Below are 84,931 nucleotides of genomic sequence, written 5' to 3' on the forward strand. Positions count from 1 at the left end.
CGTGACGCTGCCCAAACTGGCGCAAGCCCTAGTAGCCGCAGGGGTACAGAAGATACATACACATTATGGAAACCGGTACCGCGTGGCGGAATCGTAACTTTGGCTTATACCCCCATATCCTCCCGAAGGATTTGGGAGAAATTCCGCGCCCCGACATCGGCACTCAAATGATTCCCGTCATAAAAATCATCATCTGAAAAACGCGTGTCACCTAAATAATCCAACCAACGGACATTAGGATATTCAGAAGACAGTTCGGACAATCCGTTACGGAGTCGGCTCAACGCACAGGAATCCAACCTCGCATAATAATCTTCATGCACAGGCGGCACCACTATCCACAACTTTATTCCCTTTTCCCTGCACATCTCTGCCAAACGGCATATCCGTTCCATATTGCGGCCATAGCGCACCCCGTCCTTGTCCGACTGTACCAAGCCATTGTGCCCGGCAACCACAGAAGCAATCTTCTCCCGCCAATCAGCAGCCCGTTCCGACAAATCGAAGCTGTGGTCAAGCCCCAATGAGTCGCACAGCATAGTCTGCCCGTGCAACAGATAGAACTTCGACCATTTTCTCAATGAACGGGCACCGAGGGACAACAATTCACTATGCGGCAAAAAATCATCTTCCAAATGGATATCCAAATAGATGCCATGCTCCACAATACTCCATTCATCCGTCTCCACGTCATCGTCACTCCACAACGTATGGTAACACACTCCCAATATCACGTTTTCAAGCTCCGGCATATATTCCTGATATTGCCCGAACATTTGGAGGTTAAAACGCAACCATTGACCCGAAACAGCCAGATTATAAGTCCCGGACGGGAAACAAGAAGGAGCAATCCCGCACTCTGCCACGGAACTGCCCAAGACCAAGGTCTTGATATGCCTCCCTTGTTCTTCCATCAAACTCCGTTTGAAAGCATAAGTATTCGGTACACGGCGCAGCATGCACTCCATGCCTATGGCCAAAGCCAATAAGAAAGAAGAAAAGAACAATACATTCACAATGAACCGTTTCATGACTTCTTATTATTTAAAATTGGAAATAAATGAACTCTTCCTGTTGCCCGGACAACAAGAACGTCGCAATGAAAACCACGTAATAAAGCAACCAACGTACAGCCCTGTACTTAAACCAACCACCGGCACCGATTTGCAACCCGTGCTGCTTACCCCTCTGCAACCACTCGACACATAAGAGGATGCCTATATAAATCAACGGATCATTCCCATGGGCCGGAAGCCTGAACGTGAAATGTGTAAACATCCTGGCAATATATTCCCATGCCTGCCCTATCGTCTCGGCCCTGAATATCACCCAACCGAGAACGACAAGCAAGAATGTCATCAGCATCTGTAAGGCCTCTTTTACCGTAGGCAATATGCGCCCCTCGGCCACACCGTCCACATGTTTACGGTTCTTCCCGAAATAAAGCAAGGGGAAGAATAGCATGGCATGGTACGCCCCCCAACACACGTATGTCCAGTTAGCCCCGTGCCAGAATCCACTGACCAGAAAAATCACAGCCGTATTGCGCATGACTTTCCACCTCGCACAACGACTTCCTCCCAAAGGTATGTAAATATAATCACGAAACCATGTGGTCAAGGAGATATGCCAACGCCTCCAAAATTCGGCAATGTCGCGTGAGAAATAAGGATAGCTGAAATTACGCATCAAATCCACCCCGAAAAGGCGTGCCGTACCGATAGCTATATCGGAATATCCCGAAAAGTCGCCATAAATCTGAAACGTGAAAAACAATGCACCCAAGAACAGTTGCATGCCGTCGGCGGTCTGGTAATTGGCAAAAATCTCATTCACGGCATCGGCACAATTATCTGCCACGACCATCTTCTTGAACAGCCCCCAAAGAATCTGCCGCATCCCGTCTACTGCCGCCGCATAAGAGAATACCCTGGGCTTTAAAAACTGCGGAAGGAGGTGGGTCGCCCTTTCTATCGGACCGGCCACCAACTGCGGAAAAAAACTGATAAATGCAAAAAAGGCCACCACATCGTGGGTAGGAAACATTTTACGGCGATACACGTCAATCGTATAACTCAAAGCCTGGAACGTATAGAAACTGATGCCCACCGGCAAAAGGATGTCCCGGGTCACCCAGTCTACTTCCCAACCCAACATTCGGAAAAAAGCTGCAAAGTTCTCTCCAAAAAAGTTATAATATTTAAAATATCCCAGAATAAGAAGGTTCAATAGGATATTTCCTCCACATATCCATTTCCGCCTCAACGGATACGTATCATACTTTGCCAATAAAATGCCGCTGAAATAACTACAGAATGTAGTCAACGCCATTAGGAACAGAAACCGCCAGTCCCACCATCCATAGAAAACATAACTGGCCGCAACTATAAAAATATTCTTACACTTACCCCCCCCCCTAAAATAAGCCAATACACTGTAAATACAAGAGGGAGGAAGAACAAAAACTCAATCGAATTAAATAACATACCAAACTCCCATATCTATCTTATCATCACTATTTTTTATTCCAACACCACGCGCTCGGCTTCCACATGTTGACGAAGGAAAATGGAAGCTGATTCCGTAAATTTGTCAGGGCTTTCCGTGGTCAGGAAACGGCACGTGCCGCTTTGCGTACACAACGTTTCTATTTCCGTATGGCGTTGCAGGTAATCCTTCAGGCTATAAGCCACGTACTCTCCCTGGGGGACGATACGCACATTACGAGGAGTGTATTTCAGAATCTTGTTCAGCAACAAGGGATAATGCGTACACCCCAAAATAATGGTATCTATCGCAGGGTCTTTCCGGAGCAGGTTGCCGATGCGCTTTTCCACAAAATAATCGGCTCCGGGTGAATCGTATTCGTAATTTTCCACTAATGGCACCCACATGGGACAAGCTTCCCCGCTCACGGCAATGTCGGGATAAAGTTTCCGGATTTCCAACGGGTAGGAACCGGAACTGATGGTACCTGATGTGGCTAAAATTCCTACGTGACGGCTATGGGTTATCTGCCCGATACATTCTGCCGTAGGACGGATGACACCCAACACACGACGCGTCTCCCCCTCCATTTTGGGGAGGTCGTTCTGCTGAATGGTTTTCAAAGCTTTGGCCGAAGCCGTGTTGCAAGCCAATATCACCAGATGGCAACCTAAGTCGAAGAGTTTCTGCACGGCTTCACGCGTAAACTCATATACGACCTCGAACGAACGGGTCCCGTAGGGTGTGCGGGCATTATCCCCCAAATAAAGATAATCATACTGCGGCATCAACTGGCGGATCTCATGCAGGATGGTCAATCCGCCGTAACCGGAGTCGAACACTCCGATAGGCCCCGGCTTTTCAGTTAAAGCAACTTTCATGGTTCGACACTAATGGGCAACTGAAGCTTTTCTTTCACATAGTTCGTCACATCGTCGGCCATTGCGGGATTGATAAAAGGACAGGTATTACCGTCCGTATTGATAATATAGGCATACCCTCTTTCCACACCTACGGCACGAATGGCTTCGTTCAACAAGTAAAGCATGTCGGCCTGCAAATCCTTTTCCGCCTGCACGAGCAACTTCTGTGACTCTTCCTTGAAACGGATACTCTTGGTCAACAGGTCTTGCAGTTCATGCTGACGTTTCAACAAGATGTTCTCCGGAAATTCTTTCTGTCCTTGAAGGAATTCCGCAAACTTCCGTTGGAATTCTTCCTCACTCCGTTGGGCTTCCTTATCATATTTAGACTTCAAGCCTGCCAACTTTTGCCGGGAAACCTCATATTCGGGCATAGCCTGAAATATGGCATTGTAACTCAGATAACCGAATTTGCCCTGCGTAGCCTGCGCCTTGACCGCGAAAGGCAATAACAAAAAAGAGAGACACAAGACTAACTTATTCATTTTTCGCATCATGAACCGTATATTATTATACCGTAACAAAGGTATTCATTTTTATGTTCATACCGATAAAAAACAGCCTTTTTTTCTCGGAAAAACACATTTGCAAATAAAAGACTTCCCCGGCAGCAAATGCCACCGGGGAAGCCTGTATGCGAAAAGCACGAAAAATATCCCGCTTATTTCAAGCCCAACTTTTGCTTGATGTCAGCCGTCACATCCGTACTCAACGTCGTGCTGATATAAGGGATACCCGCCGAAACGTCCATGATATAAACATAGCCGCCCTCTGTCCCAATCTGCTTGATAACTCCCAACATCTTGTCGGAAATAGCCTGCATCTTCTGCTGCGAAGTCTCTTGCAAAGACTTTTGGTTGTCCTGATAGCTTTGTTGAATGCGGTTGTACAAATCCTGCAACTCAGCCTCACGACGCTGACGCACATTGTCCAACAGGTTTGCCTTCTCCTTGTCGTACTCCTCAGACTTTTTCTTCAGTTCGTCCTGCATACGTTTCAGGTCGTTCTCATACTGAGCCTGGAGCTGTTGGATTTCGGTCTGCGCCGTAGTATATTCCGGCATGAGTTGGATAATGGCACTTGAATCGAAATGGCCAAACTTCTGTGCAAAGATGCTCATCGGTACGAGCAACAATGCCATTAAAATCACTTTTTTCATCTTAATGTCTATTTTTTATATTATTATTTTTCATATAGCATGCAAATGTACGAATGTTAGTTGGAATATCCTAATTTCGCCAGTACTTCATTGCTTATATCTATCTTCGGAGAGGCAAAAATGATACCCGTATCGGACGCACGGTCCAAAATCAACGAATACCCCTTACTGTCCGAAAGGTCCTTTACGGCATTGTATATCTCATCCTGGATGGGAGCCATCAGGCTTTCACGTTTCTTGAACAACTCACCTTCCGGACCGAAATATTTCTTCTTCAACTCGGCTGCCTCCTTTTCCTTGGCTACGATTTCCTCTTCTTTCTTGGTTTTCTGTTCCGTACTCAGGAAGACGGCCTCACTTTGGTAATTCTTATATAAAACCTGTGCCTCTTCCGTCAATGCGTCCACCTCGGCCTGCCATTTTTTGGAGACTTGGTTCAACTGCTCGCTGGCACGCTCGTATGCCGGGATATTCTTCAGGATATACTCCATGTCGACCAACGCGAACTTCTGTGCCATTGATTGTGCGCCCACTATCATGAGCAAACACAACAAAGTGAATAACTTTTTCATCTTTCTTCTGTTTTTAAATTAGAATTCTTGTCCCAAAATGAAATGGAACTGGCTTCCGCCATATTGTTTGGAACCGAAGACATCATCGAAACCGTATGCCCAGTCGATTCCCAACAGACCTACCATCGGCAAGAATATACGCACACCGACTCCGGCTGAACGTTTCATGTCGAACGGATTGAAATCTTTCACGCTCGACCACGCATTACCGCCTTCGATGAAGGTCAGCGCATAGATGTTCGTTGAACCTTGCAGCATGAGCGGATAGCGCAACTCCAACGTGAAACGGTCGTAGGCATAACCCGTATATCCGCTTGGAGTCAAAGAACCGTTGTCGTAACCGCGCAAACCGATAGTTTCGGTAGCATACGTCGTAGAGTAACCGGACATTCCGTCTCCCCCGACATAATAGGTTTCAAACGGCGACTTCTTATACTTGTTATAAGCTCCCAACAACCCGAATTCCACACGGGTCATCAACACCGGGCATTTCACCGCACTGCTCAAAGCCGTGTAGGTGCGGAGTTTGAATTTCCATTTGTGATACTCGATCCATTTGTACTTCTCCTGCATCTCACGGTCGTAACTTGCGCTTTGGTAGTTGTTCGCGAGATTCTTGTAATCCTTGTTGTCAAACAAAGAATACGGGGGCGTCAATCCTACGGATAATGTAAACTCAGAACCTCGACGCGGATAAATCGGATTGTCCGTAGAATTACGGGACAATGCCAGATTCAACGCAATGTTATTGCAAGAACCATTTGCGATGAGGAAATAATTCCAATCTTTCAAAATATACCGTTGGTAAGAGAGATCGGCCGACAGTTGGAAATAATCGTCCGGCCAACGTAAACGCTTACCCCATCCCAACGACAAGCCGAACAGTTTCACGTACGAATCGGGGTCGAGGAAATTCTCATAATAGTTATACCCATTCGTACCATAACCATACAGGTAATTATAGTAACTGTTATAGTAAGAGGAGTTGTAATAGTTGTCGCTCACGTCTGTCTGTTTAGAGAAGAAAGCCGAGAACGACAAGGCATTAGGACGCTTGCCTCCGAACCACGGATTCATATAGTTGACACTGTACGACTGGTAATACTGCCCGTTCGTCTGTCCGCTGATACTAAACGTCTCGCCGTTCCCCTGTGGCAGTACCCCCCGGCGGAGCCCACCTTTTGAAAACAAATTGGCCAAACAGAAATTCGAGAACTTCAAGCCGATTTTTCCAATCACACCCGTCTGCCCGTAACCTAAAGAGAACTCTATCTGGTCGTTCGACTTCGACACCAATCCCCAATCGATGTCCACCGTACCGTCCGACTGCGAAGGAACGACCTTCGGGTCAATCTGTTCCGGGTCGAAATGCCCCATCGAAGCGATTTCACGATAGGAACGTTCCAAAGCCTCCTTGCTGAACAAGTCACCGGGTTTGGTACGCAACTCACGGCGAACCACGCTCTCGTACACACGGTCGTTACCACTGATGGCGATGTGGCGTATCGTGGCCTGCGGCCCCTCGAAGATACGGAGTTCCAAATCTATCGAGTCGCCGTCGATATTCACTTCCACCGGATCCAACCGGTAGAACACATATCCGTTATTGTAATAAAGATTACCCACGGCATCCTCGTCGGTCGACGTGCGCTCCTCCAGTTTCGTCTGGTTGTATACGTCTCCTTTCTTCATCCGCAACAAATTGTTCAATGTTGTCGTGGGATAAATCGTATTGCCGACCCATTCAATATTGCGCAGATAGTACCTTTGGCCTTCTTCCACCTTCACATACACGTCCACCGTCTTCTCATTATGAGGCACCACGCTGTCTTCCAAAATCACGGCATCCCGATATCCCAGTTCGTTATACTTCTTAATCAGGTTTTCCTTGTCTTCCTTGTACTTTTCCTCAATAAATTTCTTCGTACGGAACCAACTGCCGGGACGTCCTTTCTCGTTGGTCTTCTTGAAAACGCCCGGAACGAACATCGTTCCTTTTATCTTCTTCGTGCTCAAAGCATGGTTCCCCTCGATCGTAATGGAGTGTATCTTCACCTTCTCTTTCTTGTCGATGCGGATGTCCACGATGGTCTTGTCCGGTGCGGCCACATCATCCCGCTGCAAAATCTCGATTTCGGCATTCTTGTATCCCTTTTCATCGAAATACTTTTTAATCAAGAACTTCGCACGGTCTATCATGTTCGGAGTGAGCTGGTTGTCTTTCAACAGACCGATACGGTTTTCCAAATCTTCACGCTCTCCCTTTTTCACACCGCTGTAATTGATCTGCGACACACGCGGACGCTGTGTCAGCTTGATGCAAAGGAAAATCTTGTCTTCCACCACGCTATCCGCTTCTATCGAAACATTCGAGAACAAACCGTTACGCCAGAAACGCTTGACAGCATCAGTTATTTCTTCCCCCGGAATATCGACTTTCTGGCCGACCGTAAGCCCAGACAACCCGATAAGCATATAATCGTCATAGTTCTTTGCTCCCTCCACGGAAATTCCTCCGATAGTGTAGGAACGGGGCACACGGGAATATTCTACGGTTGGCTTGATTTGTTTTTCTCCCGTTTGAGCTTGCACGGATGAAATACCCGTACCCAATATTAATAATGTAAGGCAGATGCTCTTTACTGTTTTCATACGTCGGTGTTGCTTATTTTGTAGCCACTTGTTCACTGGTCTTGCCAAATCGGCGTTCCCGCGACTGGTAATCCGCAATCGCCTTGCGGAACTCTTTCTCATCAAAATCCGGCCAATAGGTATCACAGAAATAAAATTCCGTATAGGCACATTGCCATAACAGGTAATTGCTGATACGGTATTCACCGCCTGTACGAATCAGCAAATCCGGATCCGGCATAAAACGGGTAACCAAATGGGCTTCGATGGTCTCTTCCGTAATCCGGGACGGCGACAAAACACCTGTTTGCACCTCTTCAGCTATTTGCCGCATGGCCTGCGCCAATTCCCAACGGGAAGAATAGCTCAATGCGATGACCATCGTCATCTTCCCGTTAGCGGCCGTATGCTGCATACATTCTTCCAAACGCACACGCACGGCTTCCGGAATACGGGACATATCGCCGATTACACGGAAACGGACATTGTTTTTCATGAAAATCTCATCTTCAAGATGGTCGAGAATCAATCCCATGAGTGCCGCTATCTCGGGCACCGGACGATTCCAGTTTTCTGTGGAAAACGTATATAAAGTCAAGTACTTGACACCTAACCTGACAGCTTCCTCCGTAATCTTCTTCACGGTTTCCACCCCCTCCTGGTGCCCGGCCGTGCGCGGCAACCCTTTGGCTTTCGCCCAACGCCCGTTACCATCCATAATAATGGCCACGTGGCGAGGAACACGCGCAGCGTCTATTTCGTTGTTAAAAGACATATTTTATATTATTACAATTTACACACTTAGGGAACAGATCGTAAGTGACCGACAACATCGTAAACGAATAGCAGTCCTTGTTCTTAAAACCGCCACTCTTCACACCGTACGGATCGTGAAGTATCACCCCATCCATATTGGATACATCCAAACGGTCTGTTGTCGTAAAACGCATGCTCCATTCGAACCCGATATTCAACCGGGGCCTTACCTTAAACTTGACTCCGACTCCCACCGGGATATTAAATCCCGCATCGGCCTGTACCGGCTTGGGGGCCAATGTCAGTCCGGCTCCGATTAACATATAAGGAGTGATACGGCTGTATCCTTCGTAGCCGCGCCCGATACCGTATCCCCAGAAGTTAAATTCGAACTGGGCACCGAAATCTATCACATTGCGCTTGAAATGCGCCACGCCGGGCCTCCCCCCGTCAGCATCGCCGCTTCCAGCATTCTCGGGAAAGAAGTCTTTCCCCGTCTCACCCGATATATGCCCCAAAGCCAGGTTCCCTTTTATCGCCATACGAGGATTGAAGATGTAGCGCGCCACAACGCTTCCCATGGCTCCCAAATGAGCAAACGGCTTGCTGTTGGCATCGCCCAAATAAAAGCATCCGCCTACGCCGCCGCCCAACTCCATCCGGTAAATGTCGTCCTGCGCCTTGCCCCCCCAAGGAAGCCCCAACCACAAGCAAAACAATGTTACCAGAACCTTCTTCATCCCCGTTGTATCTATATTTAAGCCTGCCCGCTTGAATCAACGGTCTTCAAACCCCAACTGGTTCAACCGTCCGCGCCAAACCTCGCTGCCTGCAACAAGCCACACATGGTATTCGGCATCCACTGCGGCGGACATCAACACATCTTTTCCTTCCAAACCACCGGGCAGGACGTATACCCCGTCGGTTTTCCAAGTCACACCATTATCCCGGCTCACATACATATTGTCGAAAGCCTTATGGGCCGTCCCGTCCAGTGACTTACCGCCCAAAGCCAACAACACATCATCGTAACGCATGAGATTCAGGGATTGCAAACGGGGACAAGTATAACGGTTGTCCGGCGCGGCATTGAAATAAGCCCAAACAGCCGTTTCCTGCCCTGCGGCCAGACTATGGCTCCACACCGTGGCCGCCTCGTCTGATGGATAATCGTCCATGCTGCGGTTGCCAATCCACAACGTCCGCTCCAAGCCATTCTCTTGCGTATAAGAGACGGCTGCAAAATCCTGTACCGGCAAGAAAGCCGGCGTTTCGTCCAAAGCTTCTTCAAGCCATAACGCGCCATCCGCCGAACGCCAAACACGTCCGTCCGAAAGCGCATAAAGATGCGTCCTGTCGGCCACCAACAAACGTACGCTGCGGTCTGCCGCACATACGCTCCAATTCAGTCCGTCTTCCGAGCGCATCAACGTACCGTCCACCCCGCTCACATACAATTCATTGCCAAATACCACCAAAGTCGACACATCGGCCGCCGCACATCCCGACAAGGTCCGTTCGGTCCAACTTTTTCCGTCTGCCAAAGCTGTCGTAAACGCACGCACACCGCCATTCTCCCGGCTGAACAGCCATACGTATCCTTTCCACACCACCGTCTTTACCGCTTCCGCAGTCGACCATGCTGCCGGTTCCGCCACTTTTTCCCAGGAAAACACTTCTCCGTCTTGTTGGTGTACATTCACCTGCAAAGTATAATCGCGGCTTGCCGAATAGTCGGGCGAATATACCCGGAAAGTCAAAGGCGACGTAAAATCAATCGAGTCCGAAGTAGAATAAGCCTTCCACGCGTCCTCTCCCTCGGATACCTTCTTGTACACTACGGTTCCGGAAGATTCCACAGTGGCCAATACAGCTTTCACATCACTGTTTACAGGAAGAGAGTCTTTGTTGGCTATCGTCCCGTCTAACTGATTGACCGTCATAGGAAAGTAAGAAGCACTATAAGAAATGGTATAAGTAGTATCCCGACCGGCAGAGTTCACCGTCGTAATCTGCCTCTTCACATTCCCCAACGTAAAACTGCTAATATAACAATCAGAACTCAACACAACCTCGTCGTCGTCCTTACACGAGCATATCAATAACACGGAAAGCACGGCTAAAGACAATGACAATATGGATTTTTTCATAAATCTATCAATACAATATTATTTATCAAGGTACAAAAGTACGCACATTTTTTACTTTTACGAAACATAGAGCGTTGAATTATGCAAAATTTCGATAAATCGAAGTATTTTTGCGTTCATCCACACGATTATACGGCCGAACTGCCTCGCGACGAGAGTATATGAACCAACAAATGTCTTTCCACCTCTGTAGTCCGTATCCGTCCGTGAGGCCATGACGGAGACGGAACGCCCTCTTTTAACCATACCGGGGACTGCTCCACCCTGATTTCATCCCAAAGTCCGGCTGAAATGAAACTTTCCAGCAACCGACGTCCTCCTTCCACCAAAAGGGACTGGACTGACAAATGGTATAAATCATCCAAAACCTGCGGCAAAATATCCCGACTGAAATCCAAACGCACGCAAGTAACTCCCGCCTGTTCCCCGTACAGAGGATGAACCGACAAAGCATCCAGATACACGCGTGTTTCCGCTCCATCGTTAAAAAGAGCCAGATGCTTTGGAAGACTGCCATTCCGGTCTACCACCAAGCGTAAAGGAGATTTACCCGGCCAAAGCCTCAAATTCAGCAAAGGATTGTCGGCCAGAGCGGTCTGCCGCCCGACCAAAATAGCCTGATGACCCGCCCGGCAACGATGTACCAACATCCGGGTGTACGGCGTGGAGAATGCGTAAGGTTTTTCCTTTTCATAGTCCGTGCGCAGGCCATCCATAAAGCCATCGGCCGATTCAGCCCACTTCAACGTAATATAAGGACGACGGTGCGTATGGAAAGTCATGAACCTGCGGTTCAACGCCAGGCATTCGGCCTCCAACACACCGACCGTGACTTCAATGCCGGCCTCCTGTAATTTCCGTATGCCCCGGCCCGCCACTTTGGCAAACGGGTCCATGCACCCGACCACTACACGGGGAATCCCTTTTTCCACAATCAAATCGGCACAAGGAGGCGTCTTTCCATAATGCGAACATGGCTCCAGACTTACGTATATCGTACTCTCTTTCAACAGTTCCGGATTACCCACAGAACGGATCGCGTTCACCTCGGCATGCGGTCCGCCGCAACGCACATGATACCCCTCGCCGATAATCTTCCCGTCGTGTACAATGACAGCCCCCACCATAGGATTCGGTGCTGCGCCATAAAACCCGTTGCGTGCCAGTTGTATGCAACGGGACATGTATTTTTCGTCTGTTGTCATATCCAATCCGATAAAAATGCCTATTTTTGTCCGACAAACCCATCACAGAGATGAATGCTTCTTTCAAATATATCTTCGACAAGCTTTCCACAGCCTATCCCGAAAGGGAAGCACGCGCCATCGCACGTCTGGTATTGGAAACCCGTTTCGGCCTCACGCAAGTCGACATCTGCATGGGACGGGAGCGGACTTTCTCTTTAGAAGAACGCCGGGACCTTGAAAATATTGTGAAACGCCTGTCGCAAAAAGAACCTGTACAATATGTTTTAGGGCAGGCGGATTTCTGTGGCCGCACTTTCTCCGTGGCTCCGGGTGTCCTTGTGCCGCGTCCCGAGACGGAAGAATTGGCGGAGTGGATCATACGAGACGAAAAAGCATCTGAATTTTCATCGCCCCACATATTGGACATCGGGACGGGTAGCGGCTGCATAGCCATCACGCTGTCCCAAGAACTGCCGCAGGCACAAGTGTCAGCCATCGACATCAGCCCGCAAGCCCTTGCCATCGCCCGAGAGAATGCAGAGTGTTTAGGGGTCGCCGTGAATTTCCGGTGTCAGGACATTCTGGACTCTCCGTCCAAAGAGCAGGATTCCCCGCTTTGGGACATCATCGTCAGCAATCCCCCCTACATCTGCGAGCATGAACGGGAGGACATGGAAGAGAATGTGCTGCGCTACGAACCTTCGCAAGCACTCTTTGTCCCAGACCATGACCCGTTGCTCTTCTATCGGGCAATAGGGGAATATGCCGTAAAGATGTTGAAAGAAGGCGGACGGCTTTACATGGAAATCAACAGGGCATACGGACGGGAAACCGCCCGGCTCTTCCAACACCTCGGCTTACGGGACATCATCGTGAGAAAAGACTTATATGGCAATGAACGGATGGTAAGATGCAGAAAATGAAAGAACTGACCACACAAGAAGCCTTCAACAAGGCGGCAGCCTGCTGTTCCGGCGCGGAATACTGCCTTTCCGACATCCAAAAGAAGCTGGACAAATGGGGAGTCGGGGCTGCGCAGCAGAAGGAAGTGCTCGCACGCCTCCAAACGGAAAAATTCATCGACGAAGCCCGGTTCAGCCGGTGCTTCGTGCGCGACAAATTCAGGTATAACCAATGGGGGCGCATCAAAATCATGCAAGCCCTCCGGTTGAAGAACATCCCTGACGGTTGTTGCCGGGAGGCACTGGAAGAAATCGAAGAGGAGGAATACCAGTGTGTCCTCCGTAAGCTTCTGCAAAGCAAAGCCCGGAGCGTGAAGGCTGCTTCCGACTATGAGCGCAACGGGAAGCTCATCCGCTTCGGCCTCAGCCGCGGATTTGAAATGAATACCATTACGCGTTGCCTGCATGTGGAAAAAGAAGATTTTACATAGCCTCTCGCCGTACCTCCAAGCCCTTTTGGACTTTTTCTTCCCCCGGTATTGCCTTTGTTGCCGCAGGCGCATGTCGCCGGGCGAAGAGGTAATTTGTGTACGATGCCAGGCCGACCTTCCACGTGTCCGGACCGTCTCGTTTGAAGAAAACGACATCGCCCGCATATTCTGGGGACTGGTTCCCATCGAAAAGGGAATTTCTTTTTTCCATTACGCCCCACACTCTCCTTACAGCCGCATTTTGTTCGAACTGAAATACCATAACCATCCCGAAGTAGGGAAAACCATGGGGCGTATGATGGCCGAGGAACTGAAAGCCACAAGCTTTTTCGACGGGATAGACCTCATCGTGCCCATTCCCTTGTCCCGGAAAAAGGAACGGCAACGGGGCTACAACCAAAGCGATTGGATAGCATGGGGCATATCCGAAGCCACCGGCATCCCCACCGATACGACAAGCGTGGTGCGCACCAAATCCAATCCGAGCCAAACCACCTTGGACCACCGGCAACGGCGCGAGAACGTCCGGGACATCTTTGCTGTCCGGCACCCCGAGAGTTTGGAAGGCCGCCATATCTTATTGGTGGACGACGTCATCACCACCGGAGCCACCATGCTGTCCTGTGCCGAGACCATTGCCCGTGCCTGCCGCGTCCGCTTCAGTGTGCTCAGCCTCGCATGGGCCGGGCATTCGTAAAAAGCAGGAATCCGCTCATGTTCTTAAAGAAAAACACCCAACCGTTTTCCTTATTCAGAGATAAATTGTAAATTTGCCACATCCTCACCTTGAAGCAGTCTGACAAGCAGAAGCGGAGGGGTGGGACGACATATAGGAAAAGGCGTTTATCAGACGCTTTGTTCTTTTGACTCTTCAAAGTCTCGCAAACTTGAATCCCTGTCAAATGACAAAGCAACGATAGATGCCCATTGGGATATGTATTCATACAGCCCTTGTTGTGTCCGTTCGTCAGCACGGATGCAAACAGAGGGGGTGTACGCATATTCTGCGTGGGCTTCTGCGTTGCTCGTCCTTGACGGGGAGGCAATGCGAGACGCCTTGAAGAGTGGGACGAGCGACAGGTACAGCGACCCACGCTTTTTTGTATATGGCCGATGATTCCTTGATTAAACGCCGCTCCGGGGTTGCATAAGGCACAAAAAGTATAAATATGGAAAAACATTATCATGATGCCTTCTCCGGCGCACCCCCTCTCACATCCAATGGCACTCTCCTTCTGCTATCCCGTGCCTTATTCCTTGTGCTCTGCAGCCTATGGGGAGCAATGGCAGCCCAAGCACAAGATGACAGCTACCGTTGGACGGAGCAGAACGGCGTATACACCCTGACCGGCACAGCCCAAAAAGGCGAAATAGCCACCATTAAAGTCGGTTCGTTCTATGCCTCGGATGACCACGCAGATGCCACCGTGTATTTCCATGCCAGTGGCATCGATAGCCAAAAGGACAATATTTCACTGTTCTATCCGATTAAACAAGATGGCACAGGAAGCGACACCCAACACAGAGAACTAATCCAAGAAGGTTGGAATGATGTGTATCTGACAGCCCAACATGTGGAAGGTACCACCGCCAATGTACAAATCAGCCACATTGTCCTGCCGACAAACACGACCCACCCCGTCGAAGCCATGAGCAACATCTATGACATCAACGGAGACGGCAAGATGGAATTTTTAGGAACGGATTTCCGTTTCCATTCTTACCAATATCCGGGACTAATGCCTATGGAACAATACTCCATACCCGAAAAAGGGGAACATGCCCGACTGTGCAACCTGAACAACGATGCATTCCCGGACATCCGCTATTTGGAGGGCGGAACCATCGCCCTCTCCGGACAAGACGCTTCATGGCAAATTCCAGAAAATGTCAGCGAGGCCCCCTATCCCTGCGACTACAACAACGACGGGCGCATCGACCTGATGCACGACAACCGTAAAATATACCGCCAAGCTGCCGACGGCAGTTTCAACTCCATCGAAATCATACCAATCTCATCAGAAGAAGACACATTGGTATATAACCGTTGGGAATCACAACCCTCCTCCTCAGGCATAGGACTGGGCAACTTGGGCGGCGATGTGGGCGTAGCCATCGGTGGCTCCCCGTCAGCCCACGTCGCCACCTTCTCCAGTAACCGGGAATTCTATAGCATGGACTTCAACAAAGACGGACACGCAGACTTGATTGACGAATCCACCGGCACTTTATTGCTCAACCGGGGCAACAACCGTTTCCTTGTAGCCCCACAAAGCGGCAGGCTATATCCACGCGACTTGAACGGCGACTTCATCATGGACTACATCTGTTATGATGAGGAAACCCAGACGGTGGAAAGCATGGTGTTCCAAAAAGACGGGAGCATCAAAAGGCAAACGTTGATGAGCAACCTGGCCATGGACAAACGCATTTACTTCTGCGACTTCAACGCCGACGGCTATGTGGACGTACTTTTGCCTTTCAGCCATTCGTCAGCCACGGGGGAATACTGCTATCTGGTAATGGCCATCAACGACGGAAAAGGAAATTTCGCCATCAACGAAGACAACACCTTCCACCGCCAACTGTTTTTCATCGGATGCGCCGATGTAGACAACGACGGATGTTACGACATACTGGCTTTGGAAAAGAACGCAGACCGCAAAGTCTGGAATGGATGGGAATGCGACCTTTATTGGCTGAAAGGAAGCAAGGACATGCTTTTCAAGGAAATGCCGGACGCATTGATACCCACCCAAATCGTGCAATATGAATCTTCGGGAGGATTGGAGGGCGACGCCGAAGCTTACGTCGGCGATTTCGACAATGACGGTTTCTGCGACATCCTGGTCCATAGCATGTACTTTGAACGCCTTTCGGACAAGCTGCCTACAGCCTCAAACAGCTTCCTTTATTCTTTCAAACAGGAAGCCACAGCCGCCAACCAAGCCCCGGAGAAACCGGACATGCCGACCCTCGTGTCCGATGCCGCATCCGGGATGCTGCAAATCAACTGGCAACCGGGAAAGGACGACCTGACTCCAACCACCGACCTGACCTACGCCCTGCGCATCGGTACCGCCCCAGGCAAAGGGGACATCCTTTACGCCTGCGCCGACGAACAGGGACACCGCCTGAACCTCATGCCGGGCAATATGGAGTACAACTTGGACAAGACGCTCAACGTGTCCGGTTGGCGAAAAGGGGATTATTACATCGCCGTGCAGACCATCGATGCCATGGGGAAAGGCAGCGCGTGGTCGGATGCCGCCATCTACCGGCACGAAGTGGCGCATGCCCCGTTCTACATCGCGGACAAGGACATCACGACTGCCGACACGGCCATCATAGGTTATGACGGCCCAGCCGACCCCTCGCTCAGCTACGACTGGGATTTGGACGGCGGCACCATCATCTCTTCCGAGGCTTCAGGAAGCATCCTAAAAGTCGTGTTCGACCAACCAGGACAGAAACACATCACGCTGAGTGTGATCGACGCGGAAGGCAACACCAGTACTCCCCGGACAGACGACCTTCATGTCAGTGCCGTCCGGTTTGACAAAAGGACGTTAGGCAACCCCATCTATAGCATACAACAGATTGCCGACATCGACATAGACGGGCAACCCGAACTGCTCGCTTCAGACGGCGTGTACCAAACCACGGAAGGGCAAGACTTTGAAAAAGCACCGGGCATTTACAACACGAACCTGAATGTCAGCCTGAACTTTGCATGGGATTACAACCGGGACGGGCTAATGGACTTCATTGGCGGTATGAATGCTGAGAATGGGACATTCAAAGACAACCTGATGCTCAACCAAGGCAACAGGCGTTTCACCGTAACTAATGCCATAGGCGATGCATTCGTACCTAAAATAGGCATTAGTGATTTTTGGGAATACCCCATCTATGATTTCAACAACGACGGCTTGCCCGACTACCATTGGCGCAACTCGTCCGGATATTCCGGCCAAAACGATACCATCTATGAGAATACAGGAGACTGGCGCACGTTCGTGGCTCATCCCATCGACTGCATCGCCTATTCAGGTACCAGTAATGAATTCCAGTACGACTTCGTGTATGCCGACATCAACGGGGACAACCTGATGGACATGGCCGGTTGGGGCAAACAGTGGGACGAATACGGCCATTATTCCCATGACAGACTGGTGCTGTTCATCAACCAAGGCGGCTTCAAGTTCCAAAGGATAGATACCGACATCATCGACGATGACCATTGGCAATGGAGCTATCCGGCGTTTGCCGACTTGAACAACGATGGCATCAAAGACATCATCATAGAAGAGGAAGCCAATGTCGAAAACCGCATCTATCATATTTACCTCAGCCGAGGCGGACAAATTAACTATGACTCTCCCATAAAAGTGGAAGGTCCCGTGGGAACAACCCAAGACCTCATCTTCTACGACCTGGACAACAACGGATACCTTGATTTGGTCGGTACGCATTTGAACAGTTGGCTGTACAATTACGGAGGAGGAAAGTTTGAGTTGCAAACCACCGATGACGACAACGGTTCCTATATGCTATTTGGAAAAGATGCCAACGGAAAGCCCTTGTTCCTGAACAACGCCGGAGACGACATGAACACGGCCAACAGCCGCATTTCCAATACGCCACCGCACACTCCGCAAGGCTTGCGCGCCACGCAAGACGAAGACGGGTATCTCACCATATCATGGAACGCTGCCGAAGATGCCGAAACCCCGGCCTGCCAGATGCGTTATAACCTGAGCGTGAAAAAACAAGGGGCTTCCGGAGAAGGGGCATTCATCATCTCCCCGTTGAACGGGCTAAGCAATGAGGCCGCCCCTCTGCCCTCCCCATTGCAAGAACTGACGGGGACACAGATACGCATACCTGTATCTGCACTGCCGGTAGGCAAATATGAGATTCAGATGCAAAGCATAGACAGATGGTTCGCCACTTCGGATTTCACCACCCCCTTGGCGGTGGAAATCCTCCCTAAACCGTTATTGTCCTTGCCGCCACGCATCTGTCGTGACAAATCGGCCACCATACGGTATGTCGGCACAGGAGGAAAGAACATAAAGGTGGATTTCGGAGCCGATGCCACCGTATTGGACAGTAGCGACGGCCACACGTACGAAGTGGTGTGGAGCACAGCCGGACAAAAGACCCTTACCGTAACCGTGGACGGCATCAGCAGCAAAGTGTCCACCTATGTCAATCCCCCGTTGGACGCCACATTCACCCTGCCCGGAATCACGTTGGCCCACACGAAAACCAACTTTGAAATATCGGACGACATCTTCATGGCCAACCGGAGCGTAAGTTTCACCGTCAAGTCACAAGACGACAATGACTTTTATACTCCCGAGCACTATGGTATCAGTTTTGAACGGAAAGAAAACACGAAAGAGGTACGGGCCACATTCACGCATACCGGACATTATACCGTGCGCATGAACGTGGAAGACGATGGCTGCGGAAACATCTACCAAGAACGCGACATCGACGTGCTCGAAGGTATGGAAGCCCCGCAGATCGCCTTGGTCACGGTAGACCCCACGACCGGGAAAAACCGGATTAACTGGAAATTCAAAAACCTTCCGGATTACATTTCCACGGTCTGCATCTACAAAGAGGGCAGCCACTACAACCAATTCGACCTGATTGGCGAAGCACAACCGTCAGACGAGGGGTTCACCGACATGGCCTCCAACCCGGCCGTCACCACTTCACGCTACCGTATCTGCCTGAACACCAGTTTCGGTATACCGACGGAAAGCGGTACGCCCCACCAAAGCGTCCACCTGACCATCAACAAAGGCATGAACGGCAGTTGGAACCTGATGTGGAATGCTTACTCCGGACGCGACATAGACCATTACCGCATCCTGAGAGGCACCTCGCCTGAAACCTTAACCGAAATAGCTACCGTTCCGGGCAGCACCCAGTCATACACCGACCTCACAGCTCCCGAAGGCGTGGTTTATTATGCCATAGCTTATAGTGCTTATTACGAAGATGAATGGCAACCGATGAAGCGCAATCTCGCCATGGCTTCTGCCCAATCGAACACAGCCAGTGCAGCGCAAGCCCAAAACTTGCGGTTGGCCGAAGAACTGGCCGTCACGCATTTGGAGAAAGAGGCCGTATTGAACGAGCAACAAGCCAGCCTGCACCTGTATGCCCACATCTATCCTGCGAACGCCTCGTGCAAGAATGTGAACTGGACGATTATACAGGGGGAAGAACTGGCCTATGTCACCCCACAAGGACTATTGGTCGCCCATGGAACTCAGGCCGGGCAGATTATCGTACGCGCCACGACCATCGACGGCTCACAACTGCATCAGGACTTGACGGTAGAAAAAGCATCCTTCCCCGTCCCGGTAGAAAGCATCCGCATCTACCCCGAAGAGGAACTCTATATCGACAATAGCACCGGAGTGCAACGCATAGAACTGGCAGCACAGGTTTACCCGGAAGAAGCCACGAACCCGCAAGTCGCCTGGAACATTATCGAAGGCAGTGAATTCGCTTATATCGAAGAGGATGCTTCCGGACACACGTACCTCCATGCCACCCAAAACGGCAAGGGCACGATTGAGGTAAAATCACTGGCCTATCCCGAGATACGGGATACCCGTGCATTCCACGCCGTGGGATTCCCCGGAAGCGACATCCGCTCTTCCCGCGAAAACACCATCCACGTCTATCCGACCATCGTGACCGAAAACCTTCATGTCTGCCACATGCCGGACAACAGTGAAAAACAGATTCACGTCATCGGATTGGACGGACGGTGCAAGCATACGGAACAAACATGGGAAACGGACATCCGCATCCCATGCCACAGTTATCCTCCTGGCATTTACCTGTTAAAGGTAATCACCAACGGACAAACCGTAACGCGCAAGTTCATTAAGAAATGATAGCGTGCCCACTCATCTCCCTTGCCTCCCGCAGCCTCGTACCCGGGTTGGCAAGGGGTTTTTGTATGACATAAAAGCGCCCGAATTTTCTGCGCCAAACGCAAAATCATTCTCAGCCGAACGATTTTTCGTTTGGCGCAGAATGATTTTGCGTGCTGCCGCAAACAGTTTCATGCCGTATGCCACCTCGGCCACCCATACAATGAGATTGAACGAAAAAAGGGTTCACGTCCTTCATATAAACTGTGCTTCAACTCGTTACGGTGAACTCTCTTTCTCACAGCCTTCACCTGCCCTTCACGGAGAAGCAAGCGTCTCCACATGAGTGCTCAAGAGCCATAGAACGGTCTGAGCCAGACATGAATCTATACATTGAAAAAAGTTCTTTTTCCCCGAAAGGTCATCCTCTTCCACTACCTTTGCAAATACGAAGACAGGGTACAGTCCGGCACAGCCCAATTAAAAAACTCCGTTTTCATTTGCCCCTGCGCTCACCTTTCACTATCTTTGCAGCACGAATCATAAACTTAGGACAGTTATGGAAACATTAGAGAAGATCTTCGCAGCTAAGTTACTTAAAGTCAAAGCCATCAAACTTCAGCCGACCAACCCTTTCACATGGGCTTCCGGATGGAAATCCCCGTTCTATTGCGACAACCGTAAGACATTGTCTTACCCGGAACTGCGCAATTTCGTAAAAATCGAGATAGGACGCCTCATCGCCGAGCGTTTCCCTGAAGCCGACGCTATTGCCGGCGTGGCTACCGGAGCCATCCCGCAAGGTGCATTGGTTGCCGACTTGTTGAACCTGCCCTTCGTCTACGTGCGTTCCAAACCCAAAGACCATGGCTTGGAAAACCTGATTGAAGGCGAACTTCGTCCGGGCATGAAAGTCGTTGTCGTAGAAGACCTGATTTCTACCGGCGGAAGCAGCCTGAAAGCCGTGGAAGCCATCCGCAACAACGGTTGCGAGGTGAGCGGCATGGTGGCAGCCTACACTTACGGGTTCGACGTGGCCGCCCAGGCTTTCAAGGCGGCTAATGTAAAACTGGTCACCCTGACTAATTATGAAGCCGTAGTGGCAGAAGCCGTACGCATCGGCTATATCGACCCCTGCGACGTGGAGGTGCTCAACGAGTGGAGAAAAGACCCGGCCCATTGGAACGGTTAATCGTCTCATCAACAGGAAAACGGAAAAATGTCAAAACAACAATTTGAAAGCAACATCAAGCCAATTCCCTACGCGCAGTCGTGCGTCTATGCCAAACTGGCCGACTTGAACAACCTGTCCGTCATCAAGGAACGGTTCAACGACCCGTCGGTACGCACCATGATGTCGGGCCAGGTGCCGGAAGACAAGTTGAACCAACTGAACGAACGTATCCAGGAAATGACGTTCGACACGGACTCCGTGAGTTGCAAGATTTCCCCTTTAGGGGAAGTCTCCCTGCGAATCATCGAGCGCGAAGAGCCGAAGTGCATCAAGTTCGAAACGGTCAATTCCCCTATCCATCTCAACCTGTGGATTCAACTGTTGCCCACTTCCGAAACGGCATGCAAGATGAAACTGACGGTAGGGGCTGAACTCAACCCGTTCATCAAAGGCATGGTGGCCAAACCGCTGAAAGAGGGGGTAGAGAAACTGGCAGACATGTTGGCCATGATTCCATACGGAGCTTAATCACATCAAAGACAATATGGCAAGCAAACTTTGGGAAAAAAACACGGAAGTCAATCAAGAAATAGAAAAGTTCACGGTCGGCCGCGACCGTGAACTTGATTTGTATCTGGCGCGGTACGACGTACTGGGTTCGATGGCGCACATCACCATGTTGGAATCCATCGGACTGCTCGGCAAGGACGAACTGCCGGTGCTGTTGAAGGAACTGCGCCGCATCCATGCCGACATCGAAGCCGGGCGCTTCACCATCGAAGAAGGTGTGGAAGACGTGCACTCGCAAGTGGAACTGCTGCTCACCCGTAAACTGGGCGACATGGGGAAGAAAATCCATAGCGGACGGTCGCGCAACGACCAGGTATTGGTGGATCTGAAACTGTTCACCCGCGCACAACTCCAGGAAATAGCCGAAGAAGTCCGGGTGCTGTTCGAAGAACTGCAAGCCCAGAGCGAACGCTACAAAAGGGTGCTCATGCCGGGCTATACCCACCTTCAGGTGGCCATGCCCTCCAGTTTCGGATTATGGTTCGGAGCCTACGCGGAAAGCCTGGTGGACGACCTGCTTTTCCTTCAGGCTGCCTACAAGATGACCAACCGCAACCCGCTCGGTTCTGCCGCTGGTTACGGTTCATCATTTCCCCTCAACCGTACGCTGACCACCGAACTTCTCGGATTCGATTCGATGAACTACAACGTGGTCTATGCCCAAATGGGACGCGGGAAGATGGAACGCAACGTGGCCTTCGCCCTCGCAGGCATCGCCGGGACGCTGAGCAAACTGGCCTTCGATGCCTGCCTGTTCAACTCGCAAAACTTCGGTTTCGTCAAGTTGCCGGACAACTGTACCACGGGGTCGAGCATCATGCCGCACAAGAAAAACCCGGACGTGTTCGAGCTGACGCGTGCCAAGTGCAATAAAATCCAGGCACTGCCCCAACAGATCATACTCATCATGAACAATCTGCCGTGCGGCTACTTCCGCGACCTGCAAATCATCAAGGAAGTATTCCTCCCGGCATTCGAGGAATTGAAGGATTGCCTGCGCATGGCGGCCTACATTATCAATAAGATACAAGTGAACGAGCATATCCTTGACGACCCGAAATACGACAACATGTTCAGCGTGGAAGAGGTGAACCGGTTGGCCACGGGCGGCATGCCGTTCCGCGATGCTTACAAGAAAGTGGGACTGGACATCGAAGCCGGGAACTTTACCCCCGACAAACGCGTGCACCACACCCACGAAGGAAGTATCGGCAACTTATGCAACGACAAGATACATGGGCTGATGGAACAAGTGTGGAACGGTTTCAACTTCGCCCGCACCCGTGAAGCGGAAAACCGCCTGCTCGGAAAATAAGAAGCACCACAATAAAAGGTAAAAAACTCCGTTTCTTTGATATGAAAAGAATACGGAGTTTTTTTATCTTCACGGCATTGCTATGCCTCACGGCCTGCAAGGAGGACGTACAAAACACCTACTCCAACTATCCGGCCTATTTCGTGTACAAAAACGTCAACACCGTACCGCAGCTCAACGCGGCCCTGAACAGCTTAGGGGTCTATACGACCATCTGCCGCGACCGCGACCGTTTCCTGTTCACGGACGAAAGCGGACACACCACCCCGGTCAATGCCACGGCCATTGCCGGTAACTCTTCCATTCAAATGGGTATCGCCGGTTTTATTGCCGGCCTGCCCAACATCCCGGAATTGGGCAACACGGTTTCTTTGCCCGTCTGCTACGATTTGGCCTGCCCCAACTGTTATTCCGCTTACAACATATCCCGTGCCCTGCAACTGAAAGAAGGCGGTTATGCCGCATGCGTATCCTGTGGCCGGACGTACAACCTGAACAATCAGGGACAAATCAGTATCGGTGAGGAAGGGGTAAGCCTGTTCCGTTACCGTATCACGTATTCCGGCAACACGATGGTCATCAACAACCGGTAAAAAATAAAAGAAAAATTTGGTGTAAACTCCGAAATACGCTATCTTTGCAGCCGTAATACAAAAGTCCCCTGCGGAAATAGCTCAGTTGGTAGAGCACGACCTTGCCAAGGTCGGGGTCGCGAGTTCGAGTCTCGTTTTCCGCTCCAAGGTTGCTCGAATGGTGGAATCGGTAGACACGAGGGACTTAAAATCCCTTGGCCATTACGGCTGTGCGGGTTCAAGTCCCGCTTCGAGTACGAAAAAAATCGCAATCATCCGGCAAAGGAATGGTTGCGATTTTTATTTTATACGATAAATAGTAACAAGTCGTTCAAAACAAAAAAATGAGAACTATACTTCTGATATGCATTAGTCTGTTAGGTACTTTACCTACTGTTTACGGCCAAAACTCCATAGAGAAAGACCGTGATACGTTCCGTCGCGAAGCCGACCGGTTCTTGTCGGCCATGCCCGACGGGTTACAGGAACAACAGACCCAAGCCATACTGCAAGCCATACAAGGAGACACCGTACCCCTCACTCGTATCCGGGTATCACGTAATATTCCTATACCTTTACCAACCGACGTGAATGCCCTCCAAATCACTCCGTCCCTGCGCCTGTACACTCCCGTAAAAAAGAATCAAAGTCCTCTGCCTCTCCTCATTTACCTGCATGGAGGAGGATGGACATTCGGAAGCATTAACAGTTGCGCCCGGTTTTGCCAGACATTGGCCGCCACGGGCAATGTCATCGTGTTGGCAGTAGACTATCGTCTGGCTCCCGAACATCCGTTTCCGGACGGACTGGAGGACTGTATACGTGCCGTAAAATTGGCTCGCAAAAAAGCTTTGGAATGGGGCAGCTCACCGGAACTTGTTTCCATAGGAGGAGACAGTGCCGGAGGTAACTTGGCCTTGTCCGCCACGCTCAGTTTCTTACAGGAAAGCACATCTCCCATACGCTCCCTTTTGCTGTTCTATCCGGTGGTCTCCGCATGGAACGATGCCTCTCCCTCTTGGAATACCTATCAGAAAGGAGCTGCTTTAGACGGCCCTTTGATGGAAGCCTTCAACCAAGCCTACACGTGCGGTCAGGCTCAACATCCTTTCATCTCTCCCTCCCTTTGCCCGGACAGCCTGCTCTCACGTCTGCCCCGACTGCTTCTCGTGGCTGCCGAACGCGACATCTTATGCGACCAAGGAAAGGCTTTCACCGACCACGTGAAACGCCTCGGCGTGACAGCGCACCGTGAAGTATTGCCAGGCACCGTCCATCTGTTCATCACCGTACCGGGGCAGGATACAGCTTTCCGACATGCCGTATCTTTGGCAGAAGATTTCCTTCGGCCTTAACGGATTCCCGTTTAAAGATATTTAGTAAATATACTTATTATAAGTTATTCCTGCGTAAGGGAATGACTTATATCCGAACAATACACCCGATACACAACAAAATATACCGATATTTAAGTATTGACGAACATTCTCGAATGGGATAATTTTGTAACCTCAAAAATTAAACGTCATGTTACAAGGAAAAAATCCCATTCTCGGCATCATCCTACTCTTTTTCTTCTCTCTCCCGTCTTTTGCTCAAAATGCTTCAAATATATTGGAAGGAACCGTGCGCGACATAAAGGGAAAACCTATAGAGTTAGCTACGGTAAGCCTGAACAACGTCATAGGTTCCCATACCGACAGGAACGGACACTATAAGCTGACCCGGCTGAAAGAAGGTACCTACCAGTACCGTGTTTCTTTTGTAGGTTATGAAACGGTGACGGGCACGGTGCATATCCAATCCTCAAAAACAAGACTGGATGTCACACTCAAAGAGCTGAGCCTCAACCTTAAGAATGTAACAGTGACAGCACGGCAAGAACAAATGGGCTCTAAATCGCTTATCGGAGAGGATGCCATACGCCACGTACAACCCAAAAGCCTGAACGATTTGTTGCAGCTCGTACCGGGCAACCTGATTGAAAATCCGAACTTGAACAACTTAGGGCAGGCACACATACGCGAAATAGAAGATGACGACAACAATGCCTTAGGCACCTTGGTGGTAGTAGACGGCACCCCTTTAAGCAACGAATCGAACCTGCAAGTGGTATCGCCCAGCAAATTCGGTGCCAATTCCGGCATGCAAAGCGACGGGATGAGCGAACAGACCACAGCCGGAAGAGGCGTGGACCTACGCACCGTCAGTGCCGGAAATATAGAATCGATGGAGGTGATACGCGGTATCCCCTCCGTGGAATACGGTAATCTGACGTCGGGCGTAGTGGTGGTCAAGACCAAGGCGGGACACACGCCTTGGGAAGCCAAGTTCCAAACGGACCCAAACTCCAAACAAGTCTTCGCCGGCAAGGGATTCAACCTCAAAAGGGGCGGAGCTGCAAACTTCAGCGTAGACTGGTCGCAGTCGTGGGCCGATACGCGCAAGCACTACATGGGATACGACCGCATCACGGCCTCGGCCGGATACTCCGCCCAATTCGGGCCGCTTTCCCTTAACGTGAAAGGAGCCTTTTACTCTAACGTGAACAACCGTAAGGACGATCCCCAGTTCGAGGAACAACAAATACATTACAAAAACACCAACGTGGGCGGACGGCTTTCCGTAAGCGGACGTTACAAGCCTGCCGGAGGCTTTCTCTCTTCGTTGGACTATAATCTCTCAGCTCAAATGTCACGCACGGTAGACAGCCACGACAATTGGGTGAACAATCCCGACGGACTGGTCACGACAGCCCGCGAACCGGGTGTACACGTAGCTCAGATACGTAATGTGGGCTACACATCGGCTTACCGCATTGAGGGCATCCCCGTCAACCTGTATGCCCAGGCTGTGGCAAACAAATACTTGCAAATCTCGGAAAACGACTATGCCAACCTGAAACTCGGCGCAGAATACACTTACGATGCCAACCGGGGTGAAGGATTCACTTACGACGAAAATAACCCGCCGCAAGCTCAAGGGGCACAGACTCTCCGTCCACGGAGCTACAAGGACATACCTGCCCAAAGCACCTTGTCGGGTTTTGCCAGCAGCCGTCTGCGTAAGGGGTTGGGCTCCATGGGGCTTATGCTGGAAGCCGGAGTACGCGTCAGCAACATGTTTGTAGACCGGAAACAAAGCGGAGGTATCAGCCACTTCCTCGTAGCCGAGCCTCGTGTCAACGCCACGCTAAACCTGTTGGACAGCCGGAACAATCCTGTCTTCGACCTGCTAGCCCTGACCGGAGGTTTCGGCATCTCCAACAAGATGCCCACACTGATGTACCTCTATCCCGACTATGCCTATTTCGACAATGCCAGCCTGTCTAAATACGGGACGGAAACAAAGGACCGTTTGGGATTGATCACGACGGACGTAGTAAAGAATACGGCTAATCCCGACCTGCGTCCGGCACGCTCCACGAAATGGGAAGCGGGCCTGTCTTTCCGCATCAACAGGATAAAGGGTTTTGCCACTTTTTTCCATGAATCCCACCGGCACGAACTGGGCTTTACGTCGCAACTCATCTGGCAAAACTATGACAAGTACACCGTGCCGGCCACGGCTACCGACCCCGTATTCGATGCCGCAAGCGGCGACGTGACCTACCGCACGGACGGGACGGAGCATACAGCCCTGCGGACGAAGACCACCGAGATGTATACCTGGAGCCGGGCAGCCAACGGTACGACCACGCACAAGCATGGCATCGAGTACGGGTTGGACTTCGGTGAAATCAAGCCCTTGCACACCTCGCTGAACATCAGCGGGGCATGGTTCCATATCAAGCGCAAAAATGAGAACATGCCCCTGAACTATATCAATTCTTCGTTCGACTACGTAGGCGTGCTCCCTTCGGGCGGAGGGAACCTGCGAGACCGGTTCAATTCCACGTTCCGGCTCATCACCCACATCCCGGCCATCAAAATGGTATTCACCACATCGGTACAGGTCGTATGGTACGAAAGCACCCAAACCATCTACGAAGACGAGAACGGAAACAGCCGCTACTATCTCAAGTCTTACGAAGACAAGGATTACCTGGTAGTCGACCCTGTGGGATACTACGACAAGCAGGGCCGTTACACGGCATGGAGCCCGGCCGATGCCGACGACGCGGACAAGTCGCGCATCATGTACCGCACACAACCTTACTTGTACGAAAAGGATGTCATCAAGCCATGGGCATTGCTGAGCTTCCGTTTTACCAAAGAAATAGGCCGTGTAGCCGAACTGTCCGTCATCGCCAACAACTTCACCAATACCAAGAAGTGGCACACCAACCCGCACAGCCTGGCCAAAACGCAACTATACCCGGACATGTACTTCGGAGCGGAACTGAAGCTGAAACTTTGAGAGCACACCTATATATAAACATTTAACAAACAGAAAACATGAGAAAGAAGTTTCTTAAAAGTGGTGTCATAGCCATGATGGCCGTATGCGGCCTCTCCTTCGTGTCTTGTAGCGAAGATAACGACGAGGGTATGAAGAGTTACAAACTGACGGTCAGCTATTCCCTTCCATCGGACGTGGAAGCGTCTAACGTGGAAGAGCTTAAGCTCATTTTGGGTTCGACTACTAAAAACGACACGTTGTCCTTGGACGCTAACCCGAAAGAGATAGAACTTCCGCAGGGACAGTACAAAGTGACGGTCACCGGCAAGGTGGCCGATGAAGCCAAGGCTTCCCTCAGCGGCAGCACGTCAGTGGACCTTTATGCCCATACTCCGGTTACGGTCAACCTACAAAAAATCATGCAATCGACCCTGATATTCAAAACCATCCACAACGCAGGAAGCAAACAGTATTACATGCACGAGAGCTATTTTGAGATTGTCAACAACTCGGACGAAGTGCAATACTTGGACAACCTGATTCTGACTGCTCCTGCCGGGAACCAACAAACGGCAAATGCATGGCAGGCCAATGGCTACGAAGACCTTTACGCCTGCGGACAGGGTTCCGTGGTGGCATTCCCCGGAAACGGGCACGACTATCCCCTCCAACCGGGTGAGAGTGTCCTGATTGCCAACGATGCCACAAACCACAAACTGGCATACGGCGAAGATGCGTCGCAAGCGGCAGACTACGCCAACTGCCCGGACCTGAGCAACGCCGATTGGGAAATCTATTTGGACTACAACGCCAACGATGTGGACTATGCAGCTCCCAACTTGAAAACCATCTTCTACAACAACAAATACATGTTTGCTTTCGGACTGGGAACCTCAGGACGTTCCTATGTGTTGGCAAAATTGCCGGAAGGCATGACACCGGAGGCTTACGCGGCTTTGGAGTCGAGCGTGATGTACGAACCGGGAACCTCATCCACTACTATGACCTATCTGGTCATCCCTAGCAAATATGTGCTTGACGCAGTAGACATCTACGATGCGGACAGCGAAACCCATTACCCCACCTTCTTGCCGCAAGATGATGCTACCGGCGTGAAAGGCAACCCTATGTATTCGGCCAAATGTATCCGCCGCAAGGTCGTCGAAATGAAGAACGGGCGACCCGTCTACAAAGATACCAACGATTCTGCCGCCGATTTCTTGCGCGACCAACCGTTGACCCCGGGAGAAACTCCTACAAGTGTTGATGAATAATTATGAGAACTGACAGGGACGGGATCAAATCCCATCCCTGTTTTAATCCGAAAAGAAAATGAAACGTTACTTCCTGTTACTGTCGTTGAGTTTGGGTCCACTCGTCCCAATGCACGCGCAATCTTTAGAAGAGTACCGAAGCGAATGGAATGAAAGTTCGGCTAATGTGTCGGACAATATCCGGTATACTAGCCTGAACCCCTCGCGCATCTCTTCTAATTCCTACAAAAACAAGGGTGTGGCCAAACTGGACTATACGATTGGACGTGGAAGTTACCGGGCGGTGGATGAAGGTAGACAGTCGGATAATCTCAAGTTTTATATGGGTGGAATTAAAAACCTGGGCAAGGTAGACGTGTCGGGCTTCATCAGTTACCGTAATTTACAAGAGAAAGACAAGAAGTGGAACTCCACCCTTTTCCTCAACCCCGATAACCCATTTGTGCTTTGCGATTCAGTGGCAAGCGACGCTACCACGGAATCTTTTGAAATGGGCATGACGGCCTCTTATGCATGGAATGAATCCTGGAAAGGGGGAATCTCTATCGGATTGACATTAGGAAGCCTGTCCGACCAGACAGACCCTCGCCCCAAAACCAATACCACCGTCCTGCCTATTTACGTAGGAGCGGAACACCGGTTGAACTCCCAATGGGCACTAGGTGCTACGGCCGGCATTTCCTTTTATAATTCGGACATCGCCTATACGTTGGTCAACACACTCAACAGCCACCGTTATTTCCTGATGAAAGGTATGGGGGACTATTACCGTATCTCGTCGGGTGACGTATCAGGCTACCAACGTGCCTATAAGGGACTGAATTATACCGGTGCCTTGCAACTTGTATGGGAACCGGAACACAAAAAATACGGGAATTTCACGGAAGTCCGTTATACGCATGTTTCGGAAGAAGCTACAGACGGAGGTTCTTCCTATAAATTTTACGGAGGAGACTACACTTCGGATGAATGGATGCTACAGAACCGTTTCCTCCTCTCCCCTCACCGTCTGACACGTCACCATCTGGTATTGACGGCTTCCTACCATTCCGGAAAAGGTATATGGCGGGACCAGAAAATGATGACAGACACCGAACACGGGAACCTGGTATATTACGAGACGCTCAGCAAATATAAAATTCAGGATGACCAGCGAATGACCGCCGGACTGGAATATCGCTTCGAACGATTGAAAGACGACAAGCAGGATTTCTTCGTAGACGCTTTGGCCGCATTCACGTCATCTGCCTATAATCACCAGTTGTCCACCGGAAAAGCCAAACAAACATCCACCTTACTAACCACACAACTTTCTGCAGGCAAGTTCCTGAAAATCAAATCTGCAGGTTTGGACTTGTCTGTCCATGGCGGTTACCGTATACCGTTGAACCGCACTTACGGAAATGGAAACACCAGAACGGCCGATGAAGACATTTCTGCCGTATACACCCGTCCACAATTCGAGTATGCCACTTCCGGACACGCCTTGATAGGGGCTTTGGCACAAGTAGCAATCCCCCTTCCTAAGAAAATAACTTTAGGCATTTATATATCCACGGATTTCAAGTTCTATAGGGACAAGAACGAATATGATGATACTTTCGACGGTACGAACCGTTCGCTTTCTACCGCAGGAGTATATTTGCAATTTTAAGGATTAGTTTTATGAGAAAAAGAAACATCTACTCTATTATCAGCCTGTGGTGCGTGCTATTCTTTTGCCCTACACTGCACGCCGAACGAAAAGGCTTTGCCGTCGTCATCGACTCCATCAGCTACCAACAGGCTCAACACGAACTGGCTGAATACATCCAGGCATTGGAATCCAAACAACATTTCAAAGTCTATACCGTAATCGACCGGTGGGGAATACCGGATTCTATCCGTGCTACTCTCAAAGGTCTGCACGCCCGGCCTCACGAAGCCATCATAGGCACCGTTTTTATCGGTGACATCCCCATTCCTATGATTCGCGACGCACAGCATCTTTGCAGTGCGTTCAAGATGAGCCAGAAAATGCCTTGGCAAGAATCCTCTGTCCCGTCAGACCGTTATTATGACGACTTCTCGTTGCAATTCGACTTTCTGAAACGCGACAGTATAGCCCCATATTATTACTATTCATTATCGGCACGGGGAAGTCAGCAAGTACACCCCGATTTGTTTTCCGGACGCATCCGTCCCACCGACGGCGATATACCCGGTTCACGTTACACCAAGCTCAAAGCTTACTTGCAGAAAGCAACGGAAGCAAAATTGCATCCCGAACGTATGATGTCCGTCTTTGTCTATACAGGCAGCGGCAGCCTGTCAGAATCCAAAACGGCCCATATCGACGAAATGGCTTCCATGCATGCCCACTTCCCTTCGCTCGCACACCGTCCCAATGCCTACCGCTACATGGACTATTCCGACGAGAAACTCATCAAACAAAAATTGATGAACGCGCTCATGTCGCCGGACCTGAGCGTGGCTTTCATGCACCATCATGGCGATTACGACACACAGTACCTCAGTGCTTGGCCCCAACCCTCAACTGCGGAAGAAGCACGCGAGTACTTGCTGCATTGTTACCGCGCCTCCCTGAGCCGTGCCCGGCATTTCGGATATGATACGGACAGTATCAGACGAAACTTACAAAGCCGGGACCAGTTACCCGACGCTTGGATGGCAGAGTTGGATGACAGCACTTTGGCAAAGGACGACTCTTTGGAAAGCGCCATGACCCACATTGTGTTGTCTGATTTCGCCCGCTACGCTTTCCGGCCGAATTGCAGAGTAGCCTTCTGGGACGCCTGTTACAACGGTTCCTGGCATCGTGAGAGCTGCATTGCCAACGAATACATATTCCAACCGGGAAAGACAATCTGCGGACTGGGAGGCTCTGTCAACGTACTTCAGGACAAGTGGCCGGACCGCTTTGCCGGCCTGTTGGAACAGGGTGTTATGATCGGATTCCTGAACCAACTCAATCCCGATTTGGAAATGCACGTGGTAGGCGACCCCACTTTTGCATTCCTTCCGGAACAAGATCACTCTCTTAATGACCTCATCAGTTCCGGCAAGCCGAAAGATTGGAAAAGGTTGCTCCGCCACAGTCTCCATCCGGATATACAGGCATTGGCCTTGCACCAATTGCAAGAAAGCAAGGAAGTTTCCGACCCACACCTGTTGGAATATCTGAAAACGTCACCCTACGGAAGTGTCCGCCTGGAAGCGTTCTTGCTCCTCCAACAACAGCATTCCGACGACTTTGTCTCTGCCATTGAAAACGCGGCATACGACAATTTCGAATTGCTGCAGCGTTTTGCAGTCAATGCGCTTATCAAAAACGGTGACCCTCGTCTGGCAAATACGCTGGCCGGGAAACTCTGCGACGTAAATACATCGGCGCGAGTGGCATTCAATGCCCTGCAAGGCGCACAGTTCTTTTCCCGACAGGACCTGCTCCCCGCCGTAGAAGACAAGCTCCGGCAAATGGCTCCCTACGTGGTCCACCCCGGAACTTATGCCGAAAAAGTATTGAAAAACGCCGGAAACTATGCCGGAAGATGGGACGAAGAGATTGAAAAGCTGTGTAAAGGGGAAATGTCCCGCAAACGTGCTTTGGCACAAATCAACTTCATGCGAATCTATTGCCCGCCTTACCTCTTGCCCCAAGTTGCCGATTATGCCGCCACGCTAAAAGACGACGAACTGCTGTTACCGTTACTCGAGGCTTTGGGATGGCACCGCCAGGCCTATACTTCGGCACAGGTACTCCCCGTAGTGGAAAAACTCATGAAAGACCCTTCCCACTCGGAACAAGTGCGCCAAGAAGCTCTGAAAACCTACAAACGATTAAAATAACCCTCATAGAACAAGGAACATCATGAAAAAATTATTATTATCCGTCCTTACTTGCCTGGCTTTTACGGCTCAAACTGCGGCACGTAACGGATTTGCCATCGTCATAGACTCGGTAAGTTATCAGGAAGCACGGCCTGAAGTGGACGCTTATGCCCGCGCCATAGAACGCCTACATGGCCTTAAAGTGTACACGGTCATCGACCGGTGGCAGATGCCCGACTCCATCCGTGCCACCCTGAAACATTTGCACGAACAGAAATCCGATCCTATCGTAGGGACTGTTTTCGTGGGAGACATCCCCATCGTCATGGTTCGCGACGCACAGCACCTGACCAGTGCCTTCAAGATGAACCAAAAGAATGACCGCCGCGAATCGTCTGTCCCTTCAGACCGGTTCTACGACGACTTCGGCCTGCAATTCGAGTTTCAGGGGAAGGATGAGGAGAAACCTTATTTTTATTATTCCCTCACCCCCCAAAGCAGCCAGAAAGTCTATCCGGACTTGTACAGCGGACGTATCCGGCCTACCGACACGCCCGAAAGCTCCCGCTACCAGAAGCTCAGGGAATATCTGACCAAGGCTGTAAGGGAGAAAGAAAGACAACGGACGCTCGGACAACTGTTTTTCTTCGGCGGCCACGGGTATATCTCCGAATCCAAAACCGCCCGCATGGACGAGAAAGCGGCTTATTTCGAACATTTTCCCTCATTGGCCGGACGCACCAACCGCATTAGCTATATGGACCACACCGACCACAATCCGGTAAAAGAACATCTGATGAACGAAATGATGCGTACCGACCTGGATCTGGCCATCTTGCACCACCACGGCTATTTCGATACGGAATACCTGAACGGTACGGCTCCCATCCGCACGGTGCGCGAGGCTAAGGAGTTTATCATCCGCAACGTGAGGATGCACGTGGAGGAAGCCCGCGAAAGAGGACGTAATTACGACTCCCTGCGCGTGGTACTGGAGAAACGTTTCGACCTGCCGTCCACCTGGCTCGGCGACAACCCTCTAGCCGACAGCCTGCGCATCGCCGACTCTACCCTCGTAGCTAACGAAGACCTGCATCTGGAGGATTTCAAGATATTCGGCTACCGCCCCAATGTACCCGTCGTAGTGATTGATGCCTGTTTCTGCGGCTCCTTCCACCAGGATGACTGCATAGCGAACGAATACATCTTCCAGCCGGGCTCTACGGTGGCTGTCATAGCCAATACGGTCAATGCCTTGCAAGACAAATGGTACGACCGTTTCATCGGACTGACAGCCCAAGGCGGTTGCGTAGGAGACGTTGTACGCTTTTCCAATCTCCTGGAGTCCCATGTCATCGGTGATCCCACGTTCCGCTTTGCCCCCGTGCCCGGAAGTGTGGATGTGGACGGCCTGCTGTTGCGAAATAAGGTCTCTTCTTGGAAAAGGCTGTTGAAAAGCCCTTTGCCGGACGTGCAGTCATTGGCCATCGAACAGTTGAGAAGAGCCGGTGCGCTCTCGTCAGCCGACCTGCTCCGCATCTATCGTGAATCCCCTTACGGCGTAGTCCGCTTAGAAGCGCTGATGGCCCTCTCTGCCACCCCCGACGACCATTTCATCACAGCCGTGACGGAAGCCTCGCAGGATGCCTACGAACTGGTACAGCGCCAAGCGATACGCTTCATCGCCAAAAACGGCGACCGACGCCTTATTCCGGCCCTCATCCGGCTGTCTATCGCCAATAACACCAGCGACCGTTGCAACTTTAATGTCATGACGGCTCTCGCCTGCTTCCCCAAAGAAGACCTACTCGCCGAATTCGACCGGCAGTTCGATGCGCCATCCGTACAATACCTCGACAAGAACAACCTCCGCGGTAAAATCAGAAATACCATAGCCCACAGTGCCGACCGTCTGACCACCGACATCGACAAGGTGGTGAAGGGCGAAGCCTCAGAAAAAGACCGGACCTTCACCATCCGTGCCCTACGCAACACCTTGCCGCACCACAAAGTTCCGGAGTTGTTGGTTTATCTGCAGGACTGCGGAGACGGGAACACTCAAATCTTGCTGCTCGAAGCCTTAGGATGGCACACCGTTTCCTGCCATGCCGCCGACATCGCGGCGACAGCCTTGAAAATGAGCGAAGACGCATCGCTCCCCGATGCCGTCCGACAGGAAGCCCTGAAAACCTACCGCCGCATCCATGAAAAGTAAACTCATACCTCTTTTATACATAACCTTGCACCTATGCGCCCAAGGCGCATGGGCGCAAGTCCCCGACGGAAGCGACATGCACCTGCCGCGCACACCTTTCCGCCTGCAAAGCCGGGCAGAGGTACAGTTACCGCCTGCGGTGGACAATTCCACACGGAAATTCTTTCCACCCATATTGGACCAGATGGGCGGTTCCTGCGCCCAGGCTTCCGGCATCGGTTACATGTTCACTTACGAAATCAACCGCCTGCTCGACCGCGACGCACATGCTTCTGCCGACCATCGCTTCAGCTATCAGTTTTCGTGGAACCTGCTCAATGACGGACAGGACCAGGGCGACTTTGTAGACCAGGGCCTCTACCTGTCTGAGCGTTACGGCATCATGACCGAACAGGACTACGGCATCTCCGGCACCTACCAATTCAAATGGGCCACGGGATATGACAAATACTACAAGGCCCTGCAATACCGCACGCAGGAGGTGCTGACGTTTGCCGACAGCATCCCCCTGATGAAACGCTGGCTCTACGATGCCGGCGACGGCAGCGCGGTGGGCGGTGTGCTCACCTTCTCGGCCATGAGCCGCAGATGGGATATCGACGACGACTACCAGGGTCCCTCGCTCACCGGCTACCGCTCCTTGCTCAAAAGCCTTGCCACAGACGGGGCACACGCTCTCACCATAGCCGGATACGACGACACGGTCGTCTACACCGACGCGCAGGGGACACCGCACACGGGAGCCTTCATCGTGGTCAACTCCTGGGGCACCCATAGCCACGACCGCGGACGCTTCTATCTCCCCTACGACTTTTTCCGTGATGCCCGCGTGCCCGAACAGCAACTGGGCAGCACGGTGGAAGCCATCCGCGTGCGCATCCACCGCCCCCTCGTAGTCTTCCGCCTCGCGCTCGACTTCTCTTCACGCAACGACCTCTCTTTCGGTCTGGCCACGGAAAGCGACGTAGACGAACGGGGCATCATCGGCTACCACACCTGCCGGGCTTTCTACAACCAAGGGGGAGACTACCCCATGCAGGGACAATACATGCCCGGAAATATCGAAATAGCCCTGGACCTGACCGAATACATGACGGAAGAAGGGCGCGGCGGCGAAACATTCTACCTCAATATCCTGCGTGGTTTCAGGGGCAAGGTGAAGGGCACGGGGCGCGTCACGGCCCTCTCCATCGTGGACTACCGTGGGACGCAGCCCGTGGAATACCCCTACCGTGGCACCCTACCAGTGGAGCTGCGCGACGGCAGCAATCCTTTCAGCATCCGGGCCGCAGAAGACGCTCCCGTCTCTGCCTCGGCCTTCCGTTACACCGACGAGGCAGGCAACGTGACCGACCGTACCTTCCTCCTGCGCACAGCCGAAGGCCGGCAGGCCAAGATACGCTTCGCCAACCCCGACACCGGCAGCCAGACCATCACCCTGCGCTACCGGACGACGGAATAACCGGAATAACTTAAAAAGACAGAACGAATGAAAAAACAACTCGCACGATTGATATTCTTCTCCTTTCTCGCAGCAGCCTGCTCCGCCGAGCAACCTCTTACCACCGGCGGAAGTACGGCAGACCACACGGCCGTCATCCCCAATGCCAAGGGACAATGGACTTACTTCTCGCTCAAGACGCATACCGTGGTAGGCACTTGTGCCATGACCGACACCCTCGCCCAACAGGCCTACGCAGCCCGCACAGACTGGGACATCGCCATTGCCGACGGGCGTATACGCACCAACAGCGGCACATCGGGAATCGGAGACGGAGGCATAGCCCTCTCGCCCTACGGCTATGAACAGACTGACCCGGACATGACTGTCAAAATTCAAACCGATTCCATACGGTAGAGGAATGGCGGAAAGAATGGCGCTCTAAACCACTTGAAACCAACATGTTGAGAATGGATAAAATTTGTGCGCCAAACGAAAAATCATTCGGCTGAGAATGAAAAATCAATCTCAGGAGAATGATTTTTCGTTGGCAGCAGATTGCAGAACCGACATCCTCTGCCTTCCATTCCTGTCAGGTTTTATACATTTCAAACCCAAAGCAGACACGCATCATGTCCCAAGCATGGCTCCGGAACCGTCCCACTATCTTCGATGCTTCCCAAAACAATCAGGCCGCGCTCGTGGGAGAGCGCGGCCTGACTGTTTTTATCAAATACTTGTTTAATCCTTACACCATCAATGCGGCCACCAAAGCCAAGATGGCATAGAATTCCGGAAGGGCTGCATAAATCATCGTATTGGTCTGCACGTCGTGTCCCTGGGCAATGCCCACGATACCGTTCGCACAAATCTGCCCCTGACGGATACCGGAAATCATACATACCAGACCGACTCCCAAACCGATGCCTAACATCAACGGTCCCTCCGTCGTGAAATCACGCCCCATGGACATCAGGAAAGCCACAAAACCATACAACCCCTGTGTGGCCGGAAGGGCAGACAAAATCATGTAACTGGAAGATTTGGAAGGATTCTTCTTCAACGCCCCTTCGGCAGCATTTCCCGCAATAGTCGTACCGTAACAACTGCCGATACCGGCCAAGGCAAACATCAAGCCCAAACCGATGTAACCTAAAATTTCATTCATAATGTTCTAAATTTTATTTGTGATTAATTGATTATTTGTTTTTTACTATGCTGAAAGGCTCGTATGCCTCTCCTTTTCCGTCGTAGCCGGAGTTCTTGAAATATTCCACAAAGGTCAGACGAAGCGGGTGCACGAAAGCACTCAGGCAAGACATGGCGATGTTCAACGTATGGCCGAACGCTAAAATCAGCCCGCAACCCAACCATCCAGGAACTCCGTACAATGCGTCTCCCGCACCGTCACGTACCATAAAGGCCAACTGATTGAACACACCGCCCAACATACCGCCGGCCAACCCGAGGGCATACAGACGGATATAGGAAAGCACGTCGCCCATCAGCCCCGTAGCCATGTTATACGTGTCCCACAATCCGGCTCCGATATTGGCAAAAACATTGCGGTGGAGGTTGTTCAGCAAATAAATGCCGATGGCCGCCACGCCGCCGATCACAAGGAAAGCCGTATTGGATACATTCTCCGAGATCACTTTCATAAAAGAAAGGCCGCCCGTACAGATGAAACCGACGACAAGCAGCAGCCATCCCCAATCAGAGAGCGACTCCTTGAAACCGTAACGTACCGTAGCACCGATGGCCTTCACCGTCATGGCGATGCAGATGTGCACTACGCCGATAATCAAGGCTAACAGCATTTGTTTGTCATAGCTCGTGTCGCCTATCTTACCCACGATCATGAATTGCTTCATCCACCCGGGCACATCTACGTCGAAGAGGCTCACCCCAAAGAACGTACCCAAAACGGCACCGAACACGGTGGTGGCTGCTCCCAACGTAATCACCAAGTTCATGATACCCTTCAAAGAGGAAGAAAGCTTGTGTTTCAGGAAAAATCCCAAAGCAATCAGCACCAATCCGTAACCTGCATCGCCCATGCAGAAGGCAAAGAACAACGTGAAGAACGGGGCGACCAACGGCGTGGGGTCAAACTCCGCATAGTCGGGCATGCCGTACATCTTCGTCAGCACCTCGTACATCCGTACGAATGCATTGTTCTTCAATTTAATCGGAGCATTGTCTTCCCTGCGCGCCGCACGTATCTCATAATAGACCTCCTGAGTGGAAAGGAAAGATTTCACTTCGGCTTCCTTGTCTTCCGGAATCCATCCTTGCAACACCATCAAACGGTTGTCGGCCACTTGTTCCGTGCCCAACACCACGCGGTCGAAAGCTATGGAGGTGCGCAATTCATCTTCATAACCACGAAGCCGGGCTACATAACCTTGCGCCAACCTCCCCATTTCATGTTCTATAGCGGCTATTCCTTCTTCTTTTTCACGTATCTGCTTCCGCAAATCCATCAACGAGACACAGGGCAGGCGCAACCGTTCGGCATCGAGCACCACCTCCTCGCCCACCGGCGTAAGGGTCACGAAATAGACCTTGCCCTTTTCACGGGTTACTTCAGTAGCATAATACAATGCCGCCCACTCTTCATTGAACGAACGTTCGGGGCAGACAAAGAAGCCCATGGCATAACCGATGTCCGACAAACCTTCGACACGCGCCGGGTCGAAGTCGCCCCAAGGCAACAGCGCAGCCTCATCCTTCCGCAAACGTTGGAGTTCCGCCTCTGCCTTATGCCGGGTTTCTTCCATCCTATCCAAATGCGACAAGATATCCGCCACGCCACGGTTGTCGGCCAATGGATTGTCCGGCACCGGCATAGCCTCCAGGCGGTTTATCCACTCTTTCACATGCTCCGTCCGCCTGAGTTTGGCTTCCAATTCTGACGTAGGTTCCACCACACCTTCCTGTGCCGTCTGTACATGCAATACCCCCAGTTCCTGCATCCGTTTCAAGAAAGCTTCGTACTCCTTATAATAAATAAGGAAAGTAAGTTTCTTCATCTTCGTAATCATGCCTCGGCCTCCTTTCTCTTCTCCTGAAGGGTTTTTAATATTTTCTGGGAAGACTTGGACAAGTTTTCCTCATCCTCCATGAAACGTTTGATTTTCCGTAACGCATCCTCATAACCGGGTATCTGCACCTTCTCGAAAAGGTTCACCTTCTGGGTCGTCTTCTTGCGCGAATACTCCAACAGGTCGAGCTTGGCCTGCACGAATTCCTTTTCTATGGCCGTCCGCGCCAGGCCGCGCAACAAAGAAATCCCGTCATAATACCACTTGGGACTGCTGAACATACTGAACGGACGCACCTCCAGTTCCACACTGTTCAGCACCGGCACCCGCACCCCGGCTATCTTTTTTACGCCTAAATCCACGTCCTTGACTCCGACTATCGTCGGGTCAAATTCGCTCCATAATGCAAACATCGCCTCGTAAGCCTGAATCTGCGCCTCCAGGTTGCGTGCCAGTTCCGCCGCTTCCGCCTTGCACTTCTTCACCTCCATGCGCAACGCACTCTCCTTGTTCTTGATGATAGGCAGCGTGCGTACACGCATCTTGAGTTGTTTTTCAAGCTGCTGCAACGAGGTCTTGTTATATTGAAATTTAATGGCCATATCCTTCCGATTTATTTCGTCCAGAACTCATCCACCAGTTCCTTCTTGATGTTCACCTCCTCGGGTTTGAAGTACTTGGCAAACAGCCCCCAAGTCACATCGAGCATCTCCGTGGTATTCAGGTTCACGTCGATGGCCAACAGCTTGTCTGCATAATCCTTGGCAAAAGAAAGCGTACGGTTATCGTAGTCCGTCAGGTCAAATCCGTTTTCCATCTTGGTCTTGGCGTTGGCGGCATCCGCATACAAACGTACGGCCGCATTCATCACCTGCGGATGGTCTTTACGGGTTTTCTTACCGGCCACCAACTGTTTCAGACGGGACAACGAACGGAACGGGTCCACGATGACCTTGCCGATATCGCTGTCGCGACGCAAGAAAAGCTGCCCTTCGGTGATATATCCCGTGTTGTCCGGCACGGCATGCGTGATGTCGCCCCCGCTCAACGTCGTCACGGCGATAATGGTAATGGAACCGCCTGAGGGGAATTGCACGGCTTTCTCGTAAATCTTGGCCAAGTCCGAGTACAACGAACCGGGCATGGAGTCCTTCGACGGAATCTGGTCCATACGGTTGGACACTATGGCCAACGAGTCGGCGTATGAGGTCATGTCGGTGAGCAGCACCAATACCTTCTCATTCTTTTCCACAGCGAAATACTCGGCTGCCGTCAAGGCCATGTCGGGCACCAACAGACGTTCCACCGCAGGGTCCTCGGTCGTGTTCATGAAACTGACGATACGGTCGAGCGCACCGGCATTCGAGAACACGTTTTTGAAATAAAGATAGTCGTCGTTCGTCATACCCATGCCGCCTAAAATGATTTTATCGGTCTGCGCACGCAGGGCCACCATGGCCATCACCTGATTGAAAGGTTGGTCCGGGTCGGCAAAGAACGGTATCTTCTGGCCGGACACCAACGTGTTGTTCAGGTCGATACCGGCAATACCCGTCGCAATCAGTTCGGACGGCTGCTTGCGGCGCACCGGATTCACCGACGGACCGCCGATTTCCACTTCCACGCCTTCCACTTCCGGCCCCCCGTCAATGGGATTACCGTAAGCATTGAAAAAGCGACCGGCCAGTTGTTCGCTCACTTTCAGGGTCGGAGCCTTGCCCATGAACACGACTTCCGCATCCGTAGGGATACCGCCCGTACCCTCGAACACCTGCAGCGTCACTTCGTCACCGGCAATCTTCACCACCTGGGCCAACTTGCCGTCCACCATAGCCAATTCGTCGGCCCCCACGCCCGTAGCCTTCAGGGTACAAGTGGCCTTCGTAATCTGGCTTATCTTCGTATATATCTTTTGAAATGCTTTTGTTGCCATAACTTTCCTGATTAATTATTGCCTTTCCGCCACCATCTCACGAATCTGGCGTTTATAGTCTTCGAACTTCTCACTCTTGAATTCCGCGTAGTTCATCTGCTTGCACAGGTTGATGAGCTTCTTGAAATAATCCATGACTTCAAGGAAACCGTCGAACTTGTACTCGGCGCGGCAAATGTCCACCACCAGATTCAGGATGTCTTCCTGGCGTTCCATCGGTGTCACGGCATCCACCTCGTCGAAAGCGTCCTGCTGTAGGATAACATAGTCGATGACTTCCGACTTCCAGAATATCACGTGATACTCCACAGGTACGCCGTCGTCACCCAAGATATTAATCTGCTCGGCAATCTCCTTTCCTCTCAAAAGGCGTGTCTTGAGTTCGTTCACTTTCGCTGTCCATTCACCGTTAATGCGCTTCGATATATATTCTTCAAACTCGGGATATTCGATATACTTGGAATAAGAATCTATCGGGTTCACGGCCGGATAACGTTTCTTGTCCGCACGGTCCTGCTCCAACGCATAGAAGCAACGCGCCACCTTCTTTGTGTTTTCCGTCACGGGTTCCTTCAAGTTACCGCCGGCCGGTGAAACCGTACCGATGAACGTAATGGAACCCACTTCGCCGTTGTTCAAGTACACATAACCTGCACGACCGTAGAAGTTGGAAATGATGGCGGACAAATCCATCGGGAAAGCATCCGGACCCGGCAGTTCCTCCATACGGTTGGACATCTCGCGCAAAGCCTGCGCCCAACGTGAAGTGGAATCGGCCATCAAGAGGACGCGCAATCCCATGGAACGATAGAACTCGGCAATCGTCATGGCCGTGTATACCGATGCCTCACGGGCAGCCACAGGCATGTTGGACGTGTTGGCGATAATGATGGTACGCTCCATCAACTTGCGTCCCGTGTGCGGATCCACCAGTTCGGGAAACTCCGTAAAGATTTCCACCACCTCGTTGGCACGCTCCCCACAGGCGGCAATGATAACGATATCGGCCTCGGCCTGCTTGGAGATGGCGTGTTGGAGCACCGTCTTTCCCGTACCGAACGGCCCCGGAATAAATCCCGTGCCCCCCTCTACAATCGGATTCATCGTATCAATGGTACGTACGCCCGTCTCCAATAATTTAAACGGACGCGGCTTTTCCTTATAATTGGTCATGGCCACTTTCACCGGCCATTTCTGCACCATGGTCACGGCAATGTCCTCACCGTCCTCTCCCGTCAACACGGCTATCGTGTCTTCGCACAAATAGTCGCCCTCCGGAACAATGCTTTTCACCGTAGCCGCGCCCTCCATGGCTATCGGTGCCATGATTTTCAGGGGTTGGTAGTTTTCCTCCACCTCTCCCAACCAGGCTGAAGCCTCTACTTTGTCGCCGGGTTTCGCAATGGGCTTGAAATGCCACTTTTTGTCTTTATCCAACGGATAAGTGTACTGCCCGCGACGCAAGAACACACCTTCCATCTTGTCCAAGTCGTTCTGCAAACCGTCGTAGTTCTTGGAAAGCATCCCCGGCCCCAACGTCACTTCGAGCATGTGCCCGGTAAATTCAGCCTCAGCCCCGACTTTCATGCCCCGGGTGCTTTCAAACACCTGCACGTATGCATTCCGACCGACCACCTTAATCACTTCGGCCATCAGGCGGTCTCCGCCTGTCGTGATGTAGCAGATCTCATTCTGTGCCACCGGGCCGTCCACTTGAATGGTCACGATATTGGAGATGACTCCAATCACTGTACCTCTTGTTGCCATATCATTATTTTCGTTTTTTATTTCTTAAATTCTTGGGGAATCTCGACTTCGTCCTTCAGCTGTTCCACTAAACTGCGGAACACTTTCCCGCCGCGTTCCTTATCGATATGTGTCCATCGCTCTATGATGTCCAACTTGATGAGAAAGGCAAAGAGGCGTTCCACTGAAAAATAACAGAAGAAAGTACGGTTTTCCAACCATTCCCATTTCAACAAATCCAATTTACGTTCCTTCTCCACCGGGTCGGACATCTCATGGATACGTATCACGTCGTCCATATAATCCAGTTCCGTACCCAACCCGAAATCCCGTGCTCCCGAAACAGCCAAAGCCTTCGTCACCGCATCGTCGCCCACCAGATAGGAAACCGGATTGAATCCGTACTTCCGGGCCGTAAGGGCTATCAAGATATTGTTCACATTCCGGTTGAATGCGAACCAATCTTTTGTAAAACGATTCTTGAACGTGCCCGCATAACGGTAATATGCCGCCGAAAGGACATCTTCCGGCAAGCGTTCCTGCACTTCTTTCAAGGTAGCATACTCTGCCATAAACTCGTAAAAATAAGCAGGCAACACACGGCCTTGCTCATCGCCGGCCTTCACCTTCTCCATGGCTTCGGGCCACGCTTCACGCGGAAACATCGCCCGTTCATCAAACGCCGCCCCGTCTCCTTCGGCCAACCATGCCAACAAGTTGCGATGGTCGTAACGCAAGAAAAACAAAGCCACTAGCTTCTTATCTGTCTCGGAAAGTTGCGGCCAATAGTCCTCTTTGAAGTCTGCCACCGTAAAATTCAGTTTGGCATCATCGGGGGACACGTCGGGCATACTTGCCACTAAACCATAATAATTCTTCATGCAGATGGATTTAGAAGAGCATTTCTATCAATTTCGGACGGAGGAAATCCTTGAAATAAGCTGCAAATTCCTCTTCGCCGAAATTCACCTTATAAGAACCGTCGGACGGAGAAACCGAAAACGCGGCCGCCTTTCCGTTCACTTTCTCTATCTTCACCCCTTTATCCAACAAGTCTTTCGCGTGGGCACGGAAATAAGCGGTAAGCCCGTCGGCATCCGAAGCTGAAACCACCATGTCTCCGCCTGCGGCCCAACTTTTGGCTACAGCCACCATGAAATTCCCCATGAAATCCTTATTGCCGGTAAGTTCCCTCACCGCATCTTTTACCAATTTGTCGGAAACGACATTCACAATCTCCGATTTCAATGCACTCAAAGCCTGTCCCGCATACAGTTTCAATTCTGATTTCGTATTGGCCTCCAGTTCCTGAGCCTGCTTACGCGCCTTATCCACGATTTCATCCGCCTCCTTTCGTGCGTCCGCCACCAACTTATCGGCTTCCGCCTTTGCTTTTTCCACTAAGCGCATGCCCTCGGCATTCCCTTTTTCCACCCCTTCGCGATAAAGCTTATCGGTCAATTCTTGAATCTTTTCCATTGTATTTTCGGTTTATCTATTCGCCATTTTTCATTTTGTGCACTAAAAGTAGGCATATTTTCCCGTATGGCAAAGCCCAAAGAAAGAACATTTTCATCTATTTAAGGAAAACATGCTGAATAGCATAAAAATACAGAGAAAAAAGACAATGGCGTTAAATATTCTCTACCTTTTTTGAAAGATTATGCAAATAAAGCCTTATCTTAGCTGTCTCAAATTCCACGAATCCGTATATAAACCCAGATAACCTCCGACCAACCGTCATGGCAGAAAAGACACTAAAAGAAAAGACTGCAAAAGGCCTGATGTGGGGCACCATCAGCAGTGGGGTACAATTGGTGCTGGGCACCTTGTTCGGCATCTTCCTTGCCCGCATCCTCTCACCATCGGATTATGGCATGGTGGGTTTGCTGACCGTTTTCTCACAAATCGCCTCCATATTGCAAGACAGCGGTTTCCGAACCGCTTTAGCCAACCGCAGGCAAATCGTACACGAAGACTACAACGCCGTATTCTGGTTCAACGTGGCAACCGGTTGCGCCATGTACTTGTTGCTCTTCTTTCTGGCCCCGCTGATTACGGAATTTTACCAACAATCGGATGCTGCTGCCCATCAGGACTTGTCCGAACTGACCCCGTTGGCACGTTTCTCCTTTTTAGGTTTCGTGATGGCCAGCTTGGGCACGGCGCACTACGCCTACCTGTTCCGCACGTTGCAGGTCAAGCAAAAGGCCATCATCACCGTGATTAGCCTCACCACATCCGGCGCCATCGGCCTTACGATGGCTTTAAAAGGATACGCCTATTGGGGATTGGCCGCCCAAGGCATAGCTTTCACCACCTGCAACACCATTCTTTTCTGGTATTTCTCGAAATGGCGCCCCACCCTGCCGGTATCTTTCCGTCCCTTAAAAGAAATGTTCGGTTTCAGCAGCAAGCTGTTGGCCAACGACATTTGCAGCAATATCAACGGCAACATCCTGTCCGTCATGTTAGGACGTTTCTATGCCGTACACGATGTCGGACTTTATAACCAAGCCAACAAATGGACGGGCATGGTGAGTTCCATGGTAATCGGCACCCTAAAAGACGTAGCCCAACCCGTATTGCGCGATGTGGAAACGGAACGCGAACGCCATAAGCGGGTATTCCGCAAAATGCTACGTTTCAACGCTTTTTTGATTTTCCCGTCCCTCTTTGGAATGGCATTGATTTCGCGCGAACTAATCCTGATTACCGTCACAGAGAAATGGTTGGACTGCGTCCCCATCATGCAGATTCTGTGCATCGGGGCATTCACTGGACCGATACAATACTTGTGCGCCAACCTGGTCATCACCAAAGAACGTTCGGACTTGGTGCTATGGAACACCATCGGCACAGGCATCGCGCAGATTGGAGCCATATTCTTTTCTTACCCTTACGGCATCCAAACCATGGTGTGCGTGTACACTGCCATCAATATCGCCTGGCTCACCGTATGGTTCTATTTCGTCCGGCGCGAAATCGGCCTGCGCCTGTGGGAAGCCGTCCTCGACCTGTTTCCATACGCCGCAATGGCCGCGTTGGCAATGGCCGTGACCGCCTTTATCACTTCACCGATAGAAAACGCCTACTTGCTGTTAGGAACAAAAGTCTTCACAGCCGCCTTGCTTTATGGAGGACTGATGTGGCTTAGCGGTTCGGTCACGTTCAAGGAATGTATGAGCTACTTATTGAATAAAAAAAGAGCCAGATAAATCCGGCTCTTTCTACATACGAAATATCTTCTTATTTCCTTATCATCTTCTTACCGTCCACGATGTACACACCACGTTGCGGCAAATACGACCGCCAGTCCGTCCCGGGAGCATAAGTACCCACGTAACGCCCGTCCATGGTATAAACCGTAATCGGTTTGCCCTTCCCGTCGGACTTCATCCCAGAAATGCCACTGGCATCATATTCTATATCGAAGTCCGACCATATCTTATGGGCCTCGAACAGTTCATGATTCAGGCCGCTCACCTTCAACGTCACCGCCTTCAAATCATCAATACCGCTAAACGTATTGTTTTTAACAGCCGGTGCATCTTGCGTATCGGTATAAGCCGTATAATCAATGAGCTTCAGTCCAGTACAGTCGGCAAACGTGTAATTGTCGGCTACGAAACATGCCGGAAGTATCACCTCCTGCAAAGCCGCACAACCTTCGAACGCACCGACCGTGCTGCCCAACGACGTACAGCCGCTCAGGTCTGCTTTCTCTATGGCTGTTCCCTTGAAAGCCGCCTCGACGTCTGTTGCCCCAGTCAAGAGGCTCAGGTCGATATCCCTCAATGCTGTACAGCCCTCGAAAGCCTTATTCAGTTTCGTGAAATGTCCCGCCTCTTCTGCTGTTGGCATTATCACTTTCTCCAATGCCGTACAGTTATTAAAGATACCATATTCCTTAAGTCCCTGTCTCCAAAGTGGAGTATTCTCCGCAACCTTAATCCGGCTCATATCCAAGGTAACCAATGTGGCATTCGTCGTGACAAAAAGTCCTCCGTTATTCCCCAATGCCATAGAAAGCAGATTGAATGCATCGCTATCCCATTCTCCAGTCAACGTGACCGTCACGGCTTTCTTCAAGCTCGACGGGATATCCGAAGCGTCCACTACGAAGTCCGTCACCTTCTCCGGTTCCGTGTTGTAGAGATTCAGTTCGCTCCAATCCTCGTCGGCCGAGAACAACTTATAGGACTCATATTTCAAAGACAGGGTCACCGCCTTCAAGTCATCGATACCCATAAAGAAAGTCTTGCTCATCTCAGGTACTTCCGTCCCCTCGAAAGCCGTCCAGTCGATGGCCTTCAGCGCGTTACAATAGGCAAAGGTATTTTTCCCCATGGGGAATTGCACCGGCAACACCACGGAAGCCAATGCCTCGCAAGATTCGAAAGCATTGTCCACCGACACCAAAGCGGAAGAAGAAGACAGGTCTGCCTCCTCCAATGACGTACATCCTTGGAAGGCCATCTCCAACGAAGTCAATCCCGAACAACCGCCCAAATCTATGGTCTTCAAAGCGGTACAGTTTTGGAATGCCATCGTGAAATCCGTAAAATGGGCAGCCTCTTCCGCTGCGGGCATCACGACCTCTGCCAACACCTTGAAATTTCTGAATATGCCGTATCTGGAAAGCCCTTGCCAACAAAGCGACGTGCCTTCAACCACCTTTACCGCACTCATGTCTATTTTCTGTAACACAGTATTCTCACTAGTCCCGAACGCAGGGTTGTCCATCAGGGCCATACACAACAGGTTGAAAGCACTGCTGTCCCATGTACCGGTCAACGTAATCACAGTAGCCTTCTTCAATGAAGAGGGTATGTCCGAAGCATCCACCGTGAACTCCGTGGAAGGCTCCGGATTCAAATCCTCTAAGTTCAACTGGCTCCAAGAAGCGTCTGCCTTAAACAGCACATACTGCGGATGGTCCAGTTTTAACGTCACGCCCGAAAGCTCCACCCCGTCCCACATATCGGCATAAAAAACCGGCACTTCCACAGCCTGGCAAGCCGTCCAATCTATCTCCTGTAAAGCCGTACATCCGGAAAAGACCTTGGAAGCAGGGACGAACACGGCAGGCAACGTCACGTGAGTCAATGCCGTACAATTTTCAAAAGCCGAACTCCAGGCACTACTTTCCACCGCTGCCGTATTCGTGCCGAAATCCACCGTAGCCAGATGTTCACAACCATAAAAAGCATTATTGAACGTCTCCACATTCACACAGCCCGTAAGGTCCACTTTTTCCAACGCGCCGCAGTTCGCAAAAGCTTTCTCGAAAGACGTAAAATGAGCGGCTTCTTCAGCCACAGGCATCACCACCTCTTTCAAAGCCTTGCAACCGCTGAACACGCCATTGGAAGTAAAACCGGCACTCACATACAATGAGGTCCAGTCCGCAATAAACGCTTCACTGAGGTCAACCTTGGCCAATACGGTATTGGAGGCACCGATACCGTTCGTGCCCAAAGCCATCTTCAATTCCGAAAAATTCGAAGTTTCCCACGTACCCGTCAATTTCACAGCCTCCGCATCCCTTAACGAAGAGGGAATTTCGTCAGCCGGTACAATACGGGTATCTTGTGCGCCAAGTTGCAGCGCACAAGATACCATCAGCATAAAGGAAAATATTCCCCTATATAATCTTTTCATGGCCTTTTCATTTTAAAGTCAAAGACTTCCTAAGATTTTATTTCACCATGAATTTGTAAGTCACAGTTGCCCCGTCTATCATAAAACGTGCCACATGGACTCCGGCTGACAAGGCAGACACGTTCCAAGAAGAAGACGAAGCCGGAAGAATCATCACTGCAGTACCGTTCATGTCATATACCGTAGCAGAAGTCAGACGACCCGAAGTCCGTAAGGTCAGAAACTCCCCGTCAAAAGCCACAACTGCGTCAGCTTTGGCTTTCACATCAGCTACAGACATTTCGATTTCGTCCTGCGGACAGTTGATGACGATGGGCTTCAGTTTATAGGCCACTTGCAACTGGTCATTCGGGGTTTCATCGCCCAATTGTCCTCCACGGTTGCATCCCCAACCCCAAATATCTCCGTCCGTCGTCAGCATTACCGTATAATTCTGTCCACTTGACATTCCCGCAAATTTCAGACTGGATTTCAAAGAAGGATGAACCGGAACTTTTGCGAAAGGAATGTCCTTGTTTCCGTTGCCCAAACCTTTTCCATCACCCAATGCGCCGTCTGTATTTGAACCCAACATCCAGACTTTCTCGATAACACCGTCCGTTCCTGTGGCCACGCTCAACGTATTCTCACAACCGGATATGGTAAGAACCTTACCTTCAATGGACGTTACATGCGTAGGTGCCGTTATCTGCGGCACCGTCACCACCTCCACCGGATTACCTTCCGCTGTAGTCTCTTCTTCCGTCGGAGTATTGAATCCTAATAAATTATTGGCATTATCTCCCCAAGCCCACAACGTACCATCTTTCTTTACGGCATAGGCACGGAAATCTATCACAACAACTTGCTCCCAGTCTGTCTCGCTACCCAAACGGACCGGTGACAGTTGTTTACCTTCATGACCGAATAATTCACTATACATATTGAATCCCCAGCCCCACAATGAGCCATCGGTCTTCAAAGCCAATACGGATGAACAACCGGCAGCAACCTGTTTCCAGTCCATATCAGCCCCCACTTGCACCGGTGCCGTCTGTGCCTGTATATTGCCAATGCCCAGTTGCCCGGCCGAATTTTCACCCCACGCCCATAACGTACCATTCGTTTTGATAGCAAAACCACTATACCCCCAAAAACGAGAACAAGCCATATCGGCCCAATCGTTATCCGTGCCGATACGTGTCAAGACTTTATGGTCGATACCATCGTTTGTCCCCTGCACGCCGCTCTCATGAGTTCCAGCCGCCCACAAAGAACCATCTTCAGCCAAAAAGAAGCCGTATGCTTTCCCGCCAACGGCCTTTTTCCATACGCGGTTTCCATCTGCCAACGTCGGAGTGGCCGTACGTTCCGATACGCCATTTCCGCCCTGCCCCTTCTCGTTCCATCCCCAGGACCATAACGACCCGTCGGAACGGATAGCGTATGTCGTCGCATCACCTGCCGTTACAAACTTCCACGTATAATCCTCGGCATTTACCGCCGCCGTTCCGGCGAACAATGCACAAGCGGCAATCGCCCACATTTTAGTAAACTTTTTCATTTTCTCTCCAATTTAATATTAAACATAAACATTACTCGTTACACAACAATTTGGCTGCGCCGGATACTTTACCGCCTTTCATAAAACGTACCAGATAGATACCTTTGGCCAAATGGGCACGCACATCGGCTTGTCCGCCGTCCAACGCAGCGTTCACGACTTTCTCGCCTCCTACATTGTACACCACGGCTTGTTCCGCACCTTCCGAACTGAGCGACAAGACACCGTCCTTATATTGGGCGTGTGCCGGTTGCAAAGCTTCCACGCCTTGAATGCCCACACCTTCTTCCGTATGGGTGTCTATCACCGGACAAATCATGAAAGACTCGCCAAGCTGACCGCCGTAATAATTAATCGGACGAAGGTAATCATCCTCACCTTTCAAGCGGCAGTATGAATTGTGTGCCAACAGGTTACCGGCCATAGACTCATCCATCTCCACCGGCTTCACATCAATGTACAAGCGGAAATTTTCTTTGGACGGATCCGTTCCGAACCCTTCTATCGTCACCAAGAAGAAAGGCTTATCGGAAATCTTCAACGGTTCGGACAATTTAAATTCAGCCACGGCGGCCTTTTTCAGTTTCGTATCCGTTGTCTCTTTGATATCATCCATAGATAACGTAACGGCCTCCAAAGGCAAGCCCATCAACTGAATGCTGTTTTCTCCCGTCAATGGATACCAGATTTGCATCAGCAATTCCGCCCCCTCCTCATGTTTGGGCACTTCCGGCAGATAAGCCCGTACGCTGGTAATGGAAGCTTCAGGATGGGCAATCATGAACAAATTACCATACCCCACCAGATTCAAGCTGTTGGTTCCTCCTAAATATCCTGTTCCTTCTTGTCCGAACGGACGTTGGCCGATTACAGCCGTCGTGGCCGGATCTTTGGCATCCGTACCCAATCGCAACATATTGGAAGTACAAATTTCTCCCTTTCCTCCGACTTTAAGTTTACCGGGTGCCGTATAAGTATAGGTCTGCCCTGCTCCGTCCTTCACCGTCATGGTCGGGAAATCGTAGATACCGGACGTATTGTAAACCGCATCGGCATCCTGTGTTTCCAACTCCGTGGCATCCGCACCGGGAATAAACCAATGATAGTCTACAGCCTGCACGGAAGAATTGTCGATATAAGACACGGTTTCCCCCATCGGTGCCCACATATAAGCATCCCGGTTAATGACCTTATTAAAGGACAGGAAGTTACAACAGGCATTGTCATCCTGACCAATCATCCCCAGATTACGCAAACCGACCGGATAGCTATACTCAGCCCCCTCGGCATCCCGCGCCAAAGCACGCTTTGCCACCGGGGCATTTTCCGGTTCTGCCACGATGGCACGGGTCTTATAATCCACTTGAGCCGAAGCCGGAACAGCCAGCATTCCAGTCAAAGCCCATAATACAAATGTTTGTTTCTTCATATTTTTACTGATAAATTAAATTGATTATTGCTTGATTAAGGTAGGAATCACCATTGCCGGTGAGGGCAAGCCCTGAGGTTCGAGCACCAACCACATTTTCGCATCCGAAGCCGACACGACATAGAACATCCCATTCCGGGATGCCACCGTCACGCCTTTGGAATCGAACAAAATGCCCTTGATTTTCTTACAATACATGTTCTTGTTCAATGTATTGGCCGGAGCACCGTTGCGGATACCTTCCACGAACTTCACTTCATCAGCATCCTTCACCTCATTCCGTTTCACGGTAAAATTCCCCCACTCGGGCAAACCGTATTGGTTGTTCACCACAAAACTCATGGAATTGAGTACGGCCTGCCCTTGCGTACGACCAACTTCCGTCACATTCTCTTGCGTGTCCACCTGATATTTCAACGTATCCACCGTAGCCTCGGCATTGAAGAAAAACTCCGTACGCTGCCACTCCGGAAAATCTTTCGAGAATTGCAGCAACTGTAAAGTGGCCGCTGCACTCGCCCCTTTCATAAGGCAGTAAGGAGCTGCCAACAACTGTTCTACCGTCTGCCCCAGATTGAAGGGGCTGGAAGCCGCTTCTGCCAGTACCACATTACCATCCGACGTGACAAAGGTCTTCCGCGTGTTATCCCATTTCATTTCCGAAACAGTCACCCCGGCAGCCACAACCGGCGAAGCAAAGCGAAAACCGTCTGCCGTAAAATCCACCGGCACATTGCGGGTTTGCTCGTCTGCCGTCATCACATCCAGACTGCGCTTGTCGTTACCCAAGAACAACGTAGCGGCATCCTGTCCGCCCACCTGCAAGGTGTGGAAGAAAGTGATATCCTTCCCTCCGTCGATATCCAAGGCTGTTTCCAAACGGACATGCTGGATTTCTCCTTCGGCCGCCCGCGAAAGCTTGAAGTCATTTCCCGATTTGCGTCCCCGCACGTAAATCGTATCTTCCGTCACCTGGCACACCACGAACTCGAACTCTCCGCCCTTGCCTGTCCCCAACGGGTACTCCGAAGGGTCAGCCAAGTCATGCAGTATGGAATAAGTATCGAATGAAAGTACCGGACCTTCGGCATTGGCTATTTTATAAGTCGATTCGGAAGTCTCCCCTTCGGCATTTTCCATCGTTACACGTCCGTCCTTAAAACGCATCACGTAATTCACCATCGCACTGTTAGTCGGCGTATAATCGAAACGCCAACCGTACTCCGAACTCTGCAACATATTGTCGCACTCCGTGATGGCCGCCTCGATACGCGATGTCGCATCCCGGTCGAATACGTCATCCACCTCATTCTTGCAACTGCCGAGCACACAGGCCGCCCAAACGACCGCCACCATCATGGCCCATCCATGTTTTCTCATTTTCTTCATCGTTCAAGTCCTTATTTAATTACGTACCGCAGCCTTGATTGCGGCCACCACCTCTTTCTGGAAATCCTTCATATTGACCCCCCAGTTATTTTTCATATAAGCCACCACGATGGCCTCTTTCTTACGCAAGGCCTCCACAGCCGCCGCATTCCCCGCACTCTCTATCATATTGTTCCAGTCCTCCGGAGAATTTGTCAACATGATAGACACCATCTCCGCAAAGTCCTCGTCCGCACTCGAAGAAGCATAGGCCGTGATGAACCCTTTGCTCCTCGCCGTCTCGTCGTTCATCTGCATCCATGAAGAAGAATAAGAGGGAGTGATTTTCTCGAACTCTGCATCATATTCTACATTCTGGTGCAAAATATGGGCAAACTCGTGGTGCATCACATGGGCATACGACTGAATCTGCTCCAACTCGAAGTTGAAATCATTCACCGAATACAATACAATCTGCCGTCCGCCTTCGGCCGTACCTTCCGTCGTACTTCCGTCATCGTTATAACTGGCACTCCCCACCAAAAGGAGCTGCTTGGGTATGTAAGAACGTAAAGTCTGTTGTCCGACTTCCGCCGTGTAGGTATCCATCCACACTTTCTCTATCATCTCCAAAAACGGTTCCACCTGGGATTCACGCGGCGGCACCAAATTTTTCCGCATGTCATCGGACGACACGTCGCCTTGGTTCCAACGATACACGACCTCTACATTGTATGGCACCGTATAATGGTCATAAATATACTTGTCCGTCTCGCTCAGCGCATTATAATCGAACTCCGGTACATGTATATTCGACCCACCGAGGTCCTCCTTGTCGCAAGCCGTCAGGAAGGACAGGCACAATGCTGCAAATATGATAATCTTTTTCATCTGTTCGCTTTTTTTAATTATAGTTACTACCAAAGTTCCTTACCGGGGATTAGGAGCTACCCCGTACGAAATGACTTCTTCCGGAATCTGCACGGCACGGCGAAGGTCGCGACGTACCAACACATCGGTTGCCCCTGTCTGATAAGCTTCGTGGGTAATTTCAATGTCGAAACGCTTGATGTCGAACCAACGTCCGCCCTCCATCAACAGTTCCCTGCGACGGAAATCTACCGCACAGTTGACAAAAGCCATCTGCTTCCCACTCATCTGGTTCTCATAATAAGGATGCAACGGGGCAAACTTCTTGTAATAAGTCTCCACCATCGAGGGGGTAACGGGTTGGGCTATCGAATCGTAGTTCTTTATCTTATTCGTCAAAAACAGTTCGATGTCCTCGCAAGCCTCATCGTAACGTCCGGCCATGGCCAAAGCCTCGATGCGGTCGCACACTACCTCGTCGGTCGTGAAAAGGGGTTCCATCACGTAATACACACCACTGTTGGAGTTCACGCCGTCGCTCTTCAAATAGGGTTTCCACTTCATCATGGTCAAAGCCTCGCTAGACACATTATAAGCTTCGGCACGATAAGCCCACACTCCGTTCACCACATTGTCATTTTGCTGGAACAGGGAATTGTTGACGGCCGTAGAATACCCGTAACGATAGAACGACTGATCCACGGCAAACTGAGATACGGTGGATGCCAACAGCAAGTTCGCACTCTCCTGCACCGAAGTATAGTTTTTCTCCCGGTTGGCTGTAGACATCTGGATATACTCGTTCCAATTGCGCAACGTCGGGTTATCTCCCAAAGCCTCGTCTGCCGCTTCGATAGCTTTCTGCCATTCTCCGACATACAGATAGAAACGGCAGGCAAAAGCCTGGGCCGCCTCACGAGTGAAATGGTATTTCGGCGTGTCGCCGTATGCCTTATTGGAAATCAGGGGCAAGCCTTCTTCCAAATCCTTGCGGATTCTGTCGTATGTATCTTTCACCGACACACGCTCGTAATGCCCGAACACTTCTTTTTCCGGTTCCGTCACGTAAGCCACTCCCATATCGGTAGCGGCAAACGCAGGATTATAATGTTGCGCAAACACATTCACCAACATAAAATGATTGTAGGCCCGGCATAACAACGCCTCTCCTTTCTGTACGGAACAATCCACGCCTTTGGCCTCCAATTCTGCAATAGCTTCAAGTGCATGGTTGGCCGCCGCAATAGCCTGGTAACTGGCCATCCAGAAATAATTCGGGCTGTCCTGATATGTCATGTCGATGTCCTCCCAATAGAACGCCTGACGATTGGCCCGATTCCATTCGGGTTGCACATAAGGATCAAGCGTATTGCCCCGGTCAGTCACATTGTCCGACATGGACTCGGTGAAAAAGACACAGTTGGCATCGGGATAGGCAGAAACCAACAACTCCGATACAGCCTCGGGCGTGTCGATGACCGTACGGTTGTCGGGCACCTCGTCCAAAAAGTCGTTGCAGGCCGTAGAAAGCAAACCGGCACAAAACGCAGCTACATAGCACGATATATATTTATTTCTCATTTTCTTCTGTCTTGCAAATCATTAAAAACTGGTTCGTATAGATAAAGTCAACTGGCGCGGCAAAGGCATGGAAACCCCTCCGCTCTGGAAGAATTCCGGGTCCTGCCCGTTCAGTTTCTTGTCGGCATAGATGAGCCACAAATTGGAAGCCACCAAACGCAACTGCAAACGGTTCATGCCGATGGCTTTCATCCACTCCCCGTTGAAATCATAAGAAAGAGTGAGTTCTTTCAACCTCAGGAAACCACCGTTGGCCACACGGATGTCCGAATAGTTATAGGCATTATAGGCCACGTCCAGATTCTCGATATTCGCATACTGATAAGATGAAGGTATGGCCGGAATATTCGTGTAACGCTCATCGCCCGGCTTCATCCAACGGTTTTTCAAATCCTTCGGCATGGCACTGTAATCACCGTATGAAGCCGAGAAGTCCGGATCCAGGCGCAACTTATTGCCGGCCTGGAAGGTGAAATACAACCCCAACGTCCAAGCCTTATATTTGAACTGGTTGTCGAATCCTCCGGTCACGGTTGGATCCACCGAACCTTCATATTTCAAATACGTGGGATCCGTACTTTGGAAGTTGATACCCGTAGAGGTCAGTTCGCCTTTCTCGTTGATGAACTGTGGAATCCCTTGCCCGTTCAAACCTTTATACTGCAAAGAGAACAATCCCCGTACGGGATAGCCTTCCAACGGGGCACCTTCGGCCACCATCAAATCGAAAATGCTGGAAGTAGATTCCAGATTGGTAATCTCGTTATGATTGTAAGCGAACGTCAAGTTCGAAGTCCACGAGAAATCCTTGCGTTGGATATTCTTTGTATTCAGCGTGAACTCCACACCCCATGATTTCATGTCGGCATAGTTGGCATATTTCCACTTCTGTCCGCCCATGCCGCTGGTACGTATCAAACCGATGAGGTCGAATCCGCGACGGCTGTAGATGTCGGAACTCAAACTGATGCGGTTACGCAACACTCCGAAATCGAACCCGAAGTTGAACTCATATTGTTTCTCCCACGTCAAATCCTTGTTCTGCAAAGACTCGATATAAATCTGCGATTCCTTGTAACCGTCATCGCCACGGTAAGTGGTCGAGTTACGGAACACGGCCAAAGCGTTGTCTGCAGGCCCCATTGTAGCTGTCAATCCGTATGTGGCACGCAAAGAGAGGGTGGAAACCACATCCTGATGTTTCATAAACTCTTCTTCCAACATATTCCACGACCCCGACACGTTCCACGTAGGCAACCAACGAGCATCACGCGAACGTCCCAAGCGGTTGGAACCATCCATACGCCCCGTCAGGTTGAACGTGTAGCGTCCCTTATAAGAAAAGCTTCCGGTGGCAAAGAACGCCACAAAGCGGTCATAATATTGCGACAAGCCGTAATAATTATCACCGCCCAACAGCAACTGTTGTATGATACGGTAGTCTACGAAAGGCGTACCGCCACGGTCCCATTGGAACCCGTAACCGTTGTTGAAACCGGACTGGCGGTCGGCTGATTTCACTTCGGAACCGGCCATGATGTTGAATGGATGTTCATTGGCTATGAGTCGGTTATAATTGCCTGATACCCGGAAATAGTAACTTTTCAGGATATTGTTCGTCGTGTTATAAAAACCACCTTTTGGCATCACGACTTCAGGCACGGCATCCGGGTTATCCGGGTCACGATAGAGGAACTTGTTCTTTTCACGGATGGTCGCATCTCCCGCCGCACGGTAAGCCATGGCCAAATTGGAATTCCCCGTAATCTTATGCTCCTGAGTTGACTTCACATAACGGAAAGCACCAATGGCACTCAAGTCCAAGCCCTTGACCGGCTTGTAAGTCAGTTCCATCTGATACTTCATGTCGGTCATGTCCAAATCTATATAATTGTTCCTGGCTTCGTTCAGGATGTTGAACGGGGCATAATTCATGATATACGTCTCGTCAGGGCTCATCGTCCGGCTGGTATTCAACGCATAACTGAAAGGATTGATATCAAAGTCGCGCGAATACTCACCGCTCACCGGATCTGCCGTACGGTCCAATGTACCCGGCGCACGCTGGTTGCGCACCGACCCATTTACACTCACGCCAAACGTGAGCCACTTGCTGATGTCGTACGAGGCATTCACGTTGGCCGTGTAACGGCGAACCTTGTCCGACACGCTCCATCCCGGATCATCCAAAAAACTCATCGACACGTAATAACGGCTGCGGTCGGTACCCGAGGAGATGCTCACCGAGTTATTGCTTTGGATGGTGGGCCGGAACAGCTCCTTGAACCAATTGGTATTCCGCATCTCGGCCTTCTGCAAATAAGCCAAGCGAGCCGACTCCGTATTCATCAGTTCTCCCCTGTATATCAGGTCGTTCATCAGATAGAACACCCCGCCGTTCTCCGTACGCGCCATCTTGGAATGGTTGAACCACCCTTTATCTTCCAACTCCATCAGGACAGACATCTGGTCTTTGGAATTCATGATATTATACTGGCGGTAAGAGGGACGGGTACGCACGGTGAACTCACCCGTGTAACTGATACTGGCATGCCCATTCTTTCCTTTCTTGGTATTCACCACAATCACCCCGTTCATGGCACGCGCACCATACAATGCCGTGGCCGAAGCGTCTTTCAATATCTGGAAATTGTCGATGTCATCGGGATTCAACCCAGCCACAGCGGAACTGATCAGCGTGGCGGCATTACCGGAAGAAAGGTCATCGGCGGAAATCTCCACCACATCCTCCAACACGACACCGTCCACAACCCAAAGCGGCGTCTGGTTTCCATAGATGGAAGAAGCACCACGCACACGGATCTTCGGCGCAGCACCGAACGTACCGGACACGGACTGTACGCCCACACCGGCCGCCTTGCCTTGCAACATCTGGCTCACATCGCCCACACCGTCCACTTTCGCTTCTTCACCGGAAATACGACTGGCCGCACCGGTAAACAACTTGCGGTCGATTTTCTGATAACCGGTCACCACGACCTCGTCCAGTTTCTTTTCCTTGTCACTCATCACGACTTTCATCGGTGCATCTGCCACTGCCAATTCCTGCGGAGCCATACCGATGAAAGTAAATTGTAGCGTCTTGCCGTCCGTTGGTACATTCAGTGTGAACTTACCGTCCATGCCTGTAGCACACATGGCATCCGGATGTTCTTTGCAACGCACGGCCACTCCCGGAAGCGGTTCTCCCAGGTCGTCCAACACTACGCCTTCCACCCTTTTCTTCGCCTCCTCACCGTCTTTCTTCGCAGGGTATATATTTATTGTCCTATCCTTCACCTCGTATGACAACGGTTGGCCGGCCAAGATTTTAGCCAACACGTCATTGACACTCCCGTTCGTCACGTTCAGGCTGATTCTTCACGATAAATCCACATCGCCCACGTTCAGCCACAAGGAATAAGACGTCTGGGTATTCAATTGCTCCAAAGCCTCTTTGACGGTCACGTTATTCAGATTCAGTGTCACAGTGCCCTGCTGCGCCCAAACCGCTCCCGAACTGCAAAACAGGCTTAAAATCAGAAACCTTTCAAGTAGTTTTTTACGTTTTGCGTTAAACATTTCTCTATTTACTATGATTATTAAATGATTATTCTCCGATAAAGACCGTGTCGCCTTTGATCTGATAGGAAACCTGTTCGCCCCTCAACATCACGTCCAATATGGCAAAAATGTCTTTCCGGTTCCGGAAATCGCCATAATATTTTTCCTGCAATATTCCGGGATTCTTCACCACTATATTCACATGAAAAACCCGTTCCAACTCCTGCACAATCTGTTCCATAGACATCTCATCGAAAAACAAGGCTTCCTCACCTCCCGCATGCCCTGTCATTTCTGTTTCCGACGTGTCCTCGGACATGGATTCACCCCTTTGTCCCACACAAGTCCAAGCTACATCCGGTGCCGTTTCCACCACCTTCTTCTCCATCACATCCCTACTGCGGTCCAACACGACCTGTTCGCACGGCTTCAACGTCACGGTATGGGGCACACGTCCCGTCACACTCGACACATCCAGACTGCCGCGTACCAAAGTGACCTTGGCAAAACGTTCCTCCGGATAGGACTTGAAATTAAATACAGTCCCCGTCACCCGGACACGGATATCACCGGAACGAATAATAAAAGGTTTCTGCTTATCCTTAGCCACGTCAAACATTCCTTCTCCTTCCAACTGAAGTTCGCGGTCGGTCTGCCCGAATCCCGGACCCAATGTCAGACAACTTCCGGAGTTCAGCCAAACTTTGGTTCCATCGGCCAATATGATCCGTTCTTTCATCCCCTTCGGCACTTTGATTTCTCGCGCACATCCTTGCACAACTTGTTCCCCCGCCGCTTTACCTTGCTGTTGCCATACAGCCAGTCCGCCTCCCAAAAGGACGACCACCATTGCCGCACAGGCCACAAACTTCCGACTGAAAACCTTGTGAACGAAAGGAACCGGCATATTCTCTCCCTTTATACTTCTCAGGAAACGCCCGTATGCTTTCTTCCTTTCTTTTTCGAATACGGGCATACGCTTCCGAATGCCCATCCACCGATACAAAAGTATGCGGCGCTCGTAATACTTACGGTGCCCTTCATCTGCCGAAACCCATTCACGCAACACGTCTTCCGACTCCAGAGACAGCCCCTCCGACCATTGCTTCTCTATCAATGAATCTATATTGCTATTTGTTTCCACTTTGATGCTTTTTTCTTCTAAGACGAAACAAATAGACAGAATGGGTAGTATAAAAACAGAAATAATTTATTTATGCTTCAAAAAACAGCATAAACCGCCAAACCTTTCACAAGAAAGCCTATAGAAATTATGAATTAAAACCACAAGGCATGTTATCCTGACACGAGCATTTCTCAATTCAAAGAATGTAGCATCTTTGAAAGTAACATAAAAGACAATATTTGTAGCAAAATGTAAGACCCCAACTTATCCTGCAACTCCGCATGCGCCCTCTTCAGATGATATTTCACGGTATTCACCGAAATATGTAACATATCGGCTGCTTCCTGGTAAGTCTTATTCTCCATGCGCACCAGTATAAAAACCCGCCTACGTTCCTCCGGCATCTCATCAATCGCCCGGTCCAGCAACTCCGCCAATTCATCCGAAATCAATTGCTCGAACAAGTCCTTTTCGTCTGCCATTGCCCCTCCGAACATCCCGTCCAAGGAATCATAGTAACCTAAAAAGCCCGAGACCTGACGATGTGTCCTGAGATGGTCGATACATTTGTTGCGCACGGCACGTAAAAGATAAGCACGCAAGGAAGTCGTAATCACCACTTCGCGTTTCTTTTCCCAAAGGTTCAACAAAACATCCTCCGTCAAAGTCTGACATACGGCAGAATCATTCACATAATCCATGGCCACACTGCACATCAAAGCATAATAATCCTTAAAGACTCTCTCAAAAGCCTTTAAATCACCCTCTTTAATGTACTTGATTAACTCATTATCCCCTGCGTCCATGAACAGCTTAATTAAATAAGTCAAATACAAAGATAAAACAAATGATTTTATTTCCCTTATATCTAATTCACAAAAAATACGGGATATTCCGCTAAAAACGCAAAATACCCCGTCTATTTCATCCGGTTTCCCGATTTGCCAAACATGGTTATAATGGAGCTATTTCCAACACGCCTCCTTTCTCGCATTCAAAGCCGGCTTCCAATGTGGTGGTGCCGGAGGCTTTCATCGTCACGTTTGCCCCGGACTTCACCACGACCTTTCCCTGCGGCTGCGCCGTCGTCACCTTCTCCCCGGCCACGATATTTTCCCCCGTAACGGTATGCGTGGAAGTAAACGTCTGGTTTTGTACATAAACCACCCCGTCGTCTTGCACACGAGCCACGTAGGGCTTATAATCATGCTTGTCCACCGAAACAGAGCTGCTCTGCGGGACTTTTTCCAAAGCAGCCGCCGACACGTTTTCCACGGACGAGAAACAAGTGCCGTCCTCGGTAGCAGCCATAATGGTACAAGCCGTCCCCCATAACAAAAAGAACAGGTTCATCCAACGTTTCATAAGTGCCTCCTTCCTTATTGGGTAATGATCATACGCTTGGTGTCGATCACCTTGCCGTCGGCCACCAAGGCATAAAGGTACATCCCCGGGGCGAGGCTTCCGGCTTCAAGCGTCACGGAAGACTTGCCACGGCTCTGTAACGTCTTTTGATCTACCTGCGTGCCGTTCAAATCATAAATGTATAGGAATGCAGACTTCACGCTTTCCGGCAACGTATAGCGCACCACTGTCGTTTGCGTGAACGGGTTCGGGTCGTTTTGCTCCAATGCCGTGACATCCAATGCGTTGCCGCCGATGCCCGTTTCATTTCCGTTCCGGGCGCGCACATTATAGGTCTGCGCCCCTTGCAACGATACCACTTGTGCACGGAGTTCATTGACGGACTGCACCAAAAGTGGAATCATCTCTGTGTAGTTGATACAAAGGTCTCCTTCCTGACTTTCATAGATCAAGTCCGGATAGACTTCCTTCAGCACTGCGGCATCCAAGCCGTAATGTGTTTTCTCCAATGCCTGCACGTCTGTCACGGAACGGGGAGCTGCTGCCACGGTATCCCCCGATGCCGCAAAAGCCTGTGCCGCCTGCGGTTCGGACAGGTTATACTGCACGGCGGTCAACCGCGAAAGTTTCTCGCCCACCGACATGCTGTTCTCCCCGTCACTTTCAGCCGACAGGGGCATCACTGCCGAACGCCCCATCAAGGCAGACCGGGAAGCCGAAGGGGTCAGCACCGTACCGTAGAAATTCCCTGTAGTACGGACATCGCCTTGGAAGTAACCGGCATAACGTCCAGGAACTTTGACATCCAAATTATCTAATGCCCCAACTACAGCCGCTCCATTCTGAGTACTAGTCAAATTTCCATATACAGCATAATTATATCCCGATGTCGTAAAACCAGCCTGACCATAAACACCAAAAGCACGGCCTTTATTTAAAAGAAGACTATTCTTCGTTCCAACAGCACTACTCACTCCCATTAACATTCGAGTATCTGATGCAAAATTTCTAATTAGAATAGCCCTATTCCATACACCACTTTCCGTACATACCCCATCTCTTTCAATATACGCAGGCAAATTATTAGATTTCACAAACAAAGACTGGGTTGCGTCTCCCGCCCCACCTATTGCCAAAGCCGCATTAGGCGTTTCTGTAGTTTTAATACTTACATTCCCATTGGAATGCACTTTTAACTGTGCAGACATATTGGTAAAAGCAAAAACAACACTTACCAAGGTAATTAACTTTCTCATAAGCACACTTTTTAAAATTAACATGGCATAAATATAGGAAAGAAAATATTAGCATCCAAATATTAGGATATATTTTTTATTAAATGGGTATAAAAAAACACGCTCATTAAATAAAAGGCATTCAAAATCACTATGAAAACAAAATATTTCATACTTTTGCTACAAACAAACAAGCCTTATGGAGAAAAAAACAGTATCTGTCGTAATGTGTACCTACAACGGAGAACGGTTTCTACGTGAACAAATGGATTCCATACTCGCGCAAACTTATCCTATCCACGAAATTATCATCAGTGACGACTGTTCCACAGACGGCACGATAGATATACTACGAGAATATGCTGCAAAACACACTTTTATCAAAATACACCAAAATGCACGAAATAAAGGATGCAACCAAAACTTTCATGACACATTCAAATTCGTATCCAAAGAAACAGACTATATAGCAATTTCCGACCAAGACGATATTTGGTTTCCAGAGAAAGTAGAAAAATTAGTACAATCAATAGAAAAGAAAAAAGGATACGACCTGTGCTTCTCTGACATTATATCTTCCCCAACCTGCTCTCATCAGCAAACCAAAGACTACCTCCCATTGCCTTTCACCGCAGAGTCTTTGTTTTTTAGAGACAATATACCGGGGCACGCCATGCTTATAAAAAGGACTTTTATCGAAAACCTGAAGCCCTGGGACGGTATGACATTCTATTATGATTGGTGGCTAGCCATGAACGCAGCCCTAACCGATAGCATCATAAAATGCGAAGAACCACTATCGTGGCATAGAGTACACCCAGCATCTGTGATAACTACCGTAGGAAAAAAGTTGTCCCAGTATAAGCCACATTCCCCTATAGCTCCTTATGTATATGGAACATACAACTTCTTCAAACTTAGAAATACAGAAAGTTTTAAATGTTTCTATAACAACATTCATGAACAAACATCTTCAACACGCCACCCCGTCTTACACAAGATAACCGAACTGTTCTATAGCCGTAACCCATTGAATCTTTTACAGCTTTGTTTCACTTGCATGAAACATCGCAAACAAATATATCCTCTTCCCCATAAGGATAAAGGATTGATTTTCATGATTCGTGGTTTTTTCTCCCCATTCATCTGCACTTATTATAATATACAATTCTACAATACGGTGACTGAACAAGATTTATAGTTTGACTAAAAGCGGAAACAAGAGTTTAAACTAAATTTCGTAAAAGCACATACCATCTAAAAAAGATGCCTTAAAGACTTGGGTGGACAAAAAAGTTTCCATATTTTTGCAAAAAAATGAATAATAACAAAAGGATAAAACAGAAATTGAGACAAAGCATTATCCGTTTTTCCTAAGAGCCCCACAATATGGACAATATGCAAAAAATACCTGTATTCTTTACTTTTGACGCTAATTACTTGCTAGCAGCAAAGGTTGCCATCCACTCCATGATGAAACATGCCTCACCGCAATATTGGTATGAATTATATGTATTCCATACGACCTTGTCCACCAAAGCCCAACAATCTTTACAGAACAGTCTAAAAGAATTTGCATATGCCGAATTACATTTCATTAATGTCACACAATACGATGAAAAAATTAAAAATTTCGGCACTAAAGCACATTACTCCAAAGAAATTTTCTATAAACTTATTGCAACTGATGTCCTTCCCCAATATGACAGAATTATATGTTCGGACGTGGACGTAGTTTTTACTGGTGATTTCTCTCCTGTGTTTTTTATGTTCCCAAATGAAAAGTTTTATTATGCCGGCGTAGGACCAATAGAAAATAGCCGTATGCCTTACTACCGGCAAGACTTCAGTACGGCTGAAATGGAAATACTTGAACATGAAATTGCTGCAGGATTCTTACTTATCAACCTCAAAGAATTGCGCAACGACCATAAACAAGAAGAAATTATCAATTTTTATGTCAACAACTATCCACGACTACGTTTACCGGAACAAGACTGCATTATTTTAACCTGTTGGCCCCACATCAAATATTTACCGATAGATTATAGCCTGCCTATCTCTTTCTATCGGTTAAACATGAACCAAAGAGATTTTTACCAAGGCAATACCGAATTTGCAGGAGACAAAGTCATTGCACTCGCTAAGTTTAATGAAGGATTGGCACATCCCGTACAAATTCATTATGCAGGTTTCGACAAACCATGGAATTGTTTCCGGCTCATCCGACGGAATGATTGGATAAAAGCTATGAAAGCTACCCCGGGAGGAATGGCATTATACCTCATATCGTTACCTCAGAATTTATTGATGCGAACTAAGCGATATAGCCTGAAACGATTCTTACGAAAAACTTATAAAAGAATAACCAACAGATGAATTTCTCCTCAAAAATCCCCATATTACGAAGTTTTGTCCGAGCTTATGCACTTACTAAATTCAAAAAAGAATGGCGCAAACGCAACAAGCAAAACCAAACCGTACCAATGAATATCTTTCCAATGGAATGTGTCGAAGTAGGCAACGGCACATACGGAGAGTTACATATCTTGAGCTATTTTCCCCCAATAGAAAAATTAACAATAGGGAACTATGTAGCATTAGCCTCAAACGTACATTTCATCTTAAGCGGCAATCATCAGACTGAAACGTTATTTACTTATCCCATACGCTCAACCCTTGAAGGCAAACACTGCCAAACAGACAGCCGTAGCAAAGGTCCTATCATAGTTGAAGATGAAGTTTGGATTGGTTACGGAGCTACAATACTATCCGGCGTTACGATTGGCAAAGGAAGCATCATAGCAGCCGGAGCAGTTGTGACACACGATATTCCTCCTTATGCAATTGTTGGAGGCAACCCGGCTCGGCTCATCCGTTACCGAGTAGCTGAAGAAATAATTCCAATTATCAAAAATGTCTGTTTAAATAAATTGTCTTCAACGCAAATAACCACGCTTATAGATGAGTTGTACCGTCCGCTAAAGACAAAAGAAGACGCATTACATATCATAAAATTAATTCAACATGGAACCCAACAATAATCCAAAAGTAAGGGTCATCGCCTTTTATTTACCGCAGTTCCATCCCACCCCGGAAAACGACAGATGGTGGGGCAAGGGATTTACGGAATGGACCAACGTGGGCAAAGCAAAACCTTTATTCAAAGGACATTACCAACCACGTGTACCAGCTGATTTAGGCTATTATGACCTTCGTTTGCCGGAAACACGTCAAGCCCAAGCCGACATGGCACGTGAATATGGCATAGAAGGTTTCTGTTACTGGCATTATTGGTTTGGAAATGGCAAGCAACTACTACAAAGGCCATTCAACGAAGTGCTAAACAGTGGGAAACCGGATTTCCCCTTTTGTCTGGCATGGGCAAACCATAGTTGGGAAGACAAACAGTTCAACAAAGACGGAGGACATAAAATGTTAATGGAACAACTCTATCCCGGGGATGAAGACTACATTGCACATTTCAATGCCGTGCTACCCGCTTTCCAAGACCCAAGATACATTCGCATACACGGAAATCCCATATTTGTAGTCTACTCTCCTAAAGAAATCCCCAATCCTCCCCACTTTATCGAACTGTGGCAAAAGCTTGCCTCCCAACACGGTTTCCGCATTCACTTTGTAGGACATACTTATAAAATAGAAGATTTGGTTCTTTTTCGCCAATGGGGATTTAATGCCAATGTTTTAATAAGGCTATTCGATGTATTCAAAAAGGATTTTTCTTTGTGGGAGCGCATAAATGCCAAGTTTCAACGTATTGCATTAAAAAGAGGACGGCATATTGAGTATAGCCGTGCTTCACAATACTTTCAAGGTCCTGAGGAACAAGCCAATGACTGTTATCCCACTCTCATTCCCAATTGGGATCACTCTCCCCGCTCAGGCAGAGCCGGACACATTCTCATCCGCTCTACCCCCGAGAAATTTAAAAAACATGCCCAGGCATCTTTCAACAACATATCACATAAAGCTATGGAAGACCGCATTGTTTTCCTCAAATCCTGGAATGAATGGGCTGAAGGCAATTATATGGAGCCCGACTTAAAATTTGGCAAAGGATATCTCAAAGCACTAAAAGAAGCTATTCAAGATGTATTTTATCATTAAAAACAAAGAACCCCCTCTATAAAAACATGAATAATCAAAAGCATAAACCATATTAAGCCATACATGGCCCAACGAAAACCCCAAAACGCCATGCCAATCACAGCCGAACGGTTTTCGATTCGGCTGTAAACTATTTGTCACCTTGCGGCAAACGAAAAAAGAACAAAAGTCAGCCGGATTACGCCCTCCTATACACCACATTCAAGAAGTTTTTGCAAAAAAGGGTTCGCATCCTTCATACTTTCTGTATATCAGCGTAATATGGTGAAATCTCTCCTGTAACATCCTTCACCAAGGCTTCACCTCCCTTTCACACAGAAGAGGCTTGTGCACAACAAAACAACCTGTAGAACAATTTATTAAGGTGAAACCTGTTGATTTTGTGCAAAAAAAATGGGCATAACCTATTTTAAACGGCTTACCCATCAATCGGACAAACACATTCACGTCATGAAAACGGAACAAGCTCATCCTGTCATAGTTTGGCAATCTCTTCTAATGACAAGCCTGTGTAAAGGCTTATTGTCCCTGCCGGAACAGATGAAGCCTTCATCTTCCGGGCTATGTCCAACCGTTCTTCTGCACGTCCTTTCTGTTCTGCGAAATCCAACGTGGCCAACTGGTCACGGTACACCTTGATGCTTTCGTCGTACTTCATTCGCTCTTCTTTCGACAAAGACGCGATGTCCACTATCTGCTCCAACTTCTCGAACACAGACTTACGAGCCTTGAAAGTCATGTTTTAACTTTCACAAAAATAAAGAAATATCCAATGCTCCAAGCATAAAAGCGGAAGACGAACACATAATTTATGTTAAGACTACATTGCCCAAGAAAAACTCCATAACCTATTTTGAAACAGCAAACTCATCAGCTCCTCCACGCCGTGGAAACAAAAAGAGTCCATCCTATTAGTCCACGTAATATAGGAGAGCATACGTATAGGGAAAAATGTAAAAATAAATATGGACTATCATATTTTTTGGGGGAGTAATTGCCTATTTCTCGGATATTTATGCTATTTTTGTAAACTAAATGCCGGGCAGGGCACTGAAGATGATTCTTGAATGGTTGGAACAGCACAAAGAAGAACTGATGGACAACTGGGAGAAAGCGCAAAAAGGCGACCCTTTGAAAAAAATAGAACCTTTAAAATAGGATACGGATATGTTTACAGAAGTAGTGAAAGCCGAATATGTGGACGGCTACCGCATTCGGCTATGGTTCAACAACCAAGTGACAAAAGTGGTGGACTTGCGCACCTCGTTAAAAGGCAAGGTGTTCGAGCCTCTGAAGGACTTGAACTTCTTCAAGCGGTTCACCGTAAAGTATAACACCATAGAATGGGAGAATGGGGCGGATTTCGCTCCCGAATACCTGCTGTCCTTACCGGAAGCATAAAACTCCCCAATGATAGTCTCCATTATTTTCTGCCTGCCATTCGCAAACAACCGCAAGAGGCAGGCAGATTCTCTTCCTAATCCGTCAAGACTGTTGTTCGCCACACGCAAAGCACAAAGAATGTTAATGCCGACAAGCCGAAACTTGCCGTAACAAATGATTTTTATATTACCGTTTATGGCAAGAGCCATACGTAGAATCAAACGCACATAAAAAAGGGAATTTCGGAACATGAAAATCTATTATTACCACACACGTCCCATAGAGGAAGCATTGGGGGAATGGGAAAAGCATCTGCACCCCGGACATATCCTGTACGGACTAACTCATTTTAACAAATATGGCATCACGCCGATACTCCACCCTTTCCGCCGTTTTTCATCCCGCCTCAAATTATCATTCTACAATTTCTTCGAGATTATACGATGCAAGGAAACGTATGATTTGTTATATGGAACTTCTTTTTATGGTTTAGAGCTTATCATATTTTGCCGCGCCTTGGGATTGTTCCGCAAGCCCATCGCCATTTGGCATCACCAAGCCGTAGTCCGCAACCCCAACCCAATAAAGGACATGATTTCGCGCTTCTATTACAAAGGCATCGACCAAATGTTCTTTTTCAGCCAAACCTTGATAAACGATTCACTGCAATCGGGCAAGGTCACTGCCGACCGGCTGCACCTGATACATTGGGGAGCCGACATTGATTTCTATGACTACCTGCGCCAGCATTTTCCTGCCACAGGCAACGGGAAGCAGGAAAGGGCATTCATCACCACTGGCAAAGAGCATCGTGACTTCGCCACATTACTCAAGGCATTTGCCGGGACAGGACTTCCCGTCGAAATCTTCACCACTCCGGATCCGGAATACCAAGCCCTGCTGAAAGCATACGAGGCATATTCCAATATACGGGTACATTTCACGGTAGGCATCCTCCCCCACATGCTGGCCACGGAAGTTTGCCGTTCAAGATTCGTTGTAATTTGTTGCCAGGACTTTCCTTACACCGTCGGACTGACCACTCTGGTCGAGGCTTTCGCGTTAGGGCTCCCCGTAATCTGTACCCGTAATCCCAAATTTGAAATGGACATAGAGAAAGAAAGGGCGGGAATCTACGTGGACTACAATGATGTGGAAGGATGGAAACAAGCCATTGCATACCTATATACCCACCCGGAAGAAGCCCGACAGATGGGACGTAACGGCCGTAATTTGGCTGAACGGGAATTTAATTTAGAACACTATACTTATGAATTATCCGTAATATTAAAAGATATGGCAAGAACGAAGGCGCACGACCGGTAAAAATCCGGCCTCCGCACGGCATGAAATCGAAAATAAAGCCTTATCTTTGCTTTCAGACTAACAGAAGGAGGAAAAGTCATGGAACAACAACGCAGGTTTTACCCCATCGGGATACAAACGTTTTCCGAACTAAGGAACAAACCATACTTATACATCGACAAGACGGAACACGTGTACCGCATCACGCATTCCGACTCCAAATACGTATTCCTCAGCCGTCCGCGCCGTTTCGGCAAGTCATTGCTCACCAGTACCCTGCAGGCCTATTTCGAAGGCAGGAAAGAACTGTTCAAAGGACTGGCCATCGAAAAGTGGGAAACGGAATGGACGGAATATCCCGTACTGCACTTCGACATGAGCATGGGCAAGCATTTGGACAAGGAAGGACTGGAACGCTACCTGTTGTGGCAACTGAAGACATTGGAAAGGAATTTCGGCATCGAATCTGACATCCCTGACACGAACACACGCCTTACAGACCTTATCCGCCGGGCCTGCGAACAGACGGGCCGGCAAGTGGCGGTACTCATCGACGAATACGACGCTCCCCTGCTCGACGTGGTGCATGAGGAAGAAGACCTGCCCATACTGCGCAACGTCATGCGGAACTTCTACAGTCCGCTAAAGGCCTGCGACCCCTACCTGCGGTTCGTCTTCCTCACCGGCATCACCAAATTCTCCCAACTGAGCATCTTTAGCGAGCTTAACAATATTGAGAATATCAGCATGCTGCCGGAATACGCCACCGTATGCGGCATCAGCGAGGAAGAAATACGGACGCAGATGGCAGCCGACCTTGAAATACTGGCCGGAAAGCTCGGCACTACCCCCGAAGAGGCCATGCGGCAACTCAAAGAGAATTACGACGGATACCATTTCACATGGCCCTCGCCCGACATTTATAATCCTTTCAGTCTGCTCATGGCTTTCTCCCAAGGCAAGTTAGGTTCTTACTGGTTCGGGAGCGGCACGCCCACCTACCTCATCGAAATGCTCAACAAGTTCAACGTGCCCCCTTCCAAAATCGGGGGCACCGAAGCCATGGCATCCGATTTCGACGCGCCCACCGAAAGGATGACAAGTATCGTCCCGCTCCTTTACCAAAGCGGATACATCACCATCAAAGACTATGACACAAACTTCGACGCTTACACCCTCGACATTCCCAATAAGGAAGTCCGGATCGGACTGATGAGAAGCCTCATCCCTTATTACATCACCCCCGACAGCCTGTCCACCAATTCCATGGTGATTCGCATGGCTAGGACAATGGCGCGCGACGACATGGACTGCATGCTGCAACTCCTCCAAACGTTCCTCTCCACCATACCCTACTGCGAACGGACTGACACCGAGGGGCATTACCAACAAGTGCTCTACATCATCTTCAGCCTCCTCGGTTACTATGCGGATGTGGAAGTGCGCACTCCCAAAGGCAGGGTGGATGTCGTGTTGCGCACCCCAACCACGCTCTACCTCATCGAGGCCAAACTCAACCGGACGGCAAAAGCAGCCATGCAGCAAATCAACCTCAAAAACTATCCCGAACGCTTCGCCTTATGCGGGCTGCCCGTGGTCAAGGTCGGCATCAACTTCGACCTCGAACGGAAGACATTGGGCGACTGGGCTATCGAAACGCAGCAAATCCAATAAGACATGGACACAGCACCGATATTATTATTCGTCTACAACCGCCCCGCACACACCCGGCAAGCCTTAGAGGCATTGTCGCGCAACACGCTGTCTGCGGACAGCGACCTGTTCATCTACTCCGATGCCGCACGTTCGGAGGCCGACCGCGCAGCCGTGGAAGAAGTGAGGCACATCGTAAGGGAAGCCAAAGGCTTCCGGCAAGTACACGTCACGGAACGGGAACAGAACTGGGGGCTGGCAAGGAACATCATAAACGGTGTCACCACAATGGTCAACCGGTACGGGCGGGTCATCGTATTGGAAGATGACTTGGTCGTGGCTCCGCATTTCCTCCAATTCATGAACGACGCACTGGACGTTTACGCCGATGTCCCCCAAGTAGGACACATACAAGCCTGCGACTTTACCAATGACCCGAGTTTGCCTGACACGTTCCTTATCAAATGGACCGGAAGTTGGGGGTGGGCCACTTGGAAACGCGCCTGGCAGTTCTTTAATCCCGACGGGAAAGCCTTATTGGAAGAACTCGAACGGAAGAAACTGACCTACACATTCGACTTTAACGGAAAATACGGATATACCCGCATGCTCCGCCGACAAACCGAAGGAAAGAATAACTCTTGGGCCATCAGATGGAATGCCTCTTTATTCCTCAATGGCATCCTGTCGCTCAATGTGGGAAAATCACTTGTACAAAACACCGGGTTCGACGGTAGCGGGACGAATTGCGGTGGCGGAAACCTATACCAGTCCGGACTTTACATGGAGCCATTGCCGGTGGTAAAGATAGAACCGATAGAGGAATGCGCCGAGGCAAGGAAAGCCTACTCGCGTTATTATGCCAAGACCAATTCATTTACGGCCAAAGCCATAAGACGGCTCAAACGGACATTAAAGGGGGATTTCGGCGCATAAGGCCATGCCTCCAGAAGAAACGAATGAAAAGCGTATGAGAGTACTCATTATCAACACATCCGAAAACATAGGAGGGGCGGCCATCGCAGCCAACCGCCTCATGGAAGCCCTGAAAAACAACGGGGTAAAAGCCAAAATGCTAGTGCGCGACAAACGGACGGACCAGATTACGGTGGCTAGCCTGCCCCAGTCCCCCCTGCTGAAAGCCAAATTCGTATGGGAACGCGTCTGCATCTGGAAAGCCAACCGGTTCAAGAAGCACAACCTGTTCCAAGTGGACTTGGCCAACACCGGTACGGACATCACCGCATTGCCGGAATTCAAGGAAGCCGATGTCATCCACCTGCATTGGATCAACCAAGGCTTCCTTTCCCTGAAAGACATACGCCGCATCATAGACAGCGGCAAACCCATCGTGTGGACGATGCACGACCAATGGCCGTTTACCGGCATCTGCCATTACAGCGGGGAGTGCACGAAATACCAGACCGAATGCCACCACTGTCCCCTGCTCCTGCACGGGGGCGGCACGCACGACCTCTCGGCCAAGGTGTTCCGGCGGAAGCGACAGATGCTGCGCGGGGCACATATCATTTTCGTGGCTTGCAGCCGGTGGTTGGAAGGACTGGCACGCCAAAGCGCACTCCTGGTCGGGCAAGAGGTCGCCTCCATCCCCAATACCATCAATGCCAACATCTTCCATCCGATGGAACAGGTCAAGGTGCGCCTGCAATGCAACCTGCCCATCGACAAGAAGCTGCTGCTTTTCGGTTCGCTCAAGGCCACCGACCCGCGCAAGGGCATAGATTACCTGATGGAAGCCTGCCGCATATTGAAAGAAAAGCATCCCGAATTGGCCGCACGCGTCGGCATCGTGGTGGTCGGCAACCGTGCCGACCAAATCCGTGCGCTCTTCCCGTTCCCGGTCTATGCCATCGACTACGTAAGCGACGAAAAACAAATGGCACGCCTGTATAATGCAGTGGACGCATACGTCACGCCTTCGTTGGAAGACAACCTGCCCAATACCATCGTGGAGGCCCTGTCCTGCGGGATACCTTGCGTAGGATTCAACGTCGGAGGCATACCGGAAATGATAGACCACCGTAGAAACGGTTACCTGGCCGAAGCACGGAACGCCGAAGACCTGGCCGAAGGCATACATTTCACACTGGAAACCGCCCCGTGGGAGGAACTGTCCGCCCACGCCGTACACTCGGCCTTGGCCCACTACGGCGAAACCAACGTGGCTTCCAAATATATAGCCATTTACAAACGCGCATCCGAGAAAAGATAAAACCCACCCCACACAAAAAAACATGAACAAAACCCCTTTCCCCACCGTAACCATTGCCACTGTCACCTATAATGCGGAAAAGACGCTGCCATGCACCTTGGAAAGCGTGGCCGCCCAGACTTACCCCCACATCGAGCACCTGATTATCGACGGATGTTCCAAAGACCAGACCATGGCACTGATCCACCGATACGTGGATGCCAATACGGGTAAGACGTGCCCGCATGACATCCGGGTGATCCGCGAACCGGACAAGGGACTTTACGACGCGATGAACAAGGCCCTGGAACATGCCACCGGCGACTATATCGTCTTCCTGAACGCCGGAGACCGGTTGCACGGCCCCGACACCTTACAACAGGTTTTCGGCCATATAGGCCGGAACACTTCCCGCCCCGCCATCCTCTACGGCGAAACGGATTGGGTAGACGGGCAAGGACGCTTCATCCGCCACCGCCGCCTGCAAGCACCGAAACAACTGACCTGGAAAAAGTTCCGACACGGCATGTTGGTTTGCCACCAATCGTTTTATGTACGAACGGATTTGGCCCGGCAGGAACTTTACGACCTGAGCTTTCGCTTTTCTGCCGACTACGACTGGTGCATACGTTTGTTGAAACGGGCGGAACGTCTCAAACAACCGATATATAACACAAGGCTTATCCTTACCGATTACCTGAGTGAAGGACTGACCACACAGCACCATCAGGAATCACTGCGGGAACGTTTCCGCATCATGGCCTCACACTTCGGTTGGACGACTACCCTCATCCAACACGGTCGGTTCGTTATCCGGGCCGCCCTGAAAAGATAAGGATAGATGCCAACCTTACATTTTATGACGTATTTGTAATAGTACGCCCCGGCTCTTGATTGTATTTTTGTGCATTCATTCATAAATTATCATCAACGCATGAAAAATACAATCGCATTTTCTTTATTGTGCTGCAACTTGGCTTTCATGCCGCTCACAGCACAGCAAATGACAGCGTTTGAGAAAGTAGGACAAGGGGAAGAATCCGTACAGGAGTTTTTCCCGGGAGAACACCGGGCTCGCCCTGTCATGGGAGCTTACACGGACAGCGAACGCATGGGACTGTTTTCGGGAGGGCAGGATTTGGGCGGCTCCTCGGGATGGTACACGGACACACGTTGGGGCGACTTGGGAGACGGGACGTTTGCCAATCCCGTATTGAACGGTGACTACTCAGACCCTGATGTCATCCGCGTGGGACACAAATACTACATGACGTGCTCGGAGTTCCACTTCATGGGCATGAACATATTGGAGTCCGACGACATGGTAAACTGGAAAATCATAGGCCGCATCTACGACCGGATGGATTTGGACGGCTACTCGGGCATGGACAAATACGGCAATGGCAGTTGGGCACCGGCCTTGCGCTACCACGACGGCAAATTCTGGATGTACGTATGCACGCCGAACGAAGGACTGTTCATGAGCACGGCCACCAATCCGGCAGGGCCATGGACTCCGCTCTACCAAGTGAAGAAAGTGTCAGGATGGGAAGACCCGTGCCCGTTGTGGGACGAGGACGGGCAAGCCTACATCGGACGGAGCCAGTTGGGCGGAGGCCCCATCATCATCCATAAGATGAGCGCGGACGGCAAGACATTGCTCGATGAGGGACGGAAAGTGTACGAGGGTCCTGTGGCAGAAGGCACGAAACTGTTCAAAAAAGACGGATATTACTATATCAGCATCCCGGAAGGCGGTGTCAGCACAGGATGGCAGACCGTGATGCGCTCCAAAAACATCTACGGCCCTTACGAACAGAAGCGCGTACTGGAAATGGGTTCGACCAAAGTGAACGGCCCGCATCAGGGTGCCTTGGTCGACACGCCCGAGGGGGAATGGTGGTTCTACCACTTCCAGTCCACCGAGCCGCAGGGACGCGTGGTACACCTCCAACCCGTCGTCTGGAAGGACGGATTCCCTGAAATGGGTACGGACTACGACAAGAACGGCATCGGCGAACCCATGAAAATCTGCCGCAAGCCCTCCACCGGCGTGGAAACAAAAGCCTATGCCCCACAATCCAGCGACGACTTCGAAGCTACGGAGTTGGGGTTGCAATGGCAGTTCAACCATAACCCGCACGACGGATACTGGTCGCTGACGGAAAAACCGGGCTGGCTGGCCATCAAATCGCAAAAGGCGGAGAAGCTGCGCACGGCCTTCAACCAGTTTACGCAAAAGACCATGGGATACAAAGGCGTGGTCACCGTAAAAATAGACTTCGCGCAACTGACGCCCGGCGGACGGGCCGGCATAGAATGCATCGGCAACAAATTCGTGGGCGGCGGTGTCATCATGGAAGACAAGGACGGAACAGCCACTCCCCGGCTTTACATGGAAAAGGACGGGACGGCCCAAACGACCTCCTTCAACATATCTTCGGTCATGGACAAAGGCATCTATATCCGGTTGGAAATCGACGCAGTGAACAACAAGCATAAATTCTATTACAGCGTGGACAACGAAACCTTCATTGAATTCGGCGACACGTTCGAATCCGGTTCCGGCGACTGGAAAGGCAGCCGCATCGGCCTGTACAGCTACAACACGCAGGAGACCTCCGGCACAGCTTATTTCGACGAATTCACCTATTTGTTCGACGGTCCCGGCGGGCTTGCGTCCCACACTTCAAAATAAAAAGACATGCAAAAGAAACTATTTACCGGCATCCTGGCCTTATTGGCTTGGATGCCCGCCACAGCGCACGTATGGGATGAACTGGCCATCCTGGCACGCCCTAACGACAAAGGCACATTCACGTTGGAAAAATACAGCTTCCTGCAACCCACCACTTACACGAATGCCGTGTTTCTCGATTTCGACAATGACGAGAACCTCGACTTGCTCATCATGGGACAGGGAGGAGACTGGAACATCAGCGGAGACACCAAGTTCGTCACGCTCTACCGCAACTTGGGTGCCGATGAAGACTTCCGTTTTGAACGCGTACCGGATGCCGGTTTCCTGCAACGCCGCGACGAAGGTTTCTACAATCCGGTTTCCACGGGGGATTTCAACCATGACGGCTACACAGATGTCGTCATCATGAGCTACCAAAACGGACGGCACATCGATTTGTACCTCAACGACAAGGGCACGGGACGCTTCATCCGTCAGGAAATCGACTTTGAAGCCGCCACCAACGGTTCGGTCATGTTCGGAGACTTGAACAACGACGGCTGGCTGGATATCGAGTACTCCGGCTACAGTGACAAGACTTCCACGGCCTTGAAAACCTACATCAACCAACAAAACGGAAGCTTTGCCGACCTCACGCCCGACAACCTCACCGGAGCATTCCAAGGACAATCCACCTTGGCAGACATCAACGGAGACGGGACATTGGACATCATCAGCACCGGAAACGGTGACAACTGGGTCTGTCTGGCTCCTATCTATTATAATACGACAGACGGTTCCGGACATCTGTCTTTCCGCCATGTCCCGGAAACGGAAAGCGGCATTCTCGGCGTAAGCCGTGCCAATCCTCTCGTGGCGGATTTCAATGCAGACGGACGGATGGACATGATTATCAATGGTGAACCGAGCGACGGCAGCGGATTCCGTAACCGGATTTATTACCAGAACGAGGAAGGAAAGTTCACCATGGACACCTCCTACCCCATCGTTCCCGTGAACCAGGATGGAGGCATCAACATGGGGGACTGGAACGGGGACGGCAACATGGACATCATCGTGGGCGGCTACATCGGGACACGCGACGCCGACGCACCGACCTGCTACTCCTCTCCGTTGCGCGTCTACGAGAACAAACCGGAAAAGAACGGGTTGAAAGGCAACACTTTCCCGGATGCCCCGGGCGACGTATCGGCAGAAATGCAAGGTGTCGAACTGGTCATCCGTTGGGAAGACGGTTCGGACAACGAATCGCCTGCCTCGGCCTTGCGTTATAACTTGTTCGTCCGGAACGAAACGACCGGAGAAACGTACTGCCTCATCCCCGCAAACCGGAAAACCGGAAAGCTCAAAACAGGCACGGACTTGCAAACCTCACTGTCCTCCCGGGTCAAAACCTACCGCATCAAACCGTTCGGAGACGGGAAATATACCGTAGGCGTACAGACCCTGGACCAGTCGTATGCCGGAAGCACTTTCCGGACATGCACCTTGGAAGTCAGCACCGGGATAGCGTCCGCATCCCTTTCCGGGCAGTTCAAAACTATCAAGAACGGACACAACATAGAAGTGAAAAGCCCGTTACACGAACAAGTGAAAATCTACGGCACGGACGGATGCCTCGTCGCGCACGGAACCACAAACGAGACAATAGTTCTTCCGGCACACGGCACTTTTCTGGTTTCGGCAGGGACGTACAAAGAAAAAGTCTTATTCTAAGAAACAAACATTATGGACCACAATGCTACAAGAGCGGGAACCACCCGCATCGTATTCCTCGATTACCTGCGTGTCCTGGCCTGCCTGATGGTCATCGCCACGCATTGTTGCGAACCGTTCTACATCGGAGCAGACGGCATCTGGCAATGCGCTTCGGAAAACGACCGTATATGGGTCAGCCTCATCGACAGTGCCATGAGAGGGGCCGTGCCGTTGTTCATCATGACTTCATCCTACCTGCTGCTCCCCCTGAAGGATGACAACACGACTTTCTTCAAACGGCGTTTCGTCAGGGTGTTCGTCCCCTTTGCCGTATGGTCGTGCATCTACGCCTTCTGGCCTGTCCTGATGGGACAGATGGCCGCGTCGGAACTTCCCATGCGCCTGCTCCATCCCATCTGGAACTTCAACGGCGACAGCGGACACCTGTGGTACATTTACATGCTCATCGGCCTGTACCTGTTCATGCCCGTCCTCTCTCCTTGGCTCAAACAAACTAGCCAAAAAGCAGAATTGGCTTTCCTCACCGTATGGTTCGTATCGTCTCTCTTTCCTTATTTAAAAGAAATCGGGGCAGGTGACTTGTTCGGTGAATGCTATTGGAACGAGTTCCACAGTTTCTGGTATTTTTCCGGTTTCATCGGCTATCTGGTCTTGGCACATTACATCCGCCACCACCTGCACTGGAATGCCTCGCGAAGCCTCAGCGCCGGCCTGATTTGTTTCCTTGTGGGTTATGCCGTCACTGCCATTCCGTTCTACTACCGCTCGTTCACCCATGAAATGGTACGGGAAGTGGAACTGACTTGGCTGTATTGTACTCCCAACGTCATCCTGATGACTTTCGGTGTTTTTATGATGTGCAAAGCCATCCCCCAACAGAAAGCCCCGTATTACGGCCTCGTCAACCGTTTGTCGCGCCTAAGCTACGGCGTTTACCTGCTGCACATCATCGTACTCTACTCCGTCTTCTTCGACCTGCTCAAGGGATGGGAACTAAGCACCCCGGTCTTCATCCTGACGCTTACCATCTGCACCTTCACGCTGAGCAACCTCATTACATGGCTGCTGTCCAAGCTTCCTTTCGGAAAATACCTTGTAGGATAAAGCATCCTGTCCATAAGAAAATCAAAGGAGATGTAACATCGCGCTACATCTCCTTTTTTTAATCCTTTCAATGTTGTCCAATAGAGTTTTTACGAAAACATTGTTTATAAAATCCTGAAAACAATCTTCTCCTTAAACCAAATACCTATTAAACCAATCATTAACCTAATCTCAATATTAACTAACTGCACTGCAAAGAAAGGAAAGATTTAGGAGATTACATAGAAAAAATGATGCAAAAAATAGAAAAAATACGCATTTTAGCATAAGATGATGTAAATTAAACATTTAGCTGATGTATTTAAAACCTAAATCAATCCCCTCTCATCCCTCAATGAACCATAGCTTTTGCTAACAACACCTGCCCTTCTTGAAGGCAGGCACGCAACAGCAGCAGGCCTTTCACCGGAGATAATGCCACGCAAGCATTATACACCCCCCGTACATTCTGGGATTTCAGCAACCGCCCCTGAAGGTCGAAAACATCTATTTTCCTCAACGGAGCCGAAGCATCTATATTCACTTCCAGTCCACCGTTGCTCCCGGAAAGGACGTGCACGTCCAACCGGACATCTTTACCTTCCTCCGACGTGGCATCCGCAATCCCTGAACCGGGCTTCTTATGGAAACGGAACACTTTCACATCCTTGGCCGGCACCTTGTAAGAAAGTTCCTCACCGTCCACAAGCACCGTTTCTCCGCTCCACAGTTCCTTCACCGCATCAAAATCGCCCCCGGCGATTTCGAGGTCGGACAACGGGATGCTACCGGCAGACTCCTTGTCGGTGTAATTAAAGACCGCCACATACAGGTATTCCTCCGTATGATGCATAAAGCAGGTTTCTGCCGCATCAGCATTCCCGTTATGCTCTTTATGGCCATACACAGGCATGAACGAGCGTCCTAAATCGGCCATCTCATTAACGTCCTTGTTCATCATGATTTCTTGCGCACGGGCACGCGACAAAGGCGCATCCCCATTTCCCGAATCATCGTTCAAGGCGAAATTGTCGGCCACCATCATCATTCCGGTTACCGCCCCGCTCGTGAAACGGGCGCGGTTCTCTCCCAACGTGCAGTTTTTAGGACTTCCCCAGCCCCCGCTGCCGACCATGACCAAGTGATCCGGGTCATTATACTGATAAAGCAAGTCGGTCCACCAACCGCCGGAAATGGCATTCATGCAATATTCCGTTTGGCCGATATCAGCCCATGTGTCACACCCCACGCGACGGGAATTTCCATAATGATAAGGGAAAAGGGGAGAAATGGAGAAAGAAAGGAACATCGGCTCGTCTCCCTCATCGACTACTTTCGTCAGGTAGCTCAACCCGTTATTATAGGCTTCCATAGCCGTCGTCACGCCTTTGGCATAATAAGAATCGGCCTGCACCATGCCATGACTGGTGAAATCCAGTTTCAGGAACCGGAATCCTTGTTTCTTCATTTCCTGAAGACGGGTAGAAATCCATGCTTTCGTACCTGGATGGGTCGGATCCAGGCACATGGCTCCTCCCAGACTGTAAGGCTCACCGTTCACTTTCAGGAAACAGTCCTCTGCCGTGTACTGGGTGCTTCCCATCTTGTCGCCCCATCCCCACCACCAGGAGAACGGGGTGAAATACAACCCTACCGTCTGGCCGTTTTCTCCGCCTTCCTTGCACAACTTTATCCTCTCATCGGTTGACAGATTGTCCCAAGAGTCTATGCCGATTATCTGCATGCCTTGGCTGTTCACGAAACCATTAGGCTTCAAGACCTCATGATAATAATCCGCAATCTCCACATCCGCATCGAAAGAATTCTTTTTTTCCAGTACGCCCCAACTTTGCCAACCGAAAGGCGTGCCCTTGTCCCACGTATCACGCATCGGCCGGACCATCGTATTGGCACGGGCAAAAGTCTCCATGCCCGCCCGCCAATCGTCTGCAAAACCGACAAACATACGGGCTGATGATATTTTAGGCCCTTTCAGCTTACCGTGAGGCAAGACGTCCCGCGTCTCCGACGTAGAAGCACCGGAATAGACTTTCAGGACATTGACCCGGCCATTGTCCGAAGCTTCCACCGATATGGCATTCTTCCAATGGTCATGGTCTACCGCACCGATTACCATCCCCTCCTTGGTTTCTCCATTGAACCAGGCCGCCACTTCGTAGGAAGTCATCGAAGTGTCCATCTTATACTTATTGTAACGTGTCCACCCGTCATTGTCGAAGGGCACTTTAAGCATACGGTTGTCTTCACTTTCGGAGAAGAGGACATACATCTGGTTGACCGACACCGGAGCCAGATAATTGGAACGTATAGCCTCGTCCCCCTCTATGGACAAGTCTGTAATTAAAAAGTCGTTTTCTTCATATACACAAAACCGCTGCACCATCTGCACGTCGTCCCCGTTCTCCGGACGGGTAAAAGTAAAGGTGTAGCAAGTCCCTGCCCCGAACTCGTCATTCACTTGCTCCTCGGTCTGTCTTATATCGGCAAAAGATGCAGGCGTCACGGTGCGCGACTCCCCCGCCACATTGTCGTAGACCGCCTCTGAAGCGGAACGTGTGAAAAGACATTTCCGGGCCGAACCGTCCTCGTTTAAAACATTCACACGGAAAGCGTGGTCGTTTTCGATATAGGATATTTTCCACAAACCGTCCACAATCACAATATCCTCCGCATGCCCTTGCGTGAAACATCCACCTGCACCCATCAGTACAGACAAGCTAAGAATAGGCTTTAATAAAGTATTTCTCATATCTATAAAGTTTATTAATTGCGTTCAACCGGTCTCTTCGATTTTAATCGGAATAGAGAGAAAAAACGTCCCGGCTATTTTCACAAACGACCGGAACGCACAATCTAAACTAATCTAATGTTAATCAAAAGAAACTATTTTTATTACTTCACGATCTTCACCGCTTTATGGTTTACCTTAACGACGAACACGCCTCTGCCATTTACCGTAATAGGAGCATTGGTCATGCCCGTAGCCACCTCGGCGCCTTGCATGTTGTAGATGGCTACCGCAGCAGACTCCGAACTGTTCACCGTGATGACATCGCCTTCGACGGCAACCTTCACGCCGGCCTGCTTCTCCGGAGCTTGGATACTGGCCTCATACCCATCTGTCACGGTCACTTCCGTCGTCGTGAAACCACTGGCCAAATAAGCATAGTTCACCGCCTGCACACCCACGGTATAGCTGCCGGCCGGCAATTTCTCGAACATATAGAAGCACGAACCCTCATCCATGGAATAGTTTACGGCATACGCACCGAACATGCTATAAGCCAACTGCTTGCCGGTTTCCGTATTGGCCGGGACCAACATACGGACGACACCGGTCTCATTGTTGCGGATATACACATTGTGGACTGCCACATTGCCATTGCTCAAATAAGCAGCAGGCCATTTTACCATTACCTGACCTTTTTCGGCAGCCTCAGCCGTCACTTCAGCAGGCGCATCAGGACAAACCGGCTCATAATCGGTTTCATTGTAACTGATGATAAAGTTATCCGTACCGCCTTCATAACCTCCGGCCATGATGTCCAACTTGCCATCGTTGTCCACATCGCCGAAATTGCCCGGGATCGGATCTGAATCATCCCATATCCACGTGAAGCCTCCGAAAATGTCGTTACTCCAATAACCCAAGTCGTAAGAAGTATAAAGGCCTACGCTTCCACCTTCACTCACTTCAAAGACTCGACACCAATCCCATTTGTTGCCATCGGGTTTCAACGCATCCGAATATCCACGATGATATAAATCAGGAACATCGTCACCATTGAAATCGGCATAGAAGAATCCACGGTTCCCGGCATCCGTCATGCCCACCATAGGCACTGTCTCTTCAACGAAACTGAACACGCTGCCCTCAGTCGGAGTGTTGATAAGGCAGAAAGTCTCATGAATGTCGCCTCTCTTCTTTCCGCTAATCCAAAGATCCATCAAACCGTCCTGATTGTAGTCCGTGGCCATCATCACCGTATTAACCGACCCCCAAACCTTAAATACATCTACTAATGTCCCGGTAGCCTCGAATCCCAAATTAGCCAAAACGTCTTGGGCAACCGGAATCAACTGATCTGTCACATCCTTGAACGTACCATCTTTTTGGTTATGGTAGAAACGAATTTCATCTTCCCCGGGTTCTGTTCCGACATCTCCCATGTCTGTACCATCCGCATATCCGGAAACCACGATGTCCAACCACCCGTCATTGTCCATATCGAAAAAGACCACGGAACCATGGCTCAAAGGCTTGGCTTTCATGGTGGGCTGATCCTTGAAATACACGCTCTTAACAGGGTCACCCGTCTCCGGGTCTTCGCCGGCACCGCTTTCTTCCCACAGCCCGTGACGGTTTACTTCCACATCGAAAGGCAATGCTTCGAACACGTTCATTTCTTCAAAACGTTCGCCGTTTACGTTACGGAGCAACTTCACAAAACGTCCGTCGTATGCATTGCCGGTTATCAAAAGGTCCACATAGCCGTCTTTGTCATAATCGCCCGTTACGACCGAAGTATAAGCGTTGTCTTCATTAAAGCGGTTGTAATCGCCTTTCTTCGGATTCTCAGAGAATTTAATGGAGCTAAGCGCTTCGTCTTCCACCACTTCAAATTTACCGTTCCCTAAATTCTTTACCAATATATACCCCTGAAGGTCACCTACTTTTCCGGGATGGAGAATCAGATAGTCCACCAAACCGTCGGCATTGAAATCAATGGGTTGCGACCCGACACTCCAAGCCGTCTGGGGCAAACCGTTCTGTGTGCCGACATAAATCTCATTTTTCGTCACAATCGTATCATTCACCGGCTTCCCTTCCTCATCTACCACCGGTATGATTTCATCTATAATCTTATTGCCTTCGCCGTCCAATACGAAATCACCGTTTTCATCCGTTTTCCATATCGTATCGGTCTTCTGTACGATGGTCGAATCCAACTGAATTTCCATTATGGGTTCAAAATCGGCCTGAAACGTCCGTTCCCCCAATCCCTTGGCAAACACGGTACGGGTTTGCCAACTATACGATTGACGCTGGCCGTCCAACCATAAATCATTGATTCCGTCATTGTCGAAATCACCTATTTTGGGAGTACACATACTGTTTGCCCAACCATAGGTTTCCCTAAACGTCATATCACGCGTGAACGTAATCGGATTATTCTGGGCCTGCACTTCTAAAACAGAAGCCAACAAAGCCGCACTGAACAACGTTGTTTTCAAAGTCATTTTTCTCATAATTATTATTTTTAGAAATTAAACATCATATTACTTCACTATCTTGACAACTTTTTGGTTTGCCTTTACGATAAACACGCCTCTGCCATTTACCGTAATAGGA

Annotated in this window: 63 protein-coding genes, 2 tRNA genes and 2 pseudogenes; 34 read left to right on the top strand and 33 right to left on the bottom strand. The window is 50.0% G+C overall.

The genetic code is table 11. From position 1 onward, the window contains the following. Window positions 1-104: 104 nt before the first annotated feature. The 11 genes and pseudogenes from HMPREF9442_RS05765 to ribD form a co-directional block, all read right to left on the bottom strand. Window positions 105-1,031 carry a hypothetical protein gene (locus HMPREF9442_RS05765; protein ID WP_008626357.1) on the bottom strand — a complete coding sequence of 309 codons (927 nt, stop codon included), beginning with the start codon at window positions 1,029-1,031 and terminating at the stop codon, window positions 105-107. 13 nt (window positions 1,032-1,044) lie between these two features. Continuing rightward, window positions 1,045-2,486: pseudogene (locus HMPREF9442_RS05770) on the bottom strand (MBOAT family O-acyltransferase). Window positions 2,487-2,522: 36 nt separating this feature from the next. After that, window positions 2,523-3,368, bottom strand: a complete 846-nt coding sequence (gene murI, locus HMPREF9442_RS05775) for a glutamate racemase (protein ID WP_008626362.1) — start codon at window positions 3,366-3,368, stop codon at window positions 2,523-2,525. Beyond that, complete coding sequence (locus HMPREF9442_RS05780; RefSeq protein WP_040602725.1) at window positions 3,365-3,895, bottom strand: OmpH family outer membrane protein; 531 nt, start codon at window positions 3,893-3,895, stop codon at window positions 3,365-3,367. Before HMPREF9442_RS05780 ends, murI begins: the two co-directional genes overlap by 4 nt. Before the next feature lie 176 nt (window positions 3,896-4,071). After that, window positions 4,072-4,569: an OmpH/Skp family outer membrane protein gene (locus tag HMPREF9442_RS05785; protein ID WP_008626365.1), complete on the bottom strand. Its 498-nt coding sequence runs from the start codon at window positions 4,567-4,569 to the stop codon at window positions 4,072-4,074. A gap of 56 nt (window positions 4,570-4,625) precedes the next feature. Beyond that, window positions 4,626-5,141, bottom strand: coding sequence for an OmpH/Skp family outer membrane protein (locus tag HMPREF9442_RS05790; protein WP_008626367.1), 516 nt, complete (start codon window positions 5,139-5,141; stop codon window positions 4,626-4,628). An 18-nt stretch (window positions 5,142-5,159) separates the two neighbouring features. Beyond that, window positions 5,160-7,793: a BamA/OMP85 family outer membrane protein gene (locus HMPREF9442_RS05795; RefSeq protein ID WP_008626369.1), complete on the bottom strand. Its 2,634-nt coding sequence runs from the start codon at window positions 7,791-7,793 to the stop codon at window positions 5,160-5,162. 13 nt (window positions 7,794-7,806) lie between these two features. Continuing rightward, a complete protein-coding gene (locus HMPREF9442_RS05800) occupies window positions 7,807-8,547 on the bottom strand; it encodes an isoprenyl transferase (RefSeq protein ID WP_008626370.1) in 741 nt (246 codons plus the stop codon). Beyond that, the gene (porG, locus tag HMPREF9442_RS05805) at window positions 8,537-9,268 is read right to left on the bottom strand and encodes a type IX secretion system protein PorG (protein ID WP_008626371.1); all 732 of its coding nucleotides are present in this window, start codon (window positions 9,266-9,268) and stop codon (window positions 8,537-8,539) included. Before porG ends, HMPREF9442_RS05800 begins: the two co-directional genes overlap by 11 nt. A gap of 36 nt (window positions 9,269-9,304) precedes the next feature. Next, a complete protein-coding gene (locus tag HMPREF9442_RS05810; RefSeq protein ID WP_040602703.1) occupies window positions 9,305-10,678 on the bottom strand; it encodes a DUF6242 domain-containing protein in 1,374 nt (457 codons plus the stop codon). A 128-nt stretch (window positions 10,679-10,806) separates the two neighbouring features. Next, the gene (gene ribD, locus HMPREF9442_RS05815; protein ID WP_008626373.1) at window positions 10,807-11,883 is read right to left on the bottom strand and encodes a bifunctional diaminohydroxyphosphoribosylaminopyrimidine deaminase/5-amino-6-(5-phosphoribosylamino)uracil reductase RibD; all 1,077 of its coding nucleotides are present in this window, start codon (window positions 11,881-11,883) and stop codon (window positions 10,807-10,809) included. Between the two features lie 50 nt (window positions 11,884-11,933). On the opposite strand from ribD, the gene prmC reads away from it, so the two are divergent. The 19 genes from prmC to HMPREF9442_RS16185 all read left to right on the top strand — a co-directional run bounded on the left by prmC (window position 11,934) and on the right by HMPREF9442_RS16185 (window position 37,687). Next, window positions 11,934-12,788 (top strand): peptide chain release factor N(5)-glutamine methyltransferase, encoded by an 855-nt coding sequence (gene prmC / locus HMPREF9442_RS05820; protein ID WP_008626374.1) that lies wholly within the window; start codon window positions 11,934-11,936, stop codon window positions 12,786-12,788. Beyond that, complete coding sequence (locus HMPREF9442_RS05825; RefSeq protein ID WP_008626375.1) at window positions 12,776-13,258, top strand: regulatory protein RecX; 483 nt, start codon at window positions 12,776-12,778, stop codon at window positions 13,256-13,258. The genes prmC and HMPREF9442_RS05825 overlap by 13 nt, the downstream gene beginning before the upstream one ends. Next, window positions 13,233-13,955 (top strand): ComF family protein, encoded by a 723-nt coding sequence (locus HMPREF9442_RS05830; protein ID WP_253271039.1) that lies wholly within the window; start codon window positions 13,233-13,235, stop codon window positions 13,953-13,955. Before HMPREF9442_RS05825 ends, HMPREF9442_RS05830 begins: the two co-directional genes overlap by 26 nt. Window positions 13,956-14,427: 472 nt before the next feature. Further along, window positions 14,428-20,187, top strand: coding sequence for a T9SS type A sorting domain-containing protein (locus tag HMPREF9442_RS05835; protein WP_008626378.1), 5,760 nt, complete (start codon window positions 14,428-14,430; stop codon window positions 20,185-20,187). Window positions 20,188-20,725: 538 nt separating this feature from the next. Then, a complete protein-coding gene (pyrE, locus tag HMPREF9442_RS05840) occupies window positions 20,726-21,358 on the top strand; it encodes an orotate phosphoribosyltransferase (protein WP_008626385.1) in 633 nt (210 codons plus the stop codon). Window positions 21,359-21,385: 27 nt separating this feature from the next. Beyond that, window positions 21,386-21,868 carry a hypothetical protein gene (locus HMPREF9442_RS05845; protein ID WP_008626386.1) on the top strand — a complete coding sequence of 161 codons (483 nt, stop codon included), beginning with the start codon at window positions 21,386-21,388 and terminating at the stop codon, window positions 21,866-21,868. A gap of 16 nt (window positions 21,869-21,884) precedes the next feature. Continuing rightward, on the top strand, window positions 21,885-23,225 hold the full coding sequence (argH, locus tag HMPREF9442_RS05850; RefSeq protein WP_008626388.1) for an argininosuccinate lyase: 1,341 nt from the start codon (window positions 21,885-21,887) through the stop codon (window positions 23,223-23,225). A 41-nt stretch (window positions 23,226-23,266) separates the two neighbouring features. After that, a complete protein-coding gene (locus tag HMPREF9442_RS16430) occupies window positions 23,267-23,818 on the top strand; it encodes a hypothetical protein (RefSeq protein WP_008626398.1) in 552 nt (183 codons plus the stop codon). 70 nt (window positions 23,819-23,888) lie between these two features. After that, window positions 23,889-23,964, top strand: a tRNA-Gly gene (locus HMPREF9442_RS05860). A 5-nt stretch (window positions 23,965-23,969) separates the two neighbouring features. Beyond that, window positions 23,970-24,054, top strand: a tRNA-Leu gene (locus tag HMPREF9442_RS05865). Between the two features lie 87 nt (window positions 24,055-24,141). Further along, window positions 24,142-25,152, top strand: a complete 1,011-nt coding sequence (locus HMPREF9442_RS05870; protein ID WP_008626399.1) for an alpha/beta hydrolase — start codon at window positions 24,142-24,144, stop codon at window positions 25,150-25,152. A gap of 172 nt (window positions 25,153-25,324) precedes the next feature. Further along, window positions 25,325-28,156 (top strand): TonB-dependent receptor, encoded by a 2,832-nt coding sequence (locus HMPREF9442_RS05875; RefSeq protein WP_008626400.1) that lies wholly within the window; start codon window positions 25,325-25,327, stop codon window positions 28,154-28,156. Between the two features lie 38 nt (window positions 28,157-28,194). After that, a complete protein-coding gene (locus HMPREF9442_RS05880) occupies window positions 28,195-29,412 on the top strand; it encodes a DUF4876 domain-containing protein (protein WP_008626401.1) in 1,218 nt (405 codons plus the stop codon). Between the two features lie 58 nt (window positions 29,413-29,470). Then, a complete protein-coding gene (locus HMPREF9442_RS05885) occupies window positions 29,471-31,066 on the top strand; it encodes a DUF6850 family outer membrane beta-barrel protein (RefSeq protein ID WP_040602705.1) in 1,596 nt (531 codons plus the stop codon). An 11-nt stretch (window positions 31,067-31,077) separates the two neighbouring features. Then, the gene (locus HMPREF9442_RS05890; RefSeq protein ID WP_008626403.1) at window positions 31,078-33,261 is read left to right on the top strand and encodes a HEAT repeat domain-containing protein; all 2,184 of its coding nucleotides are present in this window, start codon (window positions 31,078-31,080) and stop codon (window positions 33,259-33,261) included. Between the two features lie 22 nt (window positions 33,262-33,283). Continuing rightward, window positions 33,284-35,458: a HEAT repeat domain-containing protein gene (locus tag HMPREF9442_RS05895; RefSeq protein WP_008626404.1), complete on the top strand. Its 2,175-nt coding sequence runs from the start codon at window positions 33,284-33,286 to the stop codon at window positions 35,456-35,458. Then, window positions 35,448-36,920 carry a C1 family peptidase gene (locus tag HMPREF9442_RS05900; protein WP_008626405.1) on the top strand — a complete coding sequence of 491 codons (1,473 nt, stop codon included), beginning with the start codon at window positions 35,448-35,450 and terminating at the stop codon, window positions 36,918-36,920. The genes HMPREF9442_RS05895 and HMPREF9442_RS05900 overlap by 11 nt, the downstream gene beginning before the upstream one ends. A 27-nt stretch (window positions 36,921-36,947) precedes the next feature. Further along, window positions 36,948-37,316: an HmuY family protein gene (locus HMPREF9442_RS05905; RefSeq protein WP_008626407.1), complete on the top strand. Its 369-nt coding sequence runs from the start codon at window positions 36,948-36,950 to the stop codon at window positions 37,314-37,316. 215 nt (window positions 37,317-37,531) lie between these two features. After that, the gene (locus HMPREF9442_RS16185; RefSeq protein ID WP_157183527.1) at window positions 37,532-37,687 is read left to right on the top strand and encodes a hypothetical protein; all 156 of its coding nucleotides are present in this window, start codon (window positions 37,532-37,534) and stop codon (window positions 37,685-37,687) included. On the opposite strand, the gene HMPREF9442_RS05915 is transcribed toward HMPREF9442_RS16185, so the two are convergent. Genes HMPREF9442_RS05915 through HMPREF9442_RS05945 form a run of 7 tightly spaced genes read right to left on the bottom strand, consistent with a single transcriptional unit; the run spans window position 37,648 to window position 45,104 of the window. Next, window positions 37,648-38,067, bottom strand: a complete 420-nt coding sequence (locus HMPREF9442_RS05915) for an ATP synthase subunit C-like protein (protein ID WP_008618333.1) — start codon at window positions 38,065-38,067, stop codon at window positions 37,648-37,650. The genes HMPREF9442_RS16185 and HMPREF9442_RS05915 overlap by 40 nt on opposite strands. Window positions 38,068-38,098: 31 nt before the next feature. Beyond that, entirely contained in the window at window positions 38,099-39,946 is a 1,848-nt protein-coding gene (locus tag HMPREF9442_RS05920) for a V-type ATP synthase subunit I (RefSeq protein WP_008626412.1), read from the bottom strand. Continuing rightward, a complete protein-coding gene (locus HMPREF9442_RS05925; protein ID WP_008626413.1) occupies window positions 39,943-40,548 on the bottom strand; it encodes a V-type ATP synthase subunit D in 606 nt (201 codons plus the stop codon). Before HMPREF9442_RS05925 ends, HMPREF9442_RS05920 begins: the two co-directional genes overlap by 4 nt. An 11-nt stretch (window positions 40,549-40,559) precedes the next feature. Continuing rightward, window positions 40,560-41,879 carry a V-type ATP synthase subunit B gene (locus tag HMPREF9442_RS05930; RefSeq protein ID WP_008618330.1) on the bottom strand — a complete coding sequence of 440 codons (1,320 nt, stop codon included), beginning with the start codon at window positions 41,877-41,879 and terminating at the stop codon, window positions 40,560-40,562. 15 nt (window positions 41,880-41,894) lie between these two features. Next, window positions 41,895-43,646, bottom strand: a complete 1,752-nt coding sequence (locus HMPREF9442_RS05935; RefSeq protein WP_008626414.1) for a V-type ATP synthase subunit A — start codon at window positions 43,644-43,646, stop codon at window positions 41,895-41,897. A 17-nt stretch (window positions 43,647-43,663) separates the two neighbouring features. Next, on the bottom strand, window positions 43,664-44,506 hold the full coding sequence (locus tag HMPREF9442_RS05940; protein WP_008626415.1) for a DUF2764 family protein: 843 nt from the start codon (window positions 44,504-44,506) through the stop codon (window positions 43,664-43,666). Window positions 44,507-44,516: 10 nt separating this feature from the next. Then, window positions 44,517-45,104, bottom strand: a complete 588-nt coding sequence (locus HMPREF9442_RS05945; RefSeq protein WP_008626416.1) for a V-type ATP synthase subunit E family protein — start codon at window positions 45,102-45,104, stop codon at window positions 44,517-44,519. A 263-nt stretch (window positions 45,105-45,367) separates the two neighbouring features. Between HMPREF9442_RS05945 and HMPREF9442_RS05950 the strand changes: the two genes are divergently transcribed. Then, entirely contained in the window at window positions 45,368-46,843 is a 1,476-nt protein-coding gene (locus tag HMPREF9442_RS05950) for a lipopolysaccharide biosynthesis protein (RefSeq protein WP_008626419.1), read from the top strand. 31 nt (window positions 46,844-46,874) lie between these two features. Here the strand turns inward: HMPREF9442_RS05950 and HMPREF9442_RS05955 are convergent, their stop codons facing one another. The 12 genes from HMPREF9442_RS05955 to HMPREF9442_RS06005 form a co-directional block, all read right to left on the bottom strand. After that, window positions 46,875-49,289 carry a leucine-rich repeat protein gene (locus tag HMPREF9442_RS05955; RefSeq protein WP_008626421.1) on the bottom strand — a complete coding sequence of 805 codons (2,415 nt, stop codon included), beginning with the start codon at window positions 49,287-49,289 and terminating at the stop codon, window positions 46,875-46,877. Window positions 49,290-49,326: 37 nt separating this feature from the next. Continuing rightward, window positions 49,327-50,832 (bottom strand): T9SS type A sorting domain-containing protein, encoded by a 1,506-nt coding sequence (locus HMPREF9442_RS05960; protein ID WP_008626424.1) that lies wholly within the window; start codon window positions 50,830-50,832, stop codon window positions 49,327-49,329. Window positions 50,833-50,863: 31 nt separating this feature from the next. Further along, window positions 50,864-52,261, bottom strand: coding sequence for a T9SS type A sorting domain-containing protein (locus tag HMPREF9442_RS05965; protein WP_008626426.1), 1,398 nt, complete (start codon window positions 52,259-52,261; stop codon window positions 50,864-50,866). A 24-nt stretch (window positions 52,262-52,285) separates the two neighbouring features. After that, window positions 52,286-53,650, bottom strand: coding sequence for a DUF4302 domain-containing protein (locus HMPREF9442_RS05970; RefSeq protein ID WP_008626428.1), 1,365 nt, complete (start codon window positions 53,648-53,650; stop codon window positions 52,286-52,288). A 15-nt stretch (window positions 53,651-53,665) separates the two neighbouring features. After that, complete coding sequence (locus HMPREF9442_RS05975; protein WP_008626430.1) at window positions 53,666-54,520, bottom strand: putative zinc-binding metallopeptidase; 855 nt, start codon at window positions 54,518-54,520, stop codon at window positions 53,666-53,668. A gap of 39 nt (window positions 54,521-54,559) precedes the next feature. Continuing rightward, on the bottom strand, window positions 54,560-56,080 hold the full coding sequence (locus HMPREF9442_RS05980; RefSeq protein WP_008626431.1) for a RagB/SusD family nutrient uptake outer membrane protein: 1,521 nt from the start codon (window positions 56,078-56,080) through the stop codon (window positions 54,560-54,562). A 21-nt stretch (window positions 56,081-56,101) separates the two neighbouring features. Continuing rightward, on the bottom strand, window positions 56,102-59,446 hold the full coding sequence (locus HMPREF9442_RS05985; RefSeq protein WP_008626433.1) for a SusC/RagA family TonB-linked outer membrane protein: 3,345 nt from the start codon (window positions 59,444-59,446) through the stop codon (window positions 56,102-56,104). Between the two features lie 15 nt (window positions 59,447-59,461). Continuing rightward, complete coding sequence (locus HMPREF9442_RS16695; RefSeq protein WP_008626434.1) at window positions 59,462-59,662, bottom strand: hypothetical protein; 201 nt, start codon at window positions 59,660-59,662, stop codon at window positions 59,462-59,464. 28 nt (window positions 59,663-59,690) lie between these two features. Next, a complete protein-coding gene (locus HMPREF9442_RS05990) occupies window positions 59,691-60,788 on the bottom strand; it encodes a FecR family protein (protein ID WP_008626436.1) in 1,098 nt (365 codons plus the stop codon). Window positions 60,789-60,961: 173 nt separating this feature from the next. Next, window positions 60,962-61,576 (bottom strand): RNA polymerase sigma-70 factor, encoded by a 615-nt coding sequence (locus HMPREF9442_RS05995; RefSeq protein ID WP_008626438.1) that lies wholly within the window; start codon window positions 61,574-61,576, stop codon window positions 60,962-60,964. A gap of 148 nt (window positions 61,577-61,724) precedes the next feature. Then, entirely contained in the window at window positions 61,725-62,135 is a 411-nt protein-coding gene (locus HMPREF9442_RS06000; protein ID WP_008626440.1) for a hypothetical protein, read from the bottom strand. A 14-nt stretch (window positions 62,136-62,149) separates the two neighbouring features. Further along, on the bottom strand, window positions 62,150-62,992 hold the full coding sequence (locus tag HMPREF9442_RS06005; RefSeq protein ID WP_253271040.1) for a T9SS type A sorting domain-containing protein: 843 nt from the start codon (window positions 62,990-62,992) through the stop codon (window positions 62,150-62,152). A 577-nt stretch (window positions 62,993-63,569) separates the two neighbouring features. Between HMPREF9442_RS06005 and HMPREF9442_RS16700 the strand changes: the two genes are divergently transcribed. From HMPREF9442_RS16700 to HMPREF9442_RS06025, 4 genes are all read left to right on the top strand, one after another. Next, window positions 63,570-64,571, top strand: coding sequence for a glycosyltransferase (locus HMPREF9442_RS16700; RefSeq protein WP_008626442.1), 1,002 nt, complete (start codon window positions 63,570-63,572; stop codon window positions 64,569-64,571). Between the two features lie 188 nt (window positions 64,572-64,759). After that, window positions 64,760-65,749: a glycosyltransferase family 8 protein gene (locus HMPREF9442_RS06015; RefSeq protein WP_008626445.1), complete on the top strand. Its 990-nt coding sequence runs from the start codon at window positions 64,760-64,762 to the stop codon at window positions 65,747-65,749. Further along, on the top strand, window positions 65,746-66,414 hold the full coding sequence (locus HMPREF9442_RS06020; protein ID WP_008626447.1) for a CatB-related O-acetyltransferase: 669 nt from the start codon (window positions 65,746-65,748) through the stop codon (window positions 66,412-66,414). The genes HMPREF9442_RS06015 and HMPREF9442_RS06020 overlap by 4 nt, the downstream gene beginning before the upstream one ends. Next, window positions 66,398-67,501, top strand: a complete 1,104-nt coding sequence (locus HMPREF9442_RS06025) for a glycosyltransferase WbsX family protein (RefSeq protein ID WP_008626448.1) — start codon at window positions 66,398-66,400, stop codon at window positions 67,499-67,501. Before HMPREF9442_RS06020 ends, HMPREF9442_RS06025 begins: the two co-directional genes overlap by 17 nt. A gap of 475 nt (window positions 67,502-67,976) precedes the next feature. On the opposite strand, the pseudogene HMPREF9442_RS06030 reads toward HMPREF9442_RS06025, so the two are convergent. Beyond that, window positions 67,977-68,240 (bottom strand): annotated as a pseudogene (locus HMPREF9442_RS06030) (Rpn family recombination-promoting nuclease/putative transposase); the annotation flags it as partial. A 296-nt stretch (window positions 68,241-68,536) separates the two neighbouring features. Between HMPREF9442_RS06030 and HMPREF9442_RS15700 the strand changes: the two are divergent. From HMPREF9442_RS15700 to HMPREF9442_RS06075, 10 genes are all read left to right on the top strand, one after another. Beyond that, the gene (locus HMPREF9442_RS15700) at window positions 68,537-68,659 is read left to right on the top strand and encodes a DUF4160 domain-containing protein (protein WP_008626456.1); all 123 of its coding nucleotides are present in this window, start codon (window positions 68,537-68,539) and stop codon (window positions 68,657-68,659) included. A gap of 9 nt (window positions 68,660-68,668) precedes the next feature. Continuing rightward, window positions 68,669-68,902: a DUF2442 domain-containing protein gene (locus tag HMPREF9442_RS06035; RefSeq protein WP_008626457.1), complete on the top strand. Its 234-nt coding sequence runs from the start codon at window positions 68,669-68,671 to the stop codon at window positions 68,900-68,902. A gap of 231 nt (window positions 68,903-69,133) precedes the next feature. Continuing rightward, entirely contained in the window at window positions 69,134-70,210 is a 1,077-nt protein-coding gene (locus tag HMPREF9442_RS06040) for a glycosyltransferase family 4 protein (RefSeq protein WP_008626458.1), read from the top strand. A gap of 78 nt (window positions 70,211-70,288) precedes the next feature. Next, entirely contained in the window at window positions 70,289-71,863 is a 1,575-nt protein-coding gene (locus HMPREF9442_RS06045; protein ID WP_008626459.1) for an ATP-binding protein, read from the top strand. A 3-nt stretch (window positions 71,864-71,866) separates the two neighbouring features. Further along, window positions 71,867-72,778 carry a glycosyltransferase gene (locus HMPREF9442_RS06050; RefSeq protein ID WP_008626460.1) on the top strand — a complete coding sequence of 304 codons (912 nt, stop codon included), beginning with the start codon at window positions 71,867-71,869 and terminating at the stop codon, window positions 72,776-72,778. Window positions 72,779-72,812: 34 nt separating this feature from the next. Further along, window positions 72,813-74,075: a glycosyltransferase family 4 protein gene (locus HMPREF9442_RS06055; protein WP_040602730.1), complete on the top strand. Its 1,263-nt coding sequence runs from the start codon at window positions 72,813-72,815 to the stop codon at window positions 74,073-74,075. Between the two features lie 22 nt (window positions 74,076-74,097). Then, window positions 74,098-74,889 carry a glycosyltransferase family 2 protein gene (locus HMPREF9442_RS06060; RefSeq protein ID WP_008626472.1) on the top strand — a complete coding sequence of 264 codons (792 nt, stop codon included), beginning with the start codon at window positions 74,098-74,100 and terminating at the stop codon, window positions 74,887-74,889. A 99-nt stretch (window positions 74,890-74,988) separates the two neighbouring features. Then, window positions 74,989-76,752, top strand: coding sequence for a glycoside hydrolase family 43 protein (locus HMPREF9442_RS06065; RefSeq protein ID WP_436197882.1), 1,764 nt, complete (start codon window positions 74,989-74,991; stop codon window positions 76,750-76,752). Between the two features lie 6 nt (window positions 76,753-76,758). After that, on the top strand, window positions 76,759-78,471 hold the full coding sequence (locus tag HMPREF9442_RS06070; RefSeq protein ID WP_008626474.1) for an FG-GAP repeat domain-containing protein: 1,713 nt from the start codon (window positions 76,759-76,761) through the stop codon (window positions 78,469-78,471). 12 nt (window positions 78,472-78,483) lie between these two features. Next, a complete protein-coding gene (locus HMPREF9442_RS06075; RefSeq protein ID WP_008626475.1) occupies window positions 78,484-79,578 on the top strand; it encodes an acyltransferase in 1,095 nt (364 codons plus the stop codon). Between the two features lie 331 nt (window positions 79,579-79,909). Here the strand turns inward: HMPREF9442_RS06075 and HMPREF9442_RS06080 are convergent, their stop codons facing one another. Then, entirely contained in the window at window positions 79,910-82,327 is a 2,418-nt protein-coding gene (locus HMPREF9442_RS06080; RefSeq protein ID WP_253271041.1) for an alpha-galactosidase, read from the bottom strand. Window positions 82,328-82,470: 143 nt separating this feature from the next. Next, complete coding sequence (locus HMPREF9442_RS06085; RefSeq protein WP_008626477.1) at window positions 82,471-84,828, bottom strand: FG-GAP repeat domain-containing protein; 2,358 nt, start codon at window positions 84,826-84,828, stop codon at window positions 82,471-82,473. Window positions 84,829-84,931: the final 103 nt, after the last annotated feature.

Origin of the sequence: Paraprevotella xylaniphila YIT 11841, from assembly GCF_000205165.1 — a bacterium.
GTDB lineage: Bacteria > Bacteroidota > Bacteroidia > Bacteroidales > Bacteroidaceae > Paraprevotella > Paraprevotella xylaniphila.

Excerpts from the sequence above, each read along its gene's own strand:
- HMPREF9442_RS06055 (WP_040602730.1), top strand. The coding sequence starts at position 72,813 with ATGAGAGTACTCATTATCAACACATCCGAAAACATAGGAGGGGCGGCC.
- HMPREF9442_RS06065 (WP_436197882.1), top strand. The coding sequence starts at position 74,989 with ATGAAAAATACAATCGCATTTTCTTTATTGTGCTGCAACTTGGCTTTC.
- HMPREF9442_RS05845 (WP_008626386.1), top strand. The coding sequence starts at position 21,386 with ATGTCAAAACAACAATTTGAAAGCAACATCAAGCCAATTCCCTACGCG.
- HMPREF9442_RS05940 (WP_008626415.1), bottom strand. The coding sequence starts at position 44,506 with ATGAAGAATTATTATGGTTTAGTGGCAAGTATGCCCGACGTGTCCCCC.
- HMPREF9442_RS05920 (WP_008626412.1), bottom strand. The coding sequence starts at position 39,946 with ATGATTACGAAGATGAAGAAACTTACTTTCCTTATTTATTATAAGGAG.
- HMPREF9442_RS06040 (WP_008626458.1), top strand. The coding sequence starts at position 69,134 with ATGAAAATCTATTATTACCACACACGTCCCATAGAGGAAGCATTGGGG.
- HMPREF9442_RS06050 (WP_008626460.1), top strand. The coding sequence starts at position 71,867 with ATGGACACAGCACCGATATTATTATTCGTCTACAACCGCCCCGCACAC.
- HMPREF9442_RS05945 (WP_008626416.1), bottom strand. The coding sequence starts at position 45,104 with ATGGAAAAGATTCAAGAATTGACCGATAAGCTTTATCGCGAAGGGGTG.
- HMPREF9442_RS06025 (WP_008626448.1), top strand. The coding sequence starts at position 66,398 with ATGGAACCCAACAATAATCCAAAAGTAAGGGTCATCGCCTTTTATTTA.
- HMPREF9442_RS05895 (WP_008626404.1), top strand. The coding sequence starts at position 33,284 with ATGAAAAAATTATTATTATCCGTCCTTACTTGCCTGGCTTTTACGGCT.
- HMPREF9442_RS06035 (WP_008626457.1), top strand. The coding sequence starts at position 68,669 with ATGTTTACAGAAGTAGTGAAAGCCGAATATGTGGACGGCTACCGCATT.
- HMPREF9442_RS15700 (WP_008626456.1), top strand. The coding sequence starts at position 68,537 with ATGCCGGGCAGGGCACTGAAGATGATTCTTGAATGGTTGGAACAGCAC.
- HMPREF9442_RS05835 (WP_008626378.1), top strand. The coding sequence starts at position 14,428 with ATGGAAAAACATTATCATGATGCCTTCTCCGGCGCACCCCCTCTCACA.
- HMPREF9442_RS16185 (WP_157183527.1), top strand. The coding sequence starts at position 37,532 with ATGTCCCAAGCATGGCTCCGGAACCGTCCCACTATCTTCGATGCTTCC.
- argH (WP_008626388.1), top strand. The coding sequence starts at position 21,885 with ATGGCAAGCAAACTTTGGGAAAAAAACACGGAAGTCAATCAAGAAATA.
- HMPREF9442_RS05870 (WP_008626399.1), top strand. The coding sequence starts at position 24,142 with ATGAGAACTATACTTCTGATATGCATTAGTCTGTTAGGTACTTTACCT.
- HMPREF9442_RS05930 (WP_008618330.1), bottom strand. The coding sequence starts at position 41,879 with ATGGCAACAAAAGCATTTCAAAAGATATATACGAAGATAAGCCAGATT.
- HMPREF9442_RS05790 (WP_008626367.1), bottom strand. The coding sequence starts at position 5,141 with ATGAAAAAGTTATTCACTTTGTTGTGTTTGCTCATGATAGTGGGCGCA.
- HMPREF9442_RS05825 (WP_008626375.1), top strand. The coding sequence starts at position 12,776 with ATGCAGAAAATGAAAGAACTGACCACACAAGAAGCCTTCAACAAGGCG.
- HMPREF9442_RS06075 (WP_008626475.1), top strand. The coding sequence starts at position 78,484 with ATGGACCACAATGCTACAAGAGCGGGAACCACCCGCATCGTATTCCTC.
- HMPREF9442_RS05830 (WP_253271039.1), top strand. The coding sequence starts at position 13,233 with ATGTGGAAAAAGAAGATTTTACATAGCCTCTCGCCGTACCTCCAAGCC.
- murI (WP_008626362.1), bottom strand. The coding sequence starts at position 3,368 with ATGAAAGTTGCTTTAACTGAAAAGCCGGGGCCTATCGGAGTGTTCGAC.
- HMPREF9442_RS05955 (WP_008626421.1), bottom strand. The coding sequence starts at position 49,289 with ATGAAAAGATTATATAGGGGAATATTTTCCTTTATGCTGATGGTATCT.
- HMPREF9442_RS05950 (WP_008626419.1), top strand. The coding sequence starts at position 45,368 with ATGGCAGAAAAGACACTAAAAGAAAAGACTGCAAAAGGCCTGATGTGG.
- HMPREF9442_RS05785 (WP_008626365.1), bottom strand. The coding sequence starts at position 4,569 with ATGAAAAAAGTGATTTTAATGGCATTGTTGCTCGTACCGATGAGCATC.
- HMPREF9442_RS06045 (WP_008626459.1), top strand. The coding sequence starts at position 70,289 with ATGGAACAACAACGCAGGTTTTACCCCATCGGGATACAAACGTTTTCC.
- HMPREF9442_RS16430 (WP_008626398.1), top strand. The coding sequence starts at position 23,267 with ATGAAAAGAATACGGAGTTTTTTTATCTTCACGGCATTGCTATGCCTC.
- prmC (WP_008626374.1), top strand. The coding sequence starts at position 11,934 with ATGAATGCTTCTTTCAAATATATCTTCGACAAGCTTTCCACAGCCTAT.
- porG (WP_008626371.1), bottom strand. The coding sequence starts at position 9,268 with ATGAAGAAGGTTCTGGTAACATTGTTTTGCTTGTGGTTGGGGCTTCCT.
- HMPREF9442_RS06080 (WP_253271041.1), bottom strand. The coding sequence starts at position 82,327 with ATGAGAAATACTTTATTAAAGCCTATTCTTAGCTTGTCTGTACTGATG.
- HMPREF9442_RS05795 (WP_008626369.1), bottom strand. The coding sequence starts at position 7,793 with ATGAAAACAGTAAAGAGCATCTGCCTTACATTATTAATATTGGGTACG.
- HMPREF9442_RS16700 (WP_008626442.1), top strand. The coding sequence starts at position 63,570 with ATGGAGAAAAAAACAGTATCTGTCGTAATGTGTACCTACAACGGAGAA.
- HMPREF9442_RS06020 (WP_008626447.1), top strand. The coding sequence starts at position 65,746 with ATGAATTTCTCCTCAAAAATCCCCATATTACGAAGTTTTGTCCGAGCT.
- HMPREF9442_RS05880 (WP_008626401.1), top strand. The coding sequence starts at position 28,195 with ATGAGAAAGAAGTTTCTTAAAAGTGGTGTCATAGCCATGATGGCCGTA.
- HMPREF9442_RS05960 (WP_008626424.1), bottom strand. The coding sequence starts at position 50,832 with ATGAAAAAGTTTACTAAAATGTGGGCGATTGCCGCTTGTGCATTGTTC.
- HMPREF9442_RS05885 (WP_040602705.1), top strand. The coding sequence starts at position 29,471 with ATGAAACGTTACTTCCTGTTACTGTCGTTGAGTTTGGGTCCACTCGTC.
- HMPREF9442_RS05800 (WP_008626370.1), bottom strand. The coding sequence starts at position 8,547 with ATGTCTTTTAACAACGAAATAGACGCTGCGCGTGTTCCTCGCCACGTG.
- HMPREF9442_RS05975 (WP_008626430.1), bottom strand. The coding sequence starts at position 54,520 with ATGAAAAAGATTATCATATTTGCAGCATTGTGCCTGTCCTTCCTGACG.
- HMPREF9442_RS05780 (WP_040602725.1), bottom strand. The coding sequence starts at position 3,895 with ATGAATAAGTTAGTCTTGTGTCTCTCTTTTTTGTTATTGCCTTTCGCG.
- HMPREF9442_RS05915 (WP_008618333.1), bottom strand. The coding sequence starts at position 38,067 with ATGAATGAAATTTTAGGTTACATCGGTTTGGGCTTGATGTTTGCCTTG.
- HMPREF9442_RS05980 (WP_008626431.1), bottom strand. The coding sequence starts at position 56,080 with ATGAGAAATAAATATATATCGTGCTATGTAGCTGCGTTTTGTGCCGGT.
- HMPREF9442_RS06085 (WP_008626477.1), bottom strand. The coding sequence starts at position 84,828 with ATGAGAAAAATGACTTTGAAAACAACGTTGTTCAGTGCGGCTTTGTTG.
- HMPREF9442_RS06060 (WP_008626472.1), top strand. The coding sequence starts at position 74,098 with ATGAACAAAACCCCTTTCCCCACCGTAACCATTGCCACTGTCACCTAT.
- ribD (WP_008626373.1), bottom strand. The coding sequence starts at position 11,883 with ATGACAACAGACGAAAAATACATGTCCCGTTGCATACAACTGGCACGC.
- HMPREF9442_RS05995 (WP_008626438.1), bottom strand. The coding sequence starts at position 61,576 with ATGGACGCAGGGGATAATGAGTTAATCAAGTACATTAAAGAGGGTGAT.
- HMPREF9442_RS05900 (WP_008626405.1), top strand. The coding sequence starts at position 35,448 with ATGAAAAGTAAACTCATACCTCTTTTATACATAACCTTGCACCTATGC.
- HMPREF9442_RS05765 (WP_008626357.1), bottom strand. The coding sequence starts at position 1,031 with ATGAAACGGTTCATTGTGAATGTATTGTTCTTTTCTTCTTTCTTATTG.
- HMPREF9442_RS05875 (WP_008626400.1), top strand. The coding sequence starts at position 25,325 with ATGTTACAAGGAAAAAATCCCATTCTCGGCATCATCCTACTCTTTTTC.
- HMPREF9442_RS05925 (WP_008626413.1), bottom strand. The coding sequence starts at position 40,548 with ATGGCCATTAAATTTCAATATAACAAGACCTCGTTGCAGCAGCTTGAA.
- HMPREF9442_RS16695 (WP_008626434.1), bottom strand. The coding sequence starts at position 59,662 with ATGTTTAACGCAAAACGTAAAAAACTACTTGAAAGGTTTCTGATTTTA.
- HMPREF9442_RS05935 (WP_008626414.1), bottom strand. The coding sequence starts at position 43,646 with ATGGCAACAAGAGGTACAGTGATTGGAGTCATCTCCAATATCGTGACC.
- pyrE (WP_008626385.1), top strand. The coding sequence starts at position 20,726 with ATGGAAACATTAGAGAAGATCTTCGCAGCTAAGTTACTTAAAGTCAAA.
- HMPREF9442_RS06070 (WP_008626474.1), top strand. The coding sequence starts at position 76,759 with ATGCAAAAGAAACTATTTACCGGCATCCTGGCCTTATTGGCTTGGATG.
- HMPREF9442_RS05965 (WP_008626426.1), bottom strand. The coding sequence starts at position 52,261 with ATGAAGAAACAAACATTTGTATTATGGGCTTTGACTGGAATGCTGGCT.
- HMPREF9442_RS05970 (WP_008626428.1), bottom strand. The coding sequence starts at position 53,650 with ATGAAGAAAATGAGAAAACATGGATGGGCCATGATGGTGGCGGTCGTT.
- HMPREF9442_RS05890 (WP_008626403.1), top strand. The coding sequence starts at position 31,078 with ATGAGAAAAAGAAACATCTACTCTATTATCAGCCTGTGGTGCGTGCTA.
- HMPREF9442_RS06000 (WP_008626440.1), bottom strand. The coding sequence starts at position 62,135 with ATGAAACGTTGGATGAACCTGTTCTTTTTGTTATGGGGGACGGCTTGT.
- HMPREF9442_RS06015 (WP_008626445.1), top strand. The coding sequence starts at position 64,760 with ATGGACAATATGCAAAAAATACCTGTATTCTTTACTTTTGACGCTAAT.
- HMPREF9442_RS05810 (WP_040602703.1), bottom strand. The coding sequence starts at position 10,678 with ATGAAAAAATCCATATTGTCATTGTCTTTAGCCGTGCTTTCCGTGTTA.
- HMPREF9442_RS05905 (WP_008626407.1), top strand. The coding sequence starts at position 36,948 with ATGAAAAAACAACTCGCACGATTGATATTCTTCTCCTTTCTCGCAGCA.